Annotated in this window: 88 protein-coding genes and 1 rRNA gene; 50 read left to right on the plus strand and 39 right to left on the minus strand. The window is 41.1% G+C overall.

What is annotated here, in order from left to right:
* The 4 genes from rrf to FTU01_RS06975 all read left to right on the plus strand — a co-directional run.
* A 5S ribosomal RNA gene (rrf, locus tag FTU01_RS06960) occupies positions 1-86 on the plus strand; the annotation flags it as partial.
* A 328-nt stretch (positions 87-414) separates the two neighbouring features.
* Complete coding sequence (locus FTU01_RS06965; protein WP_180018796.1) at positions 415-1779, plus strand: MFS transporter; 1365 nt, start codon at positions 415-417, stop codon at positions 1777-1779.
* A gap of 366 nt (positions 1780-2145) precedes the next feature.
* Positions 2146-3495, plus strand: a complete 1350-nt coding sequence (locus tag FTU01_RS06970) for an aromatic acid/H+ symport family MFS transporter (RefSeq protein WP_180004121.1) — start codon at positions 2146-2148, stop codon at positions 3493-3495.
* Positions 3496-3968: 473 nt separating this feature from the next.
* Positions 3969-4292, plus strand: coding sequence for an ankyrin repeat domain-containing protein (locus FTU01_RS06975; protein WP_180004123.1), 324 nt, complete (start codon positions 3969-3971; stop codon positions 4290-4292).
* A 59-nt stretch (positions 4293-4351) separates the two neighbouring features.
* Here the strand turns inward: FTU01_RS06975 and FTU01_RS06980 are convergent, their stop codons facing one another.
* Positions 4352-4903, minus strand: a complete 552-nt coding sequence (locus tag FTU01_RS06980) for a type 1 glutamine amidotransferase domain-containing protein (RefSeq protein ID WP_180004125.1) — start codon at positions 4901-4903, stop codon at positions 4352-4354.
* A 350-nt stretch (positions 4904-5253) separates the two neighbouring features.
* Positions 5254-5946: a TIGR04219 family outer membrane beta-barrel protein gene (locus tag FTU01_RS06985; protein ID WP_180138590.1), complete on the minus strand. Its 693-nt coding sequence runs from the start codon at positions 5944-5946 to the stop codon at positions 5254-5256.
* 130 nt (positions 5947-6076) lie between these two features.
* Between FTU01_RS06985 and FTU01_RS06990 the strand changes: the two genes are divergently transcribed.
* The 4 genes from FTU01_RS06990 to zupT all read left to right on the plus strand — a co-directional run bounded on the left by FTU01_RS06990 (position 6077) and on the right by zupT (position 10614).
* Positions 6077-7525, plus strand: a complete 1449-nt coding sequence (locus tag FTU01_RS06990; RefSeq protein ID WP_180047696.1) for an aldehyde dehydrogenase family protein — start codon at positions 6077-6079, stop codon at positions 7523-7525.
* Between the two features lie 593 nt (positions 7526-8118).
* Positions 8119-9594, plus strand: a complete 1476-nt coding sequence (locus FTU01_RS06995) for a sodium-dependent transporter (protein ID WP_125279821.1) — start codon at positions 8119-8121, stop codon at positions 9592-9594.
* Positions 9595-9604: 10 nt separating this feature from the next.
* Positions 9605-9715 (plus strand): methionine/alanine import family NSS transporter small subunit, encoded by a 111-nt coding sequence (locus FTU01_RS07000; protein WP_004780392.1) that lies wholly within the window; start codon positions 9605-9607, stop codon positions 9713-9715.
* An 83-nt stretch (positions 9716-9798) separates the two neighbouring features.
* Positions 9799-10614 carry a zinc transporter ZupT gene (gene zupT / locus FTU01_RS07005; protein WP_180047698.1) on the plus strand — a complete coding sequence of 272 codons (816 nt, stop codon included), beginning with the start codon at positions 9799-9801 and terminating at the stop codon, positions 10612-10614.
* A 62-nt stretch (positions 10615-10676) separates the two neighbouring features.
* Here the strand turns inward: zupT and rsmB are convergent, their stop codons facing one another.
* Both rsmB and fmt read right to left on the minus strand, forming a co-directional pair.
* Positions 10677-11981 carry a 16S rRNA (cytosine(967)-C(5))-methyltransferase RsmB gene (gene rsmB, locus FTU01_RS07010; RefSeq protein ID WP_180138591.1) on the minus strand — a complete coding sequence of 435 codons (1305 nt, stop codon included), beginning with the start codon at positions 11979-11981 and terminating at the stop codon, positions 10677-10679.
* Positions 11978-12940: a methionyl-tRNA formyltransferase gene (gene fmt, locus FTU01_RS07015; protein WP_166137418.1), complete on the minus strand. Its 963-nt coding sequence runs from the start codon at positions 12938-12940 to the stop codon at positions 11978-11980. Before fmt ends, rsmB begins: the two co-directional genes overlap by 4 nt.
* 407 nt (positions 12941-13347) lie before the next feature.
* On the opposite strand from fmt, the gene ilvD (FTU01_RS07020) reads away from it, so the two are divergent.
* The 5 genes from ilvD (FTU01_RS07020) (at position 13348) to FTU01_RS07040 (ending at position 19688) form a co-directional block, all read left to right on the plus strand.
* Entirely contained in the window at positions 13348-15177 is a 1830-nt protein-coding gene (gene ilvD, locus FTU01_RS07020; RefSeq protein WP_081402678.1) for a dihydroxy-acid dehydratase, read from the plus strand.
* Between the two features lie 189 nt (positions 15178-15366).
* Positions 15367-17052, plus strand: a complete 1686-nt coding sequence (ilvD, locus tag FTU01_RS07025) for a dihydroxy-acid dehydratase (RefSeq protein WP_034171552.1) — start codon at positions 15367-15369, stop codon at positions 17050-17052.
* Positions 17053-17204: 152 nt separating this feature from the next.
* The gene (locus FTU01_RS07030) at positions 17205-18485 is read left to right on the plus strand and encodes a hypothetical protein (protein WP_180012133.1); all 1281 of its coding nucleotides are present in this window, start codon (positions 17205-17207) and stop codon (positions 18483-18485) included.
* Between the two features lie 21 nt (positions 18486-18506).
* Positions 18507-18794: a chorismate mutase gene (locus tag FTU01_RS07035; protein ID WP_004780403.1), complete on the plus strand. Its 288-nt coding sequence runs from the start codon at positions 18507-18509 to the stop codon at positions 18792-18794.
* A gap of 156 nt (positions 18795-18950) precedes the next feature.
* Positions 18951-19688: a sulfite exporter TauE/SafE family protein gene (locus FTU01_RS07040; RefSeq protein ID WP_180138592.1), complete on the plus strand. Its 738-nt coding sequence runs from the start codon at positions 18951-18953 to the stop codon at positions 19686-19688.
* Here the strand turns inward: FTU01_RS07040 and FTU01_RS07045 are convergent.
* From FTU01_RS07045 to FTU01_RS07060, 4 genes are all read right to left on the minus strand, one after another.
* Entirely contained in the window at positions 19685-20590 is a 906-nt protein-coding gene (locus FTU01_RS07045) for a LysR family transcriptional regulator (protein WP_180138662.1), read from the minus strand. The two genes, FTU01_RS07040 and FTU01_RS07045, sit on opposite strands and share 4 nt — an antisense overlap.
* 97 nt (positions 20591-20687) lie before the next feature.
* Entirely contained in the window at positions 20688-21983 is a 1296-nt protein-coding gene (locus tag FTU01_RS07050) for a solute carrier family 23 protein (RefSeq protein WP_180025639.1), read from the minus strand.
* A gap of 297 nt (positions 21984-22280) precedes the next feature.
* A complete protein-coding gene (gene ppc, locus FTU01_RS07055; protein WP_180138593.1) occupies positions 22281-24965 on the minus strand; it encodes a phosphoenolpyruvate carboxylase in 2685 nt (894 codons plus the stop codon).
* A 150-nt stretch (positions 24966-25115) separates the two neighbouring features.
* On the minus strand, positions 25116-25739 hold the full coding sequence (locus FTU01_RS07060) for a TetR/AcrR family transcriptional regulator (RefSeq protein ID WP_180012127.1): 624 nt from the start codon (positions 25737-25739) through the stop codon (positions 25116-25118).
* A gap of 148 nt (positions 25740-25887) precedes the next feature.
* On the opposite strand from FTU01_RS07060, the gene FTU01_RS07065 reads away from it, so the two are divergent.
* From FTU01_RS07065 to dnaJ, 4 genes are all read left to right on the plus strand, one after another.
* Entirely contained in the window at positions 25888-26991 is a 1104-nt protein-coding gene (locus FTU01_RS07065; protein WP_180053065.1) for an efflux RND transporter periplasmic adaptor subunit, read from the plus strand.
* Positions 26992-26993: 2 nt separating this feature from the next.
* On the plus strand, positions 26994-30131 hold the full coding sequence (locus FTU01_RS07070; protein ID WP_180053066.1) for an efflux RND transporter permease subunit: 3138 nt from the start codon (positions 26994-26996) through the stop codon (positions 30129-30131).
* A gap of 130 nt (positions 30132-30261) precedes the next feature.
* On the plus strand, positions 30262-30639 hold the full coding sequence (locus tag FTU01_RS07075) for a hypothetical protein (protein WP_104426832.1): 378 nt from the start codon (positions 30262-30264) through the stop codon (positions 30637-30639).
* Positions 30640-30743: 104 nt separating this feature from the next.
* Positions 30744-31859, plus strand: a complete 1116-nt coding sequence (dnaJ, locus tag FTU01_RS07080) for a molecular chaperone DnaJ (protein WP_180138594.1) — start codon at positions 30744-30746, stop codon at positions 31857-31859.
* Between the two features lie 171 nt (positions 31860-32030).
* Here the strand turns inward: dnaJ and FTU01_RS07085 are convergent, their stop codons facing one another.
* Positions 32031-32216: a hypothetical protein gene (locus tag FTU01_RS07085; protein WP_004780424.1), complete on the minus strand. Its 186-nt coding sequence runs from the start codon at positions 32214-32216 to the stop codon at positions 32031-32033.
* A 408-nt stretch (positions 32217-32624) separates the two neighbouring features.
* Positions 32625-33023 (minus strand): IS200/IS605 family transposase, encoded by a 399-nt coding sequence (gene tnpA / locus FTU01_RS07090; protein WP_180138595.1) that lies wholly within the window; start codon positions 33021-33023, stop codon positions 32625-32627.
* 59 nt (positions 33024-33082) lie between these two features.
* Here tnpA and FTU01_RS07095 point away from each other — a divergent pair, with 59 nt between their 5' ends.
* The 3 genes from FTU01_RS07095 (at position 33083) to FTU01_RS07105 (ending at position 36600) form a co-directional block, all read left to right on the plus strand.
* The gene (locus FTU01_RS07095) at positions 33083-34390 is read left to right on the plus strand and encodes an RNA-guided endonuclease TnpB family protein (RefSeq protein ID WP_180138596.1); all 1308 of its coding nucleotides are present in this window, start codon (positions 33083-33085) and stop codon (positions 34388-34390) included.
* A gap of 686 nt (positions 34391-35076) precedes the next feature.
* Positions 35077-35898 carry a 4-hydroxy-tetrahydrodipicolinate reductase gene (gene dapB / locus FTU01_RS07100; protein ID WP_166135388.1) on the plus strand — a complete coding sequence of 274 codons (822 nt, stop codon included), beginning with the start codon at positions 35077-35079 and terminating at the stop codon, positions 35896-35898.
* 57 nt (positions 35899-35955) lie between these two features.
* Complete coding sequence (locus FTU01_RS07105) at positions 35956-36600, plus strand: START domain-containing protein (RefSeq protein WP_166135385.1); 645 nt, start codon at positions 35956-35958, stop codon at positions 36598-36600.
* Between the two features lie 50 nt (positions 36601-36650).
* Here the strand turns inward: FTU01_RS07105 and FTU01_RS07110 are convergent, their stop codons facing one another.
* The gene (locus tag FTU01_RS07110) at positions 36651-37826 is read right to left on the minus strand and encodes an MFS transporter (protein ID WP_180138597.1); all 1176 of its coding nucleotides are present in this window, start codon (positions 37824-37826) and stop codon (positions 36651-36653) included.
* Between the two features lie 9 nt (positions 37827-37835).
* On the minus strand, positions 37836-38642 hold the full coding sequence (gene dkgB, locus FTU01_RS07115) for a 2,5-didehydrogluconate reductase DkgB (RefSeq protein WP_180138598.1): 807 nt from the start codon (positions 38640-38642) through the stop codon (positions 37836-37838).
* 113 nt (positions 38643-38755) lie between these two features.
* Between dkgB and FTU01_RS07120 the strand changes: the two genes are divergently transcribed.
* Positions 38756-39646, plus strand: coding sequence for a LysR family transcriptional regulator (locus tag FTU01_RS07120; protein WP_180138599.1), 891 nt, complete (start codon positions 38756-38758; stop codon positions 39644-39646).
* A gap of 86 nt (positions 39647-39732) precedes the next feature.
* Here FTU01_RS07120 and FTU01_RS07125 read toward each other — a convergent pair whose 3' ends face one another.
* The 12 genes from FTU01_RS07125 to FTU01_RS07180 all read right to left on the minus strand — a co-directional run bounded on the left by FTU01_RS07125 (position 39733) and on the right by FTU01_RS07180 (position 50151).
* Positions 39733-40755, minus strand: coding sequence for an NAD(P)-dependent alcohol dehydrogenase (locus tag FTU01_RS07125; RefSeq protein ID WP_180138600.1), 1023 nt, complete (start codon positions 40753-40755; stop codon positions 39733-39735).
* Between the two features lie 4 nt (positions 40756-40759).
* Complete coding sequence (locus FTU01_RS07130; RefSeq protein ID WP_180138601.1) at positions 40760-41341, minus strand: DNA-3-methyladenine glycosylase I; 582 nt, start codon at positions 41339-41341, stop codon at positions 40760-40762.
* 23 nt (positions 41342-41364) lie between these two features.
* Positions 41365-41610 carry a hypothetical protein gene (locus tag FTU01_RS07135; protein ID WP_004780440.1) on the minus strand — a complete coding sequence of 82 codons (246 nt, stop codon included), beginning with the start codon at positions 41608-41610 and terminating at the stop codon, positions 41365-41367.
* A 15-nt stretch (positions 41611-41625) separates the two neighbouring features.
* The gene (locus FTU01_RS07140) at positions 41626-42129 is read right to left on the minus strand and encodes a M23 family metallopeptidase (RefSeq protein ID WP_171064776.1); all 504 of its coding nucleotides are present in this window, start codon (positions 42127-42129) and stop codon (positions 41626-41628) included.
* An 89-nt stretch (positions 42130-42218) separates the two neighbouring features.
* Positions 42219-43247 carry an A/G-specific adenine glycosylase gene (gene mutY, locus FTU01_RS07145; protein WP_218952505.1) on the minus strand — a complete coding sequence of 343 codons (1029 nt, stop codon included), beginning with the start codon at positions 43245-43247 and terminating at the stop codon, positions 42219-42221.
* Between the two features lie 163 nt (positions 43248-43410).
* Positions 43411-43770 (minus strand): HIT family protein, encoded by a 360-nt coding sequence (locus FTU01_RS07150; RefSeq protein WP_005233203.1) that lies wholly within the window; start codon positions 43768-43770, stop codon positions 43411-43413.
* A 79-nt stretch (positions 43771-43849) separates the two neighbouring features.
* The gene (locus FTU01_RS07155; RefSeq protein ID WP_180138602.1) at positions 43850-44584 is read right to left on the minus strand and encodes a dienelactone hydrolase family protein; all 735 of its coding nucleotides are present in this window, start codon (positions 44582-44584) and stop codon (positions 43850-43852) included.
* Between the two features lie 163 nt (positions 44585-44747).
* Positions 44748-45437, minus strand: coding sequence for an FKBP-type peptidyl-prolyl cis-trans isomerase (locus FTU01_RS07160; RefSeq protein ID WP_005233205.1), 690 nt, complete (start codon positions 45435-45437; stop codon positions 44748-44750).
* A gap of 48 nt (positions 45438-45485) precedes the next feature.
* Positions 45486-46199, minus strand: coding sequence for an FKBP-type peptidyl-prolyl cis-trans isomerase (locus FTU01_RS07165; protein WP_180138603.1), 714 nt, complete (start codon positions 46197-46199; stop codon positions 45486-45488).
* A 242-nt stretch (positions 46200-46441) separates the two neighbouring features.
* Positions 46442-48640 (minus strand): polysaccharide biosynthesis tyrosine autokinase, encoded by a 2199-nt coding sequence (locus FTU01_RS07170; RefSeq protein ID WP_180138604.1) that lies wholly within the window; start codon positions 48638-48640, stop codon positions 46442-46444.
* 26 nt (positions 48641-48666) lie between these two features.
* Entirely contained in the window at positions 48667-49098 is a 432-nt protein-coding gene (locus FTU01_RS07175; protein ID WP_180138605.1) for a low molecular weight protein-tyrosine-phosphatase, read from the minus strand.
* Positions 49099-49101: 3 nt separating this feature from the next.
* Complete coding sequence (locus FTU01_RS07180) at positions 49102-50151, minus strand: polysaccharide biosynthesis/export family protein (RefSeq protein ID WP_180138666.1); 1050 nt, start codon at positions 50149-50151, stop codon at positions 49102-49104.
* A gap of 424 nt (positions 50152-50575) precedes the next feature.
* Between FTU01_RS07180 and tviB the strand changes: the two genes are divergently transcribed.
* The 25 genes from tviB (at position 50576) to FTU01_RS07305 (ending at position 77645) form a co-directional block, all read left to right on the plus strand.
* A complete protein-coding gene (gene tviB / locus FTU01_RS07185; protein ID WP_180138606.1) occupies positions 50576-51853 on the plus strand; it encodes a Vi polysaccharide biosynthesis UDP-N-acetylglucosamine C-6 dehydrogenase TviB in 1278 nt (425 codons plus the stop codon).
* A 24-nt stretch (positions 51854-51877) separates the two neighbouring features.
* Entirely contained in the window at positions 51878-52903 is a 1026-nt protein-coding gene (locus FTU01_RS07190) for an NAD-dependent epimerase/dehydratase family protein (RefSeq protein WP_180138607.1), read from the plus strand.
* Positions 52900-54072 carry an oligosaccharide flippase family protein gene (locus FTU01_RS07195; RefSeq protein ID WP_180138608.1) on the plus strand — a complete coding sequence of 391 codons (1173 nt, stop codon included), beginning with the start codon at positions 52900-52902 and terminating at the stop codon, positions 54070-54072. Before FTU01_RS07190 ends, FTU01_RS07195 begins: the two co-directional genes overlap by 4 nt.
* The gene (locus tag FTU01_RS07200) at positions 54069-54659 is read left to right on the plus strand and encodes an acyltransferase (protein WP_257233508.1); all 591 of its coding nucleotides are present in this window, start codon (positions 54069-54071) and stop codon (positions 54657-54659) included. Before FTU01_RS07195 ends, FTU01_RS07200 begins: the two co-directional genes overlap by 4 nt.
* A gap of 145 nt (positions 54660-54804) precedes the next feature.
* Entirely contained in the window at positions 54805-55368 is a 564-nt protein-coding gene (locus tag FTU01_RS07205) for an acyltransferase (protein WP_180138609.1), read from the plus strand.
* A gap of 24 nt (positions 55369-55392) precedes the next feature.
* Positions 55393-56511 carry a glycosyltransferase gene (locus FTU01_RS07210; RefSeq protein ID WP_180138610.1) on the plus strand — a complete coding sequence of 373 codons (1119 nt, stop codon included), beginning with the start codon at positions 55393-55395 and terminating at the stop codon, positions 56509-56511.
* Entirely contained in the window at positions 56508-57608 is a 1101-nt protein-coding gene (locus FTU01_RS07215; RefSeq protein ID WP_180138611.1) for a glycosyltransferase, read from the plus strand. Before FTU01_RS07210 ends, FTU01_RS07215 begins: the two co-directional genes overlap by 4 nt.
* Positions 57605-58744 carry a glycosyltransferase family 4 protein gene (locus FTU01_RS07220; RefSeq protein WP_180138612.1) on the plus strand — a complete coding sequence of 380 codons (1140 nt, stop codon included), beginning with the start codon at positions 57605-57607 and terminating at the stop codon, positions 58742-58744. The genes FTU01_RS07215 and FTU01_RS07220 overlap by 4 nt, the downstream gene beginning before the upstream one ends.
* A gap of 64 nt (positions 58745-58808) precedes the next feature.
* Positions 58809-59348, plus strand: a complete 540-nt coding sequence (locus tag FTU01_RS07225) for a serine O-acetyltransferase (protein WP_180138613.1) — start codon at positions 58809-58811, stop codon at positions 59346-59348.
* Positions 59349-59494: 146 nt separating this feature from the next.
* The gene (locus FTU01_RS07230; protein WP_306670008.1) at positions 59495-60103 is read left to right on the plus strand and encodes a sugar transferase; all 609 of its coding nucleotides are present in this window, start codon (positions 59495-59497) and stop codon (positions 60101-60103) included.
* On the plus strand, positions 60096-60752 hold the full coding sequence (locus FTU01_RS07235) for a NeuD/PglB/VioB family sugar acetyltransferase (protein WP_180138615.1): 657 nt from the start codon (positions 60096-60098) through the stop codon (positions 60750-60752). The genes FTU01_RS07230 and FTU01_RS07235 overlap by 8 nt, the downstream gene beginning before the upstream one ends.
* 23 nt (positions 60753-60775) lie before the next feature.
* A complete protein-coding gene (locus FTU01_RS07240) occupies positions 60776-61948 on the plus strand; it encodes a DegT/DnrJ/EryC1/StrS aminotransferase family protein (RefSeq protein WP_180138616.1) in 1173 nt (390 codons plus the stop codon).
* A 69-nt stretch (positions 61949-62017) separates the two neighbouring features.
* Positions 62018-63874 (plus strand): nucleoside-diphosphate sugar epimerase/dehydratase, encoded by a 1857-nt coding sequence (locus FTU01_RS07245; protein WP_180138618.1) that lies wholly within the window; start codon positions 62018-62020, stop codon positions 63872-63874.
* Between the two features lie 345 nt (positions 63875-64219).
* The gene (locus tag FTU01_RS07250; RefSeq protein WP_180138620.1) at positions 64220-65458 is read left to right on the plus strand and encodes a flippase; all 1239 of its coding nucleotides are present in this window, start codon (positions 64220-64222) and stop codon (positions 65456-65458) included.
* Positions 65455-66594 (plus strand): non-hydrolyzing UDP-N-acetylglucosamine 2-epimerase, encoded by a 1140-nt coding sequence (wecB, locus tag FTU01_RS07255; protein ID WP_180138622.1) that lies wholly within the window; start codon positions 65455-65457, stop codon positions 66592-66594. Before FTU01_RS07250 ends, wecB begins: the two co-directional genes overlap by 4 nt.
* Complete coding sequence (locus FTU01_RS07260; protein WP_180138624.1) at positions 66587-67606, plus strand: hypothetical protein; 1020 nt, start codon at positions 66587-66589, stop codon at positions 67604-67606. The genes wecB and FTU01_RS07260 overlap by 8 nt, the downstream gene beginning before the upstream one ends.
* Positions 67603-68625, plus strand: a complete 1023-nt coding sequence (locus tag FTU01_RS07265; RefSeq protein ID WP_180138626.1) for an EpsG family protein — start codon at positions 67603-67605, stop codon at positions 68623-68625. Before FTU01_RS07260 ends, FTU01_RS07265 begins: the two co-directional genes overlap by 4 nt.
* Before the next feature lie 15 nt (positions 68626-68640).
* Positions 68641-69690, plus strand: coding sequence for a glycosyltransferase family 4 protein (locus FTU01_RS07270; RefSeq protein ID WP_180138628.1), 1050 nt, complete (start codon positions 68641-68643; stop codon positions 69688-69690).
* 1 nt (position 69691) lies between these two features.
* On the plus strand, positions 69692-70522 hold the full coding sequence (locus tag FTU01_RS07275; RefSeq protein WP_180138630.1) for a glycosyltransferase: 831 nt from the start codon (positions 69692-69694) through the stop codon (positions 70520-70522).
* 17 nt (positions 70523-70539) lie between these two features.
* Positions 70540-71160 carry a sugar transferase gene (locus FTU01_RS07280; RefSeq protein ID WP_180138632.1) on the plus strand — a complete coding sequence of 207 codons (621 nt, stop codon included), beginning with the start codon at positions 70540-70542 and terminating at the stop codon, positions 71158-71160.
* A 24-nt stretch (positions 71161-71184) separates the two neighbouring features.
* Complete coding sequence (galU, locus tag FTU01_RS07285; RefSeq protein ID WP_180138634.1) at positions 71185-72060, plus strand: UTP--glucose-1-phosphate uridylyltransferase GalU; 876 nt, start codon at positions 71185-71187, stop codon at positions 72058-72060.
* A 14-nt stretch (positions 72061-72074) separates the two neighbouring features.
* Positions 72075-73331 carry a nucleotide sugar dehydrogenase gene (locus tag FTU01_RS07290; RefSeq protein WP_180138636.1) on the plus strand — a complete coding sequence of 419 codons (1257 nt, stop codon included), beginning with the start codon at positions 72075-72077 and terminating at the stop codon, positions 73329-73331.
* The gene (gene pgi / locus FTU01_RS07295; RefSeq protein WP_180138638.1) at positions 73331-75004 is read left to right on the plus strand and encodes a glucose-6-phosphate isomerase; all 1674 of its coding nucleotides are present in this window, start codon (positions 73331-73333) and stop codon (positions 75002-75004) included. The genes FTU01_RS07290 and pgi overlap by 1 nt, the downstream gene beginning before the upstream one ends.
* The gene (gene galE / locus FTU01_RS07300; protein WP_180138640.1) at positions 74997-76010 is read left to right on the plus strand and encodes a UDP-glucose 4-epimerase GalE; all 1014 of its coding nucleotides are present in this window, start codon (positions 74997-74999) and stop codon (positions 76008-76010) included. Before pgi ends, galE begins: the two co-directional genes overlap by 8 nt.
* 192 nt (positions 76011-76202) lie before the next feature.
* Complete coding sequence (locus FTU01_RS07305; protein ID WP_373686377.1) at positions 76203-77645, plus strand: capsule assembly Wzi family protein; 1443 nt, start codon at positions 76203-76205, stop codon at positions 77643-77645.
* 51 nt (positions 77646-77696) lie between these two features.
* Here FTU01_RS07305 and FTU01_RS07310 read toward each other — a convergent pair whose 3' ends face one another.
* The 6 genes from FTU01_RS07310 to FTU01_RS07335 form a co-directional block, all read right to left on the minus strand.
* Complete coding sequence (locus tag FTU01_RS07310; RefSeq protein ID WP_180138642.1) at positions 77697-79067, minus strand: phosphomannomutase CpsG; 1371 nt, start codon at positions 79065-79067, stop codon at positions 77697-77699.
* 252 nt (positions 79068-79319) lie between these two features.
* Entirely contained in the window at positions 79320-80954 is a 1635-nt protein-coding gene (locus FTU01_RS07315; protein WP_180138643.1) for a Tn7-like element transposition protein TnsE, read from the minus strand.
* Complete coding sequence (locus FTU01_RS07320) at positions 80951-82489, minus strand: TnsD family Tn7-like transposition protein (RefSeq protein ID WP_180138644.1); 1539 nt, start codon at positions 82487-82489, stop codon at positions 80951-80953. Before FTU01_RS07320 ends, FTU01_RS07315 begins: the two co-directional genes overlap by 4 nt.
* A 26-nt stretch (positions 82490-82515) precedes the next feature.
* Complete coding sequence (locus tag FTU01_RS07325) at positions 82516-84198, minus strand: AAA family ATPase (protein ID WP_180138645.1); 1683 nt, start codon at positions 84196-84198, stop codon at positions 82516-82518.
* Positions 84195-86315, minus strand: coding sequence for a Mu transposase C-terminal domain-containing protein (locus FTU01_RS07330; protein ID WP_180138646.1), 2121 nt, complete (start codon positions 86313-86315; stop codon positions 84195-84197). Before FTU01_RS07330 ends, FTU01_RS07325 begins: the two co-directional genes overlap by 4 nt.
* Positions 86302-87120, minus strand: a complete 819-nt coding sequence (locus FTU01_RS07335; RefSeq protein WP_257233516.1) for a TnsA endonuclease C-terminal domain-containing protein — start codon at positions 87118-87120, stop codon at positions 86302-86304. Before FTU01_RS07335 ends, FTU01_RS07330 begins: the two co-directional genes overlap by 14 nt.
* A 41-nt stretch (positions 87121-87161) precedes the next feature.
* Between FTU01_RS07335 and FTU01_RS07340 the strand changes: the two genes are divergently transcribed.
* The 4 genes from FTU01_RS07340 to FTU01_RS07355 all read left to right on the plus strand — a co-directional run bounded on the left by FTU01_RS07340 (position 87162) and on the right by FTU01_RS07355 (position 90304).
* Positions 87162-88252 (plus strand): IS4-like element ISAba1 family transposase gene (locus FTU01_RS07340; RefSeq protein WP_085940648.1). Its coding sequence is split into 2 segments (ribosomal slippage): positions 87162-87702 and positions 87702-88252, totalling 1092 coding nucleotides; the frame shifts between segments, so codons are not numbered across the junction.
* Positions 88253-88721: 469 nt separating this feature from the next.
* A complete protein-coding gene (locus tag FTU01_RS07345; protein ID WP_039890759.1) occupies positions 88722-88988 on the plus strand; it encodes a DUF1778 domain-containing protein in 267 nt (88 codons plus the stop codon).
* Positions 88978-89466 (plus strand): GNAT family N-acetyltransferase, encoded by a 489-nt coding sequence (locus FTU01_RS07350; protein ID WP_104426883.1) that lies wholly within the window; start codon positions 88978-88980, stop codon positions 89464-89466. The genes FTU01_RS07345 and FTU01_RS07350 overlap by 11 nt, the downstream gene beginning before the upstream one ends.
* Positions 89467-89555: 89 nt before the next feature.
* Positions 89556-90304, plus strand: a protein-coding gene (locus tag FTU01_RS07355) for an IS5 family transposase (protein WP_373686376.1) whose coding sequence is annotated in 2 segments (ribosomal slippage) — positions 89556-89790 and positions 89790-90304 — 750 coding nt in all. Because the reading frame shifts where the segments join, the coding sequence is not laid out codon by codon here.
* Positions 90305-90903: 599 nt separating this feature from the next.
* On the opposite strand, the gene glmS is transcribed toward FTU01_RS07355, so the two are convergent.
* From glmS to FTU01_RS07400, 9 genes are all read right to left on the minus strand, one after another.
* On the minus strand, positions 90904-92742 hold the full coding sequence (glmS, locus tag FTU01_RS07360; protein ID WP_180138650.1) for a glutamine--fructose-6-phosphate transaminase (isomerizing): 1839 nt from the start codon (positions 92740-92742) through the stop codon (positions 90904-90906).
* 12 nt (positions 92743-92754) lie between these two features.
* Positions 92755-94119 carry a bifunctional UDP-N-acetylglucosamine diphosphorylase/glucosamine-1-phosphate N-acetyltransferase GlmU gene (gene glmU / locus FTU01_RS07365; protein ID WP_180138652.1) on the minus strand — a complete coding sequence of 455 codons (1365 nt, stop codon included), beginning with the start codon at positions 94117-94119 and terminating at the stop codon, positions 92755-92757.
* Between the two features lie 20 nt (positions 94120-94139).
* A complete protein-coding gene (locus tag FTU01_RS07370) occupies positions 94140-94616 on the minus strand; it encodes a phosphatidylglycerophosphatase A (RefSeq protein ID WP_051069698.1) in 477 nt (158 codons plus the stop codon).
* 22 nt (positions 94617-94638) lie between these two features.
* Positions 94639-95556 (minus strand): thiamine-phosphate kinase, encoded by a 918-nt coding sequence (gene thiL, locus FTU01_RS07375; RefSeq protein ID WP_180017864.1) that lies wholly within the window; start codon positions 95554-95556, stop codon positions 94639-94641.
* Positions 95557-95573: 17 nt separating this feature from the next.
* Complete coding sequence (gene nusB / locus FTU01_RS07380; protein ID WP_005233270.1) at positions 95574-96023, minus strand: transcription antitermination factor NusB; 450 nt, start codon at positions 96021-96023, stop codon at positions 95574-95576.
* 4 nt (positions 96024-96027) lie between these two features.
* The gene (ribE, locus tag FTU01_RS07385) at positions 96028-96498 is read right to left on the minus strand and encodes a 6,7-dimethyl-8-ribityllumazine synthase (protein ID WP_180138654.1); all 471 of its coding nucleotides are present in this window, start codon (positions 96496-96498) and stop codon (positions 96028-96030) included.
* A gap of 11 nt (positions 96499-96509) precedes the next feature.
* Positions 96510-97631 carry a bifunctional 3,4-dihydroxy-2-butanone-4-phosphate synthase/GTP cyclohydrolase II gene (gene ribBA / locus FTU01_RS07390; protein ID WP_180138656.1) on the minus strand — a complete coding sequence of 374 codons (1122 nt, stop codon included), beginning with the start codon at positions 97629-97631 and terminating at the stop codon, positions 96510-96512.
* A gap of 411 nt (positions 97632-98042) precedes the next feature.
* A complete protein-coding gene (locus FTU01_RS07395; protein WP_180138658.1) occupies positions 98043-99554 on the minus strand; it encodes an aldehyde dehydrogenase family protein in 1512 nt (503 codons plus the stop codon).
* A 336-nt stretch (positions 99555-99890) separates the two neighbouring features.
* On the minus strand, positions 99891-100859 hold the full coding sequence (locus FTU01_RS07400) for an alpha/beta hydrolase (protein WP_180138660.1): 969 nt from the start codon (positions 100857-100859) through the stop codon (positions 99891-99893).
* Between the last annotated feature and the right edge of the window lie 313 nt (positions 100860-101172).

Genomic DNA, 101172 nt, shown 5'->3' on the forward strand with positions numbered 1-101172 from the left:
TGATCCCTTCCCGAACTCAGAAGTGAAACCTCTTAGCGCTGATGGTAGTGTGGGGTCTCCCATGTGAGAGTAAGTCATCGCCAGCTCATTATTCCAAAAGCCCTCTGCTCACGCAGGGGGCTTTTTTTATCTGCGGGTTTTTAGGAAAAGAAGTAAATAACCTCCTAATCATGCCTAAATAATAAATATATAAATAACGTGAAAATTATAATTAATTAACTTCATCTTATTTTTTTATTGGTTTGTCTAAAAAATATTCGATCTACGACTTTAGCCTAAATTTTATTAAAAAAATCTAACTTGGTAAGTTTTGCAGTAGACAAGGTTTAAAGAATCATCCATTTTATATACAAAAGTGAATGAACATTCATTTTTTCATAGAATAAAAAAGCTCACAATTGGAGGTGAGGAAAAATGACAGCAACAACAGTGAATGTGAATGCTGTAGTGGATGAAGCAAAGTTTAAACCTTTTCATTTAAAGATCGTACTTTGGTGCGTATTTGTCGTTATTTTTGACGGTTATGATCTGGCAATCAACGGTGTTGCTTTACCCCTACTGATGCAAGAATGGAATATGACGGCAGTTCAGGCCGGAATGCTTGCAAGTACCGCTCTGGCCGGCATGATGTTTGGTGCCATGCTCTTCGGTATGCTGGCAGATAAAATTGGACGAAAAAATGTCATCCTGATTTGTGTGACCTTATTCAGTGGATTTACGTTCTGGGGCGGTTTTGCCTCTGGTCCGACTGAATTTGGCATCCTGCGTTTTATTGCGGGCTTAGGTATTGGTGGTGTTTTACCGAATCTGGTCGCATTAACTTCTGAATATGCGCCACAAAAAATGCGTAGTACCTTAGTCACTACCATGTTTAGTGGTTATGCAGTTGGCGGGATTATGGCGGCGTTATTAGGTGCCTGGTTTACCCCAAGTTTTGGTTGGGAAATCATGTTCTATATCGCAGGTATTCCATTATTGATGCTGCCTATACTGTATTTGTATTTACCGGAATCTTTAACTTTTCTGGTAAAAAAACAGCAAAATGAGAAGGCCAGTAAAATTGTTCAGCAGATCAGTCCTGAGCAAAATGTCACTGCAAGTACCCAGTTTGTACTGAATGAAGTGCATGCACCCGATGCTTCAATTGCTGCTTTATTTAAGCAGGGCCGTAGCATGAGTACCTTATTATTCTGGTGCTGCTTCTTTATGTGTCTGCTTATGGTCTACGCATTGGGTAGCTGGTTACCAAAACTGATGATGGCAGCGGGTTATTCTCTGGGTAACAGTTTGATGTTCCTGATGGCCATGAATATTGGTGCAGTGGTTGGAACCATTGGTGGTGGTATTCTGGCGGATCGTTTCCATCTGAAACCCGTCATTATTGGCATGTTCCTGTTGGGTGCAGTTTCATTAGTTGGATTAGGCTTTAACTCTCCACAAGCTGTGATCTATCTGTTAGTCGCTGCTGCAGGTGCTTCGGCAATTGGTAGTAGTATTCTGCTCTATAGTTTCGTGGCTCAGTACTATCCATTGGCAATCCGCTCTACCGGTATTGGTTGTGCGTCCGCAGTCGGTCGGGTAGGGGCAATCGTTGGTCCAATTATTATTGGATTCCTGTTGGGTATGGAGCTGCCACATAAAATGAATTTCTTGGCTGTTGCGATTCCAGCCATTATCGGCGCGATTTCAGTGGCGATGATTGTACGTAAAGATCTGAATGCAGAACGAAATGCTGAGACCTCACTGGCGAAACAGAAGCTGAATTCTATTAAAACCTAGTCACTTTTTGCCAATCCACTTGCTATAAATCTGAATTGAGTCAAAAGATCCCTTTCATAAGAAAGGGATCTTTTGTTTAAAGTATAAAAATCATTCATAAAAAATTGAATAAATCAAAAAATCATTGGTCTATAGACTATTTATATAAGCATTTTAATGAGAATAATAAATGTCTAATTATTCAATTATTTAGTTTTATAAAAATGTGATAAATCACACAAATAGCCGCTATTTTATGGCTGAAATTGCTCCATCATTTGGTCTTATTGTGCACTAAATCTCACTTGCGTATATTGCTAAAACTTGAATATTCCCCCGGATATTCAAAAGGATTTTATGGACAAGTACTCATGGGAGATGAGAACGATGACAACGGAAACAGTAGATATAAATTCTGTAGTCGATAATGCGAAATTTACGCCTTTTCACTTCAATGTAGTTGCTTGGTGTTTACTCATTATCTTGTTTGACGGCTACGATTTAGCAATCAATGGTGTTGTTTTACCTTTATTAATGCAGGACTGGGGCTTAAGTGCCGTTCAAGCGGGAATGCTTGCCAGTACTGCACTTGCCGGCATGATGTTTGGCGCGATGATCTTTGGTTCTCTAGCAGATAAAATTGGCCGTAAAAAAGTCATCATGATCTGTATCGTATTATTCAGTGGTCTGACCTTTGCCGGCGGTTTTGCTTCAAACCCGACTGAGTTCGGAATTTTACGTTTCCTTGCCGGTCTGGGCATTGGTGGTGTTATGCCAAACCTGGTGGCACTAACCTCTGAATATGCACCACAAAAAATGCGTAGTACCTTAGTAACTACTATGTTTAGTGGTTATGCGGTAGGTGGTGTGATGGCTGCCTTATTGGGTTCATGGTTTACCCCAAGTTTTGGTTGGCAAATCATGTTCTTTATCGCAGGTATTCCATTATTCTTATTACCAGTGATCTGGAAATTTCTGCCAGAATCTTTAGCCTTTATCGTCAAAGACAACAAACAGGAAAAAGCACGTCAAATTGTACGACGTTTGGCTCCAAATCTAAGTGTTACAGACAATACAACTTTTAAACTGCCACAGGAGAATGTACCTGAAGCAGCAAACGTGGTGAGCCTGTTCCGTCGTGGCCGTGCCGTAAATACGTTATTGTTCTGGGTAGCTTTCTTTACTTGCCTACTAACCATGTATGCACTGAGCAGCTGGTTACCAAAGCTAATGATGGCAGCGGGCTACTCAATGGACAACAGCCTAATGTTTATGATGGCGATGAACGTGGGTGCAGTGGTTGGCATTGTCGGTGGTGGTATTTTGGCTGACCGTTTCCACCTGAAACCGGTATTGATGTTCCTCGGTATGATGGGTGCGATTGTGATGAGCTCAATGGGCTTTGCATCTAACCAGTTCCTGCTTTACATCTTGGTGTTCCTGGCAGGTGCAGCATCAATCGGTTCGCAAATGTTGCTATACAGTTATGTTGCACAATTCTACCCATTGGCAGTACGTTCAACAGGTATTGGCTGGTCATCTGCGATTGGTCGTATGGGTGCGATTGTTGGCCCGATCCTGATCGGTGGCTTACTCGGTATGAACCTGCCTGCACACTTTAACTTTATGGCAGTCGGTTTACCGGTACTGATTACAGCGATTGCAGTTGCTTTGATCATGCATGATGATGAATCTGAAAAGATTGGTTCAGCAGATACCGTTCCTGCAAAAGCTTAAACCTTGAGTTTGAAATAAGAAGCCTTTGAAAGGGGGCTTCTTATTTTTTGATTGTTTAAAATAAGAACTTAATTTTTAAACTTTATTTAATTATAAATGGATACCACAAAAAAAATTCTGTCATGGACAGTTGGTTTCAGCTAATTTTTTGCTTTTTACGGCTTTATTTATGAATATTCATATTTCTTTGAGTTTAATAGATTTCTTTTAATTTCTCTAGGCTTTATATTTTCTGCCGCTGCAGTTGGTCAATCTAGAATTGATCTATTACACCTAAATGAAAGAAATATCATTCGAGATGATTCAATTGTATTTATTAAAAAGTTGGATAATGGTACACACGAATTTATACCTAAAGAAATCAAACTTCCAAAACACTTAGACAAAATTCTGGAAAATTTTGAATAGTTATTATTTTAATATTGATGCAACATATTTACTTATATATTTAGTATTAATTGTGAGTGAAAAAAATGAAACTCAACTCATTCTCCCCAATCCCTGACGATGACGATGAACTGCATCTTCCTGAACTGGTGTACTGGGCATCCTTAGGTGATATTGAACAGGTCGAACAAGCCTTGCAGGAAGGTCTGGATGTGAATTCAGCCGATGAAGAAGGCTATAGTGCCTTACATGCAGCTGCTGAAAACGATCATCTGGAAGTAGTTAAACTGCTGGTGAGCAAAGGCGCAGATGTCGATCATCGCAGTACCTATACCGCTTTGGAACTGGCAGAAATGGCCGGTAATAAAGATGTAGTGGCTTATCTAAAAAGCCTAAAAGGTGGCATTTAAATAAAATAAGATCAAGAAAATAAAAAAGCCTCCATCTGGAGGCTTTTTATAGTTTGAACTTAGGCAGCATCGCCTTCCAGTTCTTTTAAGATGGCATCATTGAAAGCAGGAATGTCATCCGGATTACGTGAAGTAATCAGAACCCAGTCACCGGTATTGCAACGATGAACCTGTTCATCGACCCATTTACCACCGGCATTTTCCAGATCCAGTTTGATGCTCTTGTACGAGGTCAGGTTTTTATCCTTAATTCGCTGTGCATCAATCAGAACCCATGGCCCATGACAGATTGCGGCAATCGGTTTATGCTGATCAGCAAAATGCTGCACGATTTTCTGGGCAGATTCATTGATTCTTAGCGTATCTGCATTCACAGTGCCACCAGGAACAACCAAGAGATCATAATCACCCAGTGTGACATGATCAAAACTGGTATCAGGCGTATATGAGGTAGCAGCTTTAGTATCGCCTTTTACTGTTGCCACCTCTTCATTTTTTTCTGCCGCATGAATCACTTCAAATCCTTTGGATTTTAGAAAATTTAAAGGCTCGACCAGTTCATCATGTTCAACGCCTTGGTTTGAAGTAATAAAGAGGACCTTTTTTACCATGATTGCTGTTCCCAAAAAATGTGAGGATTTTCAGATTAACAACAAGGCGATTCTTACAATGTTGGATTTTTAGCTCGGAACTGTTAAACAATGCTAAGAATTTATAGATAAAAAAAGCCCCAACATCCTGTTGGGGCTTTTTTCGTATCTCGTGTTTAGGTATAACTCCTGTCGTACCTCACGTCCTGGTGCACTGCTTTATTCTTCTTGTTTTTAGGTATTTGAGCTTCCTGCTCTGTATGTTTATAGAATAGTCTGAACCTGAAAGCTGGCATAGACGTCGATGACATCTATCATTGTACGTCTCGGCTTACAGGGTTAAGGCTAATTTCCATAAGTCATTATATTATTTAGAAGTGTATGTCTAAGCCGATATAAGGACCTTTAAATTCCAGTTCCAAGTCTGGCGCATTATTTTGTTCGGCATCGATATTCATGATGCGATAACCGACTTTAGCCCCTACATCAACCAGCAGGTTATCAATAAAGTCATATTGCAGTTCAGCCTGAACATCAGTCTTTTTGATATCGCTACCGTGACTGTAAACCGCTTCAGCTTTAGCACTCATGCCAGTAAATGGCAGTTTTACCCCAGCTGTAGCGTAGAGTAATGGACTGTATTCATCTAGATCGTACTGAGTCAGGACACCTGCATTCAGATTTCTGACTGTACCATCCAGATTAGTCAGACCCGCACCGATATCAGCATGCACAATGGTATCCAGCAGCTCATAATACAGAATATAGTCGATATTATTGAGTTCGATATCAGCAACATTCAGCGGGGTGCTTTGTTCGCTATTGCTGTCCAGATTCACATATTTGATTTTGGCATTTGGCAGTAGTGGTACTGGATGTTCAAATGCGACAGAGAGTTGTGCCGTGCCTTGGCGATCCAGGTCCTGTTTGCCGGCATTGGCAGACTGGCTATAACCGTCAAAATTCCAGTAGCTGGCATCTGCTTTAAGACCAATCACATCGGCATGGCCTATGCTGCTCAGTCCTAATCCCAGTAATAATGCAGTGAATAATTGTGTACGCATTTCTAATTTTCCTTACGCTTTCTTTAAATTGAGCGATTTTGTTACCTAAATACATCTTCTTAAACGTAATCAGTAAGTGCATGATATAGGTAATTTCTAAAATGTATATGCTAATGTGAAGGGCAGAATAATGGGATCGACAGCAGCACAACATCATCAAGACTATCCATTATATGTGGCAGGACAGCCGGTACAAACGGGTGAATGGCTGGAGGTCAAACATAAATATAGTCAGGAGCTTTATGCACGTGTCGCGCTGGCAGATGCTGAAACTTTAGAAAAGGCGATTCAGTCTGCGACTGAGGCAGAAGCAGAAATGGCAGCGTTGGAACCTTTCCAGAAACAAAAAATTCTGCTGCATTGTGTGAAGCGGTTTAATGAAATCCGTGAAGAACTGACTGAAATCCTGATTGCGGAAGGTGGCAAGCCACGTAAAGCAGCCGGTGCAGAAGTAGAACGTCTGATCAATACTTTCCAGATTGCGGCAGATGCGGTCACCCAGATGGATCAGGGGCGTATTTTGCCTCTGGCAGTCACCGCCGCAGCTTCCGGTTATCAGGGCATGGTGAAACAGGTACCGATTGGCGCTGTATCCCTGATTAGTCCATTTAACTTTCCATTAAATCTGACCGCACACAAAATTGCGCCGGCAATTGCTGCAGGTTGTCCATTTGTATTAAAACCGGCGAGTCTGACTCCAGTTTCAGCCTTAAAAATTGCCGAGATTCTGGCAGAAACCGATTTACCGAAGAATGCATTCTCAGTTCTGCCGTGTCCACGCGATCTTGCAGATGTACTGGTTACAGATGACCGTTTTAAACTATTGAGCTTTACCGGTTCTGATGTCGTGGGCTGGGATATGAAAGCCCGCGCCGGCCGTAAAAAAGTCACACTGGAACTCGGTGGGAATGCCGCAGTGATGATTGAGCCAGATACTGAACTCAGTGAACAGCTGATTGACCGTCTGATTGGTGGCGCTTATGGTCATGCAGGGCAGGTGTGTATCAGTGTGCAACGTATATTGGTGCATCAGGATATTTTTGAAGAACTGAAAGACAAGCTGGTTCAGAAACTGCAACATCTGAAAGCCGGTGATCCGGATCTGGAAACAACTTTGTTAGGGCCAATGATCAAGGAAGCTGAAGCTAAACGTTTGCATCGCTGGATGGAAGATGCCGTAGCGCAAGGTGCCCATGTACTGACTGGTGGTGAAGTGAAGGGTGCGATGTTTGAACCGATCCTGTTGGAAAAGGTAGACCATCAACTGGAAATTTACCGTAATGAAGTGTTTGGTCCGGTCGCCATTATTGAAGCTTATAGCGATTTTGAATCAGGGATTGCCTGTATTAATAGCAGTCGCTTTGGTCTGCAAGCCGGCATCTATACCCAGAATCTGCAGAAGATGATGTATGCCTGGGATCATCTGCATGTCGGCGGTGTGATTATCAATGATATTCCGTCATTCCGTGTTGATAATATGCCTTATGGCGGTGTCAAGGATTCCGGTCTGGGCCGTGAAGGCATTCAGTCTGCGATTCGTGACATGCAGGAAGAACGTATGCTTGTCATCAAATGTTAAGCTGACCGAATCAATCAGTACTATTCCACAATCGGCATAAGGCAGGTCGGTTGTGGAATTTTGCTTTTTATTGCTTAAAAAGGTAGCAGGCTAGGTAGAAAAGATAAGCTGAATAAACTAAGACACAGCTCTGTTTTTATTCAGAAGAAAATGAAGGAAGAAGATTTAAAAACACTTTTTCAATCTCTATTTAATACTTGATGAATTAAGAGCGAAAAATAGCTTGAAAACTGTAGTAAAACTTAAAAACAATATATTCCAAAAAGTTTATATACATATAACCAATAAAATCAAGGGCTCAGCGTAGAATTATTGAGCATTTGATAAGAATAGATTATAAAAAAAGAATGTTTTAAGCAGAAATTACAGAAAAAAATTGAAAAAGTCAGTATTGTTGAACCATCTACAAGGTCGGCTTTCTGCTCAGACTTTAAGCAAGCTGTCCGGCTAGCTGACCTGTTTGTATATTAGAATTCGATGCCCAAAAGGTATAACTCTAATTCAAACACCCGAAATAATTGAAATGCTTCTTCAGTGCTCGCGACATAACCATAATAAGCAGTATTGAATGAAGTTTAAAGTTTAGGTGTTCTATGACAGATACTCGAGAGAATTGGTCGGCACGATCAGGATTTATTATTGCAGCCATTGGCTCTGCCGTTGGTTTGGGGAATATTTGGCGCTTTCCATACGTTGCCTATGAAAATGGCGGCGGGGCATTCCTGATTCCTTATCTGATTGCAATTTTTGCAGCAGGTTTACCTCTATTATTTTTAGATTATGCAGTCGGACATAAGTTCCGCAAAGCACCGCCGATGGCCTACAAAAAACTCATGAATGCAGAATCTCTGGGTTGGTGGCAGGTCATGGTGACCCTGATTATCGGGATTTATTATGCCAGCGTCCTGTCTTGGGCCGGCAGCTATATGATTTATTCCTTTGGACAGCAATGGGGCACGGATACACAAGCCTTTTTCTTCAATAGCTACCTGCAAAATGGTGAGGGCTTAACTTTCGGTTTCGTCCCTGTGCTGTTCTTTGGTCTGGTGATCGTTTGGGCAGCTGTGATGCTGATTCTTTACGGTGGGGTACGCCGTGGGGTGGAACTGGCGAATAAAATCTTCATGCCATTACTGGTAATTTTATTCACGATTCTGGTGATTCAGGCGGTACGTTTACCAGGTGCAGTCGATGGCTTAAATGCCTTCTTTACCCCAAACTGGGAAGCCATGACCAATTATAAAGTCTGGCTGGCTGCATTTGGTCACATCTTCTTCTCACTTTCAGTGGGTTTCGGGATTATGTTGACCTATGCCTCTTACCTGAAACGTAAAACTAACCTGACCGGTTCAGGTGTCGTGGTGGCATTGGCTAACTCGTCTTTTGAAATCTTGGCAGGTATTGGGGTTTTTGCAGCACTTGGTTTTATGGCGTTCAGTTCAGGCGCGAAAGTTGAAGATGTGGTCTCTGGTGGTATCGGTCTGGCCTTTATTGCCTTCCCGAAAATCATTTCCAGTTTAGGTGCCGGTGGTGACCTGTTCGGCTTCCTGTTCTTTGGTTCATTAACGGTGGCAGGTATTACCTCTATGGTCAGTATTCTGCAGGTGCCAATTGCGGCATTCCAAGACAAACTTGGCTGGTCGAAGAACAAGTCAGTGACTATTATTGCAGGTGGTTCAGCAGTTGTATCCACCTTGATGTTCTCGACTCATAGTGCCATTACCTTTGTCGACATCATTGACTACTTCGCTAACAACATTGGTATTGTGGGTGGTGGTCTGTTCTCGATTATTTTATTGTCCTGGTTCCGTCGTCCATTGATGAAACAGCTAGAAACACATGTGAACGAGTTTGCCAGTCTGAAACTGGGTGGCAGCTGGAAATTCATGCTGACTGTAATCACGCCGTTATCTTTACTATCGGCATTGGGTTTAACCCTGAAATCAATCATGGCAGAGGGTTACGGTGATTATCCTGCAAGTACGTTATGGATGATTGGTGGGGGTACGATTGCATTCTTTATTCTGGGTGCCATTTTGTTCAGTCTAGTGAAAGATCGTCATAGTTAGGAGAACGAATATGAATACATCTGCATTGATTATGATGATTTTCTCCATGGTTTTATTATGGGGTGGTCTGGCACTGGCTGTCATGCATCTGGCAAAAAATCCAGAAGAACCAGAAGACTAAAAATCTTCACATAAACACATTGTTGCTGTAAATGAAAGTCATTATCATCTTTGGTGATAATGACTTTTTTAATGGGCAGTCTTATGGGAATTACTCCCGTTACTGATGCACAAGTCTATACTGCTTTTGCAGTGACATTTTTGGCAGGTCTGGCTACCTTGGTGGGTGGGGGATTGGTGCTGTTCTTGAAAAAACCGAATTACCGGGTTTTAGCCTTTGGATTGGCCTTTGCTGCCGGAGCAATGATCTATGTCTCTCTTACAGAAATTTTAAATAAATCGATCAGTTCATTTAGCCTGGCCTTTGATGAAAAATCCGGTTTTGCTTATGGCACCTTTGCCTTTTTATTGGGTGTGGTACTGGTTTTATTGCTGGATCGATTCGTTCCTAATCCACATGAAACCATTGAGGCACAATCGAAACAGGATCTGAGTCAGCCGCAACTACTAAGAACAGGCCTGCTGACTTTATTTGCGATTAGTGCACATAACCTGCCAGAGGGATTGGCAACTTTTTTTGCAACTTTGGAAAGTCCTGCACTGGGTGCACCATTGGCGGTTGCCATTGCGATTCATAATGTGCCTGAAGGTGTTGCGATTGCATTACCGGTCTATGGTGCAACAGGCCGTAAAGACTATGCACTTGTGGCCAGTCTGGTTTCAGGATTGGCAGAACCTCTGGGCGCTGCGCTGGGGTATTTCATTCTGGCACCGTATATGAGCCATACCATTTATGGCATGGTGTTTGGGATTATCGGTGGGGTGATGGTTTATCTAGCACTGGATGAACTCTTGCCGACTGCGAAACGTTTTTCCAAAGGTCATGAAACCGTGTATGGTCTGGTCAGCGGTATGGCGGCACTGGCGACCAGTCTAGTGATTTTTAAATTTGTACAATAAGAATCTCAAATCAAAACAATAAAAAAGGCAGCCGAAGCTACCTTTGCTTTTAGCAACCTAATTTAAGCAGTCTTTTCAATCCGGCAATAGAAGAAGCCATCGCCTTGACCGGTTTTAGGGAGAAGCTGACGACCATGGATCTGTTCAATGCCCCAATCGGCTTCGATCTTGATTTCCTTAGCATCTGTATGTTTGCTAAAGAATTCGACCATCTGCTGTTCATTTTCCGCTTTGAGAATTGAGCAGGTGATATAGAGCAGGGTGCCTCCGACTTTCAGTTGCTGCCACATATTTTCCAGAATCTGCTTTTGCAGCTCTACCGTCTGGGTAATATCGGTTGAATGACGTAACAGACGAATATCTGGATGGCGACGCATTACACCGATGGCTGAACATGGCGCATCCAGCACGATACAGTCCGGCTGTTCCGGTGCCTGCCAAGTGATGGCATCTGCGGCTTTAATTTCAACGTGTTCGCCTTCCAGTAACAGGCGTTCAAGATTCTCAGTGACACGTGTTAAACGCTTGGCATCCTGATCCAGCGCAATCAGTTTACGCGGCTGATATTTTTCTAGAATATGCGCCGTTTTACCACCCGGTGCTGCACAGGCATCAATCACAAACTTGTCATCCAGATTTGGCAACAAGGTAGCGCAGAGCTGGGCATGTTCATCCTGTACCGAAAAACCACCGACATCAAAGCCAGGTAAGTCAGGTACCTGTACAGTGGCATCGAGAATAATCCCGACCTTGGAAACAGTACAGGCATGGGCAGGAATTTCGTGCTCGTCCAGAATTTCCAGATAGTCTGCGCGGCTAACCTGACGTTCATTTACGCGCAGGGTCAGTGGAGCAATCTGCTTTAACTCATGACTCAGCTCAGTAAGCTGCTCTGGCCAGTCTTTTTTCAGGCGTTTAAATAGCCAGCTTGGCAGGCCATGAGCCTGATCCAGTGCTGCCTGAAATTCCGATGTTTCACGTGAAACACGGCGCAGGATGGCATTCACTACGCCACTTAAAGCCTGATAACCAAGTTGCTTTACTGCAGTCACGGTTTCAGAAATGGCAGCGTGTGGCGCGATTCGGGTTTCCAGTAACTGGTATAGGCCGACATAAAGACAGGTTTCGACCGTATCATTATTTAAAGGCTTCACTAGCAGAGGCAAAGTAATACTTTTAAGTGCATACCATTGACGCAAAGTACCCAAAACCAGTTCATGGAACAGGGCACGGTCACGGTCGGCCACTTTCTTTAAATGCAGCGGCAAGATACTGGCCAGAGATTGTCCTTGCTGTACAGCAAGTAAGGTACGAATCACTTGGGCACGCAAGTTAAGGTGAGATGTGCCTGATTCAGAATGACTCATGCCAATAATTGTCCTACATGTAATTTTTGGGTCTGGTTAATTTGTACCGGATTGAGCGGTTTGCCGCCCGGCCATTGTAGTGAAGTGAGACACACTGCTTTTTCATCACCACAGGCCACATGTACACCCTGTTTATCAATCGCTAGAATCGTGCCAGCGACATGACAGTGTGCATTTTTTTCTGAAAGTACCGAACCCCAAACCCGCAGGTTGTTATTTTCATCCAGAGGAATAAAAGCGACTGGCCAAGGATTAAAGGCACGGATATTACGGTCAATATTAGAGGCAGTACAGCTCCAGTCAATTCGGGCTTCTGCCTTAGACAGCTTATGAGCATAGACGGTAAGTTCTTCGTCCTGCACTTCCCGGGCAGCTAAATACTGTTGTAATTTTTCTTCAGATTCCAGTACCGCTACAATTGCTTCAGCACCTTGAGCAGCTAGTTTATCATGCAGGCTGGCTGAGGTATCTTCTGCAGTAATTGGACATAAGGTTTTATACATCATGTCACCAGTATCCAGCCCGGCAGCCATTTTCATGATGGTCACGCCAGTTTCGTGATCACCTGTTGCAATTGCACGTTGGATCGGCGCAGCACCACGCCAGCGTGGCAGCAGTGAACCATGAATATTCAGGCAACCATATTTAGGCGTATCCAGAACCACTTGCGGCAAAATCAGACCATAGGCAGCTACAACCATCACATCAGCATTCAACGCTTTTAACTCAGCCTGAGCAGCAAGACCTTCTTCAGTTGAAGACTTGAAATGAAGTGGCTGATATACCGGAATGTCATGTTCAAGCGCCAGCTGTTTCACAGCAGAAGCGGTAAGTTTCTGACCACGACCGGCTTTACGGTCCGGCTGAGTATAGACCGCCACAATTTCATGATCGGTTTTGAGAAGCGCAGCCAATGCAGTTGCTGCAAATTCTGGTGTGCCTGCAAATATGATTTTCACACATGAAATTCCAAATAAACTTGGCAGCTATTATAAGCTAAAAGCCAAATGGCCGCCTAATCTACAATGCACTTAACTGTTACAGCGATTATAGATTCCTACTTTTAATTAAATTTTATATAAAAAAAACTCATGCAAATTCTAAAAATTATTCATGAAAGTTTTGTATTGTCCGATCCATGATGGCGGTATAGTAGCTTTATTAAGAGATTTTTATTGTCAGCTCACCGAGACCTCTCTATAGACATTTTTGTCTGCATCTACAACGAATAGGTCATCTTGTAAAACAATGGCTTGTAGTATGATAGGTCTAACATTCGACTGATTTAAGCTCATTGTCAGTATGATCTAGCCAGAGTGAACCTTTTTCGGTTCATTTCAAGCTCAAACTTTGTTGGAAATATAAAATGCCTGACTATCGTTCAAAAACATCGACACACGGAAGAAACATGGCGGGTGCGCGTGGCTTATGGCGCGCAACTGGGATGAAGGATGAAGACTTCGGTAAACCGATTATTGCCGTGGTGAACTCATTCACTCAGTTTGTACCGGGCCATGTTCACCTTAAAGATCTAGGCCAACTCGTGGCACGTCAGATTGAACAGGCAGGCGGTGTAGCAAAAGAATTCAATACCATTGCTGTTGATGACGGCATTGCGATGGGTCATGACGGTATGTTGTATTCACTGCCTTCACGCGACCTGATTGCTGACTCGGTAGAATATATGGTCAGCGCACACTGTGCCGATGCCATGGTGTGTATCTCGAACTGTGACAAGATCACTCCGGGGATGTTGATGGCAGCAATGCGTCTGAACATTCCAGTGGTCTTCGTGTCTGGCGGTCCGATGGAAGCCGGTAAAGTAAAAATCCGTGGTAATGACAAAGCGATCGACCTGATCGATGCGATGATCGTCGCTGCAGATGATAACTATACTGATGAAGAAGTTGCTGAATATGAACGTTCTGCATGCCCAACCTGTGGTTCATGTTCAGGTATGTTCACTGCGAACTCAATGAACTGCTTGACTGAAGCATTGGGTCTATCGCTTCCAGGTAACGGTTCAACGCTTGCAACTCACGCCAACCGTAAAAAACTGTTCGAACGTGCAGGTTCTCTTATTGTTGAATTGGCAAAACGCCATTATGAACAAGACGATTACAGCGTATTACCTCGTTCAATGGTGACCAAAGCATCGTATGAAAATGCTATGACTTTGGACATCGCAATGGGTGGTTCAACCAATACCGTTCTGCATTTGTTGGCTGCTGCAAACGAAGCGGGTGTGGACTTCACTATGGATGACATCGACCGTCTGTCTCGTAAAGTACCGGTACTTTGTAAGGTCGCTCCTGCGAAGAATGACGTACATATGGAAGATGTGCACCGTGCCGGCGGTATTATGTCGATCCTCGGTGAACTGGATCGTGCAGGCCTGTTAGATACCTCTGTCGGTACGGTTCACGAAGCAACATTAAAAGATGCTTTGGACAAGTGGGACATCATCCGTACTGAAGATGAGGAAGTGTATAAATTCTTTAAATCAGCACCGGGCGGTGTACCAACTCAAACTGCATTCTCACAAGACCGTTACTACTCACGTCTGGATGGCGACCGTGAAAATGGTGTGATCCGTAATGCAGAACATGCTTTCTCTAAAGACGGTGGTCTGGCTGTACTTTATGGCAACATCGCGCTGGATGGCTGTATCGTAAAAACAGCTGGTGTAGATGAATCAATCCTGAAATTTAACGGTACTGCACGCGTATTTGAAAGCCAGGATTCTGCGGTAGACGCGATTCTAGGTGGCAAAATCACAGCAGGTGATGTAGTTGTGATTCGTTACGAAGGTCCACGTGGTGGCCCTGGTATGCAGGAAATGCTGTACCCAACCAGCTACCTGAAATCTAAAGGTCTTGGTAAAGAGTGCGCACTTCTGACTGACGGCCGTTTCTCTGGTGGTTCTTCAGGTCTGTCGATTGGTCACGTTTCTCCGGAAGCAGCTGAAGGTGGTGCAATCGGTCTGGTGGAAGATGGCGACCGTATCGAAATCGATATTCCAAACCGTACCATTCATCTGGCTGTTGATGATGCGACTATGGCCGCTCGTCGTGCTGCTCAAGATGAAAAAGGCTGGCATCCAGTGGAAGACCGTCCACGTAAGATTTCTAAAGCCCTAAAAGCCTATGCAATGCATACCACAAGTGCTGCAAAAGGCGCAGTACGTGAAATCTAAGCTGTAAATCTTATAGCGCAAAAAAGCACTCCAGAGGGGTGCTTTTTTTATTTTTGATAATTGCACTACCTCAAATAACTGAATCAGATACACAGAGTCTTACTTTTATCTAAAGATCGCTTTCTATACAATCGAATAAAACCTAGACAGCTTTTAAGCTTCACAAGAATTACATCCAGGACGATTAAAATGAGTAAAGACAATATCCGAGAACATTCTGCTCCCGTCTATGAAGGCATCGAAAATGCACCGGCCCGATCCATGATGCGTGCCACCGGTTTTCAGGATGAAGACTTTACTCGTCCGTTTATCGGGATCGCGTCGACCTGGGCCAATGTGACCCCTTGCAATATGCATATTGATGGCCTGGCACGTACAGTCGAGCAGGGCGTGAATGCTGCCGGTGGTAAGGGCATTATCTTCAATACCATCACTATTTCCGACGGGATCTCGAACGGGACTGAAGGGATGAAATACTCCTTGCTGTCGCGGGAAATTATTGCCGATTCGATTGAAGCGGTGGTCGGTTGTCAGGCCTATGATGGCGTGATTGCCATTGGCGGTTGTGACAAAAACATGCCGGGCTGCATCATGGGCTTGGCACGTTTAAACCGTCCAGGTCTGTTTATTTATGGTGGCACCATCAAGCCGGGTGAAGGGCATACCGACATGATTTCGGTATTTGAAGCGGTGGGTCAGCATGCCAAAGGCGAAATTAATGCGATTCAGGTGAAACACATCGAAGAAGTGTCTTTGCCAGGGCCGGGTTCTTGTGGGGGGATGTATACCGCCAATTCTATGGCCTCTGCGATTGAAGCTCTCGGCATGAGCCTGCCAGGCTCATCCGCACAGGAAGCGGTGTCTGAAGACAAGCAGATTGACTGTGCCCGTGCTGGTGAAGCAGTGATGAATCTACTGCGTCTGGATATCAAGCCACGTGACATCATGACCAAAGCGGCTTTTGAAAATTCAATTAAAGTATTGATTGCATTGGGTGGATCAACTAATGGAGTGCTGCATCTGTTAGCCATGGCGCATACAGCGGGTGTTGAGCTGAGCCTAGATGACTTTGTACGAATTGGTAAAGAAATTCCTGTCGTGGCCGATGTCCGTCCATCCGGTAAATATCTAATGTCGGAACTGATTGCCATTGGTGGGATCCAGCCATTGATGAAACGCATGCTGGATGCTGGCATGCTAGATGGTTCCTGCCTGACTGTGACCGGAAAAACACTGGCAGAAAACCTGGCCGATGTAGAAGATTATCCAGAAGGTCAGCAGATTATCTTGCCATTCGACAAGCCAGTGAAAAAAGACTCGCATCTGATCATTATGAAAGGCAACCTGTCACCGAATGGGGCTGTGGCTAAAATTACCGGTAAGGAAGGTCTATATTTCAAAGGACCGGCCCGCGTGTTTGAAGGCGAACAGGGCGCGATGCGCGGGATTCTGGATGGCGAAGTTCAACCAGGTGAAGTAGTTGTCATTCGTGGTGTCGGGCCTAAAGGTGGACCGGGCATGCCGGAAATGCTGAAACCGACTTCTGCTATTATTGGTAAAGGTCTGGGGGATTCAGTCGCACTGATTACTGATGGCCGTTTCTCAGGCGGAAGTCATGGTTTTGTGATTGGTCATGTCACACCGGAAGCCTATGAGGGTGGCCCGATTGGTCTGGTGCAAAATGGCGATGAAATTTCCATTAATGCGGAAACCCGTGAAATGACCTGGCATATTTCGGATGAAGAGCTTGCTGCACGTCAGGCGGCCTGGGTGAAACCGAAACCGAATTACACTCACGGGGCACTGGCGAAATTCGCCAAACTGACCTCTGGGGCGGAGACCGGGGCCGTGACTGACCTAAATCTTGAAATCTAAAGTCCTAGAAAACATTGAACATTTGTTGCTGACTTGATATAAGTTTTGCACAAGACTTATATCAGGTCATAAACATCCTCATAATAGGATGTTGAATAAAACGATCCTGCTGGCAAGGGCTGGCATGACAAAATCTTTTCGAGGCACCTCTCATGTCCCTGCTACGCCGTTGGTTTGATCCAATCCGATCGAGTTGGTTTTACCAGAAACCAGTTCGTCAAACGGTGTTATCTATTGAAGATGGCTTGAGCATCCATTTAAGACTGGATGATGTTTATAGTTATCTGGCGGTACAACAGTTACCGCAACTGGAAGAAATTCTCAGTCCGGAACTGAAGCCACTCAAAGTCATTATTTCAGATCAGCGGGCTGAGCCGCCTAATCAGATGTCTTTTGATGAATGGCAGCACTATTGTCTGAATGATGCCAAAATTTTATCTAAACAGCATCGTTTCAGCTTTCATGAGACCCCAGAATTACCGACAGCTGAAGCCTTAAAGCAGGCAGAAACCATCCTGAGAAATACGCCATTACGCGGACAGGATTTTCTGTATTTGCTGGAAGATGTCTTTCATATGCTCTGGCAAAAACAGAACGGAAAATTACGCACTTTATATGCGATGGCTAGCCGTCATCATTCGCCGCAGAATTTTCCGGAACGAATTTTTGAGCATAGTCCGATTCTGGCCAGTTATTTCCAGTTTGGCGGACGCCAGTATCAGGCGGTAGATGATCTGTTACGTCTGACCCGTCGCCTGAAACAGCAGAGATTACTGACTGGCAATCCGATTTTCCTGATCAATCATATTGAATGGCGTGAGCATCTGATCAGTGATGCCGAAGAGCTGAATGAAATCCAGTCCATGGACCCAGAGCTAGACCTGTATATCGCTCTGGAAGATCCGATTTCCTGGTTATTGCTAGCCTATATTAAGGAAGAGTTGGCTGATTTTTATAATATCCAGTTGAATGTCTATCCGCTGTCTTATCAGGGACGGGACTGGTTTGACTGGAGTCTGGCGACACGCTTATCCAAGCGGACTGAAGTCAAATTTACCCCATTCTGCCGACCAACCGAGCAGGCTGTAATGCCGATGGCGCAATTGTTTTATAGCTGTCCGGAAGAGCAGCGGATTGAAGCCATGTACCAGATTCTGGAAGCGGTCTGGACTCGTGGTTATGATCTGTCTTATGCAGCACATTTCAAGCGTATGCAGCAGGAACTGAGTATTACTGAACTGACCCAGGAAGACGTTCTGGCCAAGTTGCAGGAAAATGACACCTTATGTGAAATGAAGTCCCAGCCGAATCTACCGGTGCTGGAACTGCGTATTGATGGGCAAAGTTATACATTTAATAGCTTATATCGTGTCTGGATGATTGAAAGTATTTTCAGTAATGTGTTAGAAGAAAAGTATAAGAGTGATAACTAAACTGAAAGTGACTGAATAAACATGGAAAAAATCAAAGCTGAATCATTACAACATGCACGTCAACAGATCGATGCCATTGATACAGCTTTAGTCGAGCTGATCGCTGCGCGTCAATTTTATGTTGATCAAACCACCCGTTTTAAAAAAACTGAAACTGATCTGCAATCACCGGAGCGTATGGAGCAGATCGTGGAAAATGTCAAAGCCTTGGCACAACAGCAGGGTGTGGATCAGGCGTTTATTGAACATCTGTACCGGGAAATGTTCCAGTATTTCATTCAGCGTGAACTGAAAGAATTCCGTCCTTAAATAATTTTCAAATCCGATTTTTGTTGATGAATCTGATGATTTTCAGCACATCCATCTGAAGCCTCAACATTTGCTTGAGGCTTCCTTCTTAAAACCCTAATTTTACTCTATTCGTGATTTCTATAGCATGGGCTTAAATCAATTTAGGGTCATCAGATGACTGCTTTTGTTATTGCTATTTTTGCTCTGGCTGGCCTGATTAAAGGCACCATTGGATTAGGTCTGCCTGCGGTGTCCATGGGTTTGCTGACCATGTTTATGAGCCCATTCCAGGCAGCAACTTTACTGATTGTGCCTTCGATGCTGACCAATTTCTGGCAACTCTTTGCCGAAGGTCATGTGCTGAAACTGATTCGCCGTTTCTGGCTATTGCTGGCAGGTATTATCGTGGGTTCAGTCTGGAGTATTTTCCCGACCTTAGGCCATTCTGAATTTCATAGTGAAGCCTTACTGGGCGGGATGCTTGCCCTATATGGCTTATATGGTTTACTGGCGAAACGGATGCCAGATTTAAGCCAGCACGAAAAGTGGCTTTCTCCGATTATGGGATATCTCGGGGGGGCCTTGACCGTGGCAACTGGGGTAGTGGTAATTCCAGTCGTGCCTTATTTGCAAACCCTGCATTTAAAACGTGATGATCTGGTTCAGGCCTTAGGGTTGGTATTTACCACCTCAACGGTGTGTTTGGCAATTTTCCTGCACCAAAACCCGGTGGAAGATATGCCGATTGATTATGCCATGTCGGCCATTGCACTGATTCCGGCCTTGATCGGGATGTGGTTCGGCAAGAAAATCCGTTCCCGTATCTCTGAACAGAAATTCCGGACAGTATTTTTTATCGGCCTGATCGCCTTAGGCAGCTATATGATGCTGCATCAATTTGGCTGGATTTAATTCAGGATTTTTTGTACATCCGCAGAAATGAGGAACTGGCTAAAGTGCTGATAGGCGGTGCTCAGTTCATCAAAGTTCTTCGCAGCTAACAATAACTTGCGGTTGGCCCAATCTCCTGTCAGCTGGATTTGCTGAAATGCATAGAGCTTCGACAAACGTTGTGCAGCACGTTTTGGCATGATCGCGATACCTACACCATTGGCCACAACTTGGGCAATGGCGGCAAAATTTGGTAAGCGTAAGCGGTATTGAATTTCACAGTTCAGCAAGCGAGCCTGGGTTTCAATCGACTGCTGCAAAGAGTGATATTGCATCAGACCAACAAAGGGATAATTCAGACAGTCTGCTAATGTTAATGCCTGATTCGTTGCCAGATCATGTTGTTCAGGGCAGATCAGCACCAGAGGATCATCTGAAAATTCCAGAGTCTGTAATTGTGGCGCAGGAAAAAAGCTGGAAATAAGTCCTAGCTTGGCAGTACCACTCGCCAAAGCCGCAATGATGTCATTGCTCTCTGCTTCTTTGAGGTCGATCTGGATATTTGGGTTATTCACCAGATACTGGGGCAATAATAGGGGAAGGTACTCACTTTGTGCTGAAGAGTTACACCATAAGCTGATATTGGAATGGAGTCCTTCACTAAAGCCGGCCATGGCTTGAGACAACTGTTGTCCCTGTTGCAACAGGGCTTGGGCATGTTCAGCAAAGACCTGTCCCGCAAAAGTCATTTTTACCCCAGCAGAATGGCGGCTGAACAGACTGACCTGATATTGCTGTTCCAGCTTTTTAATCCGCTCACTGGCTGCCTGTAAGGAAATAGCAGAGCGTTCAGCACCTTTGGTCAGACTACCTGTGTCGACTATATTGAGAAAAAGACGTAAATCAAAAAAATCCAGACGCATCGGCAGGATGCTCATATAAAAGATCAGGCCTATTTAAACAATTCTTGCGATATAAAAAAAGCAGCCCGGAGGCTGCTTGAAAATTTAAGTCTTCACATTATTTTTTATCGACCAGGCTAAAGAACCAGTTCAGGAACAGTGCAGCAAAGGTCGCTGTACCAATTCCACCTAGGTTAAAGTTACCGAAGGTCAGGGCAAAGTCACCCGTACCCAGAATAATCGTTACTGCTGCCACCATCAGGTTTTTGTTCTGTGAAAAATCGACTTTATTTTCGATCCAGATTTTCGCACCGGCAATAGTAATCAGACCAAAGACCACAATTGAGGCGCCGGTTAAAATCGCTGTTGGAATGGTATGAATAATCGCACCAAATTTCGGCGATAAACCGAGGAATACTGCAAATACACCGGCAACAGCAAAGATAATCGTCGAGTAAACCCGGGTAACGGCCATCACACCAATATTTTCACCATAGGTAGTCATACCCGGTGCGCCCACACCACCTGCCAAGGTAGTTGCAATACCGTCCGCCACAAAGGCTTTACCGATATGCGGATCCAGATTTTCCCCGGTCATGGCACCCACCGCTTTAATATGTCCCAGGTTTTCTGCAATCAGAATCAGGGCAATGGGTGCAATGATCAGCATGGCATTGGTATCAAATACAGGCGCATGGAAGCTCGGAACACCAAACCAGCCAGCTTGCTGAATGGGCGCAAAATCAATTGCAGTGCCATAGCCCATTACATTACTTAAAATGTAGTAAATGAAGTAAGCCAGCAATAAACCGATCAAGAGCAATAAACGCTGTACCAGACCTGTGGTAAACACCGCAATGGAACCCATACACAGCACGGTCACCAGTGACATCCACATATTAAAGGTATTGCCCATGACGTTTTTCACGGTCACAGGGGCCAGGTTCAGACCAATAATCATCACCACCGCACCGGTCACGACAGGCGGCATCAATTTTTCAATCCAGCGGGTTCCCGTTGCCATGACCAGAACACCCATCAAGGCATAAAGCACACCACAGGCAATAATCCCGCCAGCGGCGACACCAATATTTGGATTCAGTCCGCCAGCACCTGCATAACCGGTTGCCGCAATCACTACCCCAATGAACGCAAAGCTTGAACCCAGATAACTTGGTACACGACCACCCGTGATCAGGAAGAACAGGATGGTACAGATCCCCGACATTAAAATGGCCAGATTGGGATCAAAACCCATTAGAAATGGCGCCAGTACCGTCGCTCCGAACATGGCAAAGGCATGTTGTACCCCCAAGATCAGGGTCTGGGCAGGCGGTAAATACTCTGCGGTACCTACTGGTCGTGCATCGATACTACCCTCATAAGGGCGCCACTTGGGAAACCAATTGGACATAAAATGAGCACTCAAAAGATAAATTGTGCACATCATACTCTTGTTTTTTAGAAGATTTAATCACTGAAACAAAATTTTTGTTCAAATTAATTCTATGACTTTATTTGATATTTTACCGTGCGGTAAAAGTTTTTTAAATCAAAACTAAAGTTAAATCAGTGGATTAATTCCCGGACAATTCATATTCAACTTCTATAAGTAATTTTAATTTGATATATAAATAAAGCTTTTTTTGGCTATTGACTGATCAATAAAAAAGCACATCGTGTAGATGTGCTTTAAATGGAAGGGAAAAAATCAACCGGTATTTCGTAAACCGGCGGCAATGCCGGCAATACTGACCATCAAGGCATGATCGACCGGAGTGTGTTCAGCCTGCTGCTGTTCCAGATATAACCGACGACGTTTCATCAGTTCGGCTTGCAGTAAATGGAGCGGTAACAGATAAGGTTTACGCACGGTCATGGACTGGTCCAAGACACCATTACTGCTCAGCAGTTTTGATTCATCTTTTAAAGTGAGTAGGGTCTGGATGGCATCTTGCAAGCGTTGACGCAGTTCCGTGCCGAGCTCTTTCAGGTCTTCATCCTGAGTCAGATGTGATTCGTAATAGAGCGCGACATTGCTGTCTGCTTTGGAGAGTACCATTTCCAGCATATCAATTAAGGTCTGGAAATAAGGCCATTCGGTTAGCATCTCATCCAGAATTGTACGTTGCCCTTGATCCAGTACCTCATTTAATGCGGCACCGGTACCCAGCCAGGCTGGTAACATCAGACGGATTTGGGTCCAGGCGAAGACCCAGGGAATAGCACGCAAGGATTCAATTCCACCGCTGACCTTACGTTTGGCAGGACGTGAACCAAGCGGCAGCATTTGCAGTTCCAGTTCTGGGGTCACGGTACGCAGGTATTTTACGAAATGCGGATTTTCACGTACCGTCTGACGATAGACTTGTACTGACAGATCAGTCATTTTATGCATCAGATCACGCCATTCCGGTTTTGGTTCAGGTGGCGGTAATAAAGTCGCTTCCAGCGTCGCCGCTGTATAAATTTCCAGATTTTGTAGTGCGATTTCTTCCAGACCGAATTTAAAGCGGATCATTTCACCCTGTTCAGTCACCCGAATAGCGCCTGAAATAGAGCCTGGTGGTTGCGAGAACAAGGCTTGCTGGGTGGGTGCACCGCCGCGGCTGATCGAACCGCCACGACCATGGAACAGGGTCAGCTGGATACCATGCTGTTTAGCAACTGCGGTCAGTTCTTCCTGCGCACGGTACTGTGCCCAGTTGGCTGACATAAAGCCGGCATCTTTGGCCGAATCCGAATAACCAATCATGACTTCATGCTTACCCTGAATATGCTGTTTGTACCAGTGCATATTAAAGAGTGTCGACATGGTGTCAGCAGCGCCGTCGAGATCTTTTAAGGTTTCAAATAAAGGTACTACCCGTAAAGGCTGTTTAATCCCAGCTTCTTTTTGCAGCAGCAAGACAGCCAGCACATCACTTGGGTATTCGGCCATGGAAATAATATAGGCACCCAGAGACTCACTTGGCTGTTCGGCCAATGTGCGCATGGTGGTAAACACTTCCTGCACATCCGGATGTTTAATCAGGCTACCCGCTGGTTCATTCAGGTGTTTAGGTAGTAGAGGCCGTTTACTTTGCAGTTCCTGCAACAGGAAGTTTTGACGGGCCTGTTCAGTCCAAGTTTCGAAATTACCCAGACCCAGATATTCAGTAATGGCTGAAATGGCCTGACGATGACGACCAGATTCCTGACGAATATCCAGTTTGAGGAGTTCAATGCCGAAACAGTTGACCCGATAAATCAGGTCCAACAGACTACTATTGGCAAGTTCTGCCAGATTGCACGCCATCAATGAGCGATAACAGGTCAGTAACGGTTTTAATAACTCATCTTTACTTTTAATCACCCGACTATCATCCGCATCTTTGCCATGCAGTTTTTCAGCCAGCCAAGCACGGGTAATTTTTAGACGTTCACGTATATCGCGTAAATATTCACGGTACGGTTCAGGATGTTGGTGGCCTAACGCCTGTGTAATTTCATCACTGCATTGCTGAATAGAAAGTTCCCAGCGCAGGTTTTCAATATCACGCAAATACAGGTCGGCTGCTTTCCAGCGCGACAACCACAATACTTCCTGGGTCACATTATGCGTCACATTCGGATTGCCATCCCGGTCGCCACCCATCCAGGAAGCGAAACGTACCGGAGCAACATCTAGCGGCAAAGTCTGGCCACATTGTTCCTCAACCATGCCGTTCAGTTCACGGATGAATTTGGGTACAGCATTCCAGAGGGTTTGTTCAATTGTCGTAAAGCCCCATTTGGCTTCATCCACCGGGGTTGGACGATGCTGACGGATTTCATCAGTTTGCCAGGCAGAACTGATGAGCTGTTTTAAGTCAGCCAAAACTGCCTGACGTTCACGCGGGGTTAGCTTCTGCTGGTCGAATTTGGACAGGGCATTATTGATGCCATCATATTTCTGGATCAGGGTGCGTCGGCTGACTTCTGTTGGATGTGCGGTCAGCACCAGTTCAATCTTTAATTCACAGATTTGCTGATATAAGGTTTCTGCAGAAATTTCTTGCTGTTTGAATTTTTCAAATAAAGGAACCAGAGGATTTGGAGATTCTGTGCTTTCCTCAAATTCGCTTTGACGGCGACGACGTACCACATGGTACTGTTCGGCAATATTGGCAAAGTTTAAGAAATGGGTGAAGGCACGGGTTAATGGCAGGATTTCATGATCTTCTAAAGTCAGGAATAATTGTTCCAGCTGTTTTTCTGCTTCAACCTGTCCATCGCGAGCACCTTTCGATAAGGCCCGAATTTGCTCGACCTGATTAAACAAATCTTGCCCCGCATGTAACTTCAGGGTTTCTCCCAGCAAATTACCCAGTAAACGTACGTCTTCGCGTAGAGGTGCATCAATCTGTTGAACCATTTTTTATATCCCTCCGATTCTTCCTTTGACTATACCCCGACTGCATGACAATCCAAGTCTTTTGCAGACAAAAGTTGAATATCATTTGTTGCTAATTGGATGAATTTTAGTCCTTACGCTGTTGCAAGGATCAGGCCAGATAGAAGAAATTTAACGGGAAATTGCATATTTCAGCATAAAGATCTCGATGGCCTGCTGAATGATCTGATGGCGTTGCTGCATGTCAGGTAACGGGCTTAAATCCAGTAAGACTTTGTGATGTCGCATACCTAACAGTAAGGACACCATCAGTTCGGTCTGATGCTGCGGATCATCAGTCTGGATAAATTGATGTTGCTGCGCCTGCTCAAAGAAATCATGCCAGGCCTGATTCAGCTTGATATGTGAGGCTGTATAAAAACGTTCCGCCAACGGATTTTTTTCATAGGCCAGTTGCATGATGAGCAGGTCCAGTTTGAGAGCTTCCGGCAGATTGGCAATATTGAATGAGCGCAGACAGATCTGATACAGCTCCTGCTGAAAATCACTATCAGGCTGCAGAACTTTAGGAGATTCTTGCAGAATTGCCTCACAGGTTTCTTCAACCGCACAGCTAAACAGCGTGGCCTTATCCTGAAAATGATTGTAGACAGTGAGTTTGGTCACCCCGGCTTCCAGCGCAATCTGGTTCATGCTGGAACCATGATAACCATGCTGTAAAAACAGCTGTTTCGCTGCGTTCAGAATACGCTGGCGTTTCTCCAGATCCTTGGGCCGTCCAACCGGTATTTGCACAATTTCATCCAAAAAAATTCAATATGGTCATTGTTTTAACTGCAGAATCCTAATTAGTGTACCGGGTGGTATATTAATTAAAAAATAAGCAATTTATATATCTACCTATTTTGCCCTAAAAATGATGATTAGATAAGAGCGAACAATAATGATCACGATACAGAGCGCACTGGCTGGCATGATCGTCCTATGCAGTATGGCTTTCTCAGGATGTAGCAAGGACAGCGCTGCAGCAGAACAGGAAGTTCCATTTGTCATGGTGACCACACCGAAAACTTCACATCAGGAATTGAAAAGCTATGCCGGTGATGTCCAGGCACGTCAGCAAACAGCACTGGCGTTCCGGGTAGGCGGGCAGGTCACCCAGCGTTTTGTCGATGTGGGCGATCAGGTAAAAGTGGGGCAGGTCTTGGCGACCCTAGATGTGAAAGATGCTCAACTTCAATTAAATGCAGCACGTGCCCAGCTGGAAAGTGCTCAATCGGCCAGTAAAATTGCTCAGGATGAATTACAGCGTTTCAAGCAGCTGTTACCCACCAATGCCGTGAGCCGTTCGCAATATGATGCGATTGAAAACCAATATAAGGCAGCCGCGTCAAATCTGAAACAGGCCCAGTCTAATTATGATACGGCTAAAAATCAGACTGCTTATAACCAGCTCATTGCCAATAAAAGTGGGGTAATTACTGCACGTAATATCGAAATTGGTCAGGTCGTTGCAGCAGGGCAGGCGGCCTTTGAACTGGCGATAGCCGGTGAGCGTGAAGTCGTGATTGGGGTTCCTGAACAGGCGATTTCCGAAATTAAAACCGGTCAGCCGGCCTGGGTCACGTTATGGTCCAAACCGAATGAAAAATTCGCCGCCTTTGTTCGTGAGATTTCACCTGCAGCAGATCAATCGCGTACCTTCCGGGTGAAAGTGGCTTTACGCGAAGGTAATAGCCAGATCCAGCTCGGTCAGAGTGCCCGGGTGTTCTTCCAGAACAGTCAGGACAATATCCTTAGCGTTCCTTTATCCAGCGTTTCAGCGACCGATCAGCAGGCCTATGTAATGGTAGTCAAGCCGGATCATACCATCCGCAAAGTGCCGGTGCAGCTGGGTGCTTATGGCCGTGATTCTGTACCAGTTCTCAGTGGGTTAAAGGCTGATGATTATGTGGTAATTGGTGGAGTGCATCTGCTGCGTGACCAGCAAAAAATCAATCCGATTGACCGTGAAAACCGTAGTGTGAAAATTCAGGCAGGGAGTTAAACATGAACTTTAACCTGTCTGAATGGGCCTTAAAGAATAAAGGTCTGGTACTGTATTTCATGATCCTGCTCGGTTTGGTGGGCATCGTATCCTATTCCAAACTGTCACAAAGTGAGGATCCGCCGTTTACCTTTAAGGTGATGGTAATCCAGACCTACTGGCCGGGTGCCAGTGCTAAAGAAGTATCCTTACAGGTTACCGACCGGATTGAAAAAGAGTTGATGACTACCGGACAGTATGACCGGATCATGGCCTATTCCCGTCCGGGGGAATCCATGGTGACTTTTATTGCCAAGGATTCCTTGGCTTCCAAGGATGTCTCAGATGTCTGGTATAACGTCCGTAAGAAAATCAATGATATTCGCCATGAATTGCCGCAAGGCGTACAAGGTCCATTCTTTAATGATGAGTTTGGCGATACCTTTGGCAACATCTATGTCATCAAGGGCAATGACTTCGATTATGCGACGCTTAAAGAATATGCCGACCGTTTACAGTTACAGTTGCAACGGGTCAAGGATGTCGCCAAAGTTGAACTGATCGGTCTGCAGGACCAGAAAATCTGGATCGAAATCTCCAACACCAAAGCTACCCAACTGGGTATTCCGGTGACTGCCATTCAGCAGGCACTGCAGCAGCAAAATGCCATGACTCAGGCGGGCTTTTTTGAAACCGGTTCTGACCGGATTCAGGTGCGGGTCAGTGGTGCGCTGAATAATGTCGAAGAACTGCAGCAATTACCTTTACTAGTGAATGGCAAGACCATCCAGCTTAGCGATGTAGCGGAGGTTTATCGTGGCTTTACTGATCCAGCACAACCGCGTATGCGCTTTATGGGCGAAAATGGCATCGGTATTGCCGTATCGATGCGTAAAGGCGGTGACATTATTGCCTTGGGTAAAAATCTGGAACAGGAATTTGCCCGTTTGCAGAAAACTTTGCCTTTAGGAATGGATCTGCAAAAAGTTTCAGATCAGCCGGTAGCAGTGAAACGCAGTATTAATGAATTTATGAAAGTTCTGGCCGAGGCCGTGATTATTGTTCTCTTGGTGAGTTTTTTCTCACTCGGGTTCCGTACTGGTTTGGTGGTGGCTTTCTCGATTCCGTTAGTATTGGCGATGACCTTTGCCGGGATGCAACTGTTTGATGTTGGCCTGCATAAGATTTCTCTGGGTGCCCTGATTCTGGCACTTGGCCTTCTGGTCGATGACGCGATCATTGCCATAGAAATGATGGCAATCAAAATGGAGCAAGGCTTTAGCCGCTTACAGGCGGCCGGTCATGCCTGGCGGACGACTGCTTTTCCAATGCTGACCGGAACCCTGATTACTGCTGCCGGTTTCCTGCCGATTGCGACAGCAGCATCCAGTACCGGGGAATATACCCGCTCGATTTTCCAGGTGGTGACGCTGGCACTGTTGGTGTCCTGGATTGCCGCAGTTCTGTTTGTACCTTATCTGGGTGATAAACTCCTGCCAGATTTTAACAAGGATCTGGTGCAAAGAGCGCCATGGTATCAACGTCTCTGGGCGCGTTTACGCAAACGCCCTGAACCGGATCCGCTGGTGCATCATGCCGGTGAACATCATGATCCTTATCAAACCAAGTTCTATCAGGGCTTTCGCCGTTGGGTGAATATCTGTGTCACCTACCGTAAAACGGTCATTGCGGCGACTGTCGGGATTTTTGTGCTATCCATTTTGATGTTTAATCTGGTGCCAAAACAATTCTTCCCGCCATCGAATCGTGCCGAAATTCTGGTAGATCTGAAACTGGAAGAGGGCGCTTCATTAAAAGCGACTGAAGCGGCAGTGAAAAAAGTTGAAAACTTCCTGTCCAAACAGGAGGGGATTGATAACTATGTGGTCTATGTCGGTACCGGCTCACCGCGTTTCTATTTGCCATTAGACCAGCAATTGCCGCAAGCCAGCTTTGCCCAGTTTGTGGTATTGGCTTCATCACTTGAAGACCGCAATGAAATCCGTAAATCTTTAAGTGACCAGATTCGGGTGCTGTTACCAGAAGCTCGTACCCGAGTGTCTCTACTGGAAAATGGCCCACCCGTTGGCTATCCATTACAGTTCCGCGTATCGGGTGAAGACTTGGGATTAGTCCGCCAATGGGCACAGAAAGTTGCAGCAACGGTCGGAGACAATCCGAATACCACCAATGTGCATCTGGACTGGGGTGAACCAAGTAAAGTGATTAAGCTGGATATTGATCAGGACCGCGCCCGTCAGTTGGGAGTAAGCAGTAGCGATTTGGCGAATTTCCTGAATAGCTCAATTTCTGGAACTGCGATTGATCAGTACCGTGAGAAACGTGAGCTGATTGAAATCCGCTTACGGGGTGATCAGGCTGAACGTGTCGATGTCGGTTCACTGAGTAGTCTGGCAGTACCGACTACGAATGGGAGTTCAGTTCCTCTGGCCCAGATTGCCAAGATCGAATACAGCTTTGAAGAAGGCCTGATCTGGCATCGGAATCGCTTGCCGACCATTACGGTACGGGCTGATATCCGGACGCAACTGCAACCGGCAACCGTGGTCAACGAGCTGAAAGATCAGTTGGCACAGCTCAGATCAGAAATGCCAAGTGGCTATTTAATAGAGGTAGGCGGGACAGTTGAAGAATCTGCGCGAGGGCAGAACTCAGTGAATGCGGGTATGCCATTATTTTTAGCGGTGGTGATGACTTTATTGATGATCCAGCTTAGAAGTATTTCACGTGCCTTTATTGTCTTCCTGACGGCGCCATTGGGCATTATTGGCGTGGTCTTATTCCTGTTAATTTTCAATAAACCTTTTGGCTTTGTGGCCATGCTGGGTACGATTGCTTTGTCAGGAATGATCATGCGTAACTCGTTGATTCTCATTGACCAGATTGAACAGGATATTCAGGCCGGTGAGTCGCAATGGAATGCCATTATCAATGCCACAGTGCGCCGTTGCCGTCCGATTGTCCTGACTGCACTGGCTGCCGTTCTGGCCATGATTCCTTTATCCAGAAGCATTTTCTTCGGGCCAATGGCGGTTGCCATTATGGGAGGATTGATCGTGGCAACGCTATTAACGCTGTTTTTCCTGCCAGCCTTATATGCACAATGGTTTAAAGTGAAAAAAAGTTTAAATTCTGTTTAAATTTGTCATAATTTCAGGTGCGAAATATTGAAAATTTCAATATAGTAGTACCTGATTTTTTAATAATTCAAAAAAGACATACTGCTGCGGAACTCGCTTGTGCTGGGCCGCACACTAAGGTTGACTAAACATGACTCAAGACACACTCACCAAGATGCGACGCTCCGTGGCGATGGCTTATGTCTTCATGTTTTTTGCTTTGTTTACAGTGGTGAGCGGCATATTCGCCTACTGGTATGCACGTAAGGTGACCCAGATTGATTATGCCGAAGTCTGGTTACAGGCACAGGCACTCTGGATCATGCGTAATATTGTAATTTATTCAGTACTCGCGATTTTTGCAGCGCTCTGGTTCATTCCACTATTTTTCTTCGCCTGGGATAGCCAGCTTTGGGTGAAAGCCTGCACAGTCGCAGGTGTAGTATTCAGCTTTATTGCCATTATTTTCCTCATTAATGCCTGGTTCAAAGGCATCTTCAAATTTTCTCAAAACAAAGCCGTATTCTAAGCTTTCAATTTTTTTTTCAGAATTCCCCTTGTAAAGCTGGGTTTAACCCCAATTTTAGACCACAGTCAATATTAAATAGAATTCCGTGAGGAGCATCGCCAGACATGGCTAAACGTGATTATTATGAGGTTTTGGGCGTCTCTAAAACCGCTAGTGATGATGAAATTAAAAAAGCCTACCGTAAGTTGGCGATGAAATATCATCCAGACCGTAACCCGGACAATCCTGAAGCTGAAGAGAAGTTTAAAGAAGCTTCAGAAGCGTATGAAGTTCTGTCAGACAGCGAAAAACGCAGCATGTACGACCGTATGGGCCATCAAGCCTTTGAAGGTGGTATGGGCGGTGGTGCTGGCGGCTTCGGTGGTTTCAGTGCGGAAGATATTTTCAGCCAGTTTGGGGATATTTTCGGTGGAGCCTTTGGTGGGGGGGGCCGTGGCCAGCAACGTCAACGCCGTGGTTCAGACTTACGCTATGTGATGGAATTGACGCTTGAAGAAGCAGTCAAAGGCGTTAAGAAAACCATTACTTTTACTGCACCAGCGCCATGTGACGCCTGTGATGGTAAAGGTTCTAAAAATCCGAACGATGTTGAAACCTGTTCAACCTGTCATGGTGCCGGCCAGGTACGTATGCAGCAAGGTTTCTTCTCGGTACAGCAAACCTGTAGTACCTGTCGTGGCCAGGGCAAGATCATTAAGAATCCATGTAATAAATGTCATGGTTCAGGTGTATCTGACCGTCAGCAAACTTTGGAAGTTACTATTCCAGCCGGTGTGGACAATGGCGACCGCGTACGTTTGACTGGTAAAGGTGAAGCGATTCGTGATGGCCAATCAGGTGATCTATACGTTGAAGTCGTGGTACGTGAACACGAAATCTTCCAACGTGATGGCGCAGATCTGTATATGGATGTGCCGATTTCAATTGCGGATGCGGCTTTGGGTAAAGAAGTTCAGATTCCGACACTAGATGGTCGTGTCAGCCTGAAAATTCCTGAAGGTACGCAAACTGGTAAACTGTTCCGCCTACGTGGTAAGGGCGTGAAACCAGTACGTTCAACCATGCAAGGTGATCTGCTTTGTCGTGTTGTTGTAGAAACACCGGTGAACCTGACTGCGCGTCAACGTGAACTGTTGAAAGAATTGCAAGCGACCATGGAAGATGAGGGCAGCCAGTCTTCTCCAAAGAAAAAATCTTTCTTTGATCGGTTGTTTGACTGATCTGGATAGATAAAAAAGGACGCTCAGGCGTCTTTTTTTATGGCTTAAATTCGGGAAAGGCGTATGAGTTAATTATTAGATAGAAATGATAAGAAAATTATTCTTTTAATAGTATTAGCTTTTTAAGAAGGATTTATATCCCTCACGCAGAGAAATATAAATCCTATCATATTATTGCGCTTCAGTGGCTTGAGCTTCTGATGCTGGAGCCTCACTTGCAGGTGCTTCAGCAGCTTGAACTTCAGATGCAGCTGTTTCAGTTGCAGCAGGAGCTGTTTGTGCTACTTCTTCAGCAGCAAAAGTTTGTGATGCAGCAATTAACGCTACCCCGGCAAAAGTTAATTGAACTAATTTCATATAAATTTCCTTGTATTAAAAATAGTGTACTACTCAGTACACTTGGCAAAAATGTTGACATAAAATGTAGATATTGATGTTTTTTGTGTGTACTTATGTTTACTAATGTAATTTTATGTTATTTAAATAATTGAAATATAAGATTAATCATTAATCTCATAAAATTGAGCAAGTGGCAAAATATATAAGAAAATGGATTTTTTAATGTGATGTATGTCACATATTTTCATATCTAAAGGATGAATTTAATTTAAATTCTAAAAGAAAAACCCCAGCATCCTGCCGGGGTTTTTCGTATGGGTTCGCTCGGTATAACTCCTGTCGTACCTTACTGTCCTTGTGCTGATCTATCTCCAAGTGAAAGAGGACTCCACCCGTCAGTCAGGGTGGAGGTGAATTTCACAAATTTCAACCTTGTTGATTCTGAATATATTGTTTGATTATTTCCAAAGGCGCACCACCACAAGACCCTGCAAAATATGATCTTGACCATAAAACAGGTTTTGTATAATTCCCTCTCAAGTCTAAAAACTCATTTCGCATTCTTCTACTTGTTACAGACTTTAAATTATTAACCAATTTGCTTAACTGTACCGTTGGTGGATACTGAATAAGCATGTGAACATGGTCGGATTCACCATTACATTCCTTTAATTCAGCATCAAAATCTTTACATATTTCAGCTACACACTCATTAAAATATTTATGATGCAACTCACCTAGTATTTTTTTTCGATATTTCGTTATAAAAACTAAATGAACATGAAGATTAAAGGCTGAATGTCGGTTTTTATATATCTCACTCATTGAAAACTTATACCTAGAATGTTAAAATCAGCACCATATTAACAGATGCACACTCATTAATGAAAATCAACAAAGCTTATAAATTTAGGCTTGAGCCTAATGTCGAGCAAGAGGTTATTTTAAATAATCTTGTTGGCTCTGCACGCTTTGTTTGGAATCAAATATTAGCAATTTCATTTGAAATGTTTGCTCAAAATGAACACATTAATGCGGTGAATCTAGTAAAAAAGATAACAGCACTGAAAAAGAATCCTCAGTTTAGCTTTTTAGATGGAAATTCAAATGCTGTGTCACTTCAACAAAAAGTTCGTGATCTTGCATCAGCATGGGGGAAGTTTTTTAACCCTAAAGAACATACTCGACTAAAAGAAAAAAAGCGCAAACCTAAGAAACCTAAATTTTTTAAATTGGCTGATGGCACTGAGGTTCAGTTGCGCCCACTTATGCCTAGATTTAAGAAAAAATCAGACGGTTATGATTCCATTCGCCTTGTACAATTCGATAAATACTGTTGGGTTAAAGGAAATAAACTGAAACTCCCTAATGGCGTAGGTGTTATTAAATTCAGGAAGTCGCAAGAGATTCTAGGCACAATAAAAAATGTGACGATCAGTAAGGTGTCAGGACGTTGGTACGTTTCATTCTGTACTGAAACAGAACTTACTGAAATGCCGATCCACCCATCAAAATCAGCGATTGGTGTTGATCTTGGTGTTAAGAAATTAATCACCACCTCAAATGGTCAGGTCTTTGACCCGATCAATAGCTTTAAAACCAATCAGATTAAATTAGCTAGACTTCAACGGAAGCAGAGAAAGAAAGTTAAATTTAGTCAAAATTGGAAAAAACTGAATTTTAAAATCAATAAACTACATCATCATATTGCCAATATTCGTCATGACTACTTGCAAAAAATCACTACAACGCTTAGCAAAAACCACGCAATGATTGCTGTTGAGGATTTAAAAGTAGCAAATATGTCGAAGTCAGCAAGTGGCACAGTCGAAAATCAAGGAAAGAATGTAAAAGCTAAGTCAGGCTTAAACAAATCAATCCTAGATCAAGGTTGGGGCATGCTCATTGGTATGTTGGAATACAAGCAAGAATGGCGAGGTGGATTACTTGTAAAAGTTGATCCGAAGTACACAAGTCAAACCTGCTGTGAATGTGGTCATGTAGCAAAAGAAAACCGACAAACTCAAGCTAAATTTGAGTGTGTCGGATGCGGTTATGTTGCGAATGCGGATTTAAACGCATCTCGTAATATATTGTCGGCAGGACATGCCGTTTTGTCTGTGGAGGGTGGATGCGGTAAAGGTCGCCCTAAGAAGCAGAAAGCAAGCGAAATCCGTGAGGAAGTCGCCTAAGAGCTTTGCTTTTAGAATCCCCCACTTGAGTGAAAACGAAAATGGTGGGAGTATGTCAATTGTGAAGATTATAAAAAAGCGATTGTGTTGATCTTTAAAGAACGTGGATATACCAGCTTAGAAGGTGGTCAACTACTTGATGCTTAATCCTTAAACATTCCTAAATTTAAAAAAGTATGGATTTATCCTTTCATTTACCAAAGCAATCCATGGTGTTTCATCGAAAATAATACCATGCGCTAAAGGCATATGCTTCAGTACGCGATGATGGGTATTTAGTTCAATAATATCAGTGGGACTTATATTGCTGAGGCGGTCAAACTAGGGTTTCAATATATTTTCCTTAAATGCAAATGATCTGAATATGAAAAATCAAGAGCATACATATTATGGAAAAATATTTTTATCTTATTAAATTCAATTATTTATAATTAAAATTTAATTCTTATTAACTGGAATTCTTCTTTAAATGAGTTTATCTCTGACTAAGCATTTAATCATTATTCCTCTAATGGAATTATTTTTCTTTTTACTCGTCCATAAACTATTGTTTATATCGACTGCATATCAAAATCCCTCATGACCTTCTTTAATTCTTTTCATTGATTTTTATGCGATCAATCTTAGTGTTATGAGCGAGTTTTGCTATAGTAAGAGCAATTTCGAATCAACATCAGGACTATATTATGTCAGCGACACCACGCATTGGGATTTTAGGTGCAGGCGGCCGTATGGGACGCATCCTTATTCAGGCGGTGAAAGAAGCCGGTTACCAATTGGCAGCAGCTGTTGAGCGCCCTGAAAGCTCATTGATTGGAGCAGATGCCGGTGAACTGGCTGGTGTAGGGAGCTTGGGTGTAAAGGTTGTCGGCCATCTTGAAGAAGTAGTTAAAGACTGTGACGTAGTGATCGACTTTACTGCGCCTGCTGCGACGGTGAATCATCTTAAAATCTGCCGTGAAAATGGTGTTGCGATCGTGATTGGTACTACTGGTATGAATGACGAACAAAAAGCTTATCTGGATGAATCTGCAAAAGAAACTTCAGTGGTCTATGCAGCGAACTATTCGGTTGGTGTGAACGTTTCGATCAAACTGCTAGAACTTGCCTCTAAAGTCTTTGGTGATACGGTCGATATTGAAGTGATCGAAGCACATCACCGCCATAAAGTGGATGCGCCATCAGGTACAGCTCTCATGATGGGTGAAGCGATTGCTGGAGCACTGGGTCGTGATCTGAAAAAAGATGCGGTATATCACCGTGAAGGACATACGGGTCCACGTGAACGTAAAAGCATTGGTTTTCAGACTATTCGTGGCGGTGATATCGTCGGTGAACATACTGCAATGTTTATTGGGGAAGGCGAACGCGTTGAAATTACACATAAAGCTACCAACCGTATGAACTTTGCAGCCGGTGCCGTACGTGCAGCAGCTTGGGTCGTTGGTCGTGATGCACGTAAATATGACATGAAGGACGTACTTGGTTTTAACGATATTCAAGTATAAATTTTCGTCAAAATCCTATATAAAAATAACTTAAAACTAAAATAAGATGACAATGGAATGAAGAAATTAATATTAATGGCGTGTGCTGTAGCCTTTGCCGCTACAGCACAGTCGACCTCTGTGCAGAATGCCAAACTCAGCATTAATAAAAATAATATTAAAGTCTGGACCTATCAGGATGAGCGGAATCCCGTTTTTCTCTATAAAGCCGAAACCACCTACAATGTCCCGATTGAGAATGCCGTTTCTCTGATTCTGGATGTTGATCATGCAGTGAAATGGGTGCCTTATATGGGCAGTATCAAGGTACTGTCGCGTGATGATAAAAAAGGTGATTTTACCCTGTATATGGTGCTGGATTTTCCATTCCCTTTAAAAGATCGTGATCTGATTGTGCAGGGTAAAATGATCAAGGATGCAAATGGTCAGATCACCATTAAGAATAAAGCGATTCAGACTGGGTATGCCCTAAATCCGAATTATGTACGTTTGACTGATTATCAGGGAGACTGGACTTTCCAGAAACTGGCCAATAACAAGGTCAAGGTATCGACTTATGGCTATGCCAATCCTGAAGGTTCAATTCCTTTAACCTTTGTGAATATGTTTGTGCAGCAGCAGCCTTATCAGATGCTGCAAAAGATGAAAACCGAACTGGCTAAACCTGTGATAACGCCTGTGTTACCCGAAGCTTTACGTTAAATAACCAATAAAAAAAGTCCGCATTAGGCGGACTTTTTTTGAAAGAAGTTTTAAGGGCATTGCTGCGTAGTCATATCTTGCTGTGGAACCAGTTTCATTTGAATTAAAACTAAAAGCAAAGCAACAGCACTCAGCCCAGCACCAGCAAATGAAACCGCACTATAGCTAAGTCCCAGATTCAGCACACTGGCACCCGCAATCGCACCCAAAGCATTCCCGAGGTTAAAGGCACCAATATTTACCGAAGAAGCCAGTCCAGGCGCATCATAAGCTACAGACATGACTCGCATCTGTAAAGGTGGAACTACGGCAAAGGCAGCGGCACCCCAGATGATTAATGCCAGACCTGCGCCAACAGCTGTGCTTGCCAGAATCGGAAAGAGCAGCATCATCAGCATGAGCAAGATTAAAAAGCCAATCAGGGTTTTATCTAAGGATAGATCTGCAAACTTGCCACCCAAATGATTACCAATCGAGAAACCTACCCCGATCAACACCAGCATTAAAGTAATCAATGCCGGTGAGGCTTTAGTAAAGCTTTGCAGACTTGGCGCAATATAAGTATAAAGAGCAAACATGGCTCCCGCACTCATTACGGTGGTCAATAAAGCTAAAACAACAGGCAGGCGAGTCAGGACTTGCAGCTCCTGCTTTACATCCGGTTTCTGACTGCTTTGGCCTTCTGGCAAGGCTTTCCATAGGGAGAACATGGTCAACAAACCAAGCAGGGAAATACCTAGAAAAGCCATACGCCAACCAATGTGTTGTCCTATCCAGGTTGCCAGTGGCACCCCGCCAATATTGGCAATGGTCAGGCCCATAAACATCATGGCCACGGCACTGGCCTGTTTATCTTTTGGAACGACACTGGCCGCGACAACCGAACCAATTCCGAAGAAAGCACCATGGTTCAGACTGGTGATGATGCGTGCCCCCATCAGCCCCAGATAATTAGGCGCTAATGTCGCCAGAATATTGCCAATCGTAAAAATCGCCATCAATAAAATGAGAGACTTACGTTTGGAATAACGGCTTAACCAGAGGGTCATTAGCGGTGCACCCAGCATTACCCCTAAGGCATAGGCACTGATTAGCATCCCGGCACGAGGAATAGAAATTTCCAGATCGCGGGCGATTTCTGGCAGAAAACCCATAGGAGAAAATTCAGTGGTACCAATTGCAAAGGCGCCAACCGCCAGTGCAAGCAAAGGAAAATTAATTTTCATGGTTTCTGCTTAGTCCCAGATAGGTGCAAGCTGGTCCGGATCGACTTCGCGCCCATTACACTCCAGGGTGCTGATCAAGGCCATTTCTTCCTGGGTCAGCTGTATCTCCTGCGCTGCCAGATTGGCAAGCAGATGTTCACGTTTGGTTGAAGATGGAATCACAGCAAAGCCTTTTTGTAAGGCCCAAGCCAGTGCAATTTGTGCAGTCGAAGCCTGATGCTGGGCAGCAATCCCTTGCAGGACAGGATCATTCAGCACTTTGCCATAAGCCAGTGTCATATAAGAGGTGACATCAATCTTCTGAGATTGTAAGAAATTCACCAGACGCTGATTTTGTAAATAAGGACTGAGTTCAATCTGGTTGGTGGCGATATGCTCCAGACCAATCGTATCAATCGCTTGTTGGGTCAGCTCAATATTGAAATTGGACACACCAATATGCTCAGTCAGACCTTGCTGTTTGGCTTCTAATAAAGTCTGTATTAGCTCAGGAATTTGAACGCCTAAACGAGGTGCAGGCCAGTGAATGAGCGTCAGATTGACTGCATCGGTACGCAATTTATGCAGACTCTCTTTGAGGCTTGGAATTAATTTGTCTGGTGCGTAATGATCTGTCCAGATTTTGGTAGTAATAAACAGCTCGTTACGATTAACTTGGCTTTCTGCAATAGCCTGACCCACTTCCGCTTCATTGGCATAAATCTGTGCCGTATCTACAGCGCGATAACCGACTTCCAATGCTGTTTTGACTGAATCAATGACGGTCTGTCCAGACAGGCGAAAGGTACCGACACCAAATTGAGGAACAATATTCATAGCTTTAATCTTTAAGTATTTTCGATGTTAAGTATTGTGTGCTTTTTATTGTTGCGAAAAAATAGCTGAATTTGCAAAATATTATTGACCGAAAATCAACAAAAGAGTGACAAATGAAATCAACGATTGAAGAATTACAGGCTTTTGTCACCATTGTGGATAGTGGTTCTATCGTCATGGCGGCAGAACGTTTGGGACAAACCACTTCGGGTGTCAGTCGGGCGCTGCAACGTCTGGAAAATAAATTAAATGTCACTCTTTTAGAAAGAACCACACGTAAACTCAAACTGACTCAAGAGGGCCAGCTATTTCTAGAAAAGGCACGCAAAATTCTCAATGATCTGGCAGAAGCTGAAGATGCTTTACTGAAATCAGATAGTGATACGTCAGGATTGATTCGGGTGGATTCAGCGACGCCTTTTGTGCTGCATGTAATCGTGCCGCTAATTCAGGAATTTATGCAGCGCTATCCCCAGATTGAAATTGAACTGAATAATCATGATCAGGTGATTGATCTGCTGGAACATAAAACCGATGTCGCGATCCGTTTTGGAGAACTGCATGATTCCAGTCTGCATGCCAGATTATTATGCCGCAGCCGTTTGTATATTGTGGCTAGCCCTGAATATTTACAGCAAAAGGGCAGACCGCAATCAGTGGCAGATCTATCGGAGCATACTTTACTGGGATTTAGTCAGCCTACGCATTTGAACACCTGGCCGGTACGGCTAAATGGCGAACCTATCACTGTAAAGCCAAAGATTAGAGCACCCAATGGGGAAACGGTTCGTCAATTGGCTTTATATGGGGTGGGTATTACTTGTCTGTCACGCTTTCTGGTCGAGGACGACTTACAGGCGGGTCGTTTAGAGGCGCTATTTGAAGAGCAGATTGAGCTGCATTATCAAAAAATTCATGCGGTCTATTACCGTCAGGAGCATTTGCCTAAACGGGTACATCTATTTATTGAATTTCTGGCTCAGAAGCTGGCTAAATATTTATAAACCAATTATTTGCAAATACAGCCATAAAAAAATCTGCCCTAACATGAGGCTAGGGCAGATCTAGATTTACTAATGATTAGGACAAATTAGAAATCGGCTTTCAGTACGATCCGGTAACGGGCTTTGCCTGAGTGCAGACGTTCAATCGCAGTATTAATTTCCGACATTGGGAATAACTCAATTTGTGGCGCAATATTTTTACGTGCCGCAAATTTCAATAACTGACGTAAAGCTGCTGGTGAACCTGTTGGCGAGCCAGTCACTGATTTAGCACCACCAATCAGTGAACCTGCAGAAATTTGCATGGGTTCCAGTGGTAAGCCCAGCATATGTACAGTGCCATTTGGTGCCAGTGTTGATAAATAAGCCTGCCAGTCCAATGTAACATTCACAGTACTCATTAATAGGTCAAATTTACCACGAAGCAGTTTAAGCGCTGCTGGGTCACGACTATTTACTACATGGTCTGCACCCATGGCTTTTAGTTCATCAGTTTTATCCAGATTTGAAGTAAAGGCGGTAATTTCACAACCCCAAGCTTTCAGCAGCTTGATCGCCATATGTCCCAAACCGCCAATACCAATGACACCAACGTGGTGAATAGCCTGAATCTGATGTTTCAGAATCGGATCAAATACGGTAATCCCGCCACAGAGCAGGGGACCGGCACTTTCCGGGTCCAGATCTTCAGGTAAGGGAATTGTCCATTGCCAGCCAGCACGGACTTTATCCGCAAAACCGCCTGCATGGCCGACAATGGTTGCAACCTGACCACCAGTACACAATACTTGCTGACCTGAAATACAGGAATCACAATGTTGGCAGCTTTCCGCAGTCCAGCCAATACCGACACGCTGACCTACTTTTAGGCCTTTGGCTTCAGAACCCAGTTGCGTAATGGTGCCGATGACTTCATGTCCGGCCACCACAGGATATACTGAAGACCCCCAGTCATTATTGAGTACTGAAATATCAGAATGACATAGGCCGCAGTATTCAACTTTCACTTCGACCTGATGCGGCTGAAGTTCACCCGCATCAAATTGATAAGGTTCCAGGGCGGCACCCGCAGACATTGCGGCGTAAGCGTGAATAGTATTATTGGACATAGATTCAGCTCTTATTTGAATGGGAGGATATTGTTTTAAAGTGACAGTGATTTTCATGGTCATCGACCATGCCGACTGCCTGCATAAAGGCATAACAGATCGTAGGACCGACAAACTTAAAGCCTGCTTTTTTTAAGGCTTTGGACATGTTCTGGCTTTCAATGGTTTGTGCCGGAGCCTGGCGATAATCTGCCACATCATTATTCAATCGGGGCTGCTGGGCAAAGGACCATAACCATGTGACCACATTAATCTCTTGAGATTTAAGCTGTTGCCAGACCCGGGCATTATCGCGAATTGCAGTCAGTTTACCGATATGCCGAATTAGACTAGCATCTTGCAGTTTTGCGGTGAGTTGCTCATCTGTAAAAGAAGCAATCGTTTCAATAGAATATTGAAAGAAATGTTTGCGATAAGATTCACGTTTTCTGAGTACAGTAATCCAGGCTAAACCGGCTTGCTGCCCTTCCAGACACAGCATTTCAAATAGGCGTTTTTCATCATGCAGCGCCTGTCCCCATTCCTGATCATGGTAAGCAGTATACAGAGAATCATCAGAGCACCAGCCACAGCGTTGGATCGTCAAGGGATGCTCCTTTTTTGATTATCTTATAATTTAAATGTCGTCCACTGATCTTGCTGATTGTCCCAGTAGGAGAGTTCTGCCTGCTGCAGATCACTGAACTGGATCCACATATCCTTACCACTTTTATCGGCATAACCAGTACTGATCAGAAGCGCCTCTTCGGTAATTTCCATGATCCAGCCCTGATAGGTCTGGCCATTGAGCACGATTTTCTGTTGATTGCCTGATTCAGCAAATTCGACCAGACGGTTGATCAACGCTTCTGACATGTAAACTTCCTAAAATTAACGTAAATATGGATAAGGGTTAACAACACCACGGCCCTTACCATTTAAATAGAGACCATAATGCAGATGTGGCGCGGTATGGCGGGCATTGCCAGTATTACCGACATAACCAATGACATCGCCCTTTTTGACATAGTTACCGACTTTCAGGCCACGCTTATGACCATCCAGATGTGCATAATAATGCCAAGTGCCGCCTGGACCCAGAATCCAGACTACTTTACCACCCAAATTGTTATTCCGTAAATCTGCGATCAGACCAGGCGTCGCACTACGAACCTTGGTTCCACGTGGAGCCAGAATATCAATGCCCTCATGCAAACGGCCGCTACTACGCGAAGCTCCCCAAGTATCTTTCAATTCACGAGCCTGGACCCGATCTACCGGAATCGGCAGAGAAGAGGGCATACGCATATGATTCAGTTTTTTGACCAATGCCGGATTAAGCTGAACTGCAGAAGGATGTTTCGGTGCGCTACTACACGCCACCAGAAATAACATCACCAAAGAAAGCCCGACAAATGCAAGAGAATGGCGCAAAATATTTATCCTTAAATGAGGCCAGTTGATTCTTCTTGTTCCAGACTATGTCATAAATTTACGGTAGAAATCAATTTTTTCATGGCGGTTGGAATACCTGCATTGACTGCAGTTTCCGGGTTCATCCAGAAGCCCTGTAACTCAATCGCCAGATGTTCCTGCTGATCTTCATCGACTGCAAAAACCATGGCTTCAAGCTGCCAGGTAAAATGGGTAAAACTGTGGCTGATCTGGGTCTTTTGTACGAGATTCTTCAGACCCAGTTGCTGGCACAGTTGTTCAAATGCATGAGTGTCTTCAATAATTGGCAGACACCAAAGCCCACCCCAAAGACCACTATTAGGACGTTGCTGCCATAGCCATTCATCACCTGATTGGATCAACAGCACTTGAGCTGCTTTGACCGGTACCGGCTTTTTGGCTTTTTTAAAGGGCAATTCATTTTCCAGACCCTGCTGATGTGCCTTGCAATGTTGCTGCATTGGGCAATACAGGCATAAAGGCTTTTTTGGAGTACAGACAGTCGCACCGAGATCCATAATCGCCTGGGTATAATCATGATTCCGATCAACCGGGCAGAGCTGTTCAGCAAGCTCCCACAAGGCACGTTCATGTACTGGTTTAGACAGATCATCTTCGATCGCAAAAAACCGTGCCAGCACCCGTTTGACGTTGCCATCCATGATTACGCCGTATTGACGTAAACCCAAAGACATTAAGGCTCCCGCGGTTGAGCGGCCAATGCCGGGTAGGGCGATCCATTCTTCTAGGCTCCTCGGGAAATGGCCATGACTTGCCACAATACCGGCTGCCTTATGTAAATTACGGGCACGCGCATAATAGCCCAGCCCCGCCCAATAGGGCGCAACCTCATCCCAGGAAGCTGTACCGAGATCCTGTACCGTCGGAAAACGCTGAATAAACCGCTCAAAATATTGCAGCACGGTTTTGACCTGAGTCTGCTGTAGCATAATTTCAGAGACCCAGACCTTATAGGGATCATCGGCCACTTGCCACGGTAAATCATGGCGGCCATGCACATCAAACCATTCTAAAAGGGCATCTGAAAACACAAACATGAAAATAGAACAAACTGGGAGACGAGGTTTAGTATAACTGAAGAGACTCAGCTAAAAGATGAAAAGTCTGCTAAAACAGCGAGACTGCAAGAGTAAAAATGAATAAATGGAAGGGACAAGTGAACACTTCGAAAAGCATTCACTCAGTAAAAAAATTAAATTCTTATTCTTCAATGCCCCAGCGTGCATCCAGCTTTAATACCTTGCCTTCATAACGCGGGATAATATGAATGTGCAAATGCTCTGATTTTTCCTGAAATACTTCGCCATCATTAAACCCGACATGAAAACCGGAAGGCTGATAGCGTAATTGTAATTCATTACGTGCTTGTTCAAGTAAGGACATCATGCTTTTACGTTCTTTATCTGTGATTTCAAAAAATGACGCCACATGACGTAATGGAGTAACTACATAATGTCCTTTGGACAGCGAGTTCGGTTCAGGTAACACGACAGCAAAATCATTTTTAGCCAGAATATCGTATTCGTCAAAATTACAGTACGGGCAGTTATTTTCAGTCATGATATTGGCTCCTTTCATTGAATTTATTTTTTTCATGTATGACCCAGCTCGATCATGAGCCGGATCAATTTATCTGTTATTAGGCGAGTTGTCGTGCCAGTAATTCATACATGGCAGCCAAGCTTTGTTTTTCTGCTTCAGCATTGTAGCCTAGATCTACACCATTGGTCTTGGCGCGCTCATCTGCAAGCGGGTTACTAAATCCATGCTTGGCATTTTCAAATACAATCACATTATGCTCGACCTTAGCCGCCTGCATCTCTTCTTTAAAGCTGGCAACATCATCCAGGCTCACCATACTGTCCTTTTCACCATGTAGGACCAGAATTTCTGCCTGTACCTGGCCTTCCTGTGCAGGTGCTTTAGGAGATAGGTTGGCATGGAAAGTAGCTACAGCTTTTAACGGTGCATTTGAGCGAGCCAGATCCAGAGCAACTTTACCACCGTAGCAGAAACCAATCGCAGCCAGTTTTTCCGGATTGACTTCATCCTGTGCCGCCAAAGTATCTAAAGCAGCTTTCGCACGGTTCACGATAGTGTCCGGATCTTCGAAAGTCTGCATCATCCATTGATAGGCCTGATCAGAGCTGGTGGTTACTTTCTTGTCACCATACATATCAATTGCCAGCGCGGCATAACCATGTTCCGCTAGTTCACGGGCACGCTGTTCAGTATAGTCATTGCGGCCCCACCATTCGGGTGCCACGATAACACCTGCTACAGGTGCATCAGTTTCCGGTGCGGCAAAATAACCAATCAAAGTGCTGCCATCCTGAGCCGTATATTGAATTTCGCGGGTCTTGATTGCTGCCATGCTGAAGTCCTCTATTGTTGTTGAATATTTTGATTAAACTATAAAATAGCAAAACTGCTATGAATATACATGAAAAGCTCCAACTAATTCGTTTCTCATCAGTACAAAAAAAGAGAGGCAAATAATTTGCCTCTCTTTTTAATTTTTAAAATTAAAGGAATTTTTATTTAATAATTTCCAGTAATTCGATATCAAAGATCAGGGTACTATTTGGTTCAATAATATCTCCAGAACCAATCTGTCCATAGGCCAGATCAGCAGGGATAAAGAAGCGGTATTTAGCACCGACTTTCATCAGCTGTAAGCCTTCTGTCCAGCCAGTAATCACTTGGGTGGTACGGAAATCGACTGGCTGCTGGCGGGCAATCGAACTGTCAAAAACGGTACCATCAATCAGGCGACCTTCATAATGCACGCGGACATTACTGTTAGCGCTTGGTGATTTCCCTTTACCTTCTTTCAGCACCAGGTATTGCAGCCCAGATTTAGTAGTTTTAACACCTGGCTTTTTGGCATTTTCCTGCAAGAATGCTTTACCAGCTTTGGCATTTTCTTCAGCTTTCTGTTTCAGCACAATCAGTTCTTTGGCATCACTTTGACGTTTATACTGAGTCAGCACTTGTGTCATTTCTTCATCGCTTAAACTGGATTTTTGTCCAGCAGCGGCTGTCTTTAAGCCCTGGCTAAATGCATCTAAATCAAGATCCTTTAAAGTGTCTGCATTACTGCGACCCATCAGATAACCAAAGCTGTAGCCAATTTTCTCAGCTTCACTACTTGTATTATTGATCTCTTTAGCAAAAAGGCTGCCTGAACTGAGCAGCAAAACCATTAAACTGATTTGTATTTTCATTATCAATTCTCAAAAATAAAGGAGAGCTGATCGCTCTCCCTATTTGTATTATTTTACTTCGATTAATTCCACATCAAAAATCAAAGTGCTATGCGGAGGAATCGTACCAGGGACACCCTGTTCACCATAACCCAGATTTGACGGAATATATAGAGTTGCCTTGCCGCCTTCTTTCATCAGCTGCAGACCTTCAGTCCAGCCTGGAATGACTTGATTTAATGGAAACTCAATCGGTTCACCGCGTTCTACTGAACTGTCAAATACAGTGCCATCTACCAGTTTACCAGTATAATGCACTTTCACAATTGAAGAGGCTTTTGGCTGTTTACCTGTACCTTCTTTCATGACTTGGTACTGTAAACCGGAAGCAGTTGTTTTAATGCCTGCTTTATTCGCATTTTCAGTCAGGAAAGTATCACTTGAAGCTTGGGCCTGTTTTGCACTGTCAAGCTGCTTTTGCTGCATTTCTTTCTGGAACTGCTCATAAGCTGCCTGTAATTCTTCTTCTGTATAAGCTGGTTTAGTACGAGCATGGCCAGCACGCACACCTGTTACAAAGCTATCAATATCCAACTCAGGTGGTGTTTGATGTGCGACTTCGTAACCTAGTGCATAGCTAATTTTTGCGACAGCTGAAGCATTTGCAGCAGGTTGAGTTGATGTTGCTGATTGCGTAGCAGGTGTCTTGGTTGCATAGTAAACAGGAACAAGTGCGGCACCGCCGAGTAGAACAGCGACAGCGATAGGTAGGGCCTTACTCATATATTTTCCCACAATTATTTTATATGTAAAAAGTTGCTGAAATTCTAGCAGACTTTTCCTAACATGCGTTTGCTAAGAAAGTTAGAGCAAACACTGTGTAGGAAAGTTCATCATAGTCATCTTCTAATTTTTATACTATAACAGCATGAATATATAAAACATTTTTTATACATAATCTTTAGGTGCTGGTTTATATAAAAAAAGCCAGTGTATAAACACTGGCTTTTTTAAATAGCTGAAAGTTAGTCTTGATCTTTAGCTGCTTTATAACCGTATGAATAGTTATAGCCATAACCATAACCAGCAGAACTACGCTGGATATCGTTTAAGATAATCCCATTAACTTTGACACCCACTTGTTCAAAGCGATTGATAGTGAGTTCAAGTTCTTTCATCTGAGTTTTTGCATAACGCGCGATGACAAGATTCACACCTGCAAATTGTGAAATGATAATACCGTCAGTTACAGCAAGCACAGGCGGGGTATCGATAATCACATGATCAAACTTGTCGGCAATTAAATCTAAAAACTCTTTGAACTTACTTGAGCTTAATAATTCAGAAGGGTTGGTTGGGCTCTTACCGCGAGTCACTACACTTAAATTTGGAATTTCTGTAGTTTTGATAATACTGTCAATGTCACTTTGCCCATTTAAAAATTCTGCAAGACCGGGTTGATTGTCTTGATTGAAGTATTTATTTAAATAGCCACGACGCATATCTGCATCAACAATTAGTACGCGTTTATCACTCTGCGCTAAAATAGTCGCTAAGTTGGTTGAAATAAAAGATTTACCCATTTCAGGTGCAGGGCCTGAAATCATAATCAAATTGTTTTTTGCAGATGATAAAGCAAAGTGAATTGCGGTACGCATACTACGTAAACTTTCAATCGCGATGTCATCACTGTGTTTAACAGCAAGTACAGGAATTGTTTTCTTCTTCTTCAAGAGTTTAATACGGCTTTCTTGAACTGGAGAACGTGGTACTGTCGCATAGACAGGCAGATCAAGATTATTTTCGATTTCAGTTGAATCTTTGATACCTGAACGCATCATATTGCGAAGAAGTGCAATTAAGACACCAATAAAACCACCCACAAAGAGTGACAATATTAAAATGATCAGTTTTTTAGGTTTAATCGGGCGATCAGGTTCAACAGCAGTATCAATAATTCGAACGTTGCCAATTTCGCCTGCTTTCACAATTTTTAACTGTTGATAGCTATTTAATAATGCTGTGTAAAGTTCAGTATTTACTTTTACATCGCGATATAACTGTAAATATAAACGCTGAGTTTCAGGCAGCTTCTTAATAGATTGATTTAATTCACTTGTTTTCTGATTTAGTGCACTGACTTGTGCATTAATTTCAGCCATTAATGGATGATCTGGAGTGTATTTAGCCGATAATTCAGCTTGCTTTTGTTTTAGTTCAATACGCATTTTCTCAAGCTCAATATTTTGTTTGAGCATGAGTTCTGATTCTTGAGTCACATCAACTGTATTATATTTTTCACGGAACTCATTGAATTTGAGCTCTGATTTTTCCAATTGCTGCTTTAATTCTGGAAGTTGCTGATCAAGAAAATTTAGAGTCTGTTTGGATTCTAGTGTCTTACGTTCAATGTTTTGCTCATGATAAATTGCCAAAACATGATTCAATACATTTGTAATATGTTGCTTGTCTTCACCTGAATAATTTAATCCAATGACTCCCGTCATTTTACCTTTTTCAGCGACGCCATAGTTTAATTTGAATGCTTTCACGGCTGAAGGAAGTGATAATTTGGAGATGATAAAATCTTGTTCAAATGGATTTTGACTTGAAATATTAATTTTCCAAGTACCATTGGTATCGTTGAATTGGTTAGTTTTGTTTAACAAGCCCTCAACTAAAACTTTATCGTTATAGCTTAATATAAATTTATTATCGGGTTTAAAAGTCAGCGTTAAGTTTTTATCTAAATAATAATTTGGAACATCAAGTTGCTTAATTAAAAAATGATGTTGTTGCGCGCTATAACTCACACCTTGGGCATCAAATTTTAATTGACCTTGCTCAGCAGACATCAGTCGACCGAGTGCGGTATTTTTGCTATCTAACACTTTAATATTAAGGTTAAGATCATTAATCACTTTACCTAATACCATGCGTGAATTTAAGATTTCAATTTCAGCATCGGCTGGAGATTTCTGACCTAAACCACCAGAGATTTCTTTCAACTCACCCATTAATGCTGCTGATGCAGCACTTTTACCATCTTCTACTTGTACTAAAGCATCGGTTGAGTAGGTTGATGGTGTAACACGGATATAAAGTAAGGCGCATATTAAACTTAATATGATGCAAAGTGCGATCAATTTCCACTGAGCAATCAATGAAAAAAATAGCTCTTTTAAGTCAATAGTATCGTCTTCTGTTTTTGAGTTTTGAGTCATAGTTTAACAACTGATTATTCAATAATTTAAATTAAATGTTTGATCCAATCCTGAACATATAGCTTGATGTTTTGACAGGATTCATCAAAAAAAGCTTGGTCATGCTTGTATGGGTCAGGTACATTTTGACCTTGCCAGTGACCTAAACGAAAAACCTTTCCCTTGGCAAAAGGCCATTGCTTTTCAATATGCTGGGCTTGATTATTGCTCATCACTAAAATTAAATCTGCTTGCTTGATTAGCGATGCAGTAATTTGTTTAGCAACATGTGTGCGCATATCAATATTAAATTGATCCATACAATGAATAGCTTTTTCATCTGCAGGATGCCCAACCATTGCCGATAAGCCAGCAGATTCGATGTGGTGATTTGGGCAATTTGATTTTAAAAAATACTCAGCCATGGGGCTTCGGCAAATATTTCCTACACAAACAACAAGGATATTTTGAAAGGCCATGTCTTATTTTCCAAGCTGATCAAAGCTATATAAAGCATTTGAAAATGGAATAATTTGATTCATGATGCGCTGCCAACGTGCTAAACCAGAGGCATCAATATACACGATGTCATTTTTTTTCATTTGGAATTGATTAGCTAATGCTAAATTACCGATGCTGCTTAAATTTAAATGATAGATTGTCGATTCATTATTATTTAAATCAGTTCGCATGACATAAATTTTGGCTGCGCTTGCTGAGTATGGGTTGATTCCTTCACTTTCACCTAAGACATCACTTAAAGTCATACCTTGATCTCTCAAGCTAATTGCCTGACTTTTGCTTGATTCGCCCATGACATATAATTTTTGATCTTGTTTGGTATTTACAAAAATAGTGTCATTGGGTTGTATCAATAAATTGTGTAGGGATAGACCATTTTTTTCTAATTGAATGGTATTCAAATTATAGGTCGACCCATTTCGAATAAGTTGAATATTTGTGGTATCACCTGTTTTTGTGTCAATACCGCCGGCTTGACCTAAAGCTGTGTAAAGACTAATTGGTTGATCATTTAGAGTATATTGACCACTTTTAAGAACCTGCCCATTCACGAAATAACGTCGTCCTTCGTATGAAAGGACACGAACAACCACGTCAGGGTGTTTCAGATATTTGCTAAATTGGCTACGTAAAAAGGTGTTCACTTCAGCCAGCGTTTTTCCTGAAACTTTGACAGAACCGACTAAAGGTAAGTGCACGCGGCCATTCGGGTCAATGGGATAGCCCACTGCTTTAATGTTGGTTGCGTCTTGAATAGGAGGGGTAATTTCAGGATAAGCCCAAAGTTGAATTGAAAGAACATCACCAGGGCTAAGTCGATAAATCGACTGTTGAGATCTAAATAAAGACTGAAGATCAGAATAATTTTGGTTGTTAGATTGACTGATAGCTGGGACATTGTTTTGAGTTAATGGAACAACATTTAACTGAGCACCTTGATCAGTTTGATATGCACCTTCTGCTGGTAAATCATAGGTTTGAAGGCCTGATGTAATGGCACAACCTGTCATACTTAAACCTAGTGCTAATATGCAACTAAAACGATAGTAACTCACTCGAATCCAAATCCTATTTATTAAATTATTTGACCCATTAGAATACGGGATAAGATATCCAATTTATTCATTTTCAGAATTGCAAAGTTTATACCAATCAAACGCTTTAATATAGCCAAAGATGTTTACAATAGTAAGTTTTATAAGGGATGTGTAGTCAGATTATAAAAGTTTTATAAAATAAAGGAAATTGCTGCTGAAATCGCTATGCAACTTAAAATAAGGTGTAAATTTCCCCCATTGTTGATCAACCATTTATAGCGAATTACGATACAAGTTAGCTATCTTTCCCCCCATGTATAAGTTAATTTTCTGCTATATTAACCCTCTATTTACAACATAACGATGATTGTGGTTCATCTATAACATAGGCTTCAGTATGTTACAACTCTCCGAATTAAAAATTGCCATTATCGGATTAGGTTATGTGGGTTTACCACTGGCTGTTGAGTTTGGTAAAAAGGTCCCTGTAGTGGGCTTTGATATCCATCAAAAGCGTATTGATGAACTCAAATCAGGTCAAGATCACACTTTAGAAGTGTCTCCGGAAGAATTGGCGCAGTCTACGCAATTAGCATATAGCGCAAATTTGGAAGACTTAAAGTCATGTAACTTCTTTATTGTCACAGTACCAACTCCGATTGATGAGTACAAACAGCCCGATTTAACCCCTTTGGTGAAAGCATCGGAAAGTATTGGTCGAGTTCTTTCACAAGGTGACGTAGTCGTTTATGAATCTACTGTTTATCCGGGTGCAACAGAAGAAAAATGTATTCCAGTGTTAGAGCGCGTTTCAGGGCTGAAATTCAACCAAGACTTTTATGCAGGCTATAGTCCAGAACGTATTAATCCGGGTGATAAATTGCACCGCGTGACTAATATCTTGAAAATTACTTCTGGCTCTACAGCTGAAATTGCAGATTATGTAGATGAAGTCTACAACCTGATTATTGAGGCGGGTACGCATAAAGCACCCAGTATTAAAGTGGCTGAAGCAGCCAAAGTCATTGAAAATACTCAGCGTGATGTCAACATTGCTTTAATTAATGAGTTGGCGTTGATTTTCAATAAAATGAATATCGATACGGAAGCAGTGTTGCAGGCGGCAGGAACCAAATGGAACTTTTTACCGTTCCGTCCGGGGCTTGTTGGAGGGCACTGTATTGGTGTCGATCCCTACTATTTAACCCATAAAGCACAATCGATTGGTTATCACCCTGAAATTATTTTGGCAGGCCGTCGTTTAAACGACAGTATGGGGGCTTATGTGGTGACCCAGCTTGTCAAAGGTATGATCAAGAAAAAGATTCAGGTCGAAGGTGCAAAAGTACTGGTGCTAGGTCTAAGCTTTAAAGAAAATTGTCCCGATATTCGAAATACCAAAATTATCGATATAGTGCATGAGTTGCAGGAATATCATATTCAAGCGGATGTGTATGATCCTTGGATCGATACTGCTGAAGCTCAACATGAATACGGTATTACGCCAGTAGCTCGTCTTGAAAATGGTCAATATGATGCAGTGATTTTGGCAGTAGCACATGAGCAATTTAAAGCCATGGGTGCAGCAGAAATTCGTGCTTTAGGTAAGGCGAGTCATGTGTTGTATGACTTGAAATATGTACTCGATCAATCTGAATCTGATTTGCGTCTGTAATTCACCACATTTTAGGATATGAAAATGAGCCAATATCAAACGGTTTGTGCACAATTGCAACAAGCACCGAAAACATGGTTGGTGACAGGTGTTGCAGGATTTATCGGTTCAAACCTATTGGAAACCTTGTTAAAACTGAACCAAAAAGTTGTGGGTTTAGATAACTTCGCCACGGGCCATCAGCATAACTTGGATGAAGTTCAAGGTTTAGTATCAACAGCGCAATGGGCAAATTTTCGCTTCATTGAAGGTGATATTCGTAACATTACAGATTGTCAAAATGCCTGCACAAGCGTGGATTATGTATTGCATGAAGCAGCTTTAGGCTCAGTACCTCGCTCTATTGCAGATCCTATATTGACCAATAGCGCCAATATCACAGGATTTTTAAATATGCTGGTTGCCGCACGTGATGCTCAGGTCTCGAGTTTTACCTATGCGGCGAGTAGTTCAACGTATGGTGATCATCCTGCATTGCCCAAAGTCGAAGAAAATATCGGTAAACCGCTTTCACCCTATGCAGTGACTAAGTATGTTAATGAGCTGTATGCAGATGTTTTTGCAAAAACATATGGCTTTAAAGCAATTGGTCTACGCTATTTCAATGTTTTTGGTCAGCGCCAAGATCCAAACGGTGCTTATGCGGCGGTGATTCCGAAATGGACGTCGTCTATGATCGCAGGTGGAGATGTCTTCATTAATGGAGACGGCGAAACCAGTCGTGATTTTTGTTTCATTGACAATACAGTGCAAGCCAATATTTTAGCGGCAACAACCCAAGATGAAGCGGCGAAAAATCAGGTCTATAACGTGGCAGTGGGTGATCGTACGACTTTGAATGAGTTGTATCGTGCAATTCAAGTGGCACTCGCAGAAAATCAAGTGAATTTTGAACGCGATCCTGTGTATCGTGAGTTCCGAGCAGGGGATGTTCGTCATTCACAAGCCAGTATTGCGAAAATTCAGCAGCATTTGGGCTATGAACCACAATTTAAAATTGCAGAAGGGATTCAATTGGCGATGCGTTGGTATGTTAATAATCTGACATGATGCAACACCTCGTCGCCAAATATCAGTCGATTGGCTTAATTACAGCGAGTTTATTGGTCGGTGCGGTAATCACATTTACCGCACTTCCTTTTTTAACGCGCTTATATTCTGTCCATGATTTCGGTGCGTACGGTATTGCATTGGCGGTGGTCAGTGTTTTATCGACCATTGCCAATTTAAGACTGGATCAAGCCTTATTGGTCGCAGAAGAGTCCGATAAAAAAAGCCTAATGTTTGAAGGTGCTGTGTTCTCTTTAGTGATCAGTTTTGTGTCGGCAGTTGTGCTGAGTTTCTTTTTAGAGTTCAGTATAGTGTTGGCAATTGTTAGTGGTGTTATGGCGAATACCCTGATTCAAAGCTTATACAATTATCAGTTCGCCGCGCATCAAGAATTTTTCTGTGCAGGACTGAATATTTTTCGCAGTTTGATCGTGGTGGCAGTACAATTGTCATTGCCGCTCGTGTTCAGTATCAGCTTAATTAACAGTTATAATATTAGTTCAGTGTTGATGGTGCTGGCAGTATTCATCTATGTACTGAAGCATCAATTGTATCAAGTTAGTTGGAATGCATTTAAAGGCTATAAAGACTTTATTTATAGCAATACCCCACACGCTTTGCTGAACAGTTTTTCACACAACCTACCTTATTATGCGGTGTCTCATTTTGTTGGTGTGCAGGCGATGGGCTTTTATGCCATTGTTGAACGTACGCTGCGGGTGCCAATTAATTTAATTTCGCAAACCCTACGCCAATTCTTTATTCGTAAATTTAAACATTCTGATGCGGCACAAGATGCATTTAAAAGTAGTGTGTTGCTGAGTTTGGTTTCTTTACCATTTTTTGCCATTTTCTTTGTTTTACCGGAATCAGTATATTTATTGATTTTTAGTCAGGAATGGATCGGTATTTCTCACTATTTTGCGATTTTGGCATTGGGTTACTGGGCAATATTCTGTAATCCACCAAGTTCTGCCTTTTTAATTGCGAAGCGCAATAGTCAGGTATTATTTAAATTACAAATTGTAGAACTGATCATTAAAATTGGCTTATTTGCCGCTTTATATTTCTGTGTCGAAAATAAAATTTATATGTTGCTGGCGGTACCTGTATCGCTGATTTTCTATAACTTTGCCATTTCATATGCGGTATGGAGCGCTAAAAAATGATGTTTTTTAAAGCCTTAAAACTGCTTAATTGGCTAAGTGCACAAGGCCGCAAGTTTTTCTATAACTTGGCTTTTGGGACCCAATTTAAACATTTTGGTAAGAATTGCTGCTTGGAAATTTCAGGTGATGTGAAAATTGGTAAGCATGTCCATATTGGCGATCAGGTTAGTTTGATTGTAGAAAAGGGTGCTTCATTACACATTGCAGATCATAGTTTTATTGGTGAAAGTTGTTATATCAAATGCTTTGGCGGTCAGATTGAAATTGGTCGAGATGTCAGTATTAATTCCAAATCATTTATTAATGGTTGCGGTGGGGTGACCATTGGCGATAACACCCGTATCGGTACGCAAAGTATTATTATTGCCAGTAATCATAAATTTGATGATCCAGATGTATTGGTCAAAGATGCGATTACCAAGCAAGGTGTACAGCTCGGTGAAAATATTTGGCTCGGTGCACGTGTGACGGTATTAGATGGTGTTCAGATAGCCAATGATACGGTGATTGGGGCCTGTAGCCTTGTGACAAAACCTTTAATTGAATCGGGCGTGTATGTCGGTGTACCTGCGAAAAAGATTAAATAGTACTTTGGCTTTCATTCATTTTTAGATTGAATTTAACCCTTAATTTTTAACCCAAGTCTACTGCGAAAAATGCGTCTAGGTCTGGGCTGAAAATCAGCGTAAAATAGCCCACTTTCATTCTCTATTTACCGTTTAGGTATCGTGCATGGCATTGATTAAATCCGTATTCACTGCAATTTTTGACTTGGCTTATTTTATGCTCAAAGGCAGTGTGGCGTATGCGCGTAAAAAAGGGGTGAAGGTTGGTGAGCATTGCCGCATTTATATTAAAAGTTGGGGTTCAGAGCCATTTCTAGTCAGTATCGGTGATCATGTCACGGTCACTTCAGGGGTGAAATTTATTACCCATGATGGCAGCACCTGTTTAGTAAAGAATACTGAGGGTCAACGCTATCAACGCTTTGCGCCAATTCAAGTGGGTTCTCATGTGTTTATTGGGGTGAATACGATTGTCATGCCGGGTGTAACCATTGGTTCGAATGTGGTGATTGGTGCGGGTTCTGTGGTAACCAAAGATATTCCGGATGATTCTGTCGCAGTCGGTGCACCTGCAAAAGTCGTTTCCAGTTTTGCCGACTTCCAAGCCAAAATTAAAGATACCTGTGTCAGCGATGCTGAATTAATGGGTATTAGTGATTATCAACAGCGTGTGCAGCGCGCTATTGAACTGCAAAATGCAAAACAAGCTGCGCAACAACATCATTTTTAATCTCCCATTGCTAGGTCGTTCATCATGTTGAATAAAGTCATGTTCTTTTTGCCCACATTGGGTGGCGGTGGTGCAGAACGTACAGTGATTCAACTGGCAAATAGCTTTGCTGAACAAGGACTTAATATTGATTTGGTGGTTTGTAACCTCACGGGTGAAAAATCAAAATTATTGCCTGAAGTTAGTCCTAAAATTAACTTGGTTGATTTGGCTTGTGGTCGGGTAATTAGTGCGATACAGCCTTTAAAATTACTGTTGCAAAAAGAAAACTATCAAGTGTTGGTTGCGACGCAAACGCACAGTAATATTGTCTGTGGGATCGCAAAAAAACTGGCAAAAGTGCCAGTGAAATTAATTTTCCGTGAAGTCTCGACCCCATCAAAAAATATGAAATTGTCAGGGATAAAAAAATGGCTTTTTCAAACTTTGGTGAATTGGACCTATCGTGATGCAGCGCAAGTGGTCTGTGTCTCAAATGGGGTGCGAGATGATTTTCGTGACTATTATCAATATCAAACCAATAATTTAAAGACTATCTATAATCCTGTTTTAGATGCGGCTTATTTTGAAAAGCTGAAAGCACCGGTTCAGCATCGGTTTTTTGGCAAAGATCACAAGGTTATTTTGGCAATAGGGCGTTTAACCGAAGCGAAAAATTTTGCTTTTTTAATTCGCTCTTTTGCTGAACTGCATCAAGCACATCCTGAAACACGTTTAATTATTCTGGGTGAAGGTGAGTTGAGGTCTGAGCTCGAAGCATTACGGACATCACTTCATTTAACGGAAGTGGTGGACCTGACCGGTTTTGATGCCAATCCTTATGCCTATTTTAAATATGCAGCACTCTTTGTTTTAAGTTCCAATTGGGAAGGCTTGCCGGGTGTATTGATTCAAGCATTGGCATCTCAAGTGAAAGTGGTAAGTACCAATTGTCCAAGTGGCCCGATGGAAATTTTGCAAGATTCAAAATTTGGTTTATTGGTACCTTGTAGTGATCAAGCTGCGATGGTGAATGCCATGCAGCAAGCCATATATGGTGCTTATGTAGACTATATACTTGATGACTTTGAGCAACATTGTCAACAGTTCAATAAGCAGACCGTGCAACAGCAGTATCTTAGCTTGATGGAGCAAACACAATGAGTGCAACGAAACCGACCATTGTGCATGTCATCACTAATTTTGCTGGTGTCGGTGGGGCAGAAATGATGCTAGCACGCTTGATTGAGCAAACAGAATCGCAATATCAACATGTTGTGATTGCATTGATGAAAAGCTCTAGCATCTATCAAACAACTTTGCAGCGTTGTCAGGCGCATTATGCCTTAGGTTGGAATGGTATAAATACCTTGCCAGTGACTTTAAAACTGCGTCAATTACTGAAGCAGTGGGCACCACACGCTGTGCAATGTTGGATGTATCATGCCAATGTATTGACCAGTTTAAGTCTATTAGGTTTAAAACAAGCACCCAACTTTTTTTGGGGCATTCATCATTCTTTGGCCTCGACCAAAGAAGAGTCTTTGAGTACCAAAACAGCATTAATTCTGAGTCGATATTTGTCTAGTCAGCCTACGGGTATTGTGTATTGTGCGCATTCTTCACAAATTCAGCATCAAACATATGGATTAAATAATCCGCAAAGCGTAGTGATTCCAAATGGGGTGTTTTTGCAGCAATTTCAGCCTAATCTGGAGTTACATCAGCCGATTACGATTGGTTTTGCTGGGCGTTATCATACCGCTAAAGGTTATCCTTATTTATTTGAAACCATGAGCTTACTCAAAGACCATCCGATTCGATTTAAAATTGCGGGTGGGGGCGCCAGTTTGGAGCATCCTGAAGTGAAAGCATTATTTGAGCAGTATCAATTAGAGAGTGAAAAAGTTCAGTTACTCGATCAAATCTCGGATATGCCTGCTTTTTATCAGTCGATTGATGCCTTTTTAATGACCTCGATTACCGAAGGATTTCCTAATGTCTTGGTTGAAGCTATGGCTTCGGGATTGCCGTGTATTAGTACCGATGTGGGCGATGCTAAATTTATTGTCGATGACTTTGGCTGGATTGTACCGCCACGAGACTCGAAAGCTTTAGCCCAAGCCATTTTGAATTATGTTCAACTTAGTTCAAATGAAAAAATAAACATGAAGCAATTAGTGCGTCAGCGGGTTGAAACCAATTTTTCCATTGACCATGTGAGTCAGCAATACATGCAGATGTGGAGTCAAAACGCATGAAATTTTTAATGATCAGCAGTTTTTTACCTTCTGCATTGAATTTTCGTGGCAAATTATTGGAGGCGATTGCCTTACTCGGCTATGAGGTGCATATCATGGCACCTGAGCTGAATCAATTTCCGGATGAACATCAAAAACTCATTGCACTTGGCTATCAGGTACATGAGATTCCGATGCAGCGCACGGGGACGAATCCGGTTGCGGACTTGAAATTACTCAAACATTTATATCAACACATTCGCCAAATTCAGCCCGATGTGGTGCTGTCTTATACCATTAAACCGGTGATTTATGGCACCTTGGCAGCATGGCTGGCTAAAGTTCCTCAACGTTTTGCTTTGATTACCGGTTTAGGCTATGCCTTCCAAAATGTGGAGTCGGGACAACGCAGTATTTTCCAAAAAATGGTGCATGGTCTATACGCTCAAGCTTTAAAACATGCCAATAAAGTCTTTTTCCAAAATCCAGACGATTTTAAATTATTTCAAGACATGCATTTGCTCGCTGCCGATAAGCCCACAGTGGTGGTGAATGGTTCGGGCGTTAATGTGCAGGATTTTAAGGTGATGCCGTTACCGAAAAATGATGCGGGTATGGTTAAAGCATCTTTTTTGCTGATTGCACGATTATTGGGTGACAAAGGCGTACGTGAATATGCAGAAGCGGCGCGCATCATTAAACAAGATTATCCAGCAGCAGAATTTCATTTGGTCGGTTGGATTGATGATAATCCATCTGCGATTGCACAAGCCGAATTGGATTGTTGGATTGCGGATCAACGACTTCATTTTTGGGGTAAACTGAGTGATGTTCGACCTGCAATTGCAGCCAGTTCAATCTATGTGTTGCCCTCTTACCGTGAAGGCACGCCACGTACGGTATTAGAAGCCATGGCGATGGGTCGTGCAGTGATTACCACGGATGCACCAGGCTGTCGTGAAACCGTTAATCATGGGGTGAATGGTTATTTAGTGGCAGTGAAATCGGTAGATGAATTAGTGCAATCTATGCGCTATTTTATTGAAGCTCCGAAACTGATTGATTACATGGGGCAGCGTTCGCGTGAAATTGCCTTAAATAAATATGATGTGCATCAAGTGAATCGCCACATGCTGACAGAAATGGGAATGATCTAAAAAGCATATCAATTGCATGGCTAAAATTTTTGCCTGAATTTATATCCGGATCTGAGTTAAACGTATGACTTTGAAATATATTAAAAGTGATTTATATCGTTACACGGGTACAGTGACGGTCAAAGCATTTCTGAAAAATTATTTTTTTAACCGTGGCTTTAATTTTTCGTTTTGGCTGCGTTTAGCCAGTGCAAAATCATTTTGGGCGAAGTTTGCCTATCCTATTTATTATTATAAAAAAAAGCAGTATGGCATTGATATCCATACCACGACTCAAATTGGCTATGGTTTATATATTGGCCATGGTGGACCATTGGTGGTCAATCCGACGACGATTATCGGTAACAATGTGAATCTGTCTCAATTTATCACCATTGGTGCCAATGGAGGACGTCAAGCAGCGGAAATTGGCGATAATGTCTATATTGGACCCAATGTCTGCATTATTGAACATGTCAAAATTGGTGATAATGCAACGATTGGCGCCGGTAGTGTGGTAACCAAGGACATTCCAGAAAATGCAACGGCTGCAGGAAATTATGCCAAGGTCTTGAGTGTGAATAATCCTGGAACTTCAGTGAATCGTCGTTGGACGGATCTATAATTCCGTGCAATAGATGTTAATCGACCAAGTTGTGATGGGTTCAATCAGCAAAACATTTTCTAAATATGTTGTTGTTTGAATCTTATTTATAATCGTGAAATAAAGCTTCTTAGCTAATCTGTTAAATCAACCGAATGAATGAACCCATGTTAAAGCGTGTACTGGATATTGCAATTGCCTCAACTGCGCTGGTGCTATTATCTCCTGTGTATGCTTTGGTGGCTTATAAGGTGAAAAAAAATCTAGGTTCGCCAGTGTTGTTTCGTCAGGTGCGTCCCGGCTTACATGGCAAACCCTTTGAAATGATTAAATTTCGTACCATGAAAGATGCGATGGATGCTCAAGGCAACCCCTTACCCGATAGTGAACGCTTAACGCCATTTGGTAAAATGTTGCGTGCTACAAGTTTGGACGAAATGCCGGAACTTTGGAATGTGATTAAAGGCGATATGAGTATTGTCGGGCCACGACCACTGCTGATGGAATATTTACCTTTATATAATGCAGAACAAGCCAAACGCCATAATGTCCGTCCGGGAATTACCGGGCACGCTCAAGTAAATGGACGCAATGCTATTTCCTGGGAAAAGAAATTTGAACTCGATACTTGGTATGTGGAACACCAATCGTTGTGGCTAGATTTTAAAATCATGCTGAAAACAATTCAGAAGGTGATTGCTAAGGATGATATCAGTGCCGAAGGTGAGGCGACTATGAGCAAATTTACCGGCTCATCGGAGCATAAAAATGACTAAGCTCTATGCGATTTATGGTGTTTCAGGTTGTGGACGCAGTTTAATGCCTGTTGCACGTCAGCAATTGCTCCGTGAACACGACACTTCAGAAATTGTATTTATTGATGATGCACTCAATTCAATGGTCGAAATAAATGGTCATCGTGCCATGAATTACCACGCTTTTTTAGTTGAATCAGCAGCTGAAAAATACGTACAAATTGCGATTGCTAATAGTAAAGTCCGTGAAAAAATTGCCAACCGTTTAGCTGCTGATGATATTAAGCTTTGGTCAATTTCAGCCGATAACGTCATTTTTATGGATGATGCTGAAATTGCTGAAGGTGCAGCACTTAGCCCATTTGTCACCATTACATCCAATATCAAAATCGGCAAATGCTTTCATGCCAATTTATATAGCTATGTCGAGCATGATTGCATCATTGGGGATTTCGTTACTTTTGCACCGAGCGTAAAATGCAACGGCAATATCCATATCGAAGATCATGCTTATATCGGTGCAGGCGCAGTGATTAAACAAGGCTCACCTGAGCAGCCTTTAATTATTGGTCGGGGCGCTATTGTCGGTATGGGTGCAGTGGTGACCAAAAGTGTACCTGCCGGAGTGACCGTTGTTGGTAATCCAGCCTGGATTTTGACAGCAAAATAAATTTTTAAACTAGGAAAATATCCATGTTAAACAGTGCATTTGAACCGTGGCCAAGTTTCACACAAGCTGAAGCGGAGGCGGTCTCAAAAGTTCTTTTATCCAATAAAGTCAACTATTGGACAGGGCAAGAATGCCGTGAATTTGAAAAGGAATTTGCACAGTTTGTGGGAACATCGCATGCGGTTGCTGTCGCAAATGGTACCGTTGCTTTGGATCTTGCTTTGAAAGCCTTAGATAGTGGCGCAGGTGATGATGTTATTGTCACTTCTCGTACCTTCTTAGCTTCTGCCAGTTCTATTGTGACTGCCGGTGCCAATCCGATTTTTGCTGATGTCGAACTTGATTCGCAAAATATTTCACGCCGTACGATTGAAGCGGTGATCACACCGAATACCAAAGCCATCATTTGCGTACATTTGGCGGGTTGGATGTGCGATATGGACCCGATTATGCAGTTGGCTGCAGAAAAAGGTCTATATGTCATTGAAGATTGCGCTCAGGCCCATGGTGCCATGTATAAAGGTCGTTCAGCGGGTTCAATTGGTCATATTGGAGCGTGGTCATTCTGCCAAGATAAAATTATGACCACTGGTGGCGAAGGCGGGATGGTCACTACTAATGATGAAAATTTGTGGAAGAAAATGTGGTCATACAAAGATCACGGTAAAAACTTCGATACGGTCTATAACAAGCAACATCCGCCGGGATTCCGTTGGTTGCATGACCATTTTGGGACCAACTGGCGTATGATGGAAATGCAGGCAGTGATTGGTCGTCTACAACTGAAACAGATGCCAACGTGGACAGCACAGCGGAATGCTAATATGGCACGTATATTAGCCGCTTTTGAACATAGTCCATATTTTACGGTATCTCAGCCATCTTCAGAATATATCCATGCAGCCTATAAATGCTATGTACAAGTTAATGTAGATAGTTTGCCTGAAGGATGGTCACGTGACCGCATCATGGCCGAAATAAATGCACTAGCTGTGCCATGCTTTAGCGGCTCTTGTTCGGAAGTCTATTTAGAACATGCCTTTGATGGTACACCGTGGCGTCCCGCACAACGTTTGGCGAATGCAAAACAATTGGGTGAATCAAGCCTAATGTTCTTGGTACATCCAACACTTTCGGAAGAAAGTATTGTGAAAACAGTACATGCGATTGAAAATGTCATGACTAAAATGAGCTAAAATTCAAAACCCAACGCTTTGGCGTATAATAGCGCCAAAACTTTTTCTCCCTTAGCATCTGAGCCTGACGTGAAAGACCTGATCCGTTACCTAGCTTCATTGCCGCGCCATCAAAAACAAATGGTTTTAGTGGCGATGGATTTGTGCGTCTTGCCGATTATTATGTGGCTGGTATATGCCATTCGTTTGGCTAAGCCTGATGTAGCGGTAATGTCGGGTCTGGATTATTGGTACATATTTGTTGCTATTCTGGGCGTGGCCATTTTTGCCTTACTCGGTATTTACCGTGCCATTGTTCGATCTTTTAATGAAGATTATTTACTACGTATTTCCATTGCGGCCTTTATTCAAATTGTTGCTTTGTATGCCATCAAAAAACTTAATTTAGCCTTTATTCCGATGAGTATTCCACTCATGTATGGCTTTGTGCTGTTTTCATGGATGTGGTGGAGTCGTGCAGTATTGCGCTATGTGACTTTACGAAGTTTTGCTAAAAAACAAAATCGTAAACGGGTGGCAATTTATGGAGCAGGTTTAGCCGGTCAACAAATTGCGGCCGCACTTTATCGTTCAGACAATTATCTGCCGGTATTTTTTATTGACGATAAAAAGTCTTTACAAGGTCAGTCACTCAGTGGTTTACGCATTTATGCACCGCAAAAAGCGTTAAAACAAATAGCCAAATTCCAAATTGAAGAAATCCTATTGGCAATGCCATCCGTAGGACGCAGCCGAAAAAAACAGCTGATAGAATCCTTTGAGCAAGCTCAAGTGAAAATCATGGAATTGCCCGGTGTCACACAATTGGTCGATGGTCAGGTGAGTGTTTCAGATATTCAAGAAGTAGATATTATTGATTTGCTTGGACGTGATCCTGTACCGCCTAAGCCTGAATTATTACAAAAAAATATTCAAGATAAAGTGGTGCTGGTCACTGGGGCAGGGGGGTCCATCGGATCAGAGCTGTGCCGTCAAATAGTGAAACATCAGCCAAAACTCTTAATCTTATTTGAGATGACGGAGTTTGCTCTGTACTGCATCGATCGAGAATTACAAAATTCAGGCATTCAAGTCATTCCAGTCCTAGGAACTGTCACCAATCAGCAAAAATTAGAACGTATTATTCAGCAATACCAAGTGCAAACGGTGTATCACGCCGCAGCCTATAAACATGTACCTTTAGTTGAGGCTAATCCTTTTGAAGGGGTTTATAATACCTCGATTGGTACGGCTCGTAGTGTCGATGCAGCAGTTAATCAAGGCGTAGAAACTTTTGTATTAATTTCGACCGATAAAGCCGTACGCCCGACTAATGTCATGGGTGCTTCAAAACGTATGGCAGAACTATATTGCCAAGGTTTGGCATCGACAAATCCTAAAACTCAAATCAGTATTGTTCGTTTTGGTAATGTATTAGGTTCATCTGGTTCTGTCGTTCCTTTGTTTAAAAAACAGATTGCGAAAGGTGGACCTGTTACAGTGACACACCCCGAGGTCACACGTTACTTCATGACGATTCCTGAAGCTGCACAGTTGGTGATTCAGGCTGGTGCGATGGGCACTGGTGGTGATGTGTTTTTATTGGATATGGGTGAGCCGGTTAAAATTGTCGATTTGGCGCAACAAATGATTCGTTTGAGTGGTTTTAAACCGATAGATGAAAATGGTGTTGGTGATATCAAAATCGAATTTACTGGATTGCGAACTGGCGAGAAATTGTATGAAGAGTTGTTGATTGATGCGGAAGGCGTGGAAAAAACTGGGCATGAACGGATTTTGAGGTCGTATGAGAAATACTTTGAATATTTAGATATTTATCAAATTTTTACAAAACTTGAGCAGTATCAGTATATTAATGATTTGGATGAACTGTTTACGATATTAAAACAATATGTGGATGGTTATACATCAAATGGTAATAAATAAAGGGTGATTATATTAAATTCAATTTAAATTCATGATCTAAATGGTATAATTAAGGATAACAATATAAATGCTATACCTTAATGCGTTGAATTTCAAAATTTAGGATATTTATGAAGATTTTAGTGACAGGTGGAGCTGGTTTGACTAGATTTGTCGTTGATAGCTTTATTTTTTTACAAAACCAAATCAATTTTTGTTTAAAACTACCAACTACTTAAATACGTAAGGTGAAGGGTTATTATTAGGAATAACCCATAATTAAAAATTGAATAGATTATTTATAGAGTCCAAGTTAATTTGTCAAAAAATATATGTTAGATATATTTATTCTGTTGTTGAAGAATTATGAATATAGCTGAAAAAAAAAGGTTTCTTGAGAATTTTCTTTCCTTGACAACCTTACAGGGCTTAAATTATATTTTGCCTTTATTAACTCTGCCTTATTTGGTAAGAGTTCTGGGTGCAGAGAAGTTTGGTTTGATTGCGTTTGCAACGGCTGTAGTCGGCTACTTTATAGTACTTACTGATTATGGGTTTAATTTTTCGGCCACACGTGAAGTTGCCAATCATAAGAATGATAAAAAGAAATTAGTCGAAATCTTTAGTTGTGTCATGACTATTAAGATCTTACTCCTTTTCATTTCTTTCATTATTTTATTGTTGATAATTCTATGTTTTGAAAAAATTGGAAATGATGCTCTAGTGTATATTTTAACTTTTGGTACAGTACTAGGTCAGGTTTTGTTCCCGGTTTGGTTTTTTCAGGGCATAGAACGTATGAAATATATTACAATTATTAATATTATTTCGAAAACAATTTTCACTATTGCAATATTTCTATTAGTCAAACATACATCTGATTATTTGCTTGTACCCTTATTGACCTCAGTCGGAATTATTATTGCATCTTTGATTTCTTTATATATTGTATTTTTTAGTTTCAAGGTTAAATTCAAAATTCAAAGAATATCCACCATAAAACAGTATTTATATGGTGGTTCACATCTTTTTTATACTTCTGTAATGAGTAATTTACTTACCTCATCAGGCATAATTATATTGTCTCTCGTTACAAATAACACAGTAGTCGGTTATTTTTCTGCTTTAGAAAAACTGTTTCGTGCAATCGTAGGATTGTTCACACCATTGACTCAGGCTTTATATCCGATTAGTTGTAACAAAGTACAAGACAAAAAACTGGCTAAGCCATATATCGCAAAACTTTTGTATTTTATAGGTGGTACAGCATTGTGTGTTGCTGTTTTTTTTGCAATATTTTCTGAATACGTAGTCACTACAATGTATGGGGTGGATTTTAGTGCATATAGTTATATTTTAGCAACAATGATGATATGGCTATTTTTTGGTGTAATTAACAATATTATTGGTATCCAATATTTATCTGCAAGTAAAAATGATAAATATTATATGTGTTCTTTTTTTATAGCAGGCATTATTGCGGTTTTGCTTAATAGTGCATTAGTACCCTATTTTTTAATTAATGGCATTCTTTTTTCAATGATTTTTGGAGAAATTTTGCTTACAGTTTGTATGATCTATTTTATCTCAAGGTTTAAAGTATGAAGAAGATATTAATTGTTTTTGGTACACGACCAGAAGCTATTAAAATGGCACCTTTAGTAAAAGCATTTAAAAATAATAATCATTTTGATACTCGGGTTTGTGTTACCGCCCAACATCGACAAATGTTAGATCAAGTCTTGGAAATTTTTGAGATTGTGCCTGAATATGATCTTAACATCATGAAAGCTGGACAAGATTTATATGATATTACAGCCAATGTTTTAGGAGGTTTACGAGATGTATTAGCAGATTTTAAGCCAGATATAGTATTTGTGCACGGAGATACATCTACTACATTTTCGGCTAGCCTTGCTGCATATTATGCAAAAGTGAAAGTAGGTCATATTGAAGCGGGTTTAAGAACTTACAACATTTATTCACCTTGGCCAGAAGAAGGTAATCGGCAGTTGACAGGTGTATTGGCAAACTATCACTTTGCGCCTACAGTTCAAAGTCAGAATAATTTGTTAAAAGAAGGAAAGAAAAATAATGATATTTTTGTGACGGGGAATACGGTCATCGATGCGTTGCTGTATGTAGTACATAAAATTGAAAGTCAACCTGAACTTAGAGAAAAAATAAAAAATAGAATAAGTGCTCAATATCCATTGACTTATAATAGACGGATTATATTGGTGACAGGGCATAGACGAGAAAACTTTGGGCAAGGCTTCATCAATATTTGTGAAGGATTAAGGCAGATTGCAATCAATAACCCAGATATTGATATTGTTTATCCGGTTCATTTAAATCCTAATGTTCAAGAACCAGTAAATGAAATACTATGTAATATTGAAAATATATACTTGATCGATCCATTGCAGTATGAAGATTTCATTTATTTAATGAGTCAGTCATATTTTATTATTACAGATAGCGGAGGTATTCAAGAGGAAGCTCCTTCGTTGGGGAAACCTGTACTTGTCATGCGTGATACGACTGAAAGACCAGAAGCTGTTGCTGCAGGTACAGTAAAGTTAGTAGGTTGTGATAAAGTAACTTTAGTAAAAGAAGCTGAAAAGTTACTACATAATCAAAATGAATATGAAATTATGTCTCGTGCGCATAATCCCTATGGGGATGGTAAGGCTTGTTTAAAAATTGTTGATATTTTAGAGACTCTTAGTAATGAGTAATAGTGTTTTATTTTTTCTTCCAGACGGTTCTGTGAATGATGCTACAGAATACTATATTGATATACTACAAAATGCTTTTGAAATAAGTGGGTATAATGTTTATAAGTCAAGTAAAATTAGAGATTTGAAGCGATACGATAACATTTTAACTATAGAAGCTAAGTGGTTTTTTTTCGTAAAAATTATAAACCCTAAGGCTATAGCTTTTAATTGGTTTCAGGGGGTTGTCGCTGAAGAAGCTTATATGACTACAAAATCGTTGTGGAGAAAGACTTTATGGAAGTTTTTTGAAAAATTTACGCTTAGTCGATCTAAAGTAAATATTTACGTATCTTTGAAAATGAAAGATTACTTTGATACAACGTATAATATTAAAAGTGAAAATTACTTTATAATGCCTTGTTTTAATAAAGAAATACAATTAGGTTTAATAAATGATGAAAGTAAATATTTGCAACCTAATTTTGTATACGCAGGCAGTCTTGCTAAATGGCAATGTATAGAAGATATGCTTGCTTTATATTCTTTTTTGGAGAAGAATATAAAAAATTCTAAAATTACATTGTTAACAAAAGAAAGAGAGTTTGCATTGGAGTTGTTGCGTAAATTTAATATTAAAAATTATGATATTAAGTATGTTTCTTTGCAAGATTTAGACTTTGAGTTAGCCAAACATAAATATGGATTTTTGTTACGTTCCGATCATATTGTTAATAATGTATCTACCCCTACAAAGATGAACTCTTATTTGTCAGTAGGATTGATACCAATATACTCAGATGTTGTTTCTGATTATAAGTTATATTTCAACGAATATAATTTTTTTATAAAACATAATATAGATGAAAGTCCTGAAATTTTACTAAGTAAAATTTTAAAAATCGAAAATTCATCGCATGTTGCTTTATCATTAAAATCAGATATTAATCAAGTTTTTGAAAAGTATTATAATAGAGAGTCTTATGTTTTTAAATTATCAAAAATTTTGTTAATGATTAAAGAAAATTCATGAAAAATAATATTTTCATCGTCCGTCGTGATTTTATACCTTACTGGGTAGTTGCTAGTCTTTTTGCTTTGATAGTGGCATTTCGTGGTGGCACAAGAGATACAGATGTATATGCTTATATTTTTAACACGATTAACAATTATAGTTTGGGGATTAAATCTTTCTATGACTCTACTGGCGTAGAAGTTGGTTATGGTTATTTAGCAAAAATTTTCTTTAATCTTGGTTTTTCTTTTACAATATTCTCGTTATTTATTTCTTTTGTTACTTTCCTTTTTATAAAGAAGGCATCAGATAATTTTAAGGCAAATTCTTTTTTAGTCTTACTCTGTTATATACCAGTATTTTTTGCAAATCACCAACTAATGCAAATTAGGCAGGGGCTGGCTGTTGCTGCTGTATTTTTTTCTTTGTCTTTGTTGCTGGCTAATAAGAGTAAATTAAAAGGACTATTTTTTTTCTTGTTTGGAGCTTTTTTTCATAATGTAGTTGTTTTAATTTATCTATTTAATTTATCTTTAGTGCGGAAAATATTAACTATAAAAAAGATTAAATTTTCAATCAAGATTTTGTTGCTAGTTGTTGCTGTGTTTGTAGTTTGTAGATTATTTAGTTCTTTGGGATTGATTTTTCTAACCGATAGAATTTCTAATTATTCAAATACTTCTTATTCTGAAGAGCGATCAATTTTACATCCAGTAAATTTAAGATCGGTTATTCTATTGTTGATATTTGTTTTTTTTAGACCTAAAAATAATAAAATATTTGATTATTTAACAATTATATATTCAATTGGGGTAGGTTTAAGATTTGGTTTTTATGATTTTTTAATCTTAAGTGGTAGAGTATCAACGTTATTTACTTATGCTGAGATATTTTTAATACCATTGATTTTAAAAGAAAAATTTAATAAATTTATGGTGATGATACTTGTTTTTATCTATTTTTTGCTCAGTTTATATATAAATTTGGTGATACAAGTTCCATTTGTTTTAGATGATTATTTTAAGCCAATTTTTTAAAAAGAGTATATAGATTTGAAGAAAATTATTTATTTGGTTCCTGAAATTTATAATTGTGGCCCACTAAATGTCGTTTTAAACATTTTGAGATTTTTAAATTTAGATATTTTTGATCCCTATATTGTGGCATTGAGAAGATCATCTCATAATCAAGATTATTTGAAAGAATTTATTGATATTGTTGGTATGGAAAAAATATATTATTTAGATGGAGGTAATTCACCATTAGATGATTTATTGAAAATTGTATTAGATAGAAAAATTGATTGTATTCATTCTCATGGTTTTTATCCTGATAAATTAGCTTCTAAAATTTCAGGTTTAAAAAAAATTTCGACAGTGCACTGTATGTTTTACAAAGACTACCCTAAAGAATATGGAGCTATTAAGGGGCTTATAGGGGCTTATATGCATTTTAGTATTTTGAAAAAAAGTAAAATTAATCATATTGTAGGGTGTTCTAATGCGGTGTCAAATTACTGTAAGCATCATTTAAAGGATTTAAATATTACAACTATTAATAATGGGGTTGATCAAAATGTTTTCTATAAGTTAGATGAAATGTCTAGATTGAAGTTAAAAGAAAAATACAACATCTCAAATAAGAGAGTTTTTGTTTACAGTGGTAGATTCATACGTAGAAAAAAGGTTCCGGAATTAATTCAAATTTTCATTGAGAATTCAACAGAAAGAGATGTGTTGTTACTTTTAGGAGATGGTCCTGAAAAAGAATTATGTGAAAGAAAATACACCCAAGAAAATATTCAATTTTTAGGGCAGGTTTCTAATCCAGAAAAATTCTATCAAGTGAGCGATTTTATAATTTCTAATTCGGATTCAGAGGGATATCCAATGAGTATAATTGAAGCGGTATCTTGTGGATGTTATGCATTGCTATCAGATATTCCTCCACATAGGGAATTTATAGAGAAAAACCTTGAGTCGTCTAACTTAATTAATTCTAGTAATTTTTCATTAGTAACAAGGCAAACAGCCAATTTTAATACTGTAAAATTATCAGCTAAGATGATGTCCGAACAATATATGAGCTTATATTTAGATTAACATGAATTTTACCGTACTTATGTCTCTATACTTCAAAGAAACTCCAGAATTCTTTGATAATGCAATGACAAGCATTTGGTGTGATCAAAAAAATAAACCTAATGAAATTATTCTTGTTTTAGATGGGCCTTTAGGACAAGAGTTACAATATTGTGTAAATTCTTGGCAAAAAAGATTATTTTCTATTTTGAGAGTTTTTCCATTAAAGAATAATGTCGGCTTAGGTAAAGCATTGAATTTTGGTCTTGAACACTGCTCCAATGAGTGGGTTTTTCGAATGGATACAGATGATATTTGCACTCCTGATCGATTCCAAAAACAAGTTGAATTCATTAGTAATAATCCTGATATTGTTGTATTTGGAGGTCAAATTCTTGAGTTTGAGCAAACTATAAATGATGCTAAGGTTCTGAAGGCAGTACCTACTAAACACGAAGAAATTAAACAATTTGCTCAAAGTAGATGTCCGTTTAATCATATGACAGTTGCTTATAAAAAAGATATCATTCTTCAGCTAGGGGGGTACAAACATCATTTATTTATGGAAGATTATAATTTATGGTTAAGAGTATTAGGCGCTAGTTACCAAGTTGGAAATCTGTCTGAAGTGATTTTGCATGCACGTGTTGGTAATGGTATGCATGCTCGTCGAAAAGGTCTCGAATACATCAAGAGTGAACATCAATTACTAAATTTAAAAAAAGAGCTTAAGCTGCAAAATCCAATTCATGCTAATATGCTGTTCTTAGTAAGATCAGTCTTCAGACTAGTGCCTAGCTCAGTCCTAGGTAAATTTTATAATACTTTTCTACGAAAAAAAGTTCATAAATAAGAGTGGTAATTTAAGTAATGAAACGCTTAGTTGATGTTGTCATCTCACTAATAGCCTTAATCCTTTTATCACCAATTTTTTGCTTGGTTGCTTTTAAGGTTCGTAAAAATTTAGGATCTCCAATTTTTTTCTTGCAAGAACGCCCAGGTAAAGACGGCAAACTTTTTAAAATGATTAAGTTTCGCTCCATGAAAGATGCTGTAGATAAAGAAGGTAATCCATTGCCAGATGACCAGCGTATTACACCATTTGGTCAAAAACTTCGTTCAACTAGTTTGGATGAAATGCCACAACTCATAAATGTCTTAAAAGGTGATATGAGTATTGTAGGTCCTAGACCCATGCTTAAAGACTTTGTCGCATTATACTCACCAGAGCAGGCTCGACGTTTAGAAGTTAAACCCGGTATGACTGGTCTAGCACAGGTCAGTGGTCGAAATGAACTTGACTATGAAGAACGTTTTAAATGTGATGTTTGGTATGTAGATAACCATAATACTTTTGTTGACTTTAAAATCATGTTTAAAACAGTTGGTGTGATGACCAAACGAGAAGGTATTAATGCACCGGGTCATGTTGGACCGTCTTTATTTCAAGGCAATGATCCTGAAAAAATTAAAGATGAAATCAAGTCGTAAATTTTTGTTAGTGAACTATTTGTAATGATCAAAAAAGCTATTCTCCCAGTCGCAGGCCTCGGTACTCGATTTCTCCCTGCAAGTAAATCTATTCCTAAAGAAATGGTTACGGTTGTGGACCGTCCTGCTATTGAGTATGTGATACGTGAAGCCGTCGCAGCAGGTATCGAGCAAATTATTCTGGTGACACATAGTTCAAAAGCATCAATTGAAAACTATTTCGATCGCAACTTTGAACTTGAAACAACGTTAGAACATAAAAAGAAATTTGATTTACTCAAAGAAATTACAGAAATTCTGCCTCCACATGTCAGTGTGATTAGCGTGCGTCAGCCGCAGCCACTCGGTTTAGGTCATGCGGTGCTGTGTGCAAAAGCAGTTGTGGGTGAAGATGATTTTGCGGTATTGCTACCCGATGTGTTGGTTAAAGATGTTGAAGCAGAGAATGATCTCAGTTTGATGATCCAACGCTTTAACGAGACTCAAGCCTCGCAAATTATGGTGGAAGCTGTACCTGATCATTTGGTGGATCAATACGGTATTGTTGATGTTGCAACAACGCCTGCGGAAGGGCATAGTATTCAAATGCAAGGTATTGTGGAGAAACCGGCTGTTGGCACAGCGCCTTCAAATTTATCTGTTGTTGGGCGTTATATTCTTCCTGCTCAAATTATGACATTGCTTGAAAAAACACCGAAAGGTGCGGGCAACGAAATTCAATTAACTGATGCAATTGCGATGTTACAGCAAACAGATATGGTTGAAGCTTATCGTATGAAAGGCCAAACTTTTGATTGCGGCAGTAAACTTGGTTATTTAAAGGCGGTACTACACTATGGTATCGATCATCCAAAATTGGGTGACGCATTTAAGGATTTAATACAAGAACTCAAATTATAAATAAAGGTAAATTGATGAAAGTTGCAGTCTTTGGACAAACTCTTTATGCAGGTGTGTTGGCAGCATTGTTGGCAGAGTGTGGGCATCAAATATTTTGGTGCAATGTCCTAAAAAAAGCAGTATCTGAACAGTCTTATACACAAGATGATGCAGTGAAACATTTACTTGATAAGCAACAAGAAAAGGGTTTTTTAACTTACTGCAATTTTGATCAAATTCCATTCGACATAGATGCTTATTTTTTCAGTTTTCTACCAACAGAAGAATCTCAGGGCATTGAAATTTTAAAACAATTAAAATTGCGCCCAATCATCCATCCGAAACTGATGATCAATGCTTCTACCTTGGGGCTACACGGTACGGATAAATTTCAAGGTCATTTGCCTCATGATCAGTGGGTTTATTTACCGGATATGATCCAAGAAGGTAATGCACTATCTAGCATGACTCAGGCAGAACCGCTCATTGTGGGTTGCGGGGATGAGAAGACTCAAATCAAAATTAAAGAATTGTTACGACCATTATTCCCACGAGAAAATCAATATCTGTTCATGCCTGTATTAGATGCTGAGTTTACAAAACTCAGTATTTCTGGCATGTTGGCAACGCGAATTAGTTATATTAATGACCTTGCCGTTGTTGCAGAAAAGCTTGGCATTGATATCGAACATGTTCGTCAAGGGATGGCTGCAGATAGTCGAATTGGAGCATCGTATTTGTCGCCTGGTGCGGGTTTTGGAGGGGAAAATTTTTCCCATGATATTCAGACTTTAACGCATACCGTATTGGGTAGCGGTGCCAATAGCCAATTGTTGGCACAAGTCTGGGATATTAACGAACAGCAAAAAGAAATCTTGTTCCGCAAGTTGTGGAATTACTATCAAGGCAACTTAGCAGGAAAAACGGTTGCGATTTGGGGTGCTGCCTTTAAGGAAAATACGGGTCGTATTCAACAATCGCCGATTCATGCGATGTTAAAAGCGCTGTGGGCGCAGGGTGTGATTATAAAATTACATGATCCTCAAGCCTTGCCTGAAATCGAAAAAGAATATGGACAGCGTACAGATCTAATCTATTGCAAGGACCAGTACGAAGCGACTCAAGATGCACATGCATTGTGCCTACTGACAGGGTGGAAGCAATATTGGAGCCCAGATTATCCTGCATTGCTTAAAACCATGCAGCATCCACTAATTTTGGATGGTCGAAATATTTACGATCCTGCCTATGTCAAATCACAAGGCTTTGCTTATATGGGAGTAGGACGCTAATGGCTGCGCCAATTTATCCCTATCCTATTGAAAACTTAGATACTGTAATTTCAGGTTTGAATGAGTTAAAAGTAGAGTTTAATTTAAAGCATTTAACACAACTATTTGCTGAAGATCCGCAACGATTTGATCGATTAAGCGTGTCTTTAGCGCCAATTTTATTTGATTTTAGTAAGCATCGTATTAATCAAAAAGTATTGCAGCACTTAGTGCAGTGGGCAGATGCGCAAAATTTAAAACCGTGGATTCAACGATTATTTTCATCTGAATGTATTAATTATACTGAACAACGTGCAGCCATGCATTGGGCATTACGTTTACCGAAAGATACTCAGCAGCATGCAGATGTTGCAGCGTTGGTACATACTCAACTTGAACATATGTATGCCTTGGTGGATAAAATTCATGCAGGACAGTATCGTGGTGCCACAGGTGAAGTTATACAAAATGTGGTGAATATTGGGGTGGGTGGTTCAGATTTAGGCCCACTGATGGTCAGCCATGCCTTATCCGACTTTAAAAAAACCACTGAAAAGTCCTTAAATATTCACTTTGTCTCAACCATTGATGGGACTCAGCTTTCAGATTTGCTGCATCAGTTACGTCCAGAAACGACACTATTTATTATTTCATCTAAGTCTTTTGGCACGATTGATACTTTATCCAATGCACAAACAGTTCGTATTTGGTTAGAAAAGGCTTTAGGGCAAGAACCTCAAATTTTGAAACATCATTTCATTGGCGTATCCACCAAGCCTGAAAAAATGACTGCTTGGGGCATTGCTGCTGAAAACCAATTCTTATTGTGGGATTGGGTTGGTGGTCGTTATTCATTGTGGTCTTGTATTGGTTTGCCCATTGCTCTCACCATTGGTGTAGACGGGTTTAAGCAATTTTTAGCGGGTGCACATACTATTGATCAGCATTTTCAAAATGCGCCTTTTGAAAAAAATATTCCTGTGCTGATGGGCTTGTTAGGGGCTTGGAACAATAATTTCTTAGATATACAGACCCATGCAGTCTTACCTTATGATGGTCGTTTAAAGTATTTTGCTGCCTATTTGCAACAGCTTGAAATGGAGTCGAATGGTAAATCTACCCAACGTAATGATCAAAAGGTGCAATGGGATACCTGTCCGATTATTTGGGGTGAAGTTGGGCCGAATGCGCAACACGCCTTCTATCAGTTGTTACATCAAGGTACACAATCTGTCAGTAGTGATTTTATCGCACCTATACAACGCTATAACGCACAGCAGTTTACCTATGTGGACAATGCAGAGTCCTTAATCGAACAACATCATTTGGCACTCTCAAACTGTTTGGCACAGTCTCGGCTATTGGCTTTTGGTAATCAAGCTTTAGATCCAGCAGAAGTAGCCTCTTTAGAAAGTTATAAGCAATACGCAGGTAATCAGCCAAGTACAACCATACTGCTAAAAGAACTTAATCCATATAGTCTAGGTATGTTGATTGCGATGTATGAACATAAAGTCTTTGTTCAGTCTGTACTATGGAATATCAATCCCTTCGATCAATGGGGTGTAGAAAAAGGCAAAGAAATTGCCAATCAGCTACTGCCTATTTTGAATGGTGAACAGAGTGATTTATCCAGTCTAGATGCGTCGACACAAGGGCTCATCAATATTTTAATGGGAAAGGAACATGTCTAAAGTATTAGTGACAGGTGGTGCAGGTTTTATTGGTTCGCACACCTGTCTAGAGCTTTTAAATGCTAGCCATGAGGTGGTTGTACTCGATAACTTATCGAATAGTTCAGCAGAATCTTTAAAGCGTGTGCAAGCGTTAACCTCTAAAACATTGGACTTCATTGAAGGTGATATTTTAGATCAACAGATTTTAGATCAGATTTTTAACAGCCATAACATTGATGCTGTTATTCATTTTGCTGGTCTAAAAGCAGTGGGTGAAAGCCAAGAATTTCCACTGAAGTACTTTGAAAATAATATTTCAGGTTCGATTAGCTTGGTTAAGGCGATGGAGCGAGCAAAAGTCTTTAATTTGGTCTTCAGCTCATCTGCGACTGTTTATGATGAAGCCAATGTTTCACCCTTAAATGAAACGATGCCAACAGGTATGCCAAGCAATAATTATGGTTATACCAAGTTGATTGTCGAGCAGTTATTAGAAAAGATGGCAGTATCAGATACGCGTTGGTCCATTGCTTTATTACGTTATTTTAATCCAGTTGGTGCCCATAAAAGCGGTCAAATTGGTGAGGATCCGCAAGGGATTCCAAATAATTTAATGCCTTATGTCACCCAGGTTGCGGTAGGGCGACGTGAAAAACTGTCTATTTTTGGCAATGATTACGAGACTATAGATGGCACAGGCGTTCGTGATTATATTCATGTCGTAGATTTAGCCAACGCACATTTATGTGCCTTAAATAATCGGCTAAATGCGCAGGGCTGCCGTGCATGGAATATTGGTACTGGGAATGGTTGTTCTGTACTTGAAATTGCCACGACATTCGAAAAAGTGAATGGTATTCAAATTCCTTTTGAATTTGCACCACGTCGTGCTGGAGATGTTGCGACATCATTTGCCGATAATACCCGTGCTGTTGAAGAGCTGGGCTGGAAACCTCATTTTGGTTTATCGGATATGCTGTTAGATAGCTGGAACTGGCAAAAGAAAAACCCAGATGGTTTTTAAAACATCGACAGATAAACTTTAAATATAGAGGTATAACGTGAGCGAAAAAGATGAGATGACGGATACTGATTCTCTTTTTCACTTATAGATTCCTCTCGTGTATCAATTCTGCAAATATTGATATACATATGCTTTAAAAATGAAAAATATCGTTATGATATTCGACAAAATAGCTAGGATTTTAAAATGTCGATGAAAGATAAATATTTAGAATTAATGTCTTTGGCTGTTTTGTCAGCTTTTTCATTACCTGCCATGGCGCAAGGGATTGTCTTAAATAGTGAAGATTTACGTACAGATCTAAATTGGCTGAATCAACAGGGCGTGATTCAAATTAGTACATCAACTTGGCCATTGAGTAGCGAAGAAATACAACGGGCTTTATCGAATGCTCAAATTGAAAATTCAGTTCAACGAAAAGTAATCGATCAGGTTCGTAGTCATCTAGAAACAGAAAATGCACCTGTTAAACTCGCATTATTTGCCGAAACTGATCCACAAAATATCCCACAAAAATTTGCGGATGAGCAAAAATCGCAATATCAAGCAGCGCTTGAGTTAAATGCTGGTGGTGCACAATGGGATGCACGACTGCGTGTGAATGCAGAAAAAGACCCAATTATTAATCATGGGCAAGATGTGAATGTCGAAGGTTCCTATATTGCAGGAAAACTGTGGAATCAGTGGTTGATTGCTGGTCAAATTCCAACTTATTGGGGACCTGGACATGAGGGTAGCTTAATCCGAGGTGATGCGAGTCGCCCTGTATATGGTTTTACCATGCAAAGAGCAGATCAAAAAGCCTTTGAAAATAAATGGTTATCTTGGATTGGGCCTTGGCAATATCAAGCTTTTGGTGGGCAGTTAGATGATTATGCTGCAATTCCTGACGCAAAACTATTAGGTCTCCGACTTACTGCTCAGCCTTTGCCTTATTTAGAATTAGGCGCTTCTCGGATTCTTCAATGGGGCGGAGAAGGGCGTTCAGAGAGTTGGGACACACTATGGAATGCCATTAAAGGCAATGATAACTTTTATGATGGTGATTTAGATAAGTCGAATCAAATCGCTGGATTAGATGCGCGTTTAAATTTACAGCAATGGTTTAGTGTGCCGCTCAGCCTATATGGTCAATATGTCGGAGAGGACGAGGCAGGACTATTGCCTGCAAAAAAAATGTATTTGGCGGGTATGGATTATTCTTCTCAATTCAATAATATGCCATACCAAGTTTATGCCGAATGGGCAGATACTCGAACCAATGGTGATACACAGGGTATTTCATATAACCACTATATTTATCAAGATGGTTATTATCAACACGGCTTCCCTTTAGGGCATGCCATGGGGGGGGACGGTCAAATGTATAGCATCGGTGGGGATATTCGTTTTGATGCAATAAATCGTCTAAATGGACGTGCTTTTGTTGCTAAGGTTAATCAGTCAAATCAAAGTATTAACCATGCTTTTCTGGTAAATGATGAGCTGAAAGGAATTGATTTAACATGGACGCATCAACTACGCCGCGATATACCATTAAAATTGAGTGGTTGGATTGCAGATTCAGATCGTAATGGCAAAGATAGTGGTGTTTCAGTCGGCTTGGAGTTGCCTTTGGATCGATCTTTGTTCTGATCTAAAGCAAATTGATAAAATGCCGAATAAGATATTATTCGGCATTTTTTATTATCCCAGAATAATTCGGCTAAGTTCATCTACATAGTTTTGCATCGGCATAGCATTTTGATCTGCACGGCTTTCAATATTAAGACGCAATAATGGCTCGGTATTGGATGCACGGACATTGAAGCGCCAAGCCCCAAAATCTAAACTCACACCATCTGTATAATCAATTACTGGATTTTGATTGGCGTAATGATCAAAGATCTTTTGAATGGTAGCTTGGGTATCAGCGACTTTAAAGTTAATTTCACCCGAACAAGGAAATTTGGCAATCATCTCTTCGACCAGGGAAGATAGTGATTTTCCAGTTTCAGATAAAACCGCGATGGTAAGCAACCATGGAATCATGCCACTATCACAATAAGCAAAGTCACGGAAATAGTGATGAGCGCTCATTTCACCGCCATAGGCTGCATTATGTTCACGCATGACATCCTTGATAAAAGCATGTCCTGATTTAGATTGAATAGCTGTTCCTTGATATTGTTCGACAACATCAAAAGTATTCCAGACCAGACGTGGATCATGCACGATTTTTTCGCCAGCTTGTTTTAGCAAGAAAGCCTGTGCCAGTAGACCGACAATATAATAGCCTTCAATAAACTGGCCTTTTTCATCAAACAGGAAGCAACGATCAAAGTCCCCATCCCAAGCAACGCCCATGTCAGCTGAATGTTTAATCACAGCATCACGTGTACTGGCACGATTTTCAATCAGAATCGGGTTAGGAATACCATTTGGAAAATTACCATCCGCCTCATGATGAATCTTAATAAATTCGACTGGAATATTGAGTTCTTTAAATTTAATCTCAATTGCATCAATCACGTGACCCGCTGCACCATTACCTGAATTCACCACCAGCTTCATTGGTCGGATTTTTGCTGGATCAATATAACTCATCAGGTGATCGACAAATTCAGGCAGGATATTATATTTTTTTGTCGTACCCTTGCTTGTAACTTCAGCGAATTCATTATTTTCAGCCAGTGCCTGAATGTCTTTAAGGCCGGTATCTGCGCTAATCGGACGGGCATTTTCACGGACCAGTTTCATTCCATTATAATCCATCGGGTTATGACTGGCAGTAATTTCAATGCCGCCCTGAACATCCAGATGAAATGCACCAAAGTAAACTTCTTCAGTGCCGGTCATGCCCAGATCAAGGACGTCGACACCTGCATCATTTAAACCACGAATGGTCGCTTGTTTTAGGTCTTCGCTGCTCAGGCGAATATCACAGCCGACGACAATAGTTTTAGGCTGATAGATTTGTCCATAAGCACGCCCCACTTTGTATGCAATGTCTTCATTGAGTTCTGTACCAAGCTTGCCACGAATATCGTAGGCTTTAAAACAGGTGAGTTTTGTCATTTAAATTCTCGAAATCATTCCTGAACAGTGGAGAAAAATATCATTATAGATCGAAAATAGCTCCTGTCAGTGAAGTTGCTATTTAACTTTATGATCTCCTGTACGAATGTTAAAACTAATGAGTTTAGGGAGCTGAAGTTAAAGAAGCTTTTTCAATTTAACGTTGAGCACTCTTTCATCAAAGATTTTCTTATATTCATCAGAGTTATATAGCGGTGTAAATTGACTAGCATTCATTTTCACCACCCCAATTTACAGCAATTGTACCTTTTGTAAAATTCGTTCAGCCCAATCGGCGTAATAATTTACCTCTTCAACCTGTTGCTTTTTTGAAGGATGATTAATTGTCGTAAAGGCAGTAATACCTCTTATTTCAGAGAGAAATTTTTTAGGCCAACTGAGTGATTGAGAAAGTATGGAGTTGTTTAATTTGTTCAAATCTGTCCCGATTAATAATTTAGTGTTTTTTTCATATCGGAGTAATAATGTAGATATGTTCTTTTTACCATCTGAGTTATCAATTTCACATAGATAAAATTTTTCATTATCTTTTGTATGTTTAGTCGTCTTTTTATATACATAATAGACATAAAAATATCGTGATTGCGTGCTATTGGAAAACTTGTGCCCTCTGTAAGGCTTATATTGGTTAAAAGGAGCATTCCTAATTTCTTGAACTTCGTATCCTTTTTTCTTAATTTGATCCAGAAGTTTAATTAAATCTTGATGAGTGACACTTTCTAATGGAATTTCTGATTCTGTTGTGCATCCTGGCAGCGTACCTTCTATATCTCCTTCGCCACCAGCGAATCCTTCTTCTTGATTTGGATTTTTATCCATTTGCTTTTGTCTTTTTCGGACTGTACTTTCAGTAGGGGGGGCCTCTAATGAAATTTTTAAGTCTTCTATTGTATAAATTTCTCCAGGTAGGTTTCTTAGCTTAACCAACGGTTGATCGATATCTGCATCCGCATTTTGATCAAGTTTCTTTATGGGCGGATTCGTTGGTTTTGTTTTTTTTGAATTTTGATCTTCAGCATTTTTGACCTGCTGTATTATTTTTTTTGATGTGAAATGAAAGTGAATAGGGCGGTTGATAGTTGTATCAAGATTTCTGAAAGAAAAGATACGTTCAATTCTGTAAATGCCTTTTTCTTTATCAAAAATTCCACCCACTGTTAAATCTATATTTTTGATATCAGGAGCTTCCATGTCAAAATTAAAACTTTTAGCGCCTTTTTGATCCAGAATTGTTTTCTGATAAATACTAAGGAAAGCCTTATTTAAGTCGGGTTGTAATAAAATTAAAGCGAGTTTTTTTAAAAAATGAGGATCAGAGATATCTGCTTTCATAATTTTTTTGTTTTTTGCGATAGCGATATGAATAGCTTTGTCATCATCCATATCAACTAAAATATCTGTTGAATAGTTTTCCGCAAAAAGTGCTGCACGTAAAAGATAAGGATGTGAAAAGAATAGATCCCGAGCAAGAATAAGTTTCGGTATTTGAATAATAATATTTTTATTTAATACTTTTGAGTAGTAATCAAACTCAAAACAGATCCGACCTCGATGCATTTTTGGAAGCTCATCCTCAGATAGAGTGATAGTTTTGAATGCTGTGAAATTTATACTTTCAAGTTGATGAGAAAATAATTTCTTTGGCTTGGATTTAGATTTGATATTTGGCTCTGGATTCACAATTGGAGCCTGGTAGTCAAACATAAGAATACTCTCAATTGGCAATTCAAGCTGAATATGACGTTTAATATTCGGATTAGACAAGTGAGTATTAATATCGAATCGAGTTTGGCCACGTCGACTAATTTCTGTTGCAACGTAATAAATCAAATTCTTCGGTAAATCGTCGATTAGGCAATCGCTCATTGTTTTATTTCTCTCTCAATATGATTAAAAAACCTACGAGCTTCTGGCGTTAATCGCTGCTCACTTAATCCTGATTCACGTAAAAAAACACTCTGTGGATAGTATTTATTCTCAGTTTGTTGACGAATATATGTTCGAGTTAGACGACGTATTTGATAACAATCCACTGACTCAGCGTAAAGCTCCAAAAATGCTTTGGTCAACGGCAGAAAGTGCCAGTTTTTTTCAATTAGACTGACATGCCCGAGTTGCTTAATTAAAAATTTTTTAGTCCATTGCGGGGAATTTAGATCATCTAATAATTCATCACGAATCTTGATTAATTGTTTTGTAAATTGGCGATCTCGAGCTCTCCAGTCAATACGTTGTTTGAGAGGGGAAGGTGGAGAAATGACAGCGGTTTGATTGATTTTTAATAGCCAATTTTTATGATTTCGGTATAGGCGAGCATACAATGCTGCATCATATTGACGTGCCTGTTTAACAGAATTTTTTTGAATTAATATTGTCCATTGTTTTTGATCCTCAGATAACGTTCGATCTACTTTATTGTTGACACATACTGGTGCAGCCTCTTCCTCTAGATTCATTGACGCTAGGTCAATATATTGCTTATATGTTTCAATCGGATTTTGCTCTGGAATAAGAGCTCTTAATACGATGAGATGCTCAAGATAAGAAAATGCTTTACGATGTTTTCTACAGATATTCTTGAGCCAGCAGTTCTCAGAGCTCAAATCACCTAATTGATAATATTGAAGAAAACTTTCGCCCCAGTAATCTACAACAAGCTGACGGACTTTTTCGTAATTGATATTTTTGCGATTTAATAGTAAATCTCTATCTTTTAAGAGAAGGAAATAAGTATCTGATAAAATAGAAAAATTTTTTATAGTAGTCGATGTTGAATGAGCGAGTAGCTCTTCGATCAGTCCTGCAAGTTCGATATGATGATTTACGTCTTGAGGATTGAGTACAAGCTGTGAAGACTCTTTCAGTGCATTCAAATGGGCAAAATAGAATTTTCGGTCTATCCCATTACAAAAGATAGAACTCACAGAAAGAGATTGCTGATGTCTTGTACAATATTCGTATCCAGTAATCTGCCAGCTGCGTTTCCAATAAACTTCACCATATTGCTGCATCTGTTCTTGCCAGCAATGAGGACAGAATCGGAAAAAACTCACAGATTTGATCCGCGATGCATTTTTTCCCAATTTGGTATGCAGGGATTGATACTGCTCACCTCGCAATGCCTGCATGGCATAAGTCATCACTATATCAGGTTGAAATGGTTGATAAATTGGTAAAAGAGTATGTTGGTTGATTAAAATAGGTGCATTATAGTGATCTGGTAAATAACTGGCTAACCTATCTAGATGAGAGGGTAAATCGTAAGTTGGTGTCAAGTTCCTGTTGTTGAATAATTCTTCCGTGAGATATTTTGGACTCAGAATCCCATTGTGAACGGCATAGCGTGCAATCACACTGTAAATCAACTCATCCGGATAAGGTGCTGGAAAATTCGAAATCATGATACCTTACTCTCCATTCTTTCTGCTTAATGCAAAATGGGGCGGGTAGGATCAAACAAATAGTGAGATGATTTTAATAACTCATAAACATCTACGTCTTGTTCTTGTGCCTGACTGAAAAAAAATCGTAAGTCATTCGCTTCAGTACTCTTCCATTCCTCCACTTTCATGACTTTACGTGATGTTCTTGGCTTCCTTACCGGAGTCATTGTCTGATGCTGTCCAAGCTTACCTTCAGTTGAAGAGCTATCTAATGTCTCCAAAATATGTTGGAGGAGTATTTGTAAGTTTTCATTCGGGTATTGTTTTAAGGTGGAAGTGACATACAACTCTATTGTAGCTGCGGGATGCCCTAAGGCTGTCAGCATGCCAACTAAGGTAGAATAATGTGGTCCCAGATCTTTATGCTGTTTTTCCGTTTTTAATGCAGTTTTGAAACGGTGTTGTTCAACATATTGCTCAATTTGAACTTGAGGGATGGTTAAGTCAGAATATCGTGCAATACGCGCAGGATTGCCTGAACGCAGTGCATCTAGAATATCATGGACTGGCTGCAATTGTTCTTCGTAGACTTTTTTAAATAATTCTGAGGTGATTTTTTCCAGGCCGATGGTGATTGCATGAATTTGTACCAGACAGAACAACTTAACCACTAGATCTGGAATACCCTGCGTATAATAATACCAAGTATTCCTTAATTCATCGGTCAGTTCAGTTGGTTGTTGAACCCATTGATATTGCCACAGTTTATTGGTAAATGCATACCATTCAGAAATGATCATTTGATCAGGGTCGCCAGGATCGGGAGTAGGCGCTTCATTGCGCATAGGTTCCCAGATTAAAGAGCCTAATCCCGCACTGCGTCTAGCTGATCTCAAGTCTTCTTGCAGGATTTCATTGGCTTTAGGTGTCCCAATCATCACGATTGGGATCGATGCCACATTCACAAGCGTGACAAAGAAATTAAGAATGATCTCAGCCCCGCCAGATTTTTTTGTATTCAAATGCTGGATTTCATCAATGATTAAAAGTCCAATCGAATAATTATTTGCGATGATTTTCATCTGCTGCAGCATGGCATTCACATTTAAGCGGCTTCTGGTGAAACGATGCTCGAAGTTAGTATCTCCTAATGCTAAATCTACTGCTCTAAAAAAGTTTGAGCATAAGTTTTTTAAAGAGCTGTCATGCGGGCAATCAATTTTAAGATAGACAATTTGTTTTAATCCCAGCTCTTTATGCTCAATCACTTGCGGGTAATAACGCAAAATCTTGTTCATCGTCGTTGTTTTTCCGCTTCCTGAACATCCTATAATGGACATGCTGGTTGCAGTCGATTCTGGAGGGGCATAGCGGTAAGAGCTTTCATTTGAAGGTTCTAGTTGTTGAAAAGCCGCGTGCAAATGTCTGTGTCTATCACCATTATTGATGTTTCTGCTCACGTAACCCTGCCGGATCATGATAGAAATTTTTTGTTCAAGGGATAGATGTTTAGTCAGTGGTTGAAAAAAATCATGAGGCAGCTGAGCAATCAGATGGATTCTTTCTGGTTGGGGTAAAAAACGCTGTTCTGGAATAAATTTCAGTTTCCCTCGTAGGTGTTTAATGACTGACTTTGTATCAAGGATAGGCGGTAATTTAGTAATGAGAGGATTATCCCCATAGATGTCTTTTATCGATGTATTAACAACTATTTCATTATTATTCATTCTTCATCGTCCTCTTCAAATAATTGTCTCATTAAGTCTGGTTGACTGGTTAAATCCAGATTGCTGCTGTCAGATTGGGATATTTGAGAATTGTCTTGGTTGGGATGGATAGTCCGGATAGAATTGCTGGGTCTGTTCTGGAGATGTTCCGCACGTTCCACTTGGATAGCTTCTTGTTTATTTTGACGGATATCCCGAGTACGTTGTGCTTTAGAAAGTTGGTGAACTCCTACTTGAGCCTGCCGACTCTGTGCTGCATGAATGATTTTGTCAGTAAAATCCTGCAATTCACTGATGGCTACAGACTTTAGTTGCGAATGCTGTTTTTCAACAGTTTTGATCGCTTTTTGAATTTGTTCAGCTTCCCACCAGGTCAGATGCTGATATTGACGTGAGGCATCACTTAAGTGGGCTTCCCAGTATTCCAATTTATTTTCATCAAAGAAAACATAAATGGTATTTACTGAGTATGGGTCAAAACCAATCCGCAACTTTTTCGGGCGGGATTTGGTCGTGTTACGAATAAACCAGCCCTGTTGATGCATTTCCAGACATTGATAGAGTAAGCCTTTGACTTTAAGTCCCTTGTCACTTAAGGAGGCGTCGGTCCTAGGTAACAAGCCAACATATAGTGATTTGTTATCCACTTGTCTTAACATCCCAGTACGGTGCTGTAGACCCCACTGCCAGAGCTTAAGGGGGATAGAAGGTAGGTCAGTCGGCATATCGGCACTACGATCATATTTCGTCAAAATATCAAAATTATTGCGTAACAAGACGCAGCTTAATATGATTTTTCTGAACTCTTCCAAAGTTAGACAAGCTTCTAGTCGATAATCATGTCCGCCTTTCTTTTTTTCCTTGAATCCAGAAACAACACCAATATTCTCGTAGGATTTAAAGCGTGACTGAATGATTCCGAAAGCTCTCTCCACAATAGCTTTGGCATCGCTTCGATAGGGTGGCGCATTTTCAATACGAACAGAAAAGTTTTTTTCAAGAAGTTCAATTTGATAACCAATGAGTTCACCGCGGTCTGCAAGTATGGCACCAGGTAAACCATAAGCAGGCCAATCTTCCGGTTGTATTTGCAAGCCATAACTCTGACAGAATGTCACTTTATCTTGGATTGCCACGCTGAGGCATTGTATGGCTGTATTAAATGAACTGTTTTCCATGCCGACATAAAGCCCAGTAATCATCCGGCTGAATACATCGATAACAATATAGACGGTAGGTCGGCCAATAATCTGTGATGGATCTCGTGATGATACAAGGTAGATATCAGCGACTGTTGAATCTATCTCATAACGTGCACCAGGACCATTTGCTTGCTTGGTCGCTGTTGAAGTCAGAGGTTTGTGATCTTTCAGGGTTTTCTGATTCTTTAGAATTTCCTTTGAATAGTTCTTATTTCTGTATCGCGTATTATAAAAGTAATAGAATTGAGCATATGTTGGAATATCTGCAGCTTGCACTTGATGAAAGTGCTTGGAAAATAAATTTTTAAACCGAAGATAAGTTTCGTTAATCGATTGCTTTTTGACGGGAATTAAATACTCTTCAATGGCTTTCTTAAAATACAATTCAACCTGTTCAGTGACATTCTTACCTTCACTCAATTCATAGACTCGTGGCCTGCCAATCTTTTTATTGCCTACAGCTCTTTTTTGGCCTTTTCCACCTGAATTTTCATAGTCTGGTACCAAAGCATTTATAGTTTGACCACGCTGCCAGTAACGTCTCAGGAGTCGTAAAAGTTTATTAATTGATACCTCTTTTTCCAAATGTATAGTTTTTATTCTTGCTGTCCTAATTTTTGCATTGATAAGCACGTGCTCATCATTAATTAGATCTTGAATAATGGAAAAGTTTTCATCTCTTTTTTTGAGTTGAATAGAATTTTCACTCAAGTTTAATCGTTTTAAGTATTCATAAGGATCTTGTGCTGGTATGAGGCTTTGATCCTCTGAGAGGGTTTTAAGCTCCTTGGACAAAATAAGTTCAGGGAAAGCATTTTTATTACCAATATCGATCCATACCGTATACTGCGGTAAGAATTTGAGTATTCGGTATTGTTTTGAATTCAATAGGTAAACTGAATTAATTAGTTGCATGGACTGTATTCTCATTCTGGAGCAAATTACTTGCATGAATATCAGAGAGTTTAAGCTCCAAGTACGAAATTTCTAGATTAAATTGAAGTATTCGCAGTGCAAATAATTTTCTAAACAATGCGAGCGTCGCTCCGATACCCATTTTTTGAGTTTGGTCAGAATGCTTACAAAATTGGATTAATGAGCTTTGAGGGTACTGGCTAATTTCTTTCATAAAATAAACTGCTAAATCAATCATCTGATTTGTTATTTCAAGGTCATTTTTTTCTACATATAGCCATTTAATGTTCTCTAGTACTGTAGTAGGAATGTCTTTTTCAGTAATCAACTTGAACGGCGTATTGTGCTCTTCTTCCCAGTAACGACGTTTAATTTCTAATGACTCAATAACATGAGCTTTATTGAGATCCTTGCTGTAAAGAGTGTCAAGGGCTATAGAAAACTTACCAAAATCAACTAAAAAATCTGAAGATAGAGTAAAAGGTATATAGTCAATCGATACTTTTTTCATTCGGAAACGAGAACAGATGGAGTTAAGATCATAGATATCCAAAGGATAATGTTCGCGAATATCTGTAACATTCTGATTCCAATCAAGCAGTAAAAAAGTGGACAGCTCTAGATCAGAAAATAAGTGATGAAGACGTTTACTGACACGGCCTTGTACTCTGTGAGACCGACCAATTGAACTGAAGTTTTGAACAGTTTTACAAGGTTTATAGTCGCGTCCATGGCCCTGGCCATACCCTTCTGTTACTAGTTCTTCATAGTTTTTCTCTGTACACGACAAAAATAGATAACTCATTGAAATAATGTCACAATAATTGTTTTCTAACGACGAATACTATGACACATCTCAATGAGTTATATCTTATCTTAAACAAATCTCTAAAATGGAACAAGTCACATTTAAAGTGCTTTGCGCTCATCATGCTTGTGATTATTTTAAAGCAAACATGTAATCTTTCTTCTGCATCTAAAGCCTTGCCCATCAAGTGTTTACCACAATCATTTTATCGACGTATGCAGCGCTTCTTTGCAGGTCAGTATTTTGATTATCGTCAAATTTCTCAGTTGATTTTCAATATGTTTTCATTCGACCAAGTGCAACTGACTTTAGATAGAACCAATTGGAAATGGGGAAAACGAAATATTAATATCCTGATGCTCGCAATCGTTTATCGTGGAATAGCGATACCTATCCTTTGGACATTGCTTAATAAACGTGGAAATTCAGATACGAAAGAGCGTATTGCTTTGATTCAACGCTTTATAGCCATTTTTGGTAAAGACCGTATTGTGAATGTGTTCGCAGACAGAGAGTTTATCGGTGAGCAGTGGTTTACATGGTTAATTGAACAAGACATCAACTTCTGCATTCGTGTTAAAAAAACTTCATTGTCACCAATCATTTAGGAAAGAATCATAAAATTAGTGATTTATTTCGCCATCTTAAAGTTGGTCAAATTGAATGTCGTAAACGACGGATTTTGGTTGGTCGGGTGAAACTATATATAAGTGCACTACAGTTAGAAAATGGAGAGCTTTTACTCGTCGTTTCTCCTCAGTTTAATGCCAATGCTATTCAGGATTATGCATTACGCTGGGAAATTGAAACCTTATTCAGTTGTCTCAAAGGACGCGGGTTTAATCTTGAAAATACGCGCTTGACAGACCCTAGACGAGTGAAAAAATTGATTGCGGTGTTAGCTATAAGCTTCTGTTGGTGTTACTTAACGGGTGAATGGCAACATAATCAAAAAAAAGCGATAAAAATAAAGAAGCATGGACGACTCTCAATGAGTTTATTTCGCTATGGTTTAGACTATGTTCAAATGGCGATTCAGCGTTTAATTGGTTTTGGGAAAAAAGAAGAGTTTAAGGAAATTTTGGCAATTTTAAGAAAGCAGAATCCTGATAGGATAAGGGTTCTGTGAAATTTGTCGTGTACAGAGATAGTTTTTTATAATTTTTGCCATACAGAAGACCTGTGGATTTTGGTGGATAATTAATCATATCTGAAGGGGGTAATTTTGTATTTGGCAAAAACATACAAACTTAAATATATTTATATACAAACAAAATTTTATAATTTTTATTTAATTATTTATTTAATTCAGTGACTTAATAATTAATCTAGTATTTTAATGCTCAATTGATGAGTTTAAAAAACGTTGATGATAGGCAAAAGTATTCAAATTACATCTTAGTAAACATCGTTGCATATTCTTATGTAAACCAACTGCATATTCAGACTCAAACCCGACCATTCATTCTGGTTCATAGTAAAATGCTTATTTTCTATTCCAAATATTTTAGAACAAAATATGTAAATTTGGATCTTAAAGTACTACCTTAATCTGCTATAATTTGTACATCATTATGATGTATAAATTGGTGGAAAATATGGCTAACTTAGCAACAGAACGAATCAATGTTCGTTCAACCGTAGATGCAAAGAATGTAATTGAGCAAGCTGCGAATTTATTGGGTCTTAGTGTGAGTTCCTTTATGATCCAATCCTCATTTGAACGAGCAAAAGAATTACTTAAATCTAATCACGAGTTAAAAGTAAATAATGCTGATCGTGATATGTTAATGAATTTGCTTGAAAATCCGCGCCCTGCAAATGATGAGATGAAAAATTTAATGAGTTTATTGGATGAAAATTGAGGTTTTACAAGCTCATCATCAGAAAAAATCATTTAATTGTGGGCAAGATGATTTAAATAAGTTCATAAAACAATATGCATCCCAACATCAGAAATCAGGAACAAGTAAAACCTATGTTGCTATTGATGATGATGCACAGGTGAGGGGGTTTTATTGTCTATCAAGTACCTCTATAGGATTTGATGGGGTTGATGCTGTTCTCACTAAACGATTACCTCGTTATCCCTTACCTTGTGTGGTTGTGGGGCGCTTTGCCGTTGATCAAGCAGCACAGGGGCAAGGAGTTGGAAAAGTACTTTTAGCACATGCTCTTAAACAAGTTTCAAAAGTTGCTCAAATTATTGGTGTTAATTTTGTTGTAATACATGCTAAGGATCAAAAAGCTATGGAGTTTTATCAGCGGTTTGGCTTTATCTCATTAACATCAAATCCATTAACATTAATATATCCAGTGAATGAAATACCTCATTTTAAATAAGGTAGGCTGCTAGGGCGTGTCCTCATTTGAAGAATTGGTTTTAAATACTTAAAATCCTCCTTTGAGTTATTTTTATTTCTATATTTTCAATGGCACGTACTCTTCTTACCGATGATATCTGGCAGCAAATTCAAGATACTATGCGATTACATGGTTGTTACTGTTCAAAAAACAGTAGAAATATCATGGAGGCCATCTTATGGAAACTGCGCACAGGCGCCACATGGCGCGATATTCCTCAAGAATTTTGCACTTGGCAAACTGCTTACAATCGCTTTAATCGCTGGGCAAGTAAAGGATTATGGGATAAATTTTTTTTAGATTACGAGGCGTCTTGGATCAAGAATGGGTATTCATTGACGGAAGCTACATACGCGTGCATCAACATGCAAGTGGAGCTCGGTATGGTTTCGAAAGAGCAATTGGACAATCACGCGGTGGACAAACAACAAAAATACATCTTGCAACCGACGCGAATGGATTACCGATTGATTTTAAAATCACTGGGGGTGACGTCCACGACAGTCAAGTTGCAAAACAACTGATTGATATTGTAGGCGAGGCAACATATCTCATTGCTGACAATGGATATGATGCTGAGCACATTCGAATATGTGCTAAGAACAAGAATATGATTCCTATTATTCCATTGAGATCAAACAGTAAGAGATCGAATAAAGAATTTGATAAATATCTATATAAATTAAGATATGTAGTTGAAAACGCTTTTGCGAGATCAAAACATTTCCGTGCTATTGCAACTCGATTTGATAAACTAACACGCAATTATAAATCTATGCGTATAGCCTGCATATTTATTTGGTGCAAAGCCAAATGAGGACACACCCTAGTAACAGGAATAGCTAATAGACTTATTCAGAGTTTGCACATAGTTCCTTATCCCTTATTTTGCTTTATGACCAAATACTGCGTCTAATTATGGTAATTTAATTAAGTTTGTTTTATTTTTTATCATAAGTTTTTGATATATATTATTCATTGTTTTTCAATTTTAAAATTAAGTTTGTATTAAGATTTGGTATCCTGAATTTTAGGTGAAATTAAGTTTGTATTAAGTATTGGATTTTTCCACTTTTAAAATACGAATTCCTGCTCAGAAAGGTGAAGCATACTTTAAATAAAAATGAAATGTTTTCAAGATGAGGTCAAAAAGGGATGCTTTTTGAATCTAGGGTGAGATTTTTATATATCTATATCGTTGAATGTATTAGTAATAATTTTATATTTCTGGTGTGATTCTAATTTGAATTTAATTATATTAAAAACCCTGTAGACTTGGTGAAGAATCACTGGGTCTACAGGGTAGAGTTTTGTTCGTTTACTTCATTAATATCCAAACTTAAATAATTAAATCTAAACTTAATTATTTGATACAAACTTAATTATACGAACACAATAACAGGCTAATTTTATGAATTATTCAACTGTTACTGATTTTGCCAGATTACGTGGCTGGTCAACATCAGTACCACGCAGGACTGCCACATGGTAAGACAGTAGCTGTACTGGAATACAATAAACAATTGGCGCTAAAACAGCGTTTACTTCAGGAATATGCACGACATGCTGGCGCTCTTTGGCTTTAATGCCGCTATTTTCATCAGCGAAGACAAATAATTCACCACCACGTGCCTGAACTTCTTCCATATTGGATTTCAGTTTATCCAGCATGTCATCTTGCGGTGCCAGAATTACTACTGGCATGTCATTATCTACTAAAGCCAATGGACCGTGCTTCAGCTCACCCGCCGCATAACCTTCTGCATGAATATAAGAAATTTCTTTCAACTTTAGTGCACCTTCCAGTGCGATCGGGAAGTGTGTACCACGGCCTAGGAACAGACAATGCTGTTTCTCTACAAAGAGTTCAGAGAGACGCAGAATTTCATCATCATGACTTAAAGTATCTAGCAGTACCTTAGGCATATGCCATAGTCCAGTCGTGATCTCAGTCATCTGTTCAGCTGAAATGGCATTTTTCACTGTACCGATTTTCAGTACCAGTAACATCAAAGCTGCGAGCTGGGTGGTAAAGGCTTTGGTCGAAGCCACACCAATTTCAGGACCCGCTAAAGTCAGCAGGCTGTAATCTGTTTCACGTACCATTGAAGAAGTTGCAACATTACAAATCGTCATCGTCGTAATATTTACACCTTTTGATGTAGCACGTTTCTGGGTATCACGCAGAGCAGCTAAGGTATCGGCTGTTTCACCTGACTGAGAAATACACACATAGAGTGTATTATTGACAATCACTGGCGTACGGTAGCGGAATTCACTGGCAATCTCGACCTGACAAGGCAGATCAATCAGCTGTTCAAACCAGTATTTGGCAATCATGCCGGCATGGTAACTGGTACCACAGGCAATAATCTGGATTTGCTGGATTGTTGAAAAATCCTGTTCAGCATTTACCAGAAAATCTTCACGCAAGGTATTGTCATTCAAGGCTTGTGAAATGGTCTGTTTTAGGGCTTCAGGCTGCTCATAGATTTCTTTGAGCATGTAGTGCTTATATTCACCCTTAGAAGCATTGCTTACTGTCGCATCTAATTCTTTGACTGGACGATCTACCAGTTGACCATCCACAAATACTTCAATGGTAGTCCGGGTCAGACGTGCAATATCACCTTCTTCCAGATAGATAAAGCGATTCGTGATTGGTAATAAAGCCAACTGGTCAGAACTGATAAAGTTCTCGCCAATACCGACACCGATGACCAGTGGTGAACCTTCACGTACGGTAATCAGTTCATCTGGATGATCTGTATGTACGATCCCCAGCGCATAAGCACCTTTCAGCTGTGGTACGACCTGACGAACAGCTTCAAGCAGGCTAGGGATAGATTTCAGTGCATCGTTGACTAGATGGGCAACCACTTCAGTATCAGTTTGTGAAGTGAACACATAGCCTAAAGCTTCAAGATCATCTTTCAGCTCCTGGTAGTTTTCAATAATCCCGTTATGAACCACAGCAACATTACCCGAAATATGGGGATGAGCATTGTTTTCAGTCGGTTTACCATGAGTTGCCCAGCGTGTATGCGCGATGCCTAATGAACCATTAATCTGTGATTCATTCACAGCTTGTTCAAGGTTCGCGACTTTACCCACACGGCGTTCACGTAGCACCTGGCTATTATTGATTAAGGCCAGACCCGCAGAGTCATAGCCACGGTATTCAAGACGTTTTAGGCCTTCAATTAAGATATTGCTGATATTACGTTCCGCGATGCCACCGACGATACCACACATACTAACTTCCTCTTATTTCTTGATTTTTTGCGGACGCTGATAGTTTTCTTTGGCAAATTGCTTAGAACGTTCTACCGCTAAACTGTTCTCTGCCACATCACGGGTAATCGTTGAACCCGCTCCCACTGTCGCGCCATTACCGATCTGGACCGGTGCAACCAGAGAGCTGTTAGAACCAATAAAAGCATGATCCCCAATGATGGTCTTAAATTTGTTGGCACCGTCATAGTTGCAGGTAATTGTTCCTGCACCAATATTGGAACCGCTACCAACTTCAGCATCACCTAAGTAAGTGAAGTGATTCGCTTTGGAACCTAGACCAATACTAGAATTTTTCACTTCAACAAAGTTACCAATATGGACTTCAGCTGCCAGTTTTGCCCCTGGACGCAAGCGTGCAAATGGACCAATCTGTGCTTCTTCACCCACAATTGCCTGATCAAAGATGCTATATGGCTGAACTTTAGTACCTGCAGCAATCTTGGTATTTTTAATTACGCAGCCTGTACCAATTTCAACATTATCACCGAGTTCGCACTCACCTTCGATAATGACATTGATATCGATCCGCACATCTTTACCAACAGTGAGTTGACCACGTAAGTCAAAACGGCTTGGGTCAATGAGATGGACGCCTTGCTGCATCAGCTGTTTAGCCTGATAAGCCTGGAACTGACGCTCTAAAGCAGCCAGTTGCACACGGTCATTGACGCCTTCCACTTCAAAAGCCAACGCAGGTTCTACAGATGCAACACTCATACCATCTGCTAGTGCCATTGCCACGATATCGGTCAGGTAATATTCACCTTGTGCATTGTCATTAGACAATTTTGGTAGCCATTCATGTAATTTGGCATTGCTGACCGCATAAATACCGGTATTAATTTCTTTAATTTGACGTTGTTCTTCAGAAGCATCTTTATGTTCAACAATGGCTTGAATCTGACCATCTTTACGCACAATACGACCATAACCACTGGCATCTGCAAGCGTTAATGTCACCAGGCCAATGCCTTGCTCTTGAGTAGCATCAAGCAGATTCTGAAGCGTCTGCTGGCTAATACAAGGGACATCACCCGACAGGATTAGTGAAATACCATCTTTAGGCAAAACAGGTAGTGTCATTTGTACGGCATGACCGGTACCAAGCTGTTCAGCCTGCTCTACCCACCGGATATCCTGGTCTGCAAATGCAGACTGAACCTGCTCACCGCCATGACCATAAATGGTAATAATATTGTCTGCATTGAGTTTTTTTGCTGTGTCGACCACATGGCCGAGTAAAGGTCGTCCTGCAAGCGGTTGTAATACTTTCGGTAAGTTGGAACGCATACGGGTTCCTTTACCTGCAGCAAGAATAATCACAGTCGTAGACATGTTCTAATCCTAGATATGGCTTAAGCCATCGTGAAGTAAAAATAAATCCAAATACAAAGTGCTGCCCAGAGGCCAGCGATAATGTCATCCAGCATGATGCCAAAACCACCCCCAACCTGACGGTCAATGACTCGAATCGGCCAAGGTTTCCAGACATCAAATAATCGGAACAGGGCAAAGCCAATGAGTAGCCATAACCAGTTCATCTGACCTAAATAGATCAGTGGTAAGAAGGTAATAGATTGTCCTGCAAACTCATCCCAGACAATACGTCCATCATCATGCACACCCATGACTTTGGCAGTTTGGCCACAGATATATATGCCAACCAGGGACATGATGACAATGGCAAAAAGACTATTTACAAAACCTAAGTAGAGCCAGATGGGTACAAATAAAAGTGCAAAAGCTGAACCAAAAGTTCCGGGCGCTTTAGGCGCCAGACCAGAACCAAATCCTACCCCACTAAAGACAATGAGCCGGTTGATCCATGACATGCTTTTAAAATTGATCGCAGGTTTATGCAAAATGTTGATATCCGTTAAATTGAAGTGAATGATCTACGCCATCTTTTTCAAAAGTTAAACCGTGTTGCTGCTGAATGGAGCCAATTATACTAATCGAAACATCTAGATGTTTTTGCAATAATTTTTCATAATTTTGCGGGCTTATTGTAAAGCATAACTCGTAGTCATCACCACCCGCGAGTGCGTATTGCCAACGCTGTTCATCATTTAATGCCTGCAGGGCAGGACTGATCGGTAACTTTTCAAGTCCTAAAGTCGCTCCTACCTGAGAAGCTTTGAGAATATGTCCCAGATCCTGTGCGAGGCCATCCGAGACATCAATCATACTGTTGGCTAGGCCTTTTAAGGCAGTACCCAACTGACAGCGTGGGGTTGGATAATCCAAACGTTGCTGTAATGGGTGACCGAGATGATTTAAAGCAAAAGCAGCATCACCCACTGTACCGGATACACAAATCAGATCACCAGGCTTGGCACCTGAACGGGGTACAGCTTTACCAATCTCTACCCAGCCCAGGGCAGTCACAGATAAGGTCAAATGAGGACTTTGTGTGGTATCACCACCAATTAAGCTCACACCAAATTGATCGCAACAATCATAGAGACCCTGACTAAAGGCTTTTAACCAGTCATGATCAATTTGGGGTAGGCTCAAGGCGAGTAAAATACTATGCGGGGTCGCGCCCATGGCTGCAATATCAGAAAGATTAACAGCGACAGATTTCCAGCCAATCGCATGAGGATCGGTGTCTAAAGGAAAATGACGTCCAGCAACGAGGGTGTCGGCACAGATGACCAGTTGTTGCTGTGGAGGAGGGGTGAGCAAGGCTGAGTCATCGCCAACGCCTAAATCGACAGAATTTTTATTCTGACGATTGAAATAGGTATCGATAATCGAAAACTCAGCCATATAACAATTCGACTAGATTAGTTGGCTTGCTGTTTTTCTGCTGCACGTAAAGTTGTTGCTAAACGGTCCAATACACCATTGATGTATTTATGGCTGTCTGCACCGCCAAAGTGTTTAGCTAACTCAATTGCTTCATCCAGAACGACACGATATGGAATCTCAAGATGTTCTTTGAGTTCATAGGCACCTAGACGAAGTGTAGCGAGTTCTACACCATCAAGTGCAGAAAGTTCACGATCCAGCACAGGGATAAGCAAAGCATCCAATGCTTCATGATTGGCAACCACTTGAGTCAACAATTCATGATAATAGCTGAGATCCACTTTGTGCATGGCATTGTCCACACGAGTACGTGCTTCAATCTCATGCACCGGATTGTGGCTCATCTGCCATTCATAAATTCCTTGTACAGCAAAGCGACGTGCTTTACGTTTTGCTGCATAAGTTGCTTGAAGTGTTTGCGACATAGCGTTAAATAGCCTTTAACAAGTTAACCATTTCAATAGCAGTCAAGGCAGCTTCACTACCTTTATTACCTGCTTTTGTACCCGAGCGTTCAATCGCCTGTTCGATACTATCCGTAGTCAATACACCATTAATCACTGGTAAGCCAGTGTCCAGGCCAACCACGCCCAAACCTTTGGCACATTCACCAGCTACAAAATCGAAGTGAGGCGTGCTGCCACGAATCACAGCGCCCAACGCGATGATGGCATCGAAACGATCTGAAGCTGCCAGTTTTTTCGCAACCACAGGAAGTTCCCAAGCACCAGGTGCATGAACAATAGTGATATTATCCTCTGATACGCCATGGCGTTTCAATGTATCAATGGCACCTTCTAACAGATGTTCAACAACAAAGCTATTAAAACGACCAACTAAAATCGCATAACGGTCTTCGTTCGCGAGATGCAACATACCTTCAATACGGCGAACTGCCATAGGAACCTCGATTATTTCTCTGATGTTTGTTGTGCGGTGATGTATTCCACCACTTCTAAGTTAAAGCCGGACAGGGCATTGAAACGTAATGGAGAGCTAAGTAGCTTCATTTTTTCCACGCCGAGGTCACGTAAAATTTGTGCGCCGACCCCAATGGTCTGATACTGCTGAGACAGGGCAGCATTAGATTTTACATGTTTGGGTGCGGTAAGTGCATCTAAGGCAGGGCCTAAGTCCTGTAAATGGCGCTGGCCAATCCAGACCAGAACACTGCGTTCACTCTTGGAAATTTCTTTTAGTGCACGGTCCAGGTTCCAAGCTGGTTCGCCATCCTGCTTGTTCAGTTTGAGCAAGTCGCGGGTCGGGTTAAAACCATGTACACGCACTGTGGTCACGCCCTCTTTAGGCTCACCTTTGACCAAGGCCAGATGGATATCCGGATTACCCAGTTCACGATAGCGGTACAGGTCAAAGCTGCCGTATTCAGTATCAATACTTTGCTGATCGATACGCTCAACCGTTTGTTCATTGGTCATACGGTAATGGATCAGATCAGCAATGGTACCAATTTTCAGACCATGCTTTTCCGCAAAGATTTCTAGATCTGGACGACGTGCCATGGTGCCGTCTTCTTTAATGATCTCGCAGATCACAGAAGCTGGCTCAAGACCCGCAAGACGAGACAAGTCACAACCGGCTTCGGTATGACCAGCACGGTGCAATACGCCACCTGGCTGTGCCATCAATGGGAAGATATGACCAGGTTGTACGATGTCACTTGGTTTGGCATGTGCAGCCACCGCAGTTTGAATGGTGTGCGCACGTTCAGCTGCAGAAATACCAGTAGTAATGCCGTTGGCTGCTTCAATTGAAAGGGTGAAGTTGGTTCCGTGCTGAGCGCCGTTGGCATCCACCATCAAGGGTAGATTTAACTGCTGGCAACGTTCTTTGCTTAAAGTCAGGCAAACCAGACCACGCGCATGGGTGATCATAAAGTTGATGTCTTCAGGACGCACGTGGGTCGCAGCAATCACCAGATCGCCTTCATTCTCACGGTCTTCGTCATCCATCAGGATAACCATTTTTCCTGCACGGATATCTGCTACAAGCTCTTCAACTGTATTGAGCGGCATCAACCTTCACCTTCTTTTTTGATCTATACCAGACCGAATCATGACATTATTACTGCATAGTCTAACGCTTTTTAAGCAATTTTGCCTATGCTTATTGCTTTCCCTCAGGGGTTCATTGTTATACACAGTCTTGCGTAGCATGAAAAGTCGACTTTAAATGAAAGCACAGGCTTTATGCTGGATTTTTAAACGATCAGAAAGCATAAAAAATGACAAACTTATTTAAAATCAACATAATTATAAATAATCTCTTATTTTTTATGCAGTTTTATTTATTCGTTTAATACAGCCCTTAAAAATACAAATATATCCTCATGACTCTCTTTATAAATTTTTACCAATCAGTTTAAAATTCTGTTTGAAATAATGAATGAATCAGGCGGACCGAAGTCCACCCGAATTTAGATCAGTTTAGAAGAAGCCTGCTGGTTTGGTTGAATAACTCACTAACAGGTTTTTAGTTTGCTGATAATGATCCAGCATCATGCGATGGTTTTCGCGGCCAATCCCGGATTTTTTATATCCCCCAAAGGCTGCATGAGCCGGGTAGATGTGATAGCAGTTGGTCCAGACCCGACCAGCCTGAATCGCGCGACCAGCGCGGTAAGAGGTATGTGCTGAACGTGACCAGACACCGGCACCGAGTCCATAAATCGTATCATTGGCAATTTTGATGGCTTCATCGAAGTCTTTAAAAGTCGTCACTGCCAATACCGGTCCAAAAATTTCTTCCTGAAAGGTGCGCATGTCATTGGAACCTTTAAAAATCGTTGGCTCGATATAAAAACCTTGTCCCACTTCCTGACGTTCATTGCCGCCTAACAAGATTTCTGCACCTTCTTCACGGCCAGTTGCAATACAGCCGAGAATCTTGTCTTGCTGCTCCTGAGAAGCCTGAGCACCGATCATGGTCTCGGTATCCAGGGGATGACCAGTCTTGATCTTTTTCACTCGCTCTACTGCAAGTTCCAGGAATTGGTCGGCAATACTTTCCTGAATCAGCGCACGTGATGGACAAGTACAGATTTCACCCTGATTCAGGGCAAACATGGTAAAGCCTTCTAGAGCTTTTTCCAGAAAATCATCTTTCTGATCCATGATGTCGGCAAAGAACAAGTTTGGTGATTTACCTCCAAGTTCCAGCGTCACAGGAATAATATTTTCAGTCGCATACTGCATAATCAACTGACCCACTGCCGTTGAACCCGTAAATGCAATTTTGGCAATACGCGGATTAGTCGCCAGCGGACGGCCGACTTCAACACCGTAGCCATTCACGATGTTTAATACGCCTTCAGGCAACAGATCCTGAATCAGTTCGACCAGCACCAAAATACTCACCGGTGTCTGTTCAGCGGGTTTCAGTACGATACAGTTGCCCGCAGCTAGGGCAGGAGCCAGTTTCCATGCCGCCATCAGAATCGGGAAGTTCCACGGGATAATCTGACCCACAACGCCCAATGGCTCATGAAAATGGTAGGCGATGGTGTCTTCATCAATTTCTGAAATGCCACCTTCTTGGGCACGAATACAGCCAGCGAAATAACGAAAATGGTCAATGGCTAAAGGAATATCGGCTGCCAGGGTTTCTCGGATCGGCTTGCCATTATCCCAAGTCTCTGCAACTGCTAGTAACTCAAGATTTTCCTCAAGACGATCGGCAATTTTTAATAAAATATTGGAACGGGTAGTAGGGGAGCTGTTATTCCATTGCTTTTTGGCGGCATGAGCCGCATCCAGCGCCAGTTCAATATCTTCCACTGATGAGCGCGGAACTTTGGTAAAGGCTTTTCCATCTACGGGGGAGACATTATCAAAATATTCACCTTTGACGGGTGGGACCCATTTGCCGCCAATGAAGTTTTCGTATTGGGATTTAAATTGCACTTTTGAACCGTCAGTATTGGGATCTGCATAACGCATAATTCTATTCCTTGATATGATTATTATTGATGAATGCCGAACCACTTCTGCTCTGCAAAAGCCCTCAGATTCAACATCTCAGCTCTACTATAGAGAGGGAAAAAAATCGCAGGATAAATACTTACAAGCTTGCTACAAAAGGCAACATTTGGATAAAAATGGAATTTATTATTTTTATAAATTTCAATATTTTATTTTTATAATGACATGATTTTAATATGTAAAAAGCATTACTGATCAGCTTGATATTTTTATTTCATATCCAAGCGAAATAGATAAATAAAATTATTGAAAAATAAGACAGGCAGAGCTTGCTACCTATCTTATTCATCTGGCTTATAGGGCTTTATTTTCCAGCCATTGAAATAGCTGCTGATAGACCTGCTCACGGACCGGTTTTTCTGAAAGAACCAGATCATGTATCCCATTTTGAATCGAACAGAGTTTCACATCGCCCTGGATTTTCTGCGCATGTTCAATCATGTCGCGTACCTGAAGAATCACATCACTGGTTTGAGTATTACGATTAAAACGTAGGGGATAAGTGGTTTTGTGGGCATGCATCAGCAAAGTCGGAATACTTAAACGTACACCCTGATGAATTTCTTTTTGTGCTTCGTGAATGGCATGTACAAAACTCAGACGCACCCAGTGATAGCTAGGTTTTTTCCATTCCAGATCAAAATGCCATTCCCCCTGATAGCTAATATGCAGACTAGGCACATAATGACGATTTAAGCGGCTAGGAAATAGCATTTCCGGAAAACGTTTTCCCAGACGGCTCAATTTAGGCACCAGAAACTTTTTCTCAAAAGGCGTCATATTAAAGTCATAAAAAGGACTATTGAGCCATAAGCCTTTAATTAAGGGATGATCTGGATGATGTGCTGCATACAAAGTAGTAATTAATCCGCCGGTAGAATGGCCACTGAGTAAAACCGTGTCATGGCCTTCCTGTCCAATAATTTCAAGAGCCTGGCTGATTTCTGCATCATATTCTGAAAGATGATAGACATTATAAAGTTTCTGATGGGACAGATAGGATCGGCCGTATTTACGTAAATCCAGTGCATAAAAATCAAAACCTTGCTGATTAAAACGCTCTGCCATTTCAGTCTGGAAAAAATAATCAATAAAGCCGTGAATATAGAGGACAGCTTTAGAGGTCGGTTGGTCTGCCTTTTTGCGGATCAGTGTGGCAACTACTGTGCCTTGAGTATCTGGCGGGAATTCTAAAGTGGCCTGTTCATAACCTTCACCCAGAATATCAGGTTGATATTCAAGGCTGGAAAGCGGATGGGACATATTGTTCTACTCATGATTATTTTTATTCACTTATCCTTGTGGATTGGCTTGCATTTGTCAAATCCTGCTGTCTGACCCATTCGAGATCAGTAGTACCATTCAGAGAATAGTCAAATATAAAATTTCAGGTCATTGGCAGCCTGATTGACTAAATAAAAATTAATAAAAAACCCCGGCATCCTGCCGTAATGCCAGTCAGTTAAGAGATTGACTGGCATTTTTTTGGGTATTTCTGTGGTTTCCCTTTCACAACTCGTGGGTAGTTTCTACTTCTTTTTTTCGGTAAAACATACCTTTTAGATTTTTCCATTAA

The organism is Acinetobacter sp. YH12043, from assembly GCF_013419915.1.
In the GTDB taxonomy this organism is placed as follows: Bacteria; Pseudomonadota; Gammaproteobacteria; order Pseudomonadales; family Moraxellaceae; genus Acinetobacter.

Coding starts and splice junctions, on each gene's coding strand:
- FTU01_RS07305 (WP_373686377.1), top strand. CDS start 76,203: ATGAAAGATAAATATTTAGAATTAATGTCTTTGGCTGTTTTGTCAGCT.
- FTU01_RS07030 (WP_180012133.1), top strand. CDS start 17,205: ATGTCCCTGCTACGCCGTTGGTTTGATCCAATCCGATCGAGTTGGTTT.
- FTU01_RS07155 (WP_180138602.1), bottom strand. CDS start 44,584: ATGGCAGCAATCAAGACCCGCGAAATTCAATATACGGCTCAGGATGGC.
- FTU01_RS06990 (WP_180047696.1), top strand. CDS start 6,077: ATGGGATCGACAGCAGCACAACATCATCAAGACTATCCATTATATGTG.
- mutY (WP_218952505.1), bottom strand. CDS start 43,247: ATGTTTGTGTTTTCAGATGCCCTTTTAGAATGGTTTGATGTGCATGGC.
- FTU01_RS07280 (WP_180138632.1), top strand. CDS start 70,540: ATGAAACGCTTAGTTGATGTTGTCATCTCACTAATAGCCTTAATCCTT.
- ilvD (WP_081402678.1), top strand. CDS start 13,348: ATGCCTGACTATCGTTCAAAAACATCGACACACGGAAGAAACATGGCG.
- FTU01_RS07095 (WP_180138596.1), top strand. CDS start 33,083: ATGAAAATCAACAAAGCTTATAAATTTAGGCTTGAGCCTAATGTCGAG.
- rsmB (WP_180138591.1), bottom strand. CDS start 11,981: ATGAGTCATTCTGAATCAGGCACATCTCACCTTAACTTGCGTGCCCAA.
- FTU01_RS06995 (WP_125279821.1), top strand. CDS start 8,119: ATGACAGATACTCGAGAGAATTGGTCGGCACGATCAGGATTTATTATT.
- tnpA (WP_180138595.1), bottom strand. CDS start 33,023: ATGAGTGAGATATATAAAAACCGACATTCAGCCTTTAATCTTCATGTT.
- FTU01_RS07350 (WP_104426883.1), top strand. CDS start 88,978: ATGAAAATTGAGGTTTTACAAGCTCATCATCAGAAAAAATCATTTAAT.
- FTU01_RS07260 (WP_180138624.1), top strand. CDS start 66,587: ATGAGTAATAGTGTTTTATTTTTTCTTCCAGACGGTTCTGTGAATGAT.
- FTU01_RS07140 (WP_171064776.1), bottom strand. CDS start 42,129: ATGTTATTTCTGGTGGCGTGTAGTAGCGCACCGAAACATCCTTCTGCA.
- FTU01_RS06985 (WP_180138590.1), bottom strand. CDS start 5,946: ATGCGTACACAATTATTCACTGCATTATTACTGGGATTAGGACTGAGC.
- FTU01_RS07070 (WP_180053066.1), top strand. CDS start 26,994: ATGAACTTTAACCTGTCTGAATGGGCCTTAAAGAATAAAGGTCTGGTA.
- FTU01_RS07165 (WP_180138603.1), bottom strand. CDS start 46,199: ATGAGTAAGGCCCTACCTATCGCTGTCGCTGTTCTACTCGGCGGTGCC.
- nusB (WP_005233270.1), bottom strand. CDS start 96,023: ATGTCGCAAACACTTCAAGCAACTTATGCAGCAAAACGTAAAGCACGT.
- FTU01_RS07195 (WP_180138608.1), top strand. CDS start 52,900: ATGATGCAACACCTCGTCGCCAAATATCAGTCGATTGGCTTAATTACA.
- FTU01_RS07105 (WP_166135385.1), top strand. CDS start 35,956: ATGAAGAAATTAATATTAATGGCGTGTGCTGTAGCCTTTGCCGCTACA.
- FTU01_RS07000 (WP_004780392.1), top strand. CDS start 9,605: ATGAATACATCTGCATTGATTATGATGATTTTCTCCATGGTTTTATTA.
- galU (WP_180138634.1), top strand. CDS start 71,185: ATGATCAAAAAAGCTATTCTCCCAGTCGCAGGCCTCGGTACTCGATTT.
- FTU01_RS07235 (WP_180138615.1), top strand. CDS start 60,096: ATGACTAAGCTCTATGCGATTTATGGTGTTTCAGGTTGTGGACGCAGT.
- FTU01_RS07400 (WP_180138660.1), bottom strand. CDS start 100,859: ATGTCCCATCCGCTTTCCAGCCTTGAATATCAACCTGATATTCTGGGT.
- pgi (WP_180138638.1), top strand. CDS start 73,331: ATGGCTGCGCCAATTTATCCCTATCCTATTGAAAACTTAGATACTGTA.
- FTU01_RS07125 (WP_180138600.1), bottom strand. CDS start 40,755: ATGTCCAATAATACTATTCACGCTTACGCCGCAATGTCTGCGGGTGCC.
- FTU01_RS07135 (WP_004780440.1), bottom strand. CDS start 41,610: ATGTCAGAAGCGTTGATCAACCGTCTGGTCGAATTTGCTGAATCAGGC.
- FTU01_RS07230 (WP_306670008.1), top strand. CDS start 59,495: ATGTTAAAGCGTGTACTGGATATTGCAATTGCCTCAACTGCGCTGGTG.
- FTU01_RS07310 (WP_180138642.1), bottom strand. CDS start 79,067: ATGACAAAACTCACCTGTTTTAAAGCCTACGATATTCGTGGCAAGCTT.
- FTU01_RS07370 (WP_051069698.1), bottom strand. CDS start 94,616: ATGTCATGGATCAACCGGCTCATTGTCTTTAGTGGGGTAGGATTTGGT.
- glmS (WP_180138650.1), bottom strand. CDS start 92,742: ATGTGTGGTATCGTCGGTGGCATCGCGGAACGTAATATCAGCAATATC.
- FTU01_RS07075 (WP_104426832.1), top strand. CDS start 30,262: ATGACTCAAGACACACTCACCAAGATGCGACGCTCCGTGGCGATGGCT.
- FTU01_RS07085 (WP_004780424.1), bottom strand. CDS start 32,216: ATGAAATTAGTTCAATTAACTTTTGCCGGGGTAGCGTTAATTGCTGCA.
- FTU01_RS06980 (WP_180004125.1), bottom strand. CDS start 4,903: ATGGTAAAAAAGGTCCTCTTTATTACTTCAAACCAAGGCGTTGAACAT.
- FTU01_RS07345 (WP_039890759.1), top strand. CDS start 88,722: ATGGCTAACTTAGCAACAGAACGAATCAATGTTCGTTCAACCGTAGAT.
- dapB (WP_166135388.1), top strand. CDS start 35,077: ATGTCAGCGACACCACGCATTGGGATTTTAGGTGCAGGCGGCCGTATG.
- FTU01_RS06975 (WP_180004123.1), top strand. CDS start 3,969: ATGAAACTCAACTCATTCTCCCCAATCCCTGACGATGACGATGAACTG.
- FTU01_RS06970 (WP_180004121.1), top strand. CDS start 2,146: ATGACAACGGAAACAGTAGATATAAATTCTGTAGTCGATAATGCGAAA.
- FTU01_RS06965 (WP_180018796.1), top strand. CDS start 415: ATGACAGCAACAACAGTGAATGTGAATGCTGTAGTGGATGAAGCAAAG.
- FTU01_RS07065 (WP_180053065.1), top strand. CDS start 25,888: ATGATCACGATACAGAGCGCACTGGCTGGCATGATCGTCCTATGCAGT.
- FTU01_RS07170 (WP_180138604.1), bottom strand. CDS start 48,640: ATGACTCAAAACTCAAAAACAGAAGACGATACTATTGACTTAAAAGAG.
- thiL (WP_180017864.1), bottom strand. CDS start 95,556: ATGGCTGAGTTTTCGATTATCGATACCTATTTCAATCGTCAGAATAAA.
- FTU01_RS07035 (WP_004780403.1), top strand. CDS start 18,507: ATGGAAAAAATCAAAGCTGAATCATTACAACATGCACGTCAACAGATC.
- FTU01_RS07190 (WP_180138607.1), top strand. CDS start 51,878: ATGAGCCAATATCAAACGGTTTGTGCACAATTGCAACAAGCACCGAAA.
- FTU01_RS07240 (WP_180138616.1), top strand. CDS start 60,776: ATGTTAAACAGTGCATTTGAACCGTGGCCAAGTTTCACACAAGCTGAA.
- FTU01_RS07045 (WP_180138662.1), bottom strand. CDS start 20,590: ATGCGTCTGGATTTTTTTGATTTACGTCTTTTTCTCAATATAGTCGAC.
- FTU01_RS07250 (WP_180138620.1), top strand. CDS start 64,220: ATGAATATAGCTGAAAAAAAAAGGTTTCTTGAGAATTTTCTTTCCTTG.
- FTU01_RS07275 (WP_180138630.1), top strand. CDS start 69,692: ATGAATTTTACCGTACTTATGTCTCTATACTTCAAAGAAACTCCAGAA.
- dkgB (WP_180138598.1), bottom strand. CDS start 38,642: ATGAATATTGTTCCTCAATTTGGTGTCGGTACCTTTCGCCTGTCTGGA.
- tviB (WP_180138606.1), top strand. CDS start 50,576: ATGTTACAACTCTCCGAATTAAAAATTGCCATTATCGGATTAGGTTAT.
- FTU01_RS07160 (WP_005233205.1), bottom strand. CDS start 45,437: ATGAAAATACAAATCAGTTTAATGGTTTTGCTGCTCAGTTCAGGCAGC.
- glmU (WP_180138652.1), bottom strand. CDS start 94,119: ATGTCTACGACTGTGATTATTCTTGCTGCAGGTAAAGGAACCCGTATG.
- FTU01_RS07110 (WP_180138597.1), bottom strand. CDS start 37,826: ATGAAAATTAATTTTCCTTTGCTTGCACTGGCGGTTGGCGCCTTTGCA.
- FTU01_RS07220 (WP_180138612.1), top strand. CDS start 57,605: ATGAAATTTTTAATGATCAGCAGTTTTTTACCTTCTGCATTGAATTTT.
- FTU01_RS07335 (WP_257233516.1), bottom strand. CDS start 87,120: ATGAGTTATCTATTTTTGTCGTGTACAGAGAAAAACTATGAAGAACTA.
- FTU01_RS07290 (WP_180138636.1), top strand. CDS start 72,075: ATGAAAGTTGCAGTCTTTGGACAAACTCTTTATGCAGGTGTGTTGGCA.
- FTU01_RS07210 (WP_180138610.1), top strand. CDS start 55,393: ATGTTGAATAAAGTCATGTTCTTTTTGCCCACATTGGGTGGCGGTGGT.
- FTU01_RS07175 (WP_180138605.1), bottom strand. CDS start 49,098: ATGGCCTTTCAAAATATCCTTGTTGTTTGTGTAGGAAATATTTGCCGA.
- FTU01_RS07325 (WP_180138645.1), bottom strand. CDS start 84,198: ATGAATAATAATGAAATAGTTGTTAATACATCGATAAAAGACATCTAT.
- FTU01_RS07395 (WP_180138658.1), bottom strand. CDS start 99,554: ATGCGTTATGCAGATCCCAATACTGACGGTTCAAAAGTGCAATTTAAA.
- FTU01_RS07215 (WP_180138611.1), top strand. CDS start 56,508: ATGAGTGCAACGAAACCGACCATTGTGCATGTCATCACTAATTTTGCT.
- dnaJ (WP_180138594.1), top strand. CDS start 30,744: ATGGCTAAACGTGATTATTATGAGGTTTTGGGCGTCTCTAAAACCGCT.
- FTU01_RS07225 (WP_180138613.1), top strand. CDS start 58,809: ATGACTTTGAAATATATTAAAAGTGATTTATATCGTTACACGGGTACA.
- FTU01_RS07315 (WP_180138643.1), bottom strand. CDS start 80,954: ATGAGCGATTGCCTAATCGACGATTTACCGAAGAATTTGATTTATTAC.
- FTU01_RS07120 (WP_180138599.1), top strand. CDS start 38,756: ATGAAATCAACGATTGAAGAATTACAGGCTTTTGTCACCATTGTGGAT.
- FTU01_RS07200 (WP_257233508.1), top strand. CDS start 54,069: ATGATGTTTTTTAAAGCCTTAAAACTGCTTAATTGGCTAAGTGCACAA.
- FTU01_RS07265 (WP_180138626.1), top strand. CDS start 67,603: ATGAAAAATAATATTTTCATCGTCCGTCGTGATTTTATACCTTACTGG.
- ilvD (WP_034171552.1), top strand. CDS start 15,367: ATGAGTAAAGACAATATCCGAGAACATTCTGCTCCCGTCTATGAAGGC.
- galE (WP_180138640.1), top strand. CDS start 74,997: ATGTCTAAAGTATTAGTGACAGGTGGTGCAGGTTTTATTGGTTCGCAC.
- wecB (WP_180138622.1), top strand. CDS start 65,455: ATGAAGAAGATATTAATTGTTTTTGGTACACGACCAGAAGCTATTAAA.
- FTU01_RS07040 (WP_180138592.1), top strand. CDS start 18,951: ATGACTGCTTTTGTTATTGCTATTTTTGCTCTGGCTGGCCTGATTAAA.
- FTU01_RS07050 (WP_180025639.1), bottom strand. CDS start 21,983: ATGTCCAATTGGTTTCCCAAGTGGCGCCCTTATGAGGGTAGTATCGAT.
- FTU01_RS07150 (WP_005233203.1), bottom strand. CDS start 43,770: ATGACTGAAAATAACTGCCCGTACTGTAATTTTGACGAATACGATATT.
- FTU01_RS07180 (WP_180138666.1), bottom strand. CDS start 50,151: ATGACAGGTTGTGCCATTACATCAGGCCTTCAAACCTATGATTTACCA.
- FTU01_RS07320 (WP_180138644.1), bottom strand. CDS start 82,489: ATGATTTCGAATTTTCCAGCACCTTATCCGGATGAGTTGATTTACAGT.
- ribE (WP_180138654.1), bottom strand. CDS start 96,498: ATGGCAGTTCGCCGTATTGAAGGTATGTTGCATCTCGCGAACGAAGAC.
- FTU01_RS07330 (WP_180138646.1), bottom strand. CDS start 86,315: ATGCAACTAATTAATTCAGTTTACCTATTGAATTCAAAACAATACCGA.
- ribBA (WP_180138656.1), bottom strand. CDS start 97,631: ATGCCGCTCAATACAGTTGAAGAGCTTGTAGCAGATATCCGTGCAGGA.
- ppc (WP_180138593.1), bottom strand. CDS start 24,965: ATGGTTCAACAGATTGATGCACCTCTACGCGAAGACGTACGTTTACTG.
- zupT (WP_180047698.1), top strand. CDS start 9,799: ATGGGAATTACTCCCGTTACTGATGCACAAGTCTATACTGCTTTTGCA.
- FTU01_RS07205 (WP_180138609.1), top strand. CDS start 54,805: ATGGCATTGATTAAATCCGTATTCACTGCAATTTTTGACTTGGCTTAT.